The organism is Candidatus Purcelliella pentastirinorum (assembly GCF_028748785.1).
Classification (GTDB): domain Bacteria; phylum Pseudomonadota; class Gammaproteobacteria; order Enterobacterales; family Enterobacteriaceae; genus Purcelliella; species Purcelliella pentastirinorum_A.
Genome location: NZ_CP110496.1, coordinates 288,358 through 403,700, shown reverse-complemented (window position 1 = coordinate 403,700; position 115,343 = coordinate 288,358). Strand labels below are relative to the sequence as shown.

Sequence of the window (115,343 nt, the reverse complement as noted above, 5' to 3'; positions counted from 1 at the left end):
ATTGAATATATGTATAGTTCTTTAGAAAAATTAAGTAAAATTATTATGGAAGGTCAGCAGGGTGATGAGTTCGATGAAGCATTGTCTATATTGGCTGAATTAGAAGATATAGGATGGAAAGTTAGATTATGTTTGATGGATAGTCAACGTGCTATAAATTTTCTTGTTCGTAAAGCTAATTTGCAAATTAAACAAAGGGAACAATCTAGAGAAATATTAAGAGATATTGAATCTTTATTACCTCATAATGAATCATTATTTCAGAAAGTTAATTTTTTGATGCAAGTTGCTATAGGTTTTATTAGTATAGAGCAAAATAGGATTATTAAGATTTTTTCTGTAGTATCTGTTATTTTTTTACCACCTACTTTGGTGGCTTCTAGTTATGGCATGAATTTTATTTTTATGCCTGAACTTAGGTGGATTTTTGGTTATCCATTTGCTATAATTTTAATGATAGTTGCTGGTTTAGCCCCTTATTTTTATTTTAAACAAAAAAATTGGCTATAATTTTAAATTTTATTTAGCATATTTTAATTTTTTTATTTAATTTATGGCCCCTTAGCTCAGTGGTCAGAGCAAGCGACTCATAATCGTTTGGTCCCCCGTTCAAATCGGGGAGGGGCCAAAATTTATATATTCATTTTTTCTTTTTTGTTTTTTTATAATTTAAATTAACATTGTTATGTTTTATTATTTTACTTTTAAATATTATTTTGTAACATAACCAATTAGTTAAAAATAATGGTATTCCTATACAAGTTATTATAATTTCTTTTAATTGTAAATTATTTGAAGATATTGTTATATATGTTTGTCCTAAAGTTATTATAATACATAGTATAAAAGAAAAAATTATTTTTATTGGAAAATATTTATATTTGTATGATTGTTTATTTTTTTCATATTTTAATTTTTTATAATTTATTTTGAATCTATAATGAATAATTATTATTCCTAACCATGTAATGAAGCCAGTTATACTGGAAATTCTTATCAGTTCAATATAAAATTTTTTAATATTTATTTTATAGTATATTAAATAGCACCCTGATATTATTGTTGTCAAATATAATGCATATTTAGGTACTCCGTTTTTTGAAATGTTTGTAAATATTTTAGGAGCTTTACCATCTATTGCTAATGTATATAACATTCTACTTGATGCATATAACCCAGCGTTACTTGAAGATAAAATTGCAATTAATATAATAAAATTTATTATTGAAGCTGTATTTGTTAATTTTGAATTTTCAAAAATTAAAGTAAATGGATTAATTATTATATTTTCTATATTAGTTTTTTTTATTAAAAAAATTTTTTCATGATTTGTTATTATCATAATAGTGATTATTACTGATATGTATAATATTTGTATTATCCAAAATGTTTTATTTATTATTTTTTTGATATTTTTTTTAGGTTTTTTAATTTCTTTTACTGTTATTGCAATTAATTCTACACCTTGAAAAGAAAAACCTATAATTGTAGTAATTTTTATAAATGTATAGATATTATTTTTATAAAAATCATTTCTAATTGTTTCCCAGTTTATTAAAATTTCTTTTTTTTGTATAATATTCAGTATTGTTATACTTCCTATTATTAAAAATAAAAAAATGATTAGGATTTTAATTAATGATAACCAGTATTCTATTTCTCCAAAGTTTTTTATAGAAAGAAAATTAATTAAGAAAATAATAGTTAAAAATAATGTTCCCCAAATATAACTTGGTATTTTTGGATACCAATAACTCATTATTATTTGGGTGGATATTAAATTTATTGTTATGGTTAGAACCCAGTTATACCAATAGTTCCATCCTAATGAAAAACCAAAACCTTCTTCTACATATTTTGATCCATAATTTGCGAATGATTCAGATTTAGGTAGTAAAATTATTAATTCTCCGATAATGTTCATTAAGAAATAAACCATTACACTTATTAGTGTATATGAAATTATTGTTAATAGTATTCCATATTTTACAATGGCATTTCCTAATGATATAAATAAACCTGTTCCTATTGAACTTCCTATAGTTATCATTATTAAATGTTTTATTTTCATTCTTTTTTTGACTAGTATATTTTTTTATTTTATTATTTTATCTAATGTTATTAAATAAAATAATAAAATTATTATGAATGTAGAACATACTCTATTGATTATTAAACCTAATTCAGTTTTTAATAATATCATTGGTGAAATTTATAGTCGTTTTGAAAGATCTGGATTTAAAATAATTGCAACTAAAATGTTGTTTTTAAATAAATACCAAGCAAAATCTTTTTATATTATTCATAAAGATAAATGTTTCTTTAATGATTTAGTAGATTTTATGTCATCCGGTCCAATTGTTGTATCTGTTTTGGAATGTAAAGATGCAGTAAGACGTAACCGTGAACTTATTGGTCATACTGATCCATCTTTAGCTTTAGCTGGTACTATTAGATCTGATTATTCTGATAATTTGATTAAAAACGCTGTTCATGGTTCTGATTCAAATTATTCGGCATATCGTGAGATAAAGTTTTTTTTTAGTAAGAATGAAATTTTTTCTAGGTTTGTTAAATAATTTTATTATATTTTATAGGATTTAAATGTCTAAAAAAATAAATTTATTAAATTTAAATAGAGAGGGATTATGTAAATTATTTCTATCTATTGGAGAATATTCTTTTCGTTCTAATCAATTGATGTCATGGATTTATCAAAAGGATTGTTTAGATTTTAGAAAAATGACTAATTTCAGTTCTAATTTAATTAATAAATTAGAAAAGATATCTTGTATTATATTGCCTAAATTATTTAGAATTTTTCATTCTTGTGATGGTACTATTAAGATTTTAATTGAAGTTGGATATAATCAATATATAGAGACTGTATATATTCCATATAAAAATCGTACTACTTTATGTTTATCTTCTCAAATTGGTTGTATATTAGATTGTAAGTTTTGTTGTACAGGTAAACAACCGTTTGTCAGAAATCTTTTCGTATTTGAAATAATTGGTCAAATTTTATTGGTAAAAAAGATGATTAATCATTTGAAATTAAATAATAATAAATCAATCACTAATATTGTATTTATGGGTATGGGGGAACCCTTATTGAATTTTAAAAATTTGGTTGTTTCTATTAAAATTATTTTGGATAAATTTGGTTTGGGTTTGTCCAAACGTAAGGTTGTTATTTCAACATCTGGTATTATTCCTGCTATACATGAATTATTTAAAAATATTGATGTCGTATTGGCAATTTCATTGCATGCATCTAGTGATGTAGTTCGTGATAGTATAATGCCTATTAATAAAAGATATAAGATTAAAGATCTAATAAATACTGTTGCTAAATATATGGTTTATTCAAGAGCTAATTGTGGGGTTATTTCTATTGAATATATAATGATAGATGGTATTAACGATACTAAAATAGATGTTTTTAATTTGATTAATTTATTAAAAAATATTCCTAGTAAGATTAATTTAATTCCATTGAATAATTTTTCAGGTTTAAATTATAGTTGTAGTAATAATAAAAAAATTAAATATTTTTTTGATATTTTAACACAATATGGTTTTATTGTTACTATAAGAAAGAGTAGAGGTGCAGATATATATGCTTCATGTGGTCAATTATCTGGTGTTTTTTTTAAATAGTGTTTTTTGATAGGAGTAAATAAATTTTAAAATTATTTAATTTAATCATATTTTTTATTTTATATATTTATTTTACTTTTTATAAATTTTTAAAGATATATATTTTTTATATATTTGTTGATTTTTTATTTTGTAAAAAAAAAATTATTATATTTATTTAAATAATATATATTTATATAAAATTATTTTTTTTTAAGTATTAAGTTTATAATTTATGTCTATATATTTTATTTATAATTTAATTTTGATAAATTAAATTATTTATAGATTAGATATATAATATAATGTTTTTATTTGATATTTATATTTTATTAAAAATTAAAAATTTATTTAAATTTATATTAAAATATTGTTTTTTATTTTATGTGTATTATAATTATTAAATGTTTTTAAATAATAAAATATAATTTTAATTATTTTTTAATGATTAAATATTATCATATATTAATAGTTTTATTTTATTTTTTGATTAAGATTTATTACTTTATGTTTAATTTGATAATTAAAATATTATTTAAGATATTTTTAAATTAATTAATTATGTTTAGTTTAGATTGTTTTGCAAAGATAATTTTATAGTTAATATTAAATTTTGTTAAATCATTTTGATTAATACATATTTTATTGTATTTAAATAAATTAATTTGTTTTGATATATTATAGTTATACATATTTGAATTTTATGTTTAATGTTATTTTATTTTTAATTTTTTATGTATTATTTTATAAAATTGATTTTTATTTTAATAAAAAGATTAATGTTTTGTTTTAATTTATTAAATTATATTTTGTTTGAATAATACTATAATATCAAAGTTAAAATGATATTATTTATACTAAATGTTGAATTTGTTTTATTATTATTTATTAAGAGAATCTAATTTTGTCTAGAGGTATTCGATCAATTCGTGGAATGAATGATTATTTTTTTGTTGATACATTGTATCTACAAAAAATCGAATGTGTTTTAAAGGAAATATTATGTTTATATAATTTTAGTGAAATTAAATTACCCTTAATTGAATATTATGATTTATTTAAATGTGCTATTGGTTCTATTACAGATATTATAGAAAAAGAAATATATATATTTAGTGATCGTAGTAATAATAATATAGCATTACGTCCTGAAGGTACAGTAGGTTGTGTAAGAGCTATTATTGAAAATGGTTTATTTCATAGTTTACCCTGTCGTTTTTGGTATAGTGGTCCTATGTTCAGATATGAACGCCCTCAAAAGGGTCGTTATCGTCAGTTTTATCAATTTGGTATGGAAATAGTAGGTATTTCCGGTCCAGAAGCTGAAGTTGAATTGATTTTAATTTGTAATAGGTTATGGGAAAAATTAGGTATAAATGATAAATTATTTTTAGAAATCAATACTATTGGTTCTTTAATATCTAGAAAAATCTATTTTGATGTTTTAAAAAAATTTTTATTAAACAAAAAATCTTTTTTTGATAATATTTTATGGAAAAAAATTATTAGAAATCCTTTAATTTTGTTTGATAGTAAAGATCCAAGTATTTTTGAATTAATAAAAGATGCTCCAATTTTGAATGATTATATTGATGATGTTTCTATATTACATTTTAAAGAATTATGTTTAATACTAGATTCTTTTTGTATTAAATATACTATAAATCATAAATTAGTACGTGGGTTGGATTATTATAATAATACGGTTTTTGAATGGTTTACTAATGATTTAGGTGCGCAAAATACTGTTTGTGCTGGAGGTCGCTATGATAGTTTATTTAAAAAATTAAGTAAATATGATTTTCCTGGAATAGGATGTGCTATTGGTTTGGATCGTTTATTATTATTATTCAAAAGTATGGATATTATTTTTAATAAATTTGAATTTAAATTAATTCGTATAATTGGCGTAAATGATACTCGTGTATTTTGTATACATTTAGCGGAAAAATTACGTGATTTGTTTTTTAATTTAAAGTTGTCAATTAATATAAATAATAAAATAATAAAAATTAATAAATATTATACTCATGCTAAGAAAAATAATATTGATATTATTTTATTCATTGATAAAAATTATTTAGAAAAAAATACATTTTTTATGTATGATTTAAAGTTTAACATAAAGAAAATGTTATCGTGTGATGGTTTTATACAATATTTAAAAGATGTATTTAAATATTATCAATAAATAAAAAACAATTTAATTATGTTGTGTAAATATAAATGTTTAGTTTCATATCATTTTATAAAAAAATAAGTTTATATATTTTTATTTTTTTTATTTTTTTTTCTTCTATTTTATTTTTTTTTCATAAAAAAAATAAAATTATTATGTTAAATAAAAATTGTAATTATATATTTGATTATGTAAATAAAGATAATATAATCAATGTTTTTGATTATATAAGAAATAATCATAATATTTATGGTTTTATAAATATATTAAAATTATCTAAGTACTATGTTGATATTTATGAATTAAAAAATGCTGAATTTTGGTTAAAATATGGTATTAAATATATAAAAGATGATAATTTAAAAGCAATTTTTTCTATTAGATTAGTACGTATTTTATATCAAGAAAATAAATTTATTGAATCTTTATCTATTATTAAATGTTTTGTTAATATGGACAGTTGGAAATATGTTTTTTTAAATATTAAAGGCGATATATTATTAAGTATAGGAGATAGAAAAAATGCTAAAAAAATTTGGTTATATATTTTAAATAATGATAATAATATTTTTTTAAAATATTTAGTTAAATTAAAAATTAATAGTATTTATTGATGGGTTATTAGTATTTTATGAATTTTTTTCGTTTATATTTTTTAATATTGTTAATATTTTTTTTAGGTTGTACGGATAATAGTTATATTCGTTTTATTAATAAATCTTGTTTAAAAAAAACATGGCAAATTAATGTTGGTAAATATAGTAATGAATATTGTAATTATTCATTTTCTTTCAATAAAGATACTGTATTTATTTATGATTATTCTGGAATTATTAAAGCAATATCATTAAAGGATGGCAAACAAAAGTGGTTTTTAAATTTATTTGATAAGTATAAAAAGTTCAGAAATGACGGAATTTTTTTATTAGGAAATATTTGTTTAGATATAAAAAATATATATTTTGGGACTGAAAATGCTAAATTATATTCTATTAATTTTAGTAACGGAATTATTAATTGGTGTGTTGATGCTGCAGGAGAAATTTTATCTAAGCCATTTTTATTTGATGATTTGATTTTAGTACGTACTGTTAATGGAATATTACAAGCTTTTAGTAAATATAGTGGTGAAATTAAATGGAGTGTTTTTTTAGGATATTCAGATTTTGGTTTAAGAGGTGAATCAGAACTTGTAATGTTTAATAATTTAATTGTTATTGGTAGTGATGATGGTTTTATTAATGTAATTTCTCCTTATGATGGTAAATTAATATGGAAAAAATTTATTTCTTACCCGTATAAAGATGATTTTAGTGATTTTGTTGATGTAGATTATACACCTGTTATTTATCATGGTGTAATATATGCTATATCTTCTAATGGTTGTTTTATAGCTATTGATTTTATTTCTGGAGATATATTGTATAAGTATAATGATAAATTTATTAAAAATATTTTTATTTACAATAATTGTATTTATTTATTAGACAATATGAATTGTTTAATATCTTTAAATATAAACAGTTATTATATTAAAAGTAGACGAATATTGCCGTTTAAATATGAGTCAATTTCTCCTATTTTGTATAAAAATTATATTGTAATAGGTGATAATTTGGGTTATTTATATTTAATTGATATTAATAATTTTTCTGTTTGTTTAAGAAATAAAATTAGTAATTTTGGTTTAAATATTATTTTTTATAAGAATAACAAGTTATTCATTTTAGATAATAATGGTTATTTATTTTTTTATAGTTAATTAAAATAATGTATAATTAATATTTATGATTCCAATTATATCTTTAATAGGTAGAACTAATGTAGGTAAATCTACATTATTTAATATATTAACTGGTACTAAATCCGCTATAGTTAATAGTTTAGATAATTTTACTCGTGATTGTAAATATGGGTATATAAAGCGATTTGATAAAATTTTTATTATAGTAGACACCCCGGCCATTCGTTCTGTATTGGATAAAAATGATTATTGTATTTTGGAACAATCTATTTCAGCAATTAATAAATCTAATATTATTTTTTTTATTTTGAGCGCAATTGATGGAATTATGTTTGATGATTATTTTATATCAAATATACTAAGAACTAAAAATAAATTTGTTATATTGATAATTAATAAAGTAAATGATAATAATTCTACTTTTCAATTTTATTCTTTAGGGTTTAAAAATATTTATTTTATTAATTTTTTTAGTAAGAGTAATATTCTTTCTTTATTTTATAAAGAAATATATCCTTTTATATTTAATTATATTAGTAAGAGTTTTCATTCTGAAAAAAAAAAAATTGATAAATTAATTGTTGATTCAAATTATTCATTTTATTTAAATAAACCTTTAAATAAAATGCAAAATAATATTAAATTAGCTTGTATTGGTCAACCGAATGTAGGTAAATCTACATTAATTAATAATATTTTATGTGAGAAGAGACTGACAGTTAATAATTTGCCAGGAACAACACGTGATAGTATATATGTATATATAAAAAGGGGTTTATATAATTATGTTTTAATTGATACTGCTGGTTTAAAAAGAATAAAAATAGGTAGTAAATATAATAATTCAGATAAATATTCTATATGTCAATCTATTAAATCAATAGATTATGCTGATATTATATTATTAATCATAGATGTTAATTTGGGATTTTTAGATCAAGATTTGTACCTATTAAATTTAATTTTATCAAGGGGTAAATCTTTTATAATTATAGTTAATAAATGTGAAAATATTTCTTTATCATTGAAGAAAAGTATTAAATTGAAGATTTTAAATCGTATTAGTTTTATTAATAATTTTGAAATACATTTTATTTCAGCTTTATATGGTTATGGTATAAATAATATATTTAATTCTGCTGAATATATTTTTAGTTTATTTAAAAATAGATTTAGTTCCAAATATTTAACTGATGTTCTTTTAAAAGCTATTAATAGACATTGTTTACCTGTTATTAATGGTCGTAGTACAAAATTAAAATATGCTCATTTTGGAGGATATAGTCCTTTTATAATTATTATTCATGGAAAGAGAATTAAAAATTTGTCTCGTTCTTATAAGCGTTATTTAATAAATTATTTTAGTAGATCATTAAAGTTAGTTGGTATATCTCTTATTATTAAATTTAAAGATTCTAATAATCCATATATTAGTTAGTTTGTTTTAAAAAAGGTTAGAAAGATTTTTTCTAATATGTATAATGTATTAATTAGTTTTTTTTATTGAGGGTTATTATTATTAATGGTTAAAATTATTAATGAAGCTTTTACTTTTGATGATGTACTTATAGTACCTGCATTTTCTGAAATTTTACCGGTTGATGTAAATATTAGTACTAGATTAACTAATAATATAAATTTAAATATACCTATAACCTCCGCGGCAATGGATACTGTTACGGAATCAAGATTAGCTATTGCTTTAGCTAAAGAAGGAGGTATTGGGTTTATTCATAAAAATATGTCTATTAGAAATCAAATTAATGAGGTTAATAAGGTAAAGAGGTATGAAAGTGGTATTATAGTTGATCCCAAAGTTGTTTATCCAGATACTACTCTAAAAGAAATTAATAATTTAACTAGAATTAATGGTTTTGCAGGTTACCCGGTTGTTAGATACGGTACTAATGAATTGGTTGGTATTGTTACTGGTAGAGATGTAAGATTTATAAAAGATTCAAATAGTATTGTTTCTTCTTTTATGACTTCAAAAGATAATTTAATTACGATTAATAAATATGATACTCATAATACAGTTTTAAAGTTAATGCATAAATATCGCATAGAAAAAATATTAATAGTTGATAAAAATTTTTGTCTTACAGGTATGATAACTGTAAAAGATTTTATGAAATCTAAAAAGAAACCTTATTCTTGTAAAGATAATAAAGGAAGATTAAGAGTCGGTGCTGCAGTTGGTATAGACAAAGATAGTGATGAACGTGTTTACTCATTAGTTAAAGCTGGAATTGATGTTTTATTAATTGATTCTTCACATGCTCATTCTAAAAGAGTATTAGATTTTATTAGTAAAATTCGTCGTGAATATATTGATATAGATATTATTGCTGGTAATGTTGTAACTTCTGATGGAGCTTTATCTTTACTAAAATTAGGTGTTAATGCAATAAAGGTTGGTTTAGGCCCAGGATCTATTTGTACTACTCGTATAGTTACTGGTGTAGGTATACCACAGATTACTGCTATTTTAAATGTAGTTAAAGTACTTAAAGATGTAGATATACCATTAATTTCTGATGGAGGAATTCGTTTTTCGGGTGATATTGCTAAGGCTATTGTTGCTGGGGCATCTTGTGTGATGATTGGTTCTTTATTTGCAGGATCTGAAGAATCTCCAGGAGAAATAGAATTCTATGAAGGTAGAGCTTTTAAAGTATATCGTGGTATGGGTTCTCTTGGAGCAATGTCTAAGGGTTATTCTAATCGTTATTTTCAGAATTATAAATCTATTAGTAAATTAGTTCCTGAGGGTATAGAAGGAAGAGTAGCTTATAAAGGAACTTTAAAGGAAATTTTGTATCAGCAGATTGGAGGATTGAAATCATGTATGGGGTTGACAGGTTGTTCTAATATTTTTGAGTTACAATCTAAGGCTAAATTTGTTCGTATTACTAATGCTGGTATGACTGAAAGTCATGTTCATGGTGTTGATATTACTAAGGAATCTCCTAATTATCGTATAAATTATTAATTTTTTTATTTTATGTCAAAAGTTATAAATTATGTCTTATGAAAATATTTATAAAAATTATATAATGGTTATTGATTTTGGATCACAATATTCTCAATTAGTTGTTAGAAGAGTTAGAGAAATTGGTGTTTATTGTGAATTATTTTCTAATAAATATGCCAAAAAATTAATTGGTAGATTTAAACCATCTGGTATCATATTATCAGGTGGCCCTGATAGTGTAACTAGTTTTGATAGTGTTAAAGTTCCTGATTTTGTGTTTTCAATTAATGTTCCTATATTAGGGATTTGTTATGGTATGCAGGCAATTGTTGTACAATTAGGAGGAACTGTAAATAAATCTATTAGAAGAGAATTTGGTCGTACAAAATTAAAAATATTATCAAGGAGTAAGTTAATTAATGGTTTTAGTAATGATTCATTATTATATACTAATTTTAATTTAGTAAATGTTTGGATGAGTCATACTGATCAGGTATCTAGTATTCCTTATGGTTTTAAAAAAATAGCTAGTACAAAAAGTTGTCCATATGCTGTTATAGAGGATATTGATAGAAAAATTTATGGATTGCAATTTCATCCAGAGGTTACTCATACTATAAATGGTAAAATTATATTTAAAAATTTTGTTATTAATATTTGCAAATGTAAATTGTTATGGTCTCCTTTTAAAATTATTAATAAGATTGTATCCGATATTCGTTATACTGTTGGTAGTAATAAGGTCATTTTGGGTTTATCGGGAGGGATAGATTCTTTAGTTACAGCTATTTTATTACAGAGAGCATTGGGTAATAAGTTAATTTGTATATTTGTAGACTGTGGGGTATTGTGTATTAGAGATGTTTTTAGAATAATTACTAAATTAAAGGAAAAATATAAGTTAAATATAATAAAGATTAATGCAGAAAAAAAATTTTTTAGGCATTTATCAGGTGTAATAGATCCAGAATTAAAACGTAAAATTATAGGTCATGTTTTTGCTAAAATTTTTAATAATGAATTAAAAAAGGATAAAAATATAAAATGGTTAGCTCAGGGTACTATTTATTCAGATGTAATTGAATCAACCCCTATGCTTAATAATAATAATTATTTTATTAAATCTCATCATAATGTAGGTGGATTACCAAAAAATATGTTTTTTAATTTAATAGAACCGTTAAAATTATTTTTTAAGGACGAAGTACGTGAAATTGGTTTAAAACTTAAAATACCATATGATATGATTTATCGTCATCCTTTTCCAGGACCTGGTTTAGCTATTCGTATATTAGGAGAAGTAAAAAAATCTTATTGTTTGTTATTATCTCAGGCAAATGATATCTTCATTGAAGAATTGCATAGGCATGGTTTTTATAAAAAAGTTAGTCAAGCTTTTGTTGTATTTTTACCAATTCGTTCTGTAGGTGTAATGGGAGACAAACGTAAATATACATGGGTTGTTTCATTAAGAGCTGTTTTAACAAAAGATTTTATGACAGCTGAATATGTTAAATTACCATATTTTTTACTTGATTGTGTTTCTCATAGAATTATAAATGAGGTAGATGGAATATCTCGTGTTGTTTATGATATAACTAGTAAACCTCCTGCTACTATTGAATGGGAATAATATATTTATTTAGTCCATGCTCTAGAGTATGCTATTGCTTTTTTCCAATTTTTATACATATTTTTTCTTTTTTGTTCTTGCATTTTAGGATGAAATATATGTTCTATAATAACTTTAGATTTTAATTCTTCAAGATCATTCCAAAAACCCACAGCTAATCCTGCCAGCCAAGATGCACCAATGGATGTTACTTCAGTTGTTTTTAATCTTTCTACACAAGTTTCCAATATATCTGATTGAAATTGCATTAAAAAATTGTTATTTACTGCACCGCCATCTACACGTAAAGATTTTAGTTTTGTTTTTGCATCATTTTGCATTGCTACGAGCACATCACATGTTTGCCATGCTATTGATTCTAATGTTGCTCTGATTATGTGATTTGCATTTACCCCCCTTGTTAACCCAAATATTGCTCCTCTTGCATATGGGTCCCAGTATGGTGCTCCTAATCCAGTAAAAGCAGGAACTACGTATACTCCATTATTATCTTTTACTTTCATAGCAAAATATTCAGAATCAGATGAATCATGTATTAATTTTATTTCATCTCTTAACCATTGTATAGCAGCTCCTCCTATAAATACTGCTCCTTCTAATGCATAATTTACTTCCCCTCTAGGTCCACATGCAATAGTTGTTAATAAACCCTCATTTGATGTTACAGCTTCTTTTCCTGTATTCATTAACATAAAACATCCTGTTCCATATGTGTTTTTAGCCATTCCAGGATAAACACAAAGTTGTCCATATAGTGCCGCTTGTTGATCTCCAGCTATTCCTGCTATAGGTATTGAATTGTTATCACCATTTATATTTGTATATCCATATATTTCAGATGAAGATTTTAATTTTGGTAATATTTCTCTTGGTATACCTAAAATATCTAATATGTATTGATCCCATTCTAAAGTATGTATATTAAACATCATTGTACGTGATGCATTTGTATAGTCAGTTACGTGGATTTTACCATGTGTCATTTTCCAAATTAGCCATGAATCTACAGTGCCAAATAAAAGATCTCCATTTTTAGCTTTATTTTTTGCTTCTTTTACGTTATCCAAAATCCATTTTACTTTTGTAGCAGAAAAGTAAGGGTTTATTACTAAGCCATGTGTTTTTTGAATATATTTTTCTAATCCCTTTTCTTTTAGAATATTACAATAATTAGCTGTTCTTGGATCTTGCCATACAATTGCATTATATATAGGTTTACCGGTTTTTTTATCCCACATAATTGTGGTTTCTCTTTGATTACTTATACCTATAGCTGCTATTTCTTCTGGTTTTATATTGTTATGGTTAATAACTTCCATTAATGTGTTGTTTTGTGAATTCCATATATCCATAGGGTCATGTTCTACCCAGCCTGGTTTCGGGTATATTTGTTTTATTTCACGTTGAGAAACTGCAACAATATTAGCATTGTGATTGATAACTACTGATCTTGAACTAGTTGTCCCTTGATCTAATGCTATAATATATTTTTTATCTTTTTTCATTACAATTTATTCCTAGTAGGATAATTATTAGTTTTTTTATTTGTATAAAATTTTTTTATTTTTATTTATGTAAATGTGGTTTTATGTATTTTTTATAACTAAATACACCTATGTTTGCACCTAATAATGGTCCAAATATCGGTATTAAGAAATATGGTATTTTTCTTCCTCCTGTAAAAACAATATTACCCCATCCTATTAGCCATGTGAATAATTTTGGTGCAAAATCTCTTGCTGGATTAAGAGCAAAACTAGTTAGTGTACCCACTGAGCTTCCTATTACCCCTATTAATAGTCCAATAATTAATGGAGATAAATTTTCATTGTAATTATTGTCAGTTAATATCATTATTATAGTCATAAATATTGTAGTTATTATTGTTTCTATTACAAAGGCTTGATATATATTTATATATGAATTTGGATATGTGGAAAATATGCTTGCTAAATATATCCAATCCTTACTACCCTTTGCTAAGTGATGTTTAAGTTCGAAATCAATAAATAGATTATAGTATAAACAATAGATTAATGCAGTTGCAAAAAATGCTCCGCATATTTGAGATAATATATAAGGTATTACATCTCTTTTTTTAAAATATGAATGCATCCATAATGCCACAGTAACTGCAGGATTTAAATGAGATCCAGAAATAGTGTTACTTATATATATAGCCATTGTAACTCCCATTCCTGAAATTATGCTAATTTCCCATTGACCAAAATTTGCTCCAGTCAATTTTAATGCAGCACAAGATCCTGTAATAAAAAATATTATTAAGCCGGTTCCTAAAAATTCTGCTATACATCTTCCTTTTAAGTTGTAATCTATTTTTTTATTCATAAATATAATCCTTAAAAACATATCATAAATTATTGAAAAAATATTATTTATAGGTTATTTTTTTATGGGTATTTAAAACTTAGTATTATATTTCTTTATTTTTTTATATAAAATAGTTTATTTTAATTTTTTAAGTCAATTAAGATAAATATAAAATTTATATTTATATGTATTTAATTATTATTAAAGTATAAATCTACTTATATCTTCATTTAAAATCAACTTATCTAAATGTGAAGAAACATATTTAGCATTTATTATTATAGTTTCACCTTTATTATCGTTTGCGTTAAAAGAAATTTCTTCCATGAGTTTTTCTAATACAGTATGTAATCTACGTGCTCCGATATTTTCTGTTGATTCATTTACTTGCCATGCAGCTTCTGCAATTTTTTTAATACCATTTTTTGTGAATTTAACATTAACCTCTTCTGTTTTCATTAGTGCTATATATTGCATTGTAATAGATGCACTGGGTTCTGTTAAAATTCTTTGAAAGTCTTTTACTGTTAAAGCTTTTAATTCTACCCTTATAGGTAGTCTTCCCTGTAGTTCAGGAATTAGATCTGAAGGACTGACTGTTTGAAATGCTCCTGAAGTAATAAATAATATATGATCTGTTTTTATCATACCATGTTTAGTTGAAACTGTACATCCTTCTACTAATGGTAATAAATCCCTTTGTACTCCTTCTCTTGATACATCGGATGATGAATGTTCACTTCTTCTGCATATTTTATCTATTTCATCTATAAAAACAATGCCGTTTTGTTCTACAGAATCTACGGCTAATTTTTTTATTTCTTCAGGATTTATTAGTTTTGATGCTTCTTCTTCTATTAATAATTTCATTGCATCTTTAATTTTTAGTTTTCTTGTTTTTTTCTTTTGTCCACTAATATTTTGAAACATTGACTGTAATTGATTTGTCATTTCTTCCATTCCTGGAGGGGCCATTATTTCTATTCCCATTGTTGGTACTGTTAAATTTATTTCTATTTCTTTTTCATCTAACTTACCTTCTTTAAGTTTTTTATAATAATTTCTTCTTTCTTCCATATTTGATTTTTGTTTTATATTTTCTTGGTTCCAATTATTTTTATCTATTGGTGCTAGTACATCCAATATTCTATTTTCAGCAAATGTTTCTACTCTTGATTTATTTTTATCTATTGTTTGTATTCTTATCATTTTAGCTGCTGTATCTGTTAAATCTCTAATAATTGAATCAACCTCTTTACCTACATAACCAACTTCTGTGAATTTTGTTGCTTCTACTTTTATAAAGGGTGCATCTGCTAGTTTTGCTAATCTTCTTGCAATTTCAGTTTTTCCAACCCCTGTTGGACCTATCATTAATATATTTTTTGGTGTTACCTCTAGTCTAAGTTCTTCATTTAGTTGCATACGACGCCAACGATTACGTAGTGCTATTGCTACAGCTCTTTTCGCATTTTTTTGTCCTATTATAAATTGATCTAATTTATTAACTATTTTTTTTGGGGTCATTTTAGACATATAATGATCCTTTTTTGTTACTTAATTTTTATATTATAACATTTTAAAAGTAAATTTATTATTAGTATATATGCATATGTCTGCAGCTATGGATAAAGATTTTTCTACAATTTCATATGCTGTTAAAGAAGTATATTCCAATAGTACTTTTGCTGCAGCTTGTGCATATGGCCCGCCTGAACCTATTGTGATTAATTTATTTTTATTTTCTGGTTTAATTATATCACCGTGACCACTAACAATAAGTGAATTTTCTTTATCAGCTACAATTAATTGAGCATCTAATTTTCTTAATATTTTATCAGTTCTCCAATCTTTTGATAATTCTATTGCTGATTTTATTAATTTTCCCTGATATTTTTCTAATTTATGTTCGAATAATTCGAATAGTGTAAAGGCATCAGCTGTACTTCCAGCAAAACCCACTAAAATTTTATTATGATATATTGTTCTTACTTTGTTTACATTGTTTTTCATAATAATATTACCCGTAGTTGCTTGACCATCACCTCCAATTACTACTTGTCCCTGACGACTTACACTTACTATTGTTGTCAAAATGAAATCCTCGTTTTTTTTAATTTTAATGTTGATTTTATGGTCAAATATAAGATAGTTTTTTTTAAATTTCAAGCATTAATACTTAATAAGTTTGTTTTTATATAATAATATTAAATATTTTTCTTTTTTTTTATAATATTAATTTTTAATATTTATTCTATAATTTCATTATAGATTATATTTTTTTTATAAATTTTAATTTATTAATTTGCATAATTATTTTTTTTGTTTTAATAATAGTATATTAATTTTTTTTTATATTATAGAGTATAGGTTTATTTATGAATAAGAATATTCATCCTCCGTATAATAGTATACAAGCTACTTGTTCATGTGGTAATATTATTAATATAAAATCAACTATAAAAAAAGATATTTTTTTAGATGTTTGTTCTTCATGTCACCCTTTTTATACTGGACAACGTAAAATAATGGATACTAGAGGTAGAGTAGAAAAATTTAGTAAAAAGTTTAATAGAATTGGGTTTTAGTTTTTATTTTATTTATTTATGTCGATTATTTTTTTAATTAGATTTGTTTCTTTTAATAATTTTTTTTTTGTTAATGCATAATGTATTAATGTTAATGCATCTTTTGTGTATTTAGTATCAGGATAATTATAGATCATATGTTTTATTCTATTGATTACGATTGTCCATTTTTTTTTATTAAAATAAAATTTTGTAATTAATAGTTCATTTTTTGCTAATTGGTTTTTAATATAAATTAATCTTTTTTCTGAATCTTTTTTGTATATGCTATTTGGATATTTTTTTATAATATTTAAAAAGTTTTTTCTTGCAATTTTCATTAATGACATATCTTTTTCATTGATGTTTAATATAAAAGAATTATTAAATTTTTTATATGATATTTCCATATTTATTACCCCATTTATATAGATTAGATAATCTTTATTTTCATATTTTGGGTATAATTTCAAAAATTTTTTTATCATTGATTGTGCTTTTTTTAATTTTTTATTTTTATAATATGCATAAATTAAATTTATTTTAGTTTGTTCTGTATATATTTCTTTATAATATTCATGATCTAAATTTTTTAATTTATTTATAGCATTTTCATATTTTTTTTGTTTTAAGAGTTTTTGTGTTTTTATATATTCATTATAATAGTATATATCATTTTTTATTTCTTTTTTTTGTGTTATATGTGAATAGGCAATTGTTTTATTTTGTATTAGACTTATTAATAGTAAAAACATTATTTTTATATATTTTTTTTTCATTTTGAATTTTATTTTGAGTTTTTTTATGTTTTATATTAAGCTTAATGGAACAGTTTCAGAAAATCAATGTGGTAAAAGATTAGATTTAATTTTAGTTGATTTGTTTCCTAGTTATACACGTTCTTGTGTAAAGAAATGGATACTTAATAGGTGTGTTTTTGTTGATGATGTATTAATTAATCAACCTAAAATGATTATTAAAAAATGTGTAAAAATTTTAGTTAATTTTAAACATGCATCAAAAAGAATAGATTTACCTGAATATATTTTTTTAGATATTGTTTATGAAGATGATTTTATTATTGTTATAAATAAGCAATCTAATTTAATTGTTCATCCTAGTAATAATAGTAATGGTGGTACAATTTTAAATGGTTTATTGTATTATTTTCCAGATATTAATGTTGTTCCTCGTTGTGGTATAATTCACAGATTGGATAAAAATACAACAGGTTTAATGGTAGTGGCTAAAACATTGTATTCTTATTTAATGTTATCTAATGAATTGAAAAATCGTAAATTTATTAAAGAATATGAGGCTATTGTTTTTGGTAATTTGGTTAATGATGGAACAATTATTAGACCTATAAGACGTCATAAAATTAAAAGAGTTTGTATGATGGTTAGTGATGATGGTAAAGAAGCAATTACTCATTATAATATAATATCTAAATATATTTATTGTACCCATGTAAGAATTTTATTAGAAACTGGTCGTACTCATCAGATTCGTGTACATATGTCATATATTTCTCATCCATTGATAGGAGATACTTTATACGGAAAGAAAAAGTATTTATCTGGTAGAAAGCATATCATTATAAATAATGAACTACGTAGTTTTTCCAGACAAGCTTTGCATGCTACTAGGTTATTTTTTAAGCATCCTATTAGTAATATTTATATTAATTGTTTTTCTCCTTTGCCTTCTGATATGAATAGATTACTTTCCTTTTTATCTAATTATAAAATTATTAATGATTTTTAGTTTTTTTTGTTTTTTGTAAATAATTTTATATAATTGCTGTTTTTTCTTTATTTAAAGATTTTTTAAAATTTGAATTTAAATTTAAATGGTCTTGTATTAATTGTTCTGGTGTTAATGATAGCCATTGTTTTAAAGATATATCTGCATAATATGAACTTTTAAATATTTCTAAAAATTTTAATGTTTCATTACTTGTATTTTCTATATAATGTCCCATAGCAAATGGTACATATCCAACATCACCAGCTTGCATGTCAAATGTTCTAGCTGTATCAGAAGATGCAAAAACTCCCATTTTTGCTTTGCCTGTTATATAATATTGCCATTCATCATTATTTGGGTGCCAGTGTAATTCTCTTATTGCTCCTTTTTTTAATTCTACCAATGCAGCTGATATGTTTTTTGAAATTTTAAAATTAGATGTATCGGCTATTTTTATTTTTCCTTTTTTGAATTTTATTGCTTTTTTTGATGACATTTTGTAGCTAAATTTTTTTTTGGAAATATATTTTTTATTGATATTGTATTTAATTTTATTTTTTGTCCCTTGAAAAATATATTTTTCTTCTATTTTTGGCAAAATATTGAAATTTTCGCTGGGTATTTTGAAATTTTTAGATAATATATCTACTGGTGTGTGTTTAAACCAATCACTTAATAGAAATGTACTATCTTCATCGAAATTACCATTATCGAATGCTAGTATAAATTCACAACCATCTGGAATTAATCCCTGTATAGAATGAGGAATACCTGGTGGGAAATACCATAAATCACCTGTTTTTATATCATCCATAAAAAATTTTCCATTTGTATCCATTGCTGTTATTTGTGCATTTCCATATAACATATATGCCCATTCTGCTTCTTTATGCCAATGTAATTCTCTAATACCTCCTGCATTTAGGCGCATATTTACACCTGATATTGTTTTTGATACAGTTAGTTCTCTTTGTGTAATTTGTCTAGTCCATCCTCCACTTTCATTACGTATATGAGAATCGCTAAATGAAAATCTTAAATTTGGAAGAGTACCCTTATCTGTTAATGGTGGATTTATAATATCTGGGTTTTCTTTATCTTTTAATAAATTATGTGGTCCAGGATCACTTCCTCCTCTAGGTGTATTTAGATTAGATAGTAACGATTTAGCATTTATTTTATTTGTTACTGATATAGCTATGGCTCCGCTTGTAGCTAATTTCATAAAATTTCTTCTAGATATTAATTTCATAATTAATTTTATTTCCTTTGTTATTTAATTTTTAATGCTAAAATATTAATTAAATAGTAAGATTTAATTTTATATAATTAAATATTATTTTTTTTTTTAATATAATTATAAATTATATGTTTTTTTATTGATTTTGAGTTTGATTTAGTGAGATATTATGAATAATATACAATATATTTTAATTTTTGATTCTGGAGTTGGTGGTTTATATATTTATAAAAAAGTTAGTGAAAAATTACCTAATTATAATTATCTTTATTTTTTTGATAATGTTTTTTTTCCTTATAGCGAAAAATCAGAAGGGTTTATAGTTTTTAATACGTTAAGAATAATTAGATCTATTATGAAAAGTTATTTATTATCTTTAATTATTATAGCATGTAATACTGTTAGTACAATAATGTTATCATTATTACGTTTTTTAATAGATATTCCAATAGTTGGAGTTGTTCCTTCTGTTAAACTTGCTGTTTCACTTACTAGTAATGGTATAATAGGTTTAATTGCTACAAAAAATACTGTATCATGTTTATATATAAGAAAATTAGTCAAGAGATTTGCTAATCAATGTAAATTTTATTTATTAGGTTCTACTGAATTAGTACATATTGCTCAGAATAAAATGTATGGATTGGATATATCATTTGATAAAATTGTTTTTATTTTAAGATTTTTTACAGAAATGTTAAAATTACCTGATGTTATAGTATTAGGTTGTACTCATTATTCTTTTTTATTATCAGAATTTGGTGAAATATTTGGTTCTAAAATTAAATTGATAGATTCTAGTTTAGTTTTTGTGGATCATGTTTGTTCTATAATAAAAAATAATAGTTATTTTTGTTCATATTTATACCCGTTTAATAAAGTATTATGTTTAAAAATAGATAGTTCTTTATTAAATGTATTTACTTTATTAAAAAAATATGGGTTTCTAGAATTAGAACAATTGTATTTTTAAGATAAAGTTAAAAATTTTATAATTTTATTGACTTATTATTAAGTTAAAGTTATATTTTAACTTTCGTTTTTATTTATAGTTCTTTTAAAATTTTATTAATAATTGTGTGAGTATTTTTAAAAGCAAATTAAATGTTTAATATATATAATTTACTTTGAATTTTATTTAGGGTTAAAATTTAATTTTGTTTTTAGTCAGTACTAATTGAAGAGTTTGATCATAGCTCAGATTGAACGCTAGCGGCAAGCTTAACACATGCAAGTCGAGCGGCAACATAATTAAAGGAAACTTTAATTGATGGCGAGCGGCGGACGGGTGAGTAATATTTGGGGATCTACCTTAAGAAGGGGGATAACTATTGGAAACGATAGCTAATACCGCGTAATGTTTAACAACCAAAGTGGGGGATTTATATTAACATATAAACCTCATGTCTTTAGATGAACCCAAATGAGATTAGCTAGTAGGTAAGGTAATGGCTTACCTAGGCGACGATCTCTAGCTGGTCTGAGAGGATGTCCAGCCACACTGGAACTGAGAACGGTCCAGACTCTTACGGGAGGCAGCAGTGGGGAATATTGCACAATGGGCGAAAGCCTGATGCAGCTATGCCGCGTGTATGAAGAAGGCTTTTGGGTTGTAAAGTACTTTCAGTAGGGAAGAAGTCATATATACTAATAGTATTAATGATTGACGTTACTTACAGAAGAAGCACCGGCAAACTCCGTGCCAGCAGCCGCGGTAATACGGGGGGTGCTAGCGTTAATCGGAATTACTGGGCGTAAAGAGCACGTAGGTGGTTTATTAAGTCAGATGTGAAATCCCTAAGCTTAACTTAGGAAGTGCATTTGAAACTGATAATGCTAGAGTTTCAGAGAGGGAGGTAGAATTCCAAGTGTAGCGGTGAAATGCGTAGATATTTGGAGGAATACCAGTGGCGAAGGCGGCCTCCTGGTTGAAAACTGACACTGAGGTGCGAAAGCATGGGGAGCAAACAGGATTAGATACCCTGGTAGTCCATGCTGTAAACGATGTCGACTTAGAGGATGTAGTTTTTAGCTATGTTTTCTGTAGCAAACGCGTTAAGTTGACCGCCTGGGGACTACGGCCGCAAGGCTAAAACTCAAATGAATTGACGGGGGCCCGCACAAGCGGTGGAGCATGTGGTTTAATTCGATGCAACGCGAATAACCTTACCTGGTCTTGACATCCACAGAAGTTTTTAGAGATAGAAATGTGCCCTTGGGAACTGTGAGACAGGTGCTGCATGGCTGTCGTCAGCTCGTGTTGTGAAATGTTGGGTTAAGTCCCGCAACGAGCGTAACCCCTGTTCTCTGTTGCCAACAGTTTAGCTGGGAACTCAGAGAAGACTGCCGGTGAAAAACCGGAGGAAGGTGGGGATGACGTCAAGTCATCATGGCCCTTACGACCAGGGCTACACACGTGCTACAATGGCGTATACAAAGGGAAGCGAACTCGCGAGTGTAAGCAGAACCCATAAAGTGCGTCTCAGTTCGGACTAGAGTCTGCAACTCGACTCTATGAAGTCGGAATCGCTAGTAATCGTAGATCATCATGCTACGGTGAATACGTTCTCGGGCCTTGTACACACCGCCCGTCACACCATGGAAGTGCTCTGCAAAAGAAGTGAGTAGTTTAACTTATATCATATAAGAGGGCGCTTACCACTTTGTGGCTCATGACTGGGGTGAAGTCGTAACAAGGTAACCGTAGGGGAATCTGCGGTTGGATCACCTCCTTAAATATATTATATTTTATTACAATGTTTTTTTGTTTTTAATATACTTGCACAGTTTTTTTTAATTTGTTATTTTTATTAGTCCCTTTCGTCTAGAGGATTAGGACCTCGCTCTTTCACGGCGGTAACGGGGGTTCAAATCCCCCAGGGGACAAATAGTGTTCTTTTAAAATTTGATAATTCATTTATAAATTTGTTTTAAACATTTATGGGTTGCAAGGTTAAGTTAATTAAGCGTATACGGTGGATGCCTAGGCAATCAGAGGCGATGAAGGACGTGTTAATCTGCGATAAGCATCGGTGAGGTGATATGAACCGTTATAACCGGTGATTTCCGAATGGGGAAACCTGATATATGTAATTGTATATCACTTTAATGTAAATTATAAGTGTCAACTAAGAGAACTGAAACATCTAAGTATCTTAAGGAAAAGAAATCAATTGAGATTCCCTGAGTAGTGGCGAGCGAAAAGGGATTAGCTCTGAATTATAATTTAGTAGTATATATTAATAGAATAAATTGGAAAATTTAGCTATAAAGGGTGATAGCCCCGTATATGAAAATATTATTATTAAAGATTCTAAGAGTAGAACGAGACACGAGAAATCTTGTTTGAAGATAGGGGGACCATCCTCTAAGGCTAAATACTCCTGATTGACCGATAGTGAACTAGTACCGTGAGGGAAAGGTGAAAAGAACCCCGGTGAGGGGAGTGAAATAGAACCTGAAATCGTATACGTACAAGCAGTAGGAGCTTTGTATTTAAGAAGTGACTGCGTACCTTTTGTATAATGGGTCAGCGAGTTGTATTTTGTAGCAAGGTTAACAGTATATGGGAGCCGTAGGGAAACCGAGTCTTAATTGGGCGTTAAGTTTTAAAATACAGACCCGAAACCCGGTGATCTAGCTATGAGCAGGTTGAAGATTGGTTAATTCTAATTGGAGGACCGAACCGACTGATGTTGAAAAATCAGCGGATGACTTGTGGCTAGGGGTGAAAGGCCAATCAAACCGGGAGATAGCTGGTTCTCCTCGAAAGCTATTTAGGTAGCGCCTTATAAATTCATCTTTAGGGGTAGAGCACTGTTTCGGTCAGGGGATTTACCGATCTACTAACCCGTTGCAAACTTCGAATACTAAAGAATGTTATTATAGGAGACACACAGCGGGTGCTAAGATCCGTTGTGGAAAGGGAAACAGCCCAGATCGTCAGCTAAGGTCCTTAAGTTATAGTTGAGTGGAAAACGATGTAAGAAGTCTTAAACAACCAGGATGTTGGCTTAGAAGCAGCCATCATTTAAAGAAAGCGTAATAGCTCACTGGTCTAGTCATTTTGCGCGGAAGATTTAACGGGGCTAAATTATACACCGAAGCTGCGACAACAATATTTTTGTTTTATTGTTGGGTAGAGGAGCGTTCTGTAAGCTGATGAAGATATATTGAAAAATATGTTGGAGGTATCAGAAGTGCGAATGCTGACATGAGTAACGATAAAGCAGGTGTAAAACCTGCTCGCCGAAAAACTAAGGTTTCCTGTCCTACGTTAATCGTGGCAGGGTTAGTCGAAACCTAAGGCGAGGCCGAAAGGCGTAGTCGATGGACAACAGGTTAATATTCCTGTACTTGATTTTATTGATGATGGGGGGACGAAGAAGGTTATATCATCCAAATATTGGATTATTTGGTTTAAGCGTGTAGATGAAATTTATAGGAAAATCCGTAAATTTATAAACATTAAGGCGTTATGACGAAATTCGTTATTGAATTTAAGTGATAAATACCATGCTTCCTAGAAAAGCCTCTAATTTTTGTAGAAATAATATCAATTCGTACTACAAACCGACACAGGTAGTTAGGTAGAGAATACTAAGGCGCTTGAGAGAACCCAGGTGAAGGAACTAGGCAAAATAGTGCCGTAACTTTGGGAGAAGGCACGCTGATATTAGGTGAAAACATTTTACTTGTTTAGCTGAAATCAGTCGCAGAGAATAGCTGGCTGCAACTGTTTATTAAAAACATAGCACTGTGCGAACACGTAAGTGGAAGTATACGGTGTGACGCCTGCCCGGTGCCGGAAGGTTAATTGAAGGGGTTAAAGAGGAATCTTGAAGCTCTAGATTGAAGCCCCGGTAAACGGCGGCCGTAACTATAACGGTCCTAAGGTAGCGAAATTCCTTGTCGGGTAAGTTCCGACCTGCACGAATGGCGTAATGATGGCCAGACTGTCTCCACCTGGGACTCAGTGAAATTGAATTCGCTGTGAAGATGCAGCGTAACTACGGCAAGACGGAAAGACCCCGTGAACCTTTACTATAGCTTGACACTGGATTTGAAATATTAATGTGCAGGATAGGTGGGAGTTTATGAAGTATAGATGTAAGTTTATATGGAAACATCCTTGAGATACCACCCTTTAGTGGTTTAAATTCTAACCTAGTAGTATACAACTACAGGGACAGTGTCTGGTGGGTAGTTTGACTGGGGCGGTCTCCTCCTAAAGAGTAACGGAGGAGCACAAAGATCGGCTAATCACGGTCGGATATCGTGAGTTTAGTGTAAAGGCAAAAGCCGGTTTAACTGGGAGCGTGACGGCGCGACCAGATGCGAAAGCAGGTCTTAGTGATCCGGTGGTTCTGAATGGAAAGGCCATCGCTCAACGGATAAAAGGTACTCCGGGGATAACAGGCTAATACCGCCCAAGAGTTCATATCGACGGCGGTGTTTGGCACCTCGATGTCGGCTCATCACATCCTGGGGCTGAAGCAGGTCCCAAGGGTATGGCTGTTCGCCATTTAAAGTGGTACGCGAGCTGGGTTTAGAACGTCGTGAGACAGTTCGGTCCCTATCTGTCGTGGTCGATGGAAGATTGAGGAGATCTGCTTCTAGTACGAGAGGATCGAAGTGGACGCATCCCTGGTGTTCGGGTTGTTACGCCAGTAGCAATGCCCGGTAGCTATATGCGGAAAGGATAAGAGCTGAAAGCATCTAAGCACGAAACCTACTCCAAGATTAATCTTCCCAGAGATTAAATCTCCTAAAGGGATGTTGAAGATAACAACGTTGATAGGCTGAATGTGTAAGCATAGTAATATGTTTAGCTAATCAGTACTAATATCCCGTGAGTCTTAACCTTGCAACACCATAAATGTTTTTTATTTTTTAATATATTTTTATTTTTTATTTTATGATTTCTTTAAAAAATTTTCATACTTTTGGTATAGATTTATATTCTAAGGGTATTTTTTTCGCTAAAACTGTTGGTGTTATAAGCAAATATTGGCTTATTTGTCGTAAATTTAATATACCATTTATTTTATTAGGCTGTGGTAGTAATGTATTTTTTTTAAAAAATTATTTTGGATTAGTGATAGTAAATTTACTTAAGGGGATTTTAATTGAAGAAAAATTAAATGAATGGTTATTGCATGTAAAATCTGGTGAAATTTGGCATGATTTAGTTAAATACACTATGAGTATTGGTATTTTTGGATTAGAAAATTTGGCTTTTATTCCTGGTTCTGTAGGATCAGCTGCCGTTCAAAATATTGGTGCATATGGATTGGAATTTAAAGATATATGTGAATATGTAGAAATCACTGATTTAAATAATCTTAAAGTTTATAGGTTTAAAGTTAAAGATTGTTTATTTGGTTATCGTAGTAGTATTTTTATGTATGGTTTAAAAAAAAAATATATAGTAACTGGTGTTGGTATTAAGTTAAATAAAAAATGGTGTTCTATTACTAGTTATATTAATTTTAATATTAAGTCTTTTACTCCAATAAAAATATACAATATAATATATAATATACGTAAAAGTAAAATTCCAGATCCTAAATTAGTTGGTAATGTTGGTAGTTTTTTCAAGAATCCTATTATAGATTTAAAGTTATTTAAAAAAATATTATTTAAATATAAGAATGTACCTTATTATAAATTATTAGATGGAACTATAAAATTATCTGGTGGGTGGTTGATTGATCAATGTGGATTAAGAGGGTATTCTATAGGTGGAGCTTCTATTAATAAAAAACAATCATTGGTAATCTTGAATATTAATAATGCTACATCTTATGATATTATATGTTTAGCACGTAAGATTCGTATTGATGTAAGTAATAAATTCAATGTTTGCCTTATTCCAGAAGTAAGATTTATTGGTAAATATGGAGAAATTGATCCGTTGAGTGTTATTTAATGAATAGTTATATTATTTTATTCAAAATATTGAATATGTTAAATACATATAAATTTTGTTCTTTAAATATGTTTGTTAATTGTTTAGGGTTGAGTGATATTTTGGTTAAGAGATTAATTAAGAAGTTAAAGTGTATGGGAGTATATATATTAAAATTTAATGTTTTTGATACTGTTGTTTATTTTTCTTTAAATATTTTTGATTTTCTAGATAAAATTAAAATTTTAAATAAATTAAAATTTAATAATCGTATTTTTTTTATACCTATAGTTGATTCTACTAATAATTTTTTATTGAGGTGTATAAATAATTTAAAAATAGGTGATGTTTGTATTTCTGAACATCAAACAAATGGTAGAGGACGTTTTAATAAAATTTGGTTTTCTCCATTAATTGGTAATATATATTTTTCTATGTTTTGGAATATTTGTGATAGTTCAATATCTATTACTAGTTTAAGTGTAGTAGTAAGTAAAATGATTATAGATATTTTTTCTAAATTTGGTATTATGAATGTTACATTAAAATATCCTAATGATATTTATTTAAATAACAAAAAAATATCTGGTGTTTTAGTTGATGTTGTGTATAAATCTAATGGACATAGAAAAATAATCATTGGTATTGGAGTTAATTTGTCTCCAATTTATGGAGCTTTTTATAATTTTCATTATATAAATTTAAAAATATGTAAAACTTTTATTGATAGAAATTTATTAGTTTCTAGTTTAATTAATCATTTATTTATTGTTATGTATAAATCAAATTTTAATAAATTTTATAAATTGTTTAATTAATTTTTAGTTAATAATTTATATTATTTAATTTTTATATTTTGTATTTTATTTTATTTATTTTATGATTATATGTTTTATTTAATATTAGTGTTGCTCTTTCTTTAGTTGGTAAAATATTTTTTGTTAAATTTAATTTATTTATAGTATTCCATATCAAAGTCAATTGATTAAACAGTTCTTTTTTAGTTAAATTATTAAATTTTTTTAAAAAACATTCTTTGTATTGATTTCTATTTTTATACAAATTTAATAATCTATCTTTGTACCATTTTTTTAAAAATTTTTCTGGTGCATGCACATATATACTAAAATTAATCAAATCTGATAAAATTTTTTTTTGTTTATTTTTTTGTTGTTGATAAGATTTTATTTGTAAAATATTAAGTCCTTCTAATATTAGAATATCAGTTTTGTTAATTTTTATGTGTTTATTTTTGATGATATCGTAATTTAAATGTGAATATTTAGGTATTTTTATTTTTTCTTTTTTTAATTTTACTTTTTGTAAAAATTTCATTAAATTTTTAAAATTATATGATTCAGGAAAACCTTTTTTATGAGTTATTTTTTTTTTCTCGAGTTTTTTATTTGAATATAAGAAATTATCTGTACTTATATTGGTGATTTTTTTTTTCAAATATTTTTTTAGAAATATTTTTATTGTTTGTGCTAAAGTTGTTTTACCTGATGCTACACTACCAGTTATTCCTATTATGTAAGGTGTACTGTTTTTATTTTTTGTTATTTTTTTTATTTTTTTATTAATATTTAAATAATTGTTAAAATTTAATGTTAATAGTTTTAATATTAAAAAATAAGAATCAATATTATTATCTTCTATTTTTAATTTTTTATTTTGTATGATTTTTATCATTTTTTTATATTCTGTTCTATTTTCTTTATATTTTGATATTTTTTCCCATTCTTTTTTTTTAAAATTAAGGAACATAATTTTTTTTGTATTTTTTTTATTCATTTTTTTTTTTTTCATTATTTAAATTTATTATTAAATATATTTTACATATTAAAGTACTATTATTAAATAGTATATTTTTTATTTAATTTTATTATTTAAATTTTTCTTGCATAAAAAATATTATTTCGTACAATTATAACAAAATTAATTTTATTAATTGCCGGTTTAGCTCAGCAGGTAGAGCAACTGACTTGTAATCAGTAGGTCACCAGTTCGATTCCGGTAGCCGGCATTGATAAATATTAATATAATGGTGGGGTTCCCGAGTGGTTAAAGGGAGCAGACTGTAAATCTGCCGTCATTGACTTCGAAGGTTCGAATCCTTCCCCCACCAAATGTTGTATAAATATTTCTTATAGTGCGAGTATCGTATAACGGCTATTACCTTAGCCTTCCAAGCTAATGATACGGGTTCAATTCCCGTTACTCGCTTATTTTTTTATATATTTATTGTGATTGATACAATTTTATAATATTTTTTATTGTAATAATTATCAAGAATTTAAATATAATATTATTTATTTAATATTAATATAATTTTTGTGTTATTTTTAATTAGGAATATTTTATGAATGCTAAATTAGGAGTAAAAAAAAAAAAAAGAATATTAGAATATATTAGATGGTTTTCTATATTTGCATTAATTTTTTTATTAATTATAGATAATTATTTTTTTAATGTACATTTTTGGTATGTACATATTTTATTTTTATTATTTACAATTTTTATGTTAGGTTTATTATTTAGTTATACTGATAAAGGTAAAAGAGCTATTTCTTTTTTTTATGAATCTAAGTTAGAAATGTATAAAGTTGTTTGGCCTACATTAAAGAAGACTTTTTATACAACATTGATTGTTTTAGTAGTAACTTTATTGCTTTCGTTAATTTTATGGTGTTTGGATACTATTTTGATTTATTTTGTTTCTTTTTTTACTAAATTGAGATTTTAAAATGTCAGATAATTTTAAAAAAAGATGGTATGTTGTTCAGGTATATTCTGGGTTTGAACCTCGAGCTGTTGATGCTTTGAAGAAACATATAAAAATGCATAAAATGGAAAATTTATTTAGTAAAATTTTAGTTCCTACTGAAGAAGTTGTAGAAGTTAGAGGAGGATGTCGTCGAAAAAGTGAACGTAGATTTTTCCCGGGGTATATTTTGGTGAAAATGTTAATGACTAATAAAAGTTGGCATTTAGTTAAAGGAGTTCCTCGTATTATGGGATTTATAGGTGGTACTTCTGATTCTCCATCACCTATTAGTGACAAAGAGGTTATTATTATTTTTGACAAACTTAAACAAATAGGTGATAAACCTAGACCTAAAGTTTTATTTGAGATTGGTGAACTTGTTAGAATTAATGATGGTCCATTTATAGATTTTAATGGTATTGTAGAAAAAGTTGATTATGACAAAAGTCGTTTAACTGTATCAGTTTCTATTTTTGGCAGATCTACTCCTGTAGAATTAGATTTTAATAAAGTTGAGAAGGATAATTATAAATAATTTTTTAATTTTATATTTAAATTTGGAATTTATTATATGATAAAGAAGATTAAGATATTTGTTAAGTTACAAGTACCAGCTGGTAATGCCACTCCAGCTCCTCCTGTTGGTCCTTCTTTAGGACAACATGGTATTAATATAATGGAATTTTGTAATGATTTTAATAATAGAACTATAAATATTGAGAAGGGTATTCCTATACCTGTTATTATTACAATATATGTTGATCGAACTTTTACTTTTATAACAAAGAGTCCACCTGTATCTGTATTAATTAAAAAAGCTATTAATATTAAACTAGGTTCTAGTAATTGTAAAAATAATAAAGTTGGTAAAGTTACAATTAATCAATTAGAAGATATTGCTAATATTAAAAAATTAGATATGACAGGTTCAAATGTTAATAGATTAATTTCTTCCATTAAAGGTACTGCTATTTCTATGGGTGTAGATATAGAGGAATAAATAAATTTATGATAATTATTTCTAAGCGAAGAAAATATATGTTAAAAAACAATACTTTAAAATTTAAATTAAATAGTTTTGATAAAGCAATTATGTTTATTCAAAAGTATCAGAGTTTGAATTTTATTGAAAGTATAGATGTTTCTGTTAATTTAGGTATTAATATTAATAAATCTGATCAACATGTCAATGGTATGGTTGTTTTACCGTATGGTACAGGTAAAAATGTTAAAATTATTGTTTTTGCTAAAGATATTGATGATGTATTATTGAAAGAATCTGGTGCTGATATGGTTGGTATGGAAGATTTAGTATATAAAATTAAAAATGGTTTCAAAGATTTTAATTTAGTTATTGCTACTCCTGAGTCTATGTCCATGGTAAGTACATTAGGTGGTATTTTAGGGCCTAAAGGATTAATGCCTAATCCTAAGTTGGGTACTGTTACTAATGATATTGTTAAAGCTGTTAGAGATGCAAAATCAGGTCAGATACGTTTTTGTAATGATAAGAATGGTATTATTCATTCTATGATTGGCAAAGTTAATTTTGATGCATTTAAAATAAAGGAAAATTTAAAAATATTTTTACTTTCCTTAATAAAATTCAAACCTATTTCTTCTAGAGGGTTGTATATAAAAAAAGTTACTATTTCTAGTACAATGGGTTTGGGTTATCCAATTAAATATAATGATTTTTTATCTTAAAATAAAATTGTTATTTTATATTTGTTAAATAATAGTTAAAATAATTAATTTTATTATTGTAATTTTAGTTAAATAATAGTAAAATTATCTGTTGTTTTGTTATGTTAAAATATTATTGTTCATGTGGATATATTATGCGATTAAGTATTTGTGATAAAAAATCAATAATTTTGGAAATAAAAAAAATTATTGATTGTTCTTTATCTGTAGTAGTAGCAGATATATCTGGTATTAAGGTTAACGTCATGACTTATTGGCGTAGATTAGCTCGTGAAAATAATATTTATTTACGTGTTTTACGTAATAATTTACTATTTAGAATTGTACAAGGTACAAAATATGAATGTTTAAAAAAAAAATTTATTGGGCCTACTATTGTTGCTTTTTCCTTAAGATGTCCTTTAGATTCAATTAAGTTATTTAAGAAATTTTTAGATGAAGAAAAAAAATTAAAAATAAAATGTTTATTTTATGATGATAAATATTTGTCTTCAAAGGAAATTTATAATTTATCTAAATTTCCTTCATATGATGAAGCTGTTATGTTAATTTTAATTATTTTAAAGGAAGTTAGTATTATAAGTTTTATTAAAGTTTTATTAAATATTTGTTTTATTAAAAATAATAATGTAAATTGATTTTATTTTTTTAATTTAAAATATTAGTCTTTTATTTTAAGCTATTTTGATTTTTCTTAAAGTTTTATAAATTTTGGAATTTTAAATTATGTCTATTAATCAAGATCAAATTATTGATGCAGTATCTAAGATGTCTGTCATGGATGTTATGAAATTAGTTTCAGCTATGGAAAAAAAATTTGGTGTTTCTTCTTCTGTATCGGTTTCAAATAAAGATTCCCATTCAATTAAACAAGTTGAAGAAAAAACTGAATTTGATATTTATTTAAAAAATTTTGGTAGTAATAAAATTTCTGTGATAAAAGCTATTCGTAGTACCATAAGTCTAGGGTTAAAAGAAGCCAAGGATTTGGTGGAATCAGCTCCAGTACTTATCAAAGGATCTATTTCTAAAATTGAAGTAGATAAAATTAAAGATATATTAGAAAAGGCAGGTGCTCAAATAGAAATCAAATAAATTATTAATTTTTATTGATTATATTTTATTTTTAAATTTTTAATTTATAATGTAATATATGAAGATTTTTATGTTTAATTAGTTTATATTAGTTATTTTTTTATTGGTGATTACATGGTATATTCTTATACCGAAAAAAAAAGAATTCGTAAAAGTTTTAGTAAACGACCACAGGTTTTAAATATACCTAATTTACTTTCTATACAACTTGATTCTTTTAATAAATTTATTAAACAAGATTTAACAGGTAAATATGGTTTAGAATCTTCTTTTCGTTCTATTTTTCCTATAAAAAGTTATGATAATAATATTGAATTGCAATATGTAACTTATAGTTTAGGCGAACCAAGTTTTGATGTTCAAGAATGTAAAATTAGAGGAGTGACATATTCTTCCCCCTTACGTGTTAAATTGTGTTTATTTTTATATGGACTTGAAAATTCAAAAAAGATATTAAAAAGCGTCAAAGAACAAGAAGTGTATATGGGAGAAATACCATTAATGACATTTAATGGTACTTTTATAGTTAATGGTACTGAAAGAGTAGTTGTTTCTCAATTGCATCGTAGTCCTGGTGTATTTTTTGATAGTGATAAGGGTAAGACTCACTCTTCTGGTAAAGTTTTATATCATGCACGTATTATTCCGTATAGAGGATCTTGGTTGGATTTTGAGTTTGATCCAAAAGATAATTTATTTATGCGTATTGATCGTAGACGTAAGTTACCTGTTACCATTATTCTTAGAGCTATGGGTTATTCTGTAGAAGATATTTTAGGTATTTTTTTTGATAGTGTTGTATATAAGTTAAATAATAATGATACATTTAAAATGGAGTTAATTCCTTCTCGTTTGAGAGGTGAAATAGCTTGTTTTGATGTTATTGCTAATAATTATTTATATGTTGAAAAAGGTCGTAGAATATCTTCTAAACATATTGATAAATTGATAAGTGATGATATTAAATTTATTGATGTTCCTTTTGATTATTTGATAGGTAAAGTATTAATTAAAAATCATTATAGTTTCGTTACTGGTGAATTAATATTATCTGCTAATGATAAGTTAACATTAAACAATTTAAATAAATTAAAAGAATCTAATTGTTTTTCAATCCATACTATTTTTACTAATGATTTAGATCACGGTTCTTATATTTCTGAAACAATACGTATTGATCCTACTGTTGATAATTTAACTGCATTGTTAGAAATTTATAGAATGATGAGACCAGGAGAACCACCAACACGTGAAACAGCAGAAAATTTATTTGAAAATTTATTTTTTTCTGAAGAACGTTATGATCTTTCATCAGTTGGTAGAATGAAATTTAATCGTTCTTTAAGACGTGATGACGTAAATGGTGCTAGTGTTTTAGATAAAAATGATATTGTAGATGTAATTAAAAAATTAATTGCTATTAGGAATGGTAAAGGTGAAATTGATGATATAGATCATTTAGGTAATAGACGTGTTAGATCTGTAGGTGAAATGATAGAAAATCAATTTCGTATTGGTTTGGTTAGAGTTGAGAGGGCTGTTAGAGAGCGTATTTCAGCAAGTGAATCAAGCTCTTTTATGCCTCAAGATGTTGTTAATGCAAAACCAATATCTGCTTCTATAAAGGAATTTTTTTGTTCTAGTCAGTTATCACAATTTATGGATCAAAACAACCCCTTATCAGAAATTACTCATAAAAGACGTATTTCAGCATTAGGACCTGGTGGTTTGACTAGAGAACGAGCTGGTTTTGAAGTTCGTGATGTTCATCCTACACATTATGGTAGAGTTTGTCCTATAGAAACCCCTGAGGGGCCTAATATAGGATTAATTAACTCTTTATCGGTTTATGCAAGAACAAATGAATATGGTTTTTTAGAAACACCATATCGGTTAGTCAAGGAAGGTTTATTGACTGATGAGATTCATTATTTATCTGCAATTGAAGAGGGTATGTATATTATAGCTCAAGCTAGTATCAATTTTGATAATTTTGGAAAATTTTTGGATGATTTTATTATTTGTCGTCATAAGGGGGAAGCTAGTTTATTTCATATTAAAGAAGTTCATTATATGGATGTTTCTACGCAACAAATAGTTTCTGTGGGTGCTTCTCTTATTCCTTTTTTAGAACATGATGATGCTAATCGTGCATTAATGGGTGCCAATATGCAAAGACAAGCCATTCCCACCTTAATATCTGAAAAACCCTTAGTGGGTACAGGTATGGAACGTGTTGTTGCAGTTGATTCTGGTGTTACCATTATTGCTAAGAGAGGTGGTGTAGTTCAATATGTAGATGCGGATCGTATAGTTATTAAAGTAAATGAACAGGAAATTATTTCTGAAAATTATGGTATTGATATATATAATTTAATTAAATATGCTCGATCTAATCAAAATACATGTATTAATCAGAATCCATGTGTTTTTTTAGGAGATGTTATAAGTACAGGTGATGTTTTAGCTGATGGGTCAGCTACAGATTTAGGAGAGTTAGCTTTGGGTCAAAACATGAGAGTTGCGTTTATGCCATGGAACGGATATAATTTTGAAGATTCTATTTTAATATCTGAACGTGTAGCTCAAAAAGATAGATTTACTACTATTCATATACAAGAATTATCTTGTATATCTAGAGATACTAAATTAGGACAAGAGGAAGTTACATCTGATATTCCCAATGTTAGTGAATCTGCTTTATCTAAATTAGATGAATCTGGAATAGTTTATATTGGTGCTGAAGTTCAGGGTGGTGATATTTTAGTTGGTAAAGTTACACCTAAAGGTGAAACACAATTAACCCCAGAAGAAAAATTGTTAAGAGCAATTTTTGGTGAAAAAGCATCTGATGTTAAAGATTCATCGTTAAGAGTGCCTAATGGTGTATTTGGAACTGTAATTGGTGTTCAAATTTTTACTAGAGAGGGTGTTACTAAAGATAAAAGAGCACTAGAGATTGAAAATATGGAGTTGGATCAGGTTGAAAAAGATCTTAAATATGAGTTGAAAATTATTCAAGAAGATTTATTTATTCGAATGAAAAAGTTTTTATTATCTTTGTCTTTATTTAATGTTGATATTAATAAATTAAGTAGTAGTAAATTATTCGATATCAAATTAGATAGTGATAAAGATCAAATTATATTAGATGATTTTCATAAAAAATATAAAAAATTAAAAAATAATTTTATAAAAAAATTTAATGATAAGAAACGTAAAGTTGTACAAGGTGATGAATTACCTCCTGGAATACTAAAAATAGTTAAGATCTATTTAGCGATTAAACGTCATATTCAATTAGGAGATAAAATGGCTGGTCGTCATGGTAATAAGGGTGTAATTTCTAAAATTAATCCTGTTGAAGATATGCCTTATGATGAGAATGGGGTACCAGTTGACATAGTACTTAATCCATTGGGGGTTCCATCTCGTATGAATATTGGTCAAATTTTAGAAACACATTTGGGTATGGCTGCAAAAGGTATAGGTGAAAAGATTGATTTGATGTTAAAAGATTCTGTTAATATATTAAATATTCGTGAATTTATAAAGAAGATTTATTGTTTAGGTAATTTAAAATATCAACATTTTGATTTTGATAATTTTACTGAGAAAGAAATATTAGATTTAGCATTAAATTTGAAAGATGGTCTTCCTGTATCTAGTCCTGTTTTTGATGGTGCTAATGAAGAAGAAATTAAGAAAATGTTATCTTTAGGTGGTTTACCTTCTTCTGGGCAAATTGTTTTATTTGATGGGCGTACTGGTGAGAAATTTGAACAGCCAGTTACTGTAGGTTATATGTATATGATGAAACTTAATCATTTAGTTGATGACAAGGTTCATGCTCGTTCTACAGGTTCTTATAGTCTTGTTACTCAACAACCTTTAGGTGGTAAAGCTCAATTTGGAGGTCAAAGATTTGGTGAGATGGAGGTTTGGGCACTTGAGGCGTATGGTGCTGCTTATACTTTGCAAGAAATGTTAACTGTAAAATCTGATGATGTTATAGGTCGTACTAAAATGTATAAAAATATTGTTGATGGTAACCATCAAATGGAACCTGGTATTCCTGAATCTTTTAATGTTTTATTAAAGGAAATTCGTTCTTTAGGTATAAATATTGAATTAGAAGAAGAATAATTTTAATTGTATGTTATTTATATATAGAATGATTTGTTTATTTTTTTAAAAATTTTATCTTATATTTTAGGGTTTTTAGTGAAAAATTTAATTAATTTTTTTAAATCGCAAAGTAAAATAGAAGAATTTAATTCAATTAAGATATCATTAGCTTCTCCGGATATAATTCGTTCTTGGTCATATGGTGAAGTTAAAAAACCAGAAACTATAAATTATCGTACTTTTAAACCTGAAAGAGATGGTTTATTTTGTGCTAGAATTTTTGGTCCTATAAAAGATTATGAATGTTTGTGTGGAAAATATAAAAGGTTAAAACATCGTGGAGTAGTTTGTGAAAAATGCGGGGTTGAGGTTACTCAAAGCAAAGTACGTCGTGATCGTATGGGTCATATTGAATTAGCTGCTCCTATAGCTCATATTTGGTTCTTAAAATCTTTGCCTTCTCGTATCGGTTTATTATTAGATATGCCTTTAAAGGATATTGAACGTGTTTTATATTTTGAATCTTATGTTGTTGTTGAACCTGGTGAAACTTCTTTAAAAAGATATCAAATTTTATCTGAGGAACAATATTTAAATTATTTAGAAGAGTATGATGATAATTTTAATGCACAAATAGGAGCTGAAGCAATACAAAATTTATTAAAATTAATAGATATTAAGCAAGAATGTATTAATTTGCGTGCTATATTAGATGAAATTAGTTCTGATACTAAACGTAAAAAAATTACTAAACGTATTAAATTATTAGAATCATTTATATCATCTGGTAATAAACCTGAATGGATGATATTTACTGTACTTCCGATTTTACCACCCGATTTAAGACCTCTAGTACCATTGGATGGTGGTCGATTTGCTACATCTGATCTTAATGATTTATATAGAAGAGTTATTAATCGTAATAACAGATTAAAAAGACTTTTAGATTTATTTGCTCCTGATATTATTGTTCGTAATGAAAAACGTATGCTCCAAGAAGCGGTTGATGCTTTATTAGACAATGGTCGTAGAGGTAGAGCTATTACTGGTTCTAATAAGAGACCACTAAAATCTTTAGCTGATATGATAAAAGGTAAGCAGGGTAGATTTCGTCAAAATTTATTGGGAAAACGTGTTGATTATTCCGGTAGATCTGTTATAACTGTGGGTCCATATCTTCGTTTGAATCAATGTGGTTTGCCTAAAAAAATGGCATTAGAATTATTTAAGCCATTTATATATGGTAAATTAGAATTAAATGGATTTGCAACAACTATAAAATCTGCAAAAAAAATGGTTGAACGTGAAGAATCTGTAGTATGGGATATTTTGGATGAAGTAATAAAAGAACATCCTGTATTATTAAATCGTGCGCCAACTTTACATCGTTTAGGTATACAAGCATTTGAACCAATTTTAATTGAAGGAAAAGCAATTCAATTACATCCATTGGTTTGTGCTGCATACAATGCTGATTTTGATGGTGATCAAATGGCTGTACATGTTCCTTTGACCTTAGAAGCACAATTAGAAGCTAGAGCTTTAATGATGTCTACTAATAATATTTTATCTCCTGCTAATGGTGAACCTATAATTGTTCCATCTCAGGATGTTGTTTTAGGTTTATATTATATGACAAAAAGTAAAGTAAATGTTCGTGGTGAAGGTATGTATTTTAAAGATCCTAAAGAAGTTGAGCGTTTTTATTTTATGGGAATTATTGAATTACATGCCTTTATTAAAGTTCGTATTACTGAATATGAAAAAGATTCAAATGGTGTATGGATTGAAAAAAAAAAAATAGTAGATACGACAGTTGGTCGTGCCATTTTATGGATAATTGTACCTAAAGGTTTATCTTACTCTATAGTTAATCTTACTTTAGTCAAAAAATCTATATCTGAAATGTTGAATATTTGTTATAGAATATTAGGTTTAAAATATACTGTTATTTTTGCTGATCAAATTATGTATACTGGTTTTTCTTATGCTGCTAAATCTGGTGTATCCGTGGGTATCAATAATATTGTAATTCCTATTGAAAAAGCCGCCATTATTTCTAAAGCTGAGTTAGAAGTTGCAGAGATTCAGGAACAATTTCAATCAGGTTTAGTTACATCCAGTGAAAGATATAATAAAGTTATAGATATTTGGGTATCAGCTAATGAACGAGTTTCTCAAGCTATGATGAAAAATTTATCTGTTGAATTTATTTTAAATATTAATAATAAAAGGGTAAAGCAATCTTCTTTTAATAGTATATTTATGATGGCAGATTCTGGAGCTAGAGGTTCAACCGCTCAAATTAGACAATTGGCAGGTATGCGTGGTTTAATGGCTAAACCTGATGGATCTATTATAGAAACTCCTATTACAGCGAATTTTCGTGAAGGATTAAATGTATTACAATATTTTATATCTACACATGGGGCTAGAAAAGGACTTGCAGATACAGCCTTAAAGACAGCTAATTCTGGTTATTTAACTAGACGTTTAGTAGATGTAGCACAGGATTTAGTAGTTACTGAATTAGATTGTGGTACTCTTGATGGTATTTTTATGACTCCATTGATTGAAGGTGGTGATATTAAAGAATCTTTACGAGAAAGAGTTTTAGGTAGAGTTGTTGCTGAAGATTTATTGTATCATGATATGTCAAAGGTATTAGTTAAACGTAATATTTTGTTAGATGAGTATTGGTGTGACATTTTAGAAAATCATTCAATTGATGTCATAAAAGTACGTTCTGTTGTTTCATGTGAAACTAATTTTGGTGTTTGTTCTTATTGTTATGGTCGTGATTTAGCTAGAGGACATATTATTAATAAAGGAGAGGCAATTGGTGTTATTGCTGCTCAATCTATAGGTGAACCTGGAACTCAATTAACTATGCGTACTTTTCATATTGGTGGTGCTGCTTCAAGAGCGGCTTTATCTTCCAATATACAAGTCAAGAATAATGGTAAAATCAAATTAATTAATGCAAAAACAGTATTAAATTCTGATAATATGTTAGTTATTATTTCTAGAAATGTAGAATTAAAAATGATAGATAAATTTGGACGTATTAAGGAAAGTTATAAAGTCCCGTATGGTGCTGTCATAGTTAAAGGTGATGATGAATATGCAAATTCTGGTGAAATTATTGCTAATTGGGATCCACATACTATGCCTATTATATCTGAAATTAATGGTTATTTAAAGTTTATTGATATTATTGATGGTCAAACAATTACAAGGCAGGTTGATGAATTAACTGGATTATCTTCTGTTGTTATTATGGATTCTACTGAATGTATTTTAGGTGGTAAATATTTACGTCCTTCTTTAAAAATAGTTGATGATGTTGGTGGTGATATATTTATTTCAGGATTAGATACACCTGTTCAATATTTTTTACCTAATAGAGCTATTTTACAATTAAGTGATGGTGTTTATGTTCATGCTGGAGATATTTTAGCACGTGTACCTCAAGAATCTGGAGGTACTAAGGATATTACCGGTGGTTTACCTCGTGTTGCTGATTTATTTGAAGCTAGAAGGCCTAAAGAATCTGCTATTTTAGCTGAAGTTAGTGGTATTATATCTTTTGGTAAAGAAACTAAAGGTAAACGTAGATTATTAATTACTCCAAATAATAATGATGGTAAAATATATGAAGAAATGATTCCTAAATGGCGTCAATTAAATGTTTTAGAGGGTGAAAATGTTAATAAGGGAGATATTATTTCTGATGGTCCTGAGTCTTCTCAAGATATTTTAAGATTAAGAGGTGTTAATGCAGTTACAGATTATATAGTAAATGAGGTTCAAGATGTTTATCGTTTACAAGGAGTTAAAATAAACGATAAACATATAGAAATAATTGTTCGTCAGATGTTACGTAAAGCCACCATATTAGATCCAGGTGATTCAAAATTTTTGAGTGGTGAACAATTAGAATATTCACTTATTAAGATTGAAAATCTTAAATTAAAATTTAAGGGTAAAAAGCTCATAATTTTTATGAGAGATTTATTGGGTATTACTAAGGCTTCTTTATCAACTGAATCTTTTATTTCTGCAGCTTCTTTTCAAGAAACTACCAGAGTTTTAACAGAATCAGCAGTGGCTGGTAAACATGATAAATTGCGTGGATTAAAAGAGAATGTTATTGTGGGTCGTTTAATTCCAGCAGGTAGTGGTTATTCATATCATGTTGACCGTGTACGTAAGCGTGCTAAATTGCTTAAATATAATAATATACAACAAAATATAACTGTTGAAGAGGCATCAGCTAATTTAACAGAATTGTTGAATGCAGATATTTAATATTTAAAATATTTATTTTATAAATTATATTGTAATATGTTTTTTTAACTTGTATAATAAAATCAGATTATTCTTTATTATTTTTTTAAAATTTATCGATTTTTTATAAAAGTCATTTTTTTATAAAATTATTTAATTAAATTTATTTAAATAATTTTTATGAGAAGTGATTGTTTTATTATTTTAATTAATAATTTTATTATAAAATATTATATGTGTTAAGGATATTATATGAATAAAACTCAATTAATTGATGCAGTTGCAAATCAAACTAATTTATCTAAAATTCAAGTAAAATCAACATTGAATAGTGTATTAGAAACTATAACAAGTTCCTTACGAAAAGGAGATATAGTACAATTAGTTGGTTTTGGAACTTTTAAAGTAAATTATCGTTCTGCACGTCCAGGAAGAAATCCTCAAACTGGTGAGGAAATTTATATATCAGCTTCTAAAGTTCCGTCATTTGTATCAGGAAAAACCTTAAAAAATGCAATTAAATAATATTATATTTTAATATTAAATAATAATATTTATTAATTTTACATATATAATTTAATTATTATTTTTTTTGCGGTGAAGGAGGGATTCGAACCCTCGATACGCTATTTAACGTATTCATGCTTTCCAAGCATGTACTTTCAACCTCTCAGACACTTCACCGGGTATCTTTTCTTTTATATTTTATATTATTTAATTTATATATCAATTATAATATTATTTGGTTATTATATTTTATTTTTTTTAATGTTTTTTGTCATTTTATAAATATACTTAATAGGTGTTATTTTGAAAATTATAGATATAAAAATTATTGATAAAAGAATTGGTCATTTATTTCCATTACCTGAACATATTACTTTAGGGTCAGCTGGTTTGGATTTAAGAGCATGTGTTGTTAGTTCGATGAGATTATTTCCTGGTATGTCAAAGTTAATATCTGCTGGTCTTGCTATTCATATAAATGATTCTTCTATAGTTGGTTTAATTATGCCTAGATCAGGTTTAGGACATAAATATGGTATTATTTTGGGTAATTCTGTTGGTGTAATAGATTCTGATTATCAGGGTGAATTATTTATGTCTATATTAAATAGAAGTGAAAAAGAATTTGTTATTAATCCTGGTGATCGTGTAGCTCAAATTGTTTTTTTTTCTATTAATCAAGTTAAATTAAATTTGGTTCAATCATTTAATTCTGCAACTTCTAGAGGTGATGGTAACTTTGGTCATTCTGGTTTTTTTTAATATTTTATTTGATTTTAAAATTTTGTTTGTTTAGTCCATATTTTTTTTGATAAGAACAAATTTTATTTAATTCATTTTTCATTTGAGGTTTAGTTTTCAAATATTTTATTAAATTATTTAAAGTTATTATTTTATTTATTTTGCAAGAATATTGTTTTTCTATTTTTTGAACAGCGGACATGTTCTTACATTTATTTTCTTGACGATCAAAAAAAACAAATATTCCAGTTAATATAGTTTTGTATTGTGACAAAATATTTATTGATTCTTCTATTGCTGTACCAATAGTTATTACATCATCAATTATAATTACTTTTCCTTTTAATTTACATCCTATTAGTGTACCTTGTTCACCGTATTTTTTTATTTCTTTGCGATTAAAACAATATGGCTTATTTATATTATAATTTTTAGCTAATGCAATAGCTGTTGCTATTACAATTGGTATTCCTTTATATGCTGTTCCAAATAGTACATCGAAAGATACATTGGTTTTTTTTATTGCTTTTGCGTATAAATCACCTATGTGTATCAAATCGTTACCAGTATTTAATATACCTGAATTGAAAAAATAAGGACTTATTCTACCTGATTTTAATGTAAAATTTTTAAATTTAAATATTTTTTTTTTTATTAATAATTTAATTATTTTTTTTTTAGATGATTCTTTCATTTTATTTTTAATTTTTTATAATTATAGTTTAAATTATTTATTTAAGTTTATTAATTTTAATATATTTAATGTATATTATTATTTTAATAAATTATATTTATTAATATAATTATATCATCAAAAATTTTATTTTTTCTTATTATTTTTTTTAAAAAAGTATTAAATTCATGGGGTTATTATGTCTAGATTATGTTGTATTACTGGTAAAAAACCTGTTGTAGGTAATCATCGTTCTCATGCTATGAATGCAATTAAAAGACGATTTTATCCTAATCTTCATTTTTGTAAATTTTGGTCTGAAAATAAAAATTGTTTTATTAAATTACGTGTGTCAATCAGAGGTATGCGTATTATTAATAAATTAGGTATTGATTTAGCATTTACTAAATATAATATTCGTGATATAAAATATTAGTTTATATTTTGTTTAGGAATTTAGATGAGTGAGAAAATAAAACTTTTATCATCAGCTGGTACTGGTCATTATTATATTTCTACTAAAAGTAAGCGTATGAAATTAATTAAGTTAAAGTTAATGAAGTATGATCCAGTTATTCGTAAACATGTATTATATGTTGAAGATAAAATAAAATAATTTATTTATGTTTGATATTTTATTATGCCTGAATTGCCTGAAGTAGAGAATATTGTATCTTATATAAGAAATATTTTATTAAATAGAATAATTTTATATACTGTTATAAAAAATGATAATTTACGGTGGCGTGTACCATTTGAAATAAAACAATTATTTAATGTTCGAGTTTTTAATGTATATAGACGTGGAAAATATATAATACTAAAATTATATAGTGGTTATATTATTATTCATTTAGGGATGACTGGTTCATTTCGTTTATTATTTAATAAATCAAATTTTGGTAAACATGATTGTTTAGATTTAATTATTGATAGTGGGATAATTATTCGTTATTCTGATTGTAGAAAATTTGGATTTTGGTTATGGTTTAATAAAGAAGATAAAGATTTTTTTTTAAATAAATTAGGGCCTGAACCATTAAGTAAAAATTTTAATTGTAATTATTTATATAATTTAACTAGATTAAAAAAATTGTCTATTAAAAGTTTTTTAATGAATAGTAGATTTGTTGTTGGTATAGGTAATATATATGCTAATGAATCTTTATTTAAGTCTGGTATTATGCCTACTAGGTTATCTATGGATATAAATTTTGATGAGTGTGTAACTCTTGTTAATTCTATTAAAAAAATATTATTAATTGCTATTAAATATAATGGTACTACAATAAAGAATTTTAAACAAATAGATGGTAAACCAGGAGAATTTGCTAAGTATTTGAAAGTGTATGGTAGAAGAAATAAATTGTGTAAAAAATGTAATAATTTGTTGATTTATATTAGACAAAATCAGAGATCTAGTTTTTTTTGCAAATTTTGTCAAAATTAATTTTTTAATTTATTATTTAACTTATTTATAATATCTTTATATATTATTTTTGGTATAAAGTTTTTCATATCTCCTTTTAGTTTTATTATTTCTTTTATTAGTGAAGATGAGATATAATTAAATTTTTTTGATGACATTAAAAATATATTTTCTAATTTTGGTGATAGGTTTTTATTTATATATGCCATTTGTTGTTCTTTAATAAAATCATTTATATTTCGTAAACCTCTTATTAATATATTTGTTTTGTATTTTTTTACGCAATCTATAATTAAGTTATTGAATCCTATAATTTTTAGATTTTTTATTTTGTTTGTTGCTTTTTTTGTTAATTTAATTCGTTCTTGTAAATTAAATAGTGTATTTTTATTTTGATTTTTTGCTATAGCTATTATTATTTTATCAAATATTTTTATTGATCTTTTAATTATGTTTATATGTCCAAGTGTTATTGGGTCAAATGTTCCTGGGTATATTGCTTTTCTATATATTTTTTTCATATTGATTATTTAATTAATGTTCATTAAATTTGTTTTATTAACATTTTTGTTTATGTAAATTTAATTGTTAATAAATAATTTTATTTTATTTATAATTTAATTGAATATCTTTTAATTTTAAAGTTATTTATTTTTTATTTTTTTTATTTAAAATTAGATTTATTTTAAATAGATTATTATTTTTTTATATCTTATATTATATTTTTAATATAAATTATTTTATTTTAATTTTATGAAAGATTTTATTAATTTTATAAATCACCATTTTTTATTTGTATTAGTATGGTTATTGATTTTATTTTATATTTTAATAGTTTTTTTTATTAATTTATTTAATAAAATATCATTTGTAAATTGTAATAAAGTTGTATATTTATTAAATAAACATGATGCTGTAATTTTTGATGTTAGATCATTTGATGAATATGTATTAGAACATTTTCCTAAATCTATTTATATTGATATCAATGATTTAAATGATAATAATTTTAATATTTTAAGAAAACATCGATCTAAACCAATAATATTAGTCTGTAATACTGGTAGTTTATCTTTTAGTTTAGCTAAAAGGTTTAAGAAAAATGGGTTTTTAAATATTTATATACTTGATGGTGGTATATCAGCTTGGAAAAATGAAAATTTACCTTTAATAAATAAATAATTTTTTTGTGTTTTGTCTAATTATTTTTTTAGGTGTATAATATATGTTTTATGATCAGGTTGATATTTTGTGGAATACAATTAAAAAAGAAATTAAATTTCTTTGTAAAACTGAACCTATTTTGTTAGATTTTTATAATAAAAATTTACTAAAACGTAAAGATTTTGCTGATGCTTTAAACTATTTATTATCTAATAAATTTGCTGATTGTTTTATATCATTTTCTACTATTTATACTTTAATAAAGGAAATTTATATAGATAGTCCTTTTATTGTTGATTTTGCGTTATATGATATAAAGGCTATATATTATAAAGATCCTATAGTGGATAAGTATTCTACTCCGTTTTTATATTTTAAGGGTTATCATGCTTTACAGTCTTATCGTATAACTCATTGGTTATGGGATAAACACAGATATTCTTTAGCTTTATATTTGCAGAATAAAATTTCTTCTTTGTATGCTGTAGATATACATCCAGCCGCTTGTATTGGTTATGGTGTTATGTTTGATCATGCTACTGGTATAGTTGTTGGTGAAACTACTGTGATAGAAAATAATGTTTCTATTTTACAGTCTGTTACTTTGGGTGGTACTGGTAAGGATAATGTTGGTAATCGTCATCCCAAAGTACGTGAAGGTGTTTATATAGGGGCTGGTGCAAAAATATTAGGTAATATAGAAATAGGTAAAGAATCTAAAATTGGTGCTGGTTCTGTTGTTTTAAAATCTATACCTCCTAATTCTACAGCGGCTGGTGTACCTGCTAATATAGTTGGTAAATCTAATTTTTCTGATTAGATTTGAATAAATAATACTTTTAATAATTAATTTATTAATATGGTATATTTATATTATATTTATTAAATAATTTATTTTAGATAATATTTAGATTTTTTTCTTTTATTTAAATATTTTTGGTGGTTAAATATGACAGTAAAAATAGGTATTAATGGTTTTGGTAGGATTGGTCGTGTTGTTTTTAGAGAATCTCAGAAAAGATCAGATATTAAAGTTGTAGCTATTAATGATTTATTGAGTATTGAATATATGGTTTATTTATTAAAATATGATTCAACTCATGGTTATTTTCAAGGTAATATTACTTATGATAGTAATTTTATTAATGTGAATAATAATAAGGTATTTATTACCTCTGAAAGAGATCCTTGTAAGATAAATTGGAATATGTTTGATATTGATGTTGTTATTGAATCAACAGGTGTTTTTTTAAGTTATAAAGATGCTTATAAACATATTTTATCTGGTGCTAAAAAAGTGGTTATAACAGCCCCGGCTAAAGATAATATTCCAATGTTTGTTAGAGGTGTAAATTTTGATAAGTATTCAGGTCAAAATATAGTTTCTAATGCTTCGTGTACAACTAATTGTCTTGCTCCATTAGCTAAAGTTATTAATGATAATTTTACTATTATTGAGGGTTTGATGACAACTGTACATTCTGTGACTTCTACTCAAAAAACAGTTGATTCACCTTCTAACAGGGATTGGAGAGGTGGTAGAGGTGCATTACAAAATATTATTCCTTCATCCACTGGTGCAGCTATAGCTGTAGGTAAAGTAATTCCTGAATTATATGGTAAATTAACAGGTATGGCCTTTAGAGTTCCAACAGCTAATGTTTCAGTTGTTGATTTGACAGTTAGATTTAAAAAAGCTACTTCTTATCAAAATGTATGTGATGTTGTTAAAATAGCTTCAAATGGTTATTTGAAAGATATTATGGGTTATACTGAAGATGAAGTTGTTTCTACAGATTTTAATGGTAATATATTAACCTCTATATTTGATGTTAATGCTGGTATTTTTTTAAATAATAATTTTATGAAATTAATATCTTGGTATGATAATGAAATGGGTTATTCTAATAAAGTATTAGATTTAGCTGTTATGATTAATGAGTTTTGATTGTTTTTTTGTTTTTCTCCCCCGACTGGATTCGAACCAGTGACATACGGATTAACAGTCCGCCGTTCTACCAACTGAACTACAGGGGATAGTTTTATTTGCATGCGAATTATTTTATCACGATATTTTATATTATACGATTTTGTTAGTCAAATTGAATTTTTTTGATTTTTTTATTTTTTGTTTAGGATGAATATATATGAAAATGTTGAAAAATAAAAGAATTCTTATTTTTGGTATTTCAAGCAAATTATCTATAGCTTATGGTATTGCAAAAGCTATGCATTTTCATGGAGCAAAATTGGCTTTTACATATCAAAATGAAAGATTGAAAAATAGAGTTATAAAATGTGCTTCAGAGTTTAATTCAAATAAGGTTTTTTTTTGTGATGTTCAAGATGATTGTAGTTTAAATAAACTATTTGATGATTTATCTATTGTATGGGATAGATTTGATGGTTTTGTTCATTCTATAGCTTTTGCTCCTAGAGATCAATTATCTGGAGATTATCTTGATGTTATTAATCGTAGAGGATTTGAAGTATCTCACAATATTAGTTCTTTTAGTTTTGTTAATTTAGCTAAAATTTTTCGAGGTATTTTAAAAGAGGGTTCATCTTTATTAACTTTGACATATCTTGGTTCTCAATATGTAGTTCCTAATTATAATGTTATGGGTTTAGCAAAAGCCTCATTGGAGGCAAATGTAAAATATATGGCTTATTCTCTAGGTAAAAATAATATACGTGTTAATGCCATATCAGCTGGTCCTATTAGAACTTTGGCGTCATCTGCAATTACTGGTTTTAAAAAGATGCTTATTGTTTTCAAAAATTATAATTTTTTAAAGCGTTTAATTAGTATAGATGAAATTGGTAATGTTGCTGCTTTTTTGTGTTCTGATTTGTCTAGTGGTATTACTGGAGAAATTATTCATGTTGATGGAGGTTATAATGTTAATGGTATTGATTCAGATGTATTTATTTAAAATTAATTTTATATTTTGAAAATTATTATTTTCTTTTTTTAAATTTATTATATATATTTTTTTTTATTTTTATTTTTTATTGTATTTATTAATGTCTTTTATTTTTTATATAAAATATTAATTTTGATTTATTATATTTTTTATTTATTTTATCTTATTTTTTGTATAGTATTTTCATATATTGTTGAAAAAAGTATACCGATTTCAAATAATATATACATAGGTAATGCTAGTATAATTTGTGACAATATATCTGGTGGGGTTATTAACATACTTATAATAAACGTTATAATTAATATGTATGATCTATTATTTTTAAGAATATTTGTATTAATAACTTTTATTATACATAATAGTAAAATTAAAATGGGTATTTCAAATGATATTCCAAAAGTTATGAACAATTTCATTATAAAATCTAGATAATTGGATATATCCGCTGTTATTAAAATTTCATTTGGTACTGTTTTTGTTAAGAATAAAAATAAAATTGGCATTATTACATAATATGTGAAAACTATGCCTGAATAAAATAATACAAAACTAAAAAATATTAGTGGTTTTATTATTTTTTTTTCTTTTTTATATAATGCTGGTGCGATGAATTTCCATATTTGATATATATTAAAAGGCATGGTTATTAATATTGACATAATAAATGTTAATTTTATTGGTGTAAATAATGGTGATGCTATATTTATAGCTATCATTTTTGTTCCATATGGTAATAATTTGATTAGAGGAATAGCTATAATATGGTAAATGTAGTTTGAAAAATAGGATAATATTATAAATGTAGTAATTATTATTATTATACAATTAATTATTTTTCTTCTTAATTCTATTAAATGATTGATAATAGATAATTTAATTTTATTACTCATATTTTATTTTTTTTTTTTAAATTACGAGTTATAATTTTTAATATTTAATTGTTTTTATTAATTCTTTTTTAATATTTGATATTGTTACTTTTATTTTTTTAATAATTTTTTTTATTTGATTTATTAATTTTGGTAGTTTTGAAGGTTTTGTGCTTATTAATGTAATAATTAATATTAATAATATTTTATCAAAATTTAAATCTATCATTTTTACCTCATTTATTTATTTATTTTTTTTGTTTTTTTCATTATCATTCATTGCTTTTTTAAACCCCTTAATAGATTCCCCTAAATCTGCACCTAAATTACGTAATTTATTTGTACCAAATAATACTGTTACTATTATTGCAATAATAAGTAATTGACCTATGCTAATATTTCCCATGTTATTTTCCTTATTTTTTTATAATATTTTACATCTAAATAGATATTTTGTTATAATAACTTGATATTAAGTATTAGTATTTTGAATATTTTATTATATGATTTTGTTTATTATTTTATCTATATGTATTCTTCTTATTCTTCTTATTAATTTACAGATATTTTTAGGATATTCTGATATTGTTTTTAACTCTGAATAGTTTTTTATTATTTTTGTGTTGTTTATTATATTATTTAGTTCTAAATTAGTTTTTTTTTTTAATTTTTTTTTAGGATCATGAATTAGTAATGCATTTTCTAAATCTAGATTCCATGATCTGGGATTTAGATTATTTCCAGTTAGAAAAATCCATTTGTTATCTGACCAAATTCCTTTTACATGGTAGGAATTATTTTTATTTTTCCATATTCTTATAGTTAATAGTTTTTTATTTATATAATTTTGCATAAATTTTATAAAATTTCTTAAGTTAATTTCATATAAATATGGTAGTATTCCAATTATGTTAAATTTTTTATTTTTATTTATATAAAAATCATTTGCTTTTTTATCACTTACAATTATTTCTATTTTTGTATTTTTTTTTAGTAAATATTTTATTTTATATTTAATAAATATTGGTAGATTAAAATATGGTGTACATATTATTAATTTTTTTTTAGTTGATGATATTATGTTAATTATAGTTTGATTTACTGGGTTTTTTTTACCTATACCTACTATAGGAGCTATTGATAATTCGTTATTTTTTGCTTTGTTTTTATAAGAATAATTTATGTTTTTTATTTTTTTTTTTGTTTTGTTTTTTACTTTTTTGTTTATGCAATTTGTATTTTTTTTATTAATAAGATTTTTATTAATCCATGTATACATTATATTTGTTAAATATTTATTTTTTATAATTTGATATCTATCGTGTCTATATTTTTTTTTTTGTTGTAAATATAAGTTATTCATGTTAGCACCGCTGTAAATTAAATAATCATCTATTATAATTCCTTTTAGGTGTAAAACCCCCATTGTTTCTCTATTTGCTATTGGTATTCCATGTATAGGAATAAAGTGTTTATTTTTCTTTGCTATTTTTATATACCAATCCATATTTGTAATTTTTTTGTTTGATCCTATGAGATTACGTCTGGCTCTAAACCAATCAACTAAAATGTTTATTTTGATGTTGGGTTTCTTTTTTTTGATAGAATATAATTCTTTTAATATATTGTATCCACTTTCGTCATTTTCTAAATATAAGGTTACTATACATATTCTATCTTTTGCATTTTTTATTTTATTTATTAATGTTTTACGAAATTTTTTTGGTGATATTAAAAATTTTATGTCTTTCTTTGATAATGGTATTTTTGGAATAGATTTGAGATATTTTTTGTTTTTATATAATTTTTTTTTTTTTGACATATATTTTATTTTCTATTTTATTTATTATTTTTGTTTATTTTTTGTTTTTTAAATTTATTTTAAATATTTTCATTTTATTAATTAGTTTTCTGCAATTGCAACTGCACATGCATATTTTTTTTCGTCAGAAATAGTTAAATGAAATGTTTTTATTCCTATATTTTTAGTTATTTTTTTTATTTTTTTTGAGAGGAATATTTTAGGTTTACCTAAATTATTATTATAAATTTCTAATTGATTAAATGATAGCCCACATCTCATTCCTATACCAAATGATTTAACTATAGCTTCTTTTGCGGCAAATCTTTTTGCTAAAAAATGTATTGGTTTTTTGTTTTTTAAATATTGTTGAAATTCATTTTTATTTAATATTTTTATTGCTAAAGTATTTCCTGATTTTTTTACTATTTTTTTTATTCTTATTATTTCAACAATATCTATACCTATTCCTATAATTGTCATTTATTAGATTTTTATTTAATTAGTTTTTTTATTTTTTGTATTGCTTTTTTAAATCCTATAAACATTAATTTATTAATAATTGCATGTCCAATATTTAATTTTTTTATTTCTTTTATAGATGCTATTTTTTTTACATTATTATAATTTAATTCATGACCTGCATGTACTATTAATCCTTTATTAGTTGCATATTTTGCTGCATTTATTATATTTTGTAGTTTTTTTTTTTTTGTTATTTTGTTTTTTTCATCTGAATAAGAACCAGTGTTGATTTCTATTATTTTTGTATTTGCTATTATAGATGCATTTATTTGTTCAATATCGGGATCTATAAATAATGCTACTTTTATTTTATTTTTTTTAAGTTTTTTTATTATTTTAAATATTTTTTTTTCTTGTTTTTTTACATTTAAACTGTTTTCTGTAGTTAATTCTTCTCTTTTTTCTGGTACCAAATAACATGAGTATGGTTTTATTTTATATGCAATATTTATCATTTTTTTTTTTATTGAAATTTTCAGATTTATTTTACTTTTTGTATTATTTTCTAAAATTTTTAAATCTTTATCTTTGATATGTCTTTTATCTTTTCTTAAGTGGATAGTTATGTTGTTTGCACCATTTTTTTCAGCAATTAATGCTGCTTTTAATAAATTTGGATATTTTGTATTTCTTTTATTTCTTATTGTTGCGAAGTGATCTATATTTATTCCTAATTTTGTTTTTTTCATATTTTCTCTTATTTTTTTTTATAATTTTTTTTTTAAATGAATAAAATTTATTAGTTTAAATTTATTTTGTTTATTAGTTTATTTTTATTTTTCCATTTTTTTTTTACATTTATTATTAAATTTATAATTATTTTTTTGTTTAAAAAAATACTAATTTGTTTTTTTGCTTTTGTTTTTATTTTTTTTATTAAATTACCATTTTTACCTATTATTATTTTTTTTTGACTTTTTTTTTCTACCCATATTGAACATTCTATATAACAAATATTATTTTTTTGTATTATATGTTTTAATTCTACATTTATAGAATGTGGTAATTCTTTGTATACATTAAATATTATATTTTTACGGATGATTTCTGATATTAAAAAAGTTTTTGATTGATTTGTTATATATTTATATGGAAAAAAATGTTTTTTTTCAGGTAAATTATTACTAATAATTTTTTTTAATCTATTTATGTTTTCCCCGGTTTTTGCAGATATCGGTATTATATCTTGAAAATTAATATACTGATTAATTTTTTTTATATATGGTAGTAATTTTCTTTTGTTTTTTATTTCATCAATTTTATTTATTATTATTATTATAGGTTTTTTTATTTTTTTTATTTTATTTATAATAAAAAAATCATTTTTATCTAATTGTGTCTTATTAAGTAAAAAGATAATTATGTCAGTATTTTTTATTGCTTTAATGGAATTTTTATTCATTATTTTATCTATTATTTTTTTTTTTTTTGAATTTATACCAGGCGTATCAATAAAAATTTTTTGTTTGTTTTTTTTAGTTTTAACTCCTATCATAGTATTTCTAGTTGTATGTTTTTTATTTGATACTATTGAAATATTTTTTTTAACTAGTTTATTTAATAATGTTGATTTTCCTGTATTTGTTTTTCCAATAATTGTAAAATATCCACAGTATTTTTTTTTTATTTTCATAATATTTTTAATTTAATAAGTGCTTTTTTTGCAGCTTCTTGTTCTGCTTTTTTTTTACTTAATCCTATTCCAAAAATTAAATCAGTTTTATTGTTAATTTTACATTGTATTGTGAATTTTTGTTCGTGTGTTATTCCTTCTATTTTTATTAATGAATATGATGGTAGTGGTAAATTCATTTTTTGTAAATATTCTTGTAATCTTGTTTTTGGATCTTTAAATATTTTATTTGGATATATGTTTTGCAGTTTTTTTTTGTACCATTTTAGAATTATTTTTTCAATAGTTATTATATTACTATCTAAAAATATTCCTCCTATTAATGCTTCTATTGAATTTGCTAAAATGGATTTTTTTTTAAATCCTTTATTTTTTATTTCTCCCGGGCCTAAATTTAGATATTGACCTAATGTAAATTTTTTAGCTATGTTTGTTAATGCATTTCCGTTTACTAAATTTGATCTTATTCTACTCATATTACCTTCTCTAATTGTTGGAAAATTTTTGTATAGTATGCTGCTTATTACATAATTTAAAATTGCATCTCCTAAAAATTCCATTCTTTCATTGTGTTGTTTATTTGCACTTCTATGAGTTAATGTTTGTTTTAGTATTTTTTGGTTGTTAAAGGTATATCCTATTTTTTTTTGTAATGATGTTAGTGTAATATTATTCATGATTTTATAAATATTAATTATCTAATTTATTTATTTTATATAAAATATATTATATATTTGTTTTTTTTTACTATTCATTTTATTTAATTTTTCCAATTCTATTTAATCTAATTCCAGTAGGCCATTGACCATCTTCTTGTTTTAAGTTCATCCATATAAATTTTGCTTTACCTACGATATTGATTTTTGGAACAAACCCCCAAAATCTGCTATCGTAACTATTATCTCTATTATCTCCTAATACAAAATAATTATTTTTAGGTATTTTCCATGTTTTTATATATTTTTTTGATGGATACATTAATAATTTATTTATGTTTTTTGTATTGTTTATTAAAATACAATATTTTTTATTTTCGATTTTTTCTTCTATTAATATTCTATTATTTTCATTTTTTTTATTATTATAAGTTACTGATATATTTTTTTGTTTTTTATATATTTTGATTGTTTTTTTTAAATTATCATATGATATTATATCACCTGGTATTCCTATGATTCTTTTTATGTAATATAATTTTGTATTGTGAGGGTATTTGAATACTATAACATCTCCTCTTTTTGGATTTTTTATTTTTATTAGTGTTTTTTGTGTGATTGGATCTTTTAATCCGTAAGAAAATTTTTCTACTAAAATAAAATCTCTTACTATAAGATTAGGTAGCATTGATTTTGATGGTATTTGAAATGGTTCATAAATAAATGATCTTATTATAAATACAAATAATAGAGTGGGGAATATTGATGCAATATTTTTTATTAAGTATTCTTTTTTTGTAAGTTTTATTTTTTTTTTTTTTATTATGTTTTTTTTTTGTATATATGATATTAGTTTTAATTTTTCTGCAATCCATATTGTTGCAGTAAATATTGTAATTATTTCTAGTATTATGGAAAAATAATTATTCATAATTATTCCTAAATATATTGTTTTATTTATGATTGATATTTAAAATTGATAAAAATACGTCTTTGGGTATATTTATATTTCCTATTTGTTTCATTTTTTTTTTTCCTTTTTTTTGTTTTTTTAATAATTTTTTTTTTCTTGTTATATCTCCACCATAGCATTTTGCTATTACATTTTTACGTAATTGTTTTATTTTTTTGCTGATAATTATTTTTTTGTTGCATTGTGCTTGAATTATTATATCAAATTGTGTTCTTGAAATTAATGGTATTATTTTATCTATAATTTTTTTTGATATAATTTGTGCATTTGATCTATGTGTAATTGTTGATAATATATCTATATTAATTTTATTAATTAATATTTCTATATATACCATATTTGAATTTTTGAATTCTTTAAAAGAGTATTGTATAGAGGCATAACCATGTGATATGGATTTTATATTGTTATAGAAATCAAAAATTATTTCTATCATAGGTATTTCATATTTTAAAATTATATAATCATCGTTATGATAAGAGATGTTTGTTTGTATACCTCTTCTTTTATTACATAATTTTATTATTTTTCCTAAATATTTTTTATTTAGTAATATAATACATTCTGCAAATGGTTCTTGAAAATATTTTATATTTTTTATTGAATTGAATTTTTTAGGATTATTTAAATATATAATTTTATTACAAAATGTTTTTACTCTATATACAACTGAAGGCAAGGTATTTATAATATTTATATTGTATTCTCTTTTTATTCTTTCTTTGATTATTTCCATATGTAATAATCCTAAAAACCCGCATTTGAATCCAGCACCTAAAGTTGAAGAATTTTCAATTTCATATATTAATGCAGAATCATTTAATTTTAATTTTTTTAATGCTATTTCTAGGTTTTTATAATATTTTTGTTTAATAGGGAATATTTTGGCGTATACTTGTGGTTTTATTTTTTTAAAGTTTTTTAATTTTTTTTTCGCAGGGTTTATTGTTTTTGTTATTGTATCTCCAACGGGAACCGATTCAATATCTTTTGTACCACAAAAAATCCATCCTACTTCTCCACAATGAAGTTTTTTTTTTTCTATTTCTTTAGGATTAAATTTTATAATTTTATTTATTTTATATTTTTTTCTTGTACTCATTACTTGAATAATATCTTTTATTTTTAAGTTTCCATTTTTAATTTTTATTAATGATATTATTCCTTGATATTTGTCAAATTTCGAATCAATTACTAGTGCTTGTAATGGTTTGTTTTTATTTCCATTTGGTCTTGGTATTTCTTTAATTATTTCTTTAATTATTGGTTTTATTCCATATCCTATTTTTGCAGAGCAATAAAATATTTTTTTATTTTTTGTATGAAAGGTGTTTTTTATTTGTTCTGTTACTTTTTTTATATTTGCTGTTTTTAGATCTATTTTATTTATTACAATTATTATTTTTAATTTCATTTTAGTTGCTATTTGATAATTGGAAATTGTTTGTGCTTCTATTCCTTGAGATGCATCTATTAATAATATTGCTCCTTCACAAGCCGATATTGAACGTGATACTTCATATGAAAAGTCTACATGCCCTGGAGTGTCTATTAAATTTAATTTGTATTTGTTTTTATTTTTATCTGTATAGTTTAAATTTATACAGTTTGCTTTTATTGTAATTCCTCTTTCTTTTTCTAGTTCCATAGAGTGTAGTATTTTGTTTTTTATTAATATATTTTTGTTACAAATTTGAATCAATTTATTAGACAATGTTGATTTTCCGTGGTCAATATGTGCTATTATAGAAAAGTTTCTTATATATTTCATGATTTTGTATTTTATAGTTTTAATTATTATTTTTTATATTTTAAAATAGTTATTACATTTATTTACTATTAATTTTAAATAATTTTATATTTTGTTTATTTTCTTTTTTTTAAATTATGTAGTTAACACATTTTATGTAAAAATATTATTTTTTATATTTTAATAGTTTAATTAATTTTTTGTATTTTAGAATATTATAAATGTTTAATAAAATTAATATTTTATTATATTATATAAAATTTTGGGGAATAAGATGTATCTTAAAAAGATTGCAAAAGCAAAATTACCTACTAAATGGGGTGATTTTTTAATATTCGGTTTTGAAGAATTATTAACCAAGAATAATCATGTTGCTATTGTTCATGGCAAAATAGATTCTTATCATCCTATTCTTGTCAGAATTCATTCTGAATGTTTAACTGGTGATGCTTTATATAGTTTAAGATGCGATTGTGGTTTTCAATTAGAAGCTTCTTTAGCTATGATATCTAAAATTGGTAATGGAATTTTATTATATCATCGTCAGGAAGGTAGGAATATAGGTTTGTTAAATAAAATTAAGGCATATTTTTTACAGGATAAAGGTCATGATACAGTTGATGCTAATCGTATTTTAGGTTTTTCTGAAGATGAACGTGATTTTAAAATCTGTGTTGATATGTTAAATATTTTAGGTGTAAAAAAAATACGTTTGTTAACAAATAACCCTCATAAGGTTTTATTTTTATCACAAGCTGGTATTAATGTTGTTGAACGTATACCATTAGTTGTTGGCAGTAATCCTAAAAATTATGATTATTTATATACCAAATTTAATAAAATGGGTCATTTAATATAATATTTTTTTATTTTTAAATTAAAAATAGATATTTTTTATTTAATAGGTAATTTTATATTTTTAAACATTATTTCTATTTCTTTATTTGATTTTAAAGATATGGCGTTATCTATCATATCTCTAGTTAAATGTGGAGCAAAACGATAGATAAAATCATACATATACCCTCTTAAAAATGTACTACGTTTAAATCCTAATTTAGTTATTCCATGGGCAAACATGTTATTGCATTTAATGCATTTCAGATCAGAATCAGAAATTGGGTCGATTGCCATATTAGCTATAATACCAATTCCTAATCCAAGTCTTACATATGCTTTTATTATATCTGCATCTGTTGCAGTAAATACAATTTTTGGTTTTAATCCCGCTTTATTAAATGTTTTTTCTAATTCTGAACATGCGGAAAAACTAAAGGTATACGTTACTAACGGGTATTTTGCCAATTCATTTATTGTTATGTATTTTTGATTAGCTAATGGATGTTTAGGCATTACTATTATTACACGATTCCAATTATGGCATGGTAACATTATTAAATCATCATATAAATGTAATATTTCTGTTGCAATTGCAAAATCTGCATTTCCTCTTGATACAGCGTCGGATATTTGTTTTGGTGATCCTTGTTGCATATGTAATGATACTTTAGGATATTTTCTTATAAAACCCTTTATTATATCTGGTAATGCGTATCTAGCTTGAGTATGTGTTGTTGCAACAAATAATGATCCTCTATCTGGCCATGTATGTTCTTCAGCTATAGATTTAATGGATTCTACTTTAGATAAAATTTCTCTTGCAATATGAATTATTTTTTTCCCTGCAGATGTTATTTCTGTTAAATGTTTTCCACTTCGTATAAATATCTGTATACCCAATTCATCTTCTAACATTCTTACTTGTTTGCTTATTCCTGGTTGTGATGTGTACAGTCCTTCTGCAGTTGATGATACATTTAGATTATGGTTGACTACTTCTACAATATAACGTAATTGTTGTAATTTCATATATTTTATCCAAGTAAATATTTATTTTTACTTAATTTTAATATAAATTTAATTTTGTAAATTTATATATTTGATCCATTTTTATTAAGAATTGTTATTAATATAACATTTTATTATATATATTAATATTAGAATATTTTTAATTTTCTAATTTATTTTTGTTTTTTTGTAATATTAAATATATAATTTGTATTTTTATTTATAAAATATAATGAAAATTATTATTAATATTGATTTTTTATTTATTTAAATAAAAGTATTTTTTTTATATTAGATAATTAAAATATAATATTTTTATTTTAATTTATTTAATTTATTAAATTTTTTTAATTTTTTGTTAAAACAAATATTTTTTATGTGGTAATATATGGATTATATTTTTGATGTTAATTTATTAAAAAATCGTGTTATTTTAATAACTGGTGCTACTGGTGATATTGGCAAATGTGTTGCTATTACTTACGTTAAATGTGGGGCTAAAGTTATTTTATTAGGTCGTAATTTTTGTGAATTAAATAATTTAAAAAATCATATTAATTCTATAAGAAAATTTAGTGCTAATAGCTATGTTATTGATATGAATAAATTAACATATAATAGTGCTAAAAAATTTGTTAGTAAGATAAGGAATAAATATATTAAATTAAACGGAATTTTACATAATTCAGGAGACTTAGGTTTATTATTACCTATTAAGAAATATCCTGTTTTTTTGTGGAAACGTGTTATTAGAGTTAATTTAGATTCTGTTTTTATTTTAACAAAGTTATTGTTACCTTTATTATTGAGATCATCTTCTTCATCATTATTGTTTACAACTTCTAGTGTTGGTAGAATAGGTAGAGCTTACTGGGGTGCTTATTCTATTTCTAAATTTGCCATTGAAGGTATGATGCAAATTTTGTCATTGGAATATAAAGATACGTCTTTACGTGTAAATTGTGTTAATCCAGGACAAATTAGGACTAAAATGCGTGCTTTAGCATATCCAAACGAAGATGTTTCATTGTTAAATAATCCTATAGATTTAATGCCTATGTATTTATATTTAATGAGTAATGATAGTATTAAAAAAACAGGTTTTAGTTTTGATGTTTAATTTTGTTTATTATATATGTTACAATATAAGTCATTTACTTTAATTAAGTACTTGTATGTTTGTTTATATGGATGTTTTGTTTTTATATACCATAAAAATTTATTTGGTGATATTTTATTGATTATTTTCATAGATGTTTTTTGTTTATTTGAAAAAATTTTTAATAATATACTTATGCCACCTACATATGAAACTATTATAGCATATCTTAATATTTTTTTATTTTTAATTTTATTCAACATTTTATATTGTAATAAATATATATAATTTGCACCTATATCAATATTTGTTTTTGGGTCTTTTAGTTTGTTTTTAGAAGGTTGTCCTTCTATTTTTCTATTTCTATATACTTCTTTACCTGCCGTAGAAGGTTTAATTTGCATTAAACCTATTGCATTTGATTTACTTATAGCACAAGGGTTGCCATTAGATTCTATTTTAATTAAAGATATTATTAATTTTATGTCTATTTTATATTTTTTAGATGCTTCAAGTATTAATTTATTCCATTTTTCTATTGTTTTTAAATTTTTATAAGATATTTTATTATTTATTTGCTTATCATGATTTTGATTATGTATACAACTTATTATCATGAATATTATTGGTATTATTTTTTTTATTTTCATTTTATAAATAAAATTAATTTTTATATCTTTTTTGGTTATATTTTATTTTTTTCCTATGGTTTTTAATTTTTTTGATATATCTCTACGTTCTTTTGATAATTCTGCATTTTTTATTATATATTCATCAATTCTTTCTTCATAATCATTGTTCATTGTTTTTATTATTTTTTTTATTGTGTCTGTTGTTATATTCGGTTTTATATATTCATTTAAATTTTTTAATAATAATATTCTATTTTTATCGTCTTGTATTTTTTTTTCTATTTCTTTAATTTCTCTTTGCAATCTATTTTTTTTTCTAAATATTTTTACAAATTCTAATAAATTTTTAAATGTTTGTTTTGAATTTTCCATATTATCCTTATTATTTTTTTTATTAATATTTTATATATTAAATTATTTATTTTATAAAATAAATTTTATTTATTAATAGTATGTTCTTATAATTTTGATTATTTCAAATTTCATTAAAGAATTAATTTTATTTTTTTATTTTTTTATTTAATTTATTTTTTGTATATTTTATTAAATAGTTATTTTAATATATTTTTTTAAGTAAGTTTATAATTAAATTATTTTTAAATTTATCTATGATTTTATAATATTTATTAATATTATATGTTATATAAAAATATTATATGATTAATTTTAGTCAAATGTTAATTAAATATAATATATTTATTATTTAAATTATTGTTTTATATATATTTTATTATTTTTTTTAAAATATTGTAATTTAATATTGATATTAAATTTTTATTTAGTATTTTTTATTAATTTTGTTATTATTGATGGTATAATAAAATTTATTTGATAATTTTTTATCAATATTTATTATTGAATAATATATTTTGATTTATTTTTAATAATTAATATTTTTGTGTGCAATGTAACTTTGTTTTTAATATATTCAGGATGATATATGGTTAGTAGAGGTGTTAATAAAGTAATTTTAATTGGTAATTTAGGTCAAGATCCTGAAGTACGTTATATGCAAAATGGTAATGCTGTTACAAATATTACTTTAGCAACATCTGAAAGTTGGCGTGATAAACAAACCGGTGAAAATAAAGAAAGAACTGAATGGCATAGAGTCGTTTTATTTGGTAAAATAGCAGAAATTGCTAGTGAATATTTACGTAAAGGATCACAAGTTTATATTGAGGGTTTTTTGCAAAAAAGGAAATGGCAAGATAAGAATAATCAAGAGCATTATATTACAGAAATTATTGTTAATCTTAATGGTACTATGCAAATGTTAGGTAATAAAAAAAAATCTACAGTTACTTCTTTATTAAATGATAAGGATAATTTTGAACAAAAAAAAGTAAATGTTAGTGAAGATACAATTTTGGATGACGACATTCCTTTTTAATTGAATATATTTTATATATTATTATGAATTTACTTAAAGAAAGAGATCATCGTAAAATCAATAAATATCTTGATTTTTATCATGTTGAAGATATTTCTCCAGGTATTGTTTTTTGGCATAGTAATGGATGGATAGTATTTAAGGAATTAGAAAATTTAATACGTTTAAAATTAAAAGAATATAATTATCAAGAAGTAAAAACACCAATGATTTTAAGTAAAAAAATTTGGGATATGACTGGTCATTTGGATAATTTTAAAGAATTAATTTTTACTACACATTTTGAAAACACTGAATATTGTATAAAACCTATGAATTGTCCTTGTCATATTCAAATTTTTAAATGTGGAATTAAATCTTATCGTGATTTACCTGTAAGAATTTCTGAATTTGGTAGTTGTCATCGTAAAGAATTTTCAGGTTCTTTGTATGGTTTGATGCGATTAAGATGTTTTACTCAAGATGATGCTCATATATTTTGTAGTGTTGATCAAGTTCGTTTTGAAGTAAATAATTGTATTAAAATGATTTATGATATTTATAATATTTTTGGTTTTAAAAATATTTTAGTAAAACTATCTACTAGACCTGATAAAAGATTAGGGGAAGATAGTTTGTGGGATTTAGCTGAAAAAGATTTATTATCCGTATTAGAAAGTAATAATATAAATTTTAGTTATCAATATGGTGAGGGTGCATTTTATGGTCCTAAAATTGAATTTATTTTAAATGATTGTTTAAATCGTTCTTGGCAATGTGGTACGATTCAATTAGATTTTATATTATCAAATAAGTTAAATGTGTTTTATATTAATAAAGATAATGAGCGTACTTCCCCTGTTATCATACATAGAGCAGTACTTGGTTCTATAGAAAGATTTATAGGTATATTAATGGAAGAAACTTATGGTTATTTACCAACTTGGTTATCTCCAATTCAAGTTGTTGTATTATATATAACTGATAGTCAAAAATTTTATGCTACTAAAGTAAAAGATTTGTTAGAAATTGAAGGTATTCGTGTTAAATTGGATACTAGAAATGAAAAAGTTGGTTTTAAAATACGTGAATACATTTTGAAAAGAATTCCTTATTTGTTAATTTGTGGAGATAATGAAGTTAAAAATAATAGTGTATCTATACGTACTTGTTTAGGTAAAAAGATTAACAATATTTTTCTTTATGTATTTATTAATAGATTAAAGAAAGAAATTGATAATTATAGTATTAATAAAATGGAAAATTAAGACGTTATGATTTTAAAAAAAATGTATTCTATAATATCTAATAAAATAAATAGAGAAATTAATGTTGATACAGTTCGTTTAATAGGTATAAATGGTGAAAAAATAGGTATTGTTACTTTAAATGATGCTTTATTTATGGCAGAAAAAGCTGGTGTTGATCTGGTAGAGATTAATGCTAATACAAATCCTCATGTATGTCGTATTATAGATTATGGTAAATTAATTTATGAAAGAGGTAAATCAATAAAAAATAATAAAAGAAAACAAAAAATTGTACAAACAAAAGAGGTAAAATTTAGACCTGCAACAGATAAGGGTGATTATAATGTTAAATTACGTAATTTACTTCGTTTTCTATTAGACGGGTTTAGAGTTAAGGTTACTTTGCGTTTTAGAGGTAGAGAAATATCCCATCAACAATTAGGTGTGGATATGTTAAATCGTATTAAATTAGATTTGATGGATCATGCTAATGTTGAGTCTTTTCCTTCAAAAATAGAAGGTAGACAAATGATTATGTTATTAATTCCTAAAAAGAAGTGATAAGAAAATTATTATTTTTTTATTATAATATTGAGAGAAACTTATGTCTAAAATTAAAACAATACGATCTGTTTATAAGAGATTTAAGAAAAATTCTTCTGGCCTAGTAAAACATAAAAGATCTAATTTACGTCATTTATTATTAAAAAAAAATAGTAAACGTAAAAGACATTTAAGGCGTAAAGCTATTGTTTTAAGATGTGATTTAGTTCATATATTACCTTGTTTACCATATGTTTAATTTATTATTTTTTTTTTAAGGATTATATTATGGTTAGAATTAAAAGGGGTGTTGTGTCTCATGCACGTCATAAAAAAATTTTAAGTAGTGCTAAGGGCTATTATGGTTCTCGTTCTAGGGTATATAGAGTTGCTGTACAAGCTGTTATAAAAGCAGGACAGTATTCTTATCGTGATCGTAAACAACGTAAAAGACAATTTAGGCGTTTATGGATTGTTAGAATAAATGCTTTTGTTAGAAATTATGGAATAAATTATAGTAATTTTGTATGTCTTATGAAAAAAGCTTCTATTTCTTTAAATAGAAAAATATTAGCAGATATGGCTATTAATGATAGTAAAAGTTTTGTTCTTTTAATAAAGAAATTAATTTAATTTTTTTATGTTTTTTTAAAGTATACTATTAAAATTTTAAAAGTATAATCATGCTTAATTTATCAAAATTTTTGTTAACAGCTCGTAATGAAATAAATAGTATTAAAAATTATGTAGAATTAGATGATTTACGTGTTAAGTATTTAGGTAAAAATAGTTTTTTAAATTCTCAGTTTAAAGAAATGATTAAATTAGATAAGCAGGATAGAGTAAAATTAGGTTATATTTTAAATAGAGTAAAAAATAATTTATTGAAAATTATTAGTCGTCGTAAATATAAGTTGGATAATTTATTTTGTAAAAATAATTTATTTTTGAAAAAGAAAATTGATATATCTTTACCTGGAAGACAAATAAAAAATGGTTCTTTACATCCTGTAAATATACTTATTAATTTATCAAAAAATTTTTTTTCTTCTTTGGGTTTTTCTTTTGTTTTTGGTCCTGAAATTGAAGATTATTATCATAATTTTGATGCTTTAAATATACCCTATTGTCATCCTTCTAGGAGTAAAAAAGATACTTTTTGGTTTAATAATAAATATTTATTACGTACTCAAACTTCATCTGTACAAATAAGATTTATGAAAAAATCTTCTCCTCCAATTCGTTTTATTAGTTTTGGTCGTGTATATAGAAATGATTGTGATAGATTACATACACCTATGTTTCATCAAATTGAAGGTGTTATGGTTGATAAAAATATTAGTATTTCTAATTTAAAATGGATAATTAATAATTTTTTACATACTTTATTTGGCAATAAAAAATATTGTATTCGTTTTCGCCCTTCTTATTTTCCTTTTACAGAACCATCTGTTGAAGTAGATATTAAAATAAATAATGATAAATGGTTGGAAATATTAGGTTGTGGGATGATACATACTAATGTATTGAATAATGTTAATATAGATTCGGATATTTACTCTGGATTTGCTTTTGGTGTGGGTATAGAAAGATTAGCTATGTTGTATTACAATACTAAAGATTTACGTGTTTTTTTTGAAAACGATATAAGATTTTTAAAACAGTTTAAATAATTTAAGATTTATAGGTTTGATTAATGATATTTAGTGGAAATTGGTTAAATGAGTTTATTGATATATCTGAAGATAATAAATTATTACACAAACAATTTACTATGTTAGGTATTGAAGTAAATAGTATTACATCAATCTATTATATGTTTAGTAATATTATAGTTGGAGAAATTTTTCATATTTGTTGTTTGTCCAATAAAGATAGTTTATATCTTGTTAAAGTATTTGTAGGTAATGATATTTTTTTAAATATTATTAGTAAAAAATTTAGTTTTGTTATTGGAATGAAAGTTGCTATTGCTACAGTAAAATCAGTTTTACCTAACAGTTTATATATTAAAAAAAGAGTATTTAAAAATATTATTTCTGATGGTATTATGTGTTCATATCATATATTAGGTATTGAATATAATAATTTTAATATAGTTGTTTTACCAAATTATGTTGAGGCAGGCAAAGATATATTAAATTATTTTGATTTTAAAGATAAGATTATAGATATTTCTATAAATTATAATCGTTCTGATTGTCAAAGTATATTAGGTTTGGCTAGGGAATTATCTGTTTTGAGTTTTAGAAATATTAAAAAATTTGATATTTCTACTAAAATAAATATTAATAATAATGATCATTTACCTATTACTATTGAAGATAGTTTTTTATCTCCAATTTATTTAGGTAGAATAATAAAAGATATTAATATTAATAATATTATTCCTATATGGATGAGTGAAAGATTACGTCGTAGTAATATTGTTTTAGTCAATTCTATAGTGGATATTATTAATTATGTTTCTTTAGAATTTGGTTTATTTGTGAATGTGTTTGATTTAGATTTTATTGATGGGGGAATAAATATTAGATTAAATAAATTAGGTGAAAAAATAATTTTAATTAATAATTCTAATTTTATATTGAATGATACTAATATTTTAATAGTTGAAGATAATAATAAGATTATAGAAATTGCTGGTTTGACAAATAGTAAATATTGTGTTTTAGATAAAAAAACAAAGAATTTATTTTTAGAATGTGCTTTTTTTTCTTCTAATATTATTAATAATTTTATTATTAATCATAAAATTAAAACAAACTTTATTCGTTTTAATTCTAATAATACAGATTTTTCTTTTTATCTTAAAGTTATAGATAGAGTTACTTATTTTATTTTAAATATATGTGGTGGTCGAGCTGGATCTGTTATTGATGTTTCAAATTTAAAATTTTTACCTAAAAGACATTGTATAAAGTTAAGTTATAAAAAAATTAATTTATTTATAGGTCATAAAATAAATCATAGTTTTATAATAAAGACTTTAAAATTTATTGGTTGTACATTAGACATTAACGATATTATTTTAAATGTTTTTCCTCCATATTGGCGTTTAGATCTTTTAACTGAAGAGGATTTAATTGAAGAAATAATTCGTTTTTATGGTTATGATAAGATTCCTGATATTCCTATTGTAGGTAGTGATATACCATCAAAAGTATTTAGTTCTAATTTGTCTGTTGATCGTATTAAAACTCTTTTAGTTGATAAGGGGTATCATGAAGTAATAACTTATAGTTTTGTCGATAATAATTTACAAACTTTATTATATCCAAAGATTAATGGTTTATCAATTTTAAATCCATTCTCATTGGAAAAATCTGTGATGCGTTTATCTTTATTCGCTGGTTTATTAACTGTATTACAGCATAATATTAATCGTCAACAAAGTGATATTTCTATATTTGAGTTTGGTGTTTGTTTTTCACCTAAGTTAACAACTAATTCTATAGTTAAGGAAAGATTATTATTAAGTGGTTTGTTGAGTGGAACTAAGTATAATGAGTATTGGGATATGTTATCTGTAAGTGTTGATTTTTATGATTTAAAAGGTATAATCGAATCTATTTTAAGTTTATTTTATAATTTTAATTTAATTAATTTTAAAGCCCAGGAGTATTCTTTTTTACATCCCGGTCAAAGTGCATCTATTTATTGTAAAAATATATATATTGGTTGTATTGGAGTCATACATCCTTTAATTGCAAAATATTTAGTTTTTGATAAACCTGTTATTTTATTTGAGCTAATTTGGGATAAAATGTTACCCGCTTCTGCTTTTAATTTTAATGAAATATCTGTTTTTCCTGTTAATAGAAGAGATATTTCTTTATTAGTTGATGATAATATATATATAATGGATATTATAAATATTTGCAAAAAAGTTATTGGTGAATTGTTAGTAAATATATATTTATTTGATGTTTATTATGGAAATTCTATACCTAAAGGATATAAGAGTGTTAGTATTGCTATTTTTTTGCAAAGTTTTATTAAAACTTTAGAGGATTATGAGATATCTGAAATTATTAATAAATGTTTGTTTGATTTACAAAATATGTTTAACATTAAATTGAGATCTTGATTTTTATTTTTATTAAATTTTGTTGTTTTTTAATAAATTGTTTATTTGATTATTTTTAATTCTATTAAATAATTTTTTGGGGTTTTTAATTTTGTGGTTAAGTAGTGGTTTATTAATATTTTTAAATGTTAAATTTGTATTGAGAAGTTTTTCTATCTTATTTGATAATTTAGGTAATATTGGTTTTAATAATGTCATTAGTATTTTAAATAGATTTATTCCTGTTGTACATATTTCATGTACTTTATTTTTGTTTTTTGAGGTTTTTACTAATTTCCATGGTTTTTGTTGGTCTATGTAGTAATTAGCTTTTTTTGTGAGTTTCATTATTTTTTTTGTTATTTTTGAGAAATTACAATTATTAAAATATTTTAGAATATGTTTGGATTTTTTTACGAAAGTTGCATATAAATTATTATTATCTAGTGTTTTAGATAATTTATTATTATATAGTTTATGAATAAATTTTAGGTTTCTGTAGGCTAAATTTATTAATTTGTTAACAATATCATTATTTATTTTTTTTTTAAAATCTATTAAATTTAAATCAATATCTTCTAATTTATGTGATAATTTACTTGCAAGATAGTATCTTAGACTATCAGAATTAAAGTTTTTTAACCATGTTTTTGCTTTTATATGTGTTTTTTTTGATTTAGACATTTTTATTTTATTTATAGTTAAATGTCCATGTATAAATATTTTATTTGGTTTTCTTAATTTACATCCTTCTAGTATTGCTATCCAAAATAGACTGTGAAAATAAACGATATCTTTTCCTATGAAATGATATAGTTTTGTTTTTGTATTCTTGTTCCAGAATTCATTAAAATTTATATTTTTATTTTTTTTACATAGATTTTTGAATGTACTAATGTATCCAATTGTTGCATCTAACCATACATAAAAATATTTATTTGTTTTTGGTATTTTAAATCCAAAATAAGGTGCATCTCTTGAGATATTCCATTTTTTAAGTCCAATTTTGAACCATTCTAAAATTTTATTTGATACATTTTTGTTTAGTGTACCTGAAGTTATCCAATTTTTTAACATTTTTGAAAAAATCGGTAAATTAAAGAAATAATGTGTTGAATTTTTTAGTATTGGTATACTATTTGATATGGTTGATTTTGGATTTATTATTTCTTTGCATGAGTAAGTTGATCCACATATTTCACAATTGTCACTATATTGATTTTTTGTTTTGCATTTAGGGCAAGTACCTATTACAAATCTATCAGGTAAAAACATTTTTTCTTTTATATCAAAAAATTGTGAAGTCCTTTTTTTTTTAATATATTTTTTTTTTTTTAATATATTATATATTTTTTCTAATGTTTTTTTATTTTCTGAACTGTGTGTTGAATGATAATTATCATGGATTATATTAAAATTTTTAAAATCTGTTTTATGTTCTTTATGTATTTTTTTTATTAATGTTTCTGGTGGTAATTGTATGTTTTTAGCTTTTAGCATAATAGGTGTTCCATGAGCATCATCTGCACATATAAACCATACTTGATTATCTATCATTCTTTGATATCTTACCCATATATCAGCTTGTATGTGTTCTAATATGTGTCCTAAATGTAATGATCCATTTGCATAAGGTAAAGCACAAGTTACTATAATTTTTTTCATTATTGATATAATATAAATTTTTTTATTTAATTTATAATATTTGATTTTTAATGTTTTAATTGTTTTTATTATATTAATGTATTTATGTTAAAATTGAAATTAAATTATCAGATAATAGTTTTAGAATTAAATTTTATTTAATTAAAATTATAAAATAAAAATAGCATTTTGGAGATGATATGTTTGTTTTTTTTATACAAAATATTGTATATTTTGTTAAAAGGTTATTAAAATTTTTATCTTTTATTCGTATTTGTATTTTTAATTTTTTATTTATTTCTATTGTTTTATTAGTATTTATGTTTTTTTTCTATACTAATTTTTTAAATATGTCTAATACTGGTAAGTTTAAAGCGTTAAGAATAAATTTAGTTGGTAATTTAATTGACAAACCTATAAATAGTAATAAATTTAATAAATTTTTTCATATATTTTTGAAAAATAATGATGTTATTTTAAAAGAAAATTCTTTGTTTAATATTGTTAATAGTATTCGTTTAGCTAAAGTAGATTGTTCTATTAAGGGTATTGTTCTTGATTTAAAAGATTTTTTGGGTGCTGATTTATCTTCTTTACATTATTTAGGAAAAGTTTTAATGGAATTTAGATCATCAGGTAAATATATATATGCTTTAGGAGATAATTATACTCAAACACAATATTTTTTAGCTAGTTTTTCGAATAAAATATATTTATCTCCAGAAGGTATCGTGAATTTACATGGTTTTTCTAGTTATAATTTATATTATAAAGATTTTTTAAATAAATTAAAGATTAATACTCATGTTTTTCGTGCTGGTATTTATAAATCAGCAGTTGAACCATTTATGTATAATAATATGAGTATTTCTTCTAAGAAGATATATAATAATTTAATGAATAGTTTATGGAGAAATTATTTGTTAACTATATCTAGAAATAGGCATATTAATGTACATAAGGTATTTCCTAATATAAATGATATGTTATTTAAATTAAAAATAGTAAATGGTGATTATGCAAAATATGCTAAATATTTGGGATTAATAGATGTTATTAAATCTAGGACATTAGTTGAAAAATCTTTTGAAAAAATTTTTGGGATTAACAAAGAAACCAAAACTTATAATTTTATTGATATTTATGATTATTATCCTAAGACTAATAAGTCTAATATTTCTTATAATGTAGCTGTTATTATTATTAATGGAATAATTTCTGATGTTAAGTCCACCCTAGGTGTATCTAATTGTGATTTAATTATTAATCAAATACGTTATGCTAGATTAACAAATAGTATAAAAGCAATAATATTAAGAATTAATAGTCCTGGTGGTAGTGTTTCCGCTTCTGAGAAAATATATAATGAATTATTGACATTGAAGTCCACAGGAAAACCATTAATTATATCAATGGGAGGTATGGCTGCTTCTGGAGGGTATTGGATTACAACTACATCTAATTATATTATTGGTGATAAAAGTACTATTACTGGATCTATTGGTGTTTTTGGTGTTTTAAATACTTTAGATAGATCATTGCATTCTATTGGCATTAATAGTGATGGTGTTTCTACATCTGTATTGTCTGATGTTTCTATTTTTCGTTCTTTACCTGTTAAAGTAAAACAAATTATTCAGTTAAATATATTACATAAATACAATAATTTTATTAAATTGGTTGCATTATCTAGAAATAAAACTTTTTGTCAAATTAATAAAATTGCTAACGGGCGTATTTGGTTAGGTAAAGAAGCGAAGGTTAATGGACTGATTGATGAATTAGGAGATTTTGATAGTGCTGTAGATAAAGCTATAAAATTAGCACATTTAAAGTATGTAAATTTATATTGGTTTAATAATAGTGAAAATGTTTTGTCTTTTATTATTGAACATTTAAATGTTTTTGTTAATAATATTTTTACAAATAGAATAAATAATTCTTTTAGTGTTCAATTTCTTAGTAATTATATTAATAATATTTATTATTTTTTAGAAAAAAAGAATATTATTTATTCTTTTTGTTTTTTTAATGTATGTTTGATTTAATTTTAATTTTTTTTTATTATTAAATTAATATTTTATTAAATATAATTGTCATATATTTTAAATATGATTAATTAAGTTATTTTTGATAATAAAATATTAAAAATTTAATTATTTTATTTTTATGAGGTTTTAATGATAAATAAAATTGCTATATTAACTAGTGGTGGAGATTCTCCAGGAATGAATGCTGCAATAAGAAGTATCGTTTATGCAGCTTTTAAAGCTAAATGTGATATTTTTGGGGTTTATGATGGTTTCTTAGGTTTATATGAGAATCGTATGATTAATTTAAATTTAGATCATGTATCTGATATTATAAGTAAAGGTGGAACTATATTAGGTTCTACTAGATATTCTGGTTTTTTTAATAAAAGTATACGTGAAAAAGCTATAAATAATATGAAAGATGTTGGTATCAATGCTTTGATAGTTATAGGAGGAGATGGTTCTTATGCTGGAGCAATGAGTATATCTAAAATGGGTTTTCCTTGTGTATGTTTGCCAGGAACAATAGATAATGATGTTGCAGGTACTGATTATACTATAGGTTATTTTACGGCTTTAGAAACAATAGTTGAAGCTATAGATAAATTGCGAGATACTTCTATTTCTCATCAACGCATATTTATAGTAGAGGTTATGGGTCGTTATTGTGGTGATTTAACTTTAGCAGCTTCTGTAGCTGGAGGTTGTGAATTTGTTATTTTACCTGAAGTAGATTATTTTCCTGAAGAATTAGTTAATAGGATTAAATTAAGTATAATCAATGGTAGAAAACATGCTATTGTTTTAATAACGGAACATGTTTGTAATATTAATAAATTAGCTGTATTTCTTGGTAATGAAATTAAATGTGAGACTAGAACTACTGTTTTAGGACATATTCAACGTGGTGGTAGTCCTGTTGCTTATGATCGTATTTTAGCTTCTCGTATGGGAGTTTATTCTATTGGATTATTATTGAATGGGCATAGTGGTAAATGTATTGCAATAAAGAATGATGAAATAATACATTATGATATTATTGATACTATAAAGAATATGAAACGTGTTATTAAAACTGATTTATTAGAAATAGTTAAAAATATTTATTAATTATTTTTTTTTATTTGTAAATTATTTATTTATAATTGTGTAATTCATTCATAGCTATTATTATATTTTTTTTTATTAATATTTTTATAGATTTTATTGCTTTTTTTATTGCATTGTTTATTAGTTTTTTTTCTTTTTTTTCAGGTTTGTTTAATACAAATTTATTTATATCATTATTTTTTCCTGGATGTCCTATTCCTATTCTTAATCTATAAAATTTATTATATTTTATTGTTTGTGCTATATGTTTTATTCCGTTATGTCCACAATAATTTATACCTTTTTTAAATTTAGCTATTCCCGGGGTTAAATCTAATTCATCATGTACAATTATTATATTTTTTTTTTTAATTTTATAATATTTTATAAATGGTAATACTGAATTTCCACTTAAATTTATATAAGTATTTGGAATTAATAAATATGTATTTTTTTTATTTATTTTTATTTTACTTATTTTACCTAAAAACATTTTTTTTATTTTAAATTTCTTTTTATATGTTTTAGCTAATTTTTTAACAAAACATGATCCAATATTATGTCTTGTATTTTTATATTTCAAATTATTATTATTTAATCCTACGATAAGTTTCATATATATGATTTATTAAGTTTTATTTAATTTATTTTATTAAAAAATTTTTTTATTTTTTAATATTCAAACATAGCTGATATAGATTCATTATTATTTATTCTTCTTATAGCTTCTGCAAGCATTCCTGATAAAGTTAATGTTCGTATTTTTGATATTTTTTTGATATTTTTATTTAATGGTATAGTATCGCATACTATTATTTCATCTATAGATGAATTTATAATATTTTTTTTTGCATTTCCAGAAAAAATAGGGTGTGTTGCATATGCATATACGTGTTTTGCACCTCTTTTTTTTAATGCATTAGCAGCTTTGCATAATGTACTTCCTGTATCTATCATATCATCTATTAGTATGCAATTTCGTTTGTTTACATCACCTATAACATTCATAACTTGTGATATATTTTTTGATTTTGGTCTTCTTTTATCAATTATTGCCATGTTTGTTTCGTTGAGTAATTTAGCAATTGCTCTAGCACGCATAACTCCACCTATATCTGGTGATACTACTATTGGATTTTCTAAATTTATTTGTAATATATCTTCTATTAAAATAGGACTACCGAATACATTATCTACTGGAATATCAAAAAATCCCTGAATTTGTTCTGCATGTAGATCTACTGTTAATACTCTGTCTACACCGACTATTGATAGAAAATCTGCTACAACTTTTGCTGTTATCGGAACTCTGGCAGATCTAACTCTTCTATCTTGTCTAGCATATCCAAAATATGGTATAACTGCTGTTATTCTTCCTGCAGATGCTCTTCTTAAAGCATCTACAATTACAACTAATTCCATTATATTATCATTGGTAGGAGCACAAGTTGATTGTATAATAAATATATCATCTCCTCTTACATTTTCATTTATTTGTACACTTATTTCTCCATCACTAAAACGACTTACTATTGCGTTTCCTAAAGTTGTATTTAGTCTTTTAGCTATTAGTTGGGCTAATTTAGGTATAGCATTTCCTGAAAATAGTTTCATATTAGGCACAAATAAATCACCTCATATTTTTTTTATTATTGTTATTTTTTTATTTATTTTATTAATTTTATAATTTTTTTTTGTTGATTATATCATGTAAAAATATGTAATTAATAATTTATTGATAAATTTATTTATGAAATATTTAATTTATTTTTTTTTAATATTTTTAATATATGTATAAAATGATTATGGATAAATTTTTTATTTGAGTTAAAAAAACAAATAAATTAATTTTTTAGTTTTATTTGTTTTAATTTTTATTTGATAGTTATATATTTTAATATATAATTTTAATTTAAAATTATTATTTATTATTTTTTAAATTTAAATATAAAATTTATTCATGAAAAATTCTATTATTTCTAAACTAATTGTTATAAAACATCGTTATAAAGAAATTGAAAATGATTTAAATAAAATTAAAATAATAAATAATAAGAATATATATAAAAAATTGTCTAAGGAATATTATAAATTAGGTGAAATAGTAAATTATTTTTTAATTTGGGAAAAGATACAAAAAGATATAAAAGTTATTAAATCATTTTTAAGTGATGATGAAATGTTTGATTTAGCTAAAGAAGAACTTAAAAAAAATTATTCTTATATTAAAATTATTGAAAATAAAATTAAATTATTACTTATTCCCAATTGTCGAGAAGATATATTTAATTGTTTTATTGAAATTAGAGCAGCTACTGGTGGAAATGAAGCGGCTATTTTTGCAAAAGAATTGTTTAAAATGTATTATAAATATGTTGAATTATATAATTGGAATATTAAATTTATTAGTATCTGTAATTCTGATTTAAATGGTTATAAAGAGATAATTTTTAAGGTTATTGGTAAAGGTGCTTATGGTAGATTGAAATTTGAATCTGGAGGACATAGAGTTCAAAGAGTTCCAGCAACTGAATCTCAAGGTAGGATACATACTTCAACTTGTACTGTAGCAGTAATGCCAGAGTCTTCTAATAATGAAATTTTAAAGATTAATTCTAATGATATTAAAGTAGATAGTTATCGGTCTTCTGGTGCTGGAGGACAACATGTGAATACAACAGATTCAGCTGTTAGAGTTACACATTTACCTACTGGTATTACCGTAGAATGTCAAGATGAACGTTCTCAACATAAAAATAAAGCTAAGGCATTATCTGTTTTGTATGCTAGAATTAATGCAATTAAAATTGCTAAATTACGTGCTAATAGAGATGCTACAAGACGTTCTTTATTAGGTACTGGAGATAGATCTGATAGAAATAGAACTTATAATTTTCATCATGGTAGAGTTACTGATCATCGTATTAATTTAACTTTGTATCAATTAAATGAAATTATGTCTGGTAAATTAGATTTGTTGATTGAACCTATATTGCTTAAATATAATTCTGATAAATTTGTTGATTGAATATTATTGATGAAAATTAGTTCATGGTTATCCAGTGTAATACCATTAATATCATATTATAATCCTAAATTTTATGCGGAGATATTTCTTATTTATGTGACTGGTAGATCCAAAAAATGGTTGTTATTGCATGATGATTATTTGTTAAATTCATATCAAATTAAAAGTTTGAAAAAATGTATTGATAGGTTATGTATAGGTGAACCTGTTTGTTATATTGTTAAAGAATGTGAATTTTGGTCTTTATCTTTAATGTTAAATAATTATGTATTTATACCTCGTCCTGAAACTGAAATTTTAGTTGAAAAATTATTAAATATGTTACCAATTAATTATAATGGTAAAATATTAGAGTTAGGTACTGGTTCTGGTGCTATAAGTTTGGCTATAGCTAAAGAAAGACCTTCTAGTAATATTATAGCAATAGATAGTTCTATTAATTCAATTAGATTAGCTAAATATAATTCAATGTTATTAAAGTTAAATAACATTTCTTTTTTTTTAAGTGATTGGTATTTTATATTTGATTCAATTAAATTTGAATATATTATAAGTAATCCTCCTTATTTATCAATTAATGACATTGATTGTAATAATAGTTTGAAGTTTGAACCATATAATGCTTTGTTTTCTAAACATGATGGTATATATGATATAGAATTTATAATTAATAATTCTAGCAAATATTTATATAATAATGGTTGGTTGTTATTAGAACATGGTTATAATCAAAAAAAAATTGTACAAGATATTTTTTATGAAAATAATTTTATAAATATTTTTACTTTTAAAGATTATCATGGTCATGATCGTGTTACTTTAGGTATGAAATATTGATATTTTAAAATTTTTAGTAATTATAAAAAAAAAATTAATTTTATTAATTTATTTAGTTTTTTTAATATTAATTTTTATAATTTATGAAATTCATTTCATTAATTTAAATGCTTTATGTAAATTAATTATTTTTTGTTATAAATATTTTTATTTTATTTGGTTTGTATATACTATAAATATAGTTTTTTATTGTTATAAACAGTATCAGTTAATAAATATTATATTTTAATAAAAATTATTATTTTATAACTATAAATAAAAGAAATAAATTAATTTTTATTTTATTTGTTTTAAAGTATTTTTTATTTTTTTAAAGTATTTTCTTGTATTTGCTATTTTTATTTATAATTGTTATTTTATATAATAGCATTATGGGAGTTGATATATGAAATTTGCGTTTGATTTTGATTTTTCTAAAATATCAATTTGTGAAGCTGTAATAAAAATTTTATGTGTTATTCGTACAGATTGTTTTATTAATGATACTTTTGATAAGTTGAATATTTTAGAAAGTGAAGCTAATATTTATTTTAGTAATTATATTGTAAATAATGAATATGATAAATTAAAAATTTTACTTAAATTATTTTATAAAAAATGGAATTTTCGAAGTGCTGATGGTATATATATACTTTCAGAGGTTTTATTAATAGATAAGGTAATTTTTTCTCGCAAAGGAACAGCTATTTCTTTAGGAATTTTATTATTGCATATCGCGCAGAAATTTTCTATATCATTGAATCCTGTAATTTTTCCCACTCAATTAATTTTAAGATTTGATTTTTCTGATGGGAAAATATTATATATAAATCCTTTTAATGGAGATATTTTGAGTAGACATGTTTTAGAATTATGGTTAAAGGGTAATGTTAGTTTTTTTGCTACTTTACATGATAATTATTTGTCTAAAGCTGATTCTTTTAATGTAATACGAAAAATTTTTAATATTTTAAAAGGAGCGTTAATGGAAGAAAAGAAAATGGAAGAAGCATTAAATATTAGTAATTTATTATTAAAATTAAGCCCAGAAGATCCTTATGAAATAAGGGATAGGGGGTTAATTTATGCTCATTTAGATTGTGGAAATGCAGCATTAAATGATTTGATATATTTTGTAGAACACTGTCCAGAAGATCCTATTAGTGAAATAATTAAAATTCAAATTCATTCTATAGAAAGAAAACATGTTATTTTTCATTAGTTTCATATTATTTTTTAATAAAATAGATTTATATAGGTTTCTTTATTTGAAAATTAATATATAATTTTAATTATGTTTTAATAATTTATTTATTTTTTATTAATTTTATTATAGATTTTTATAACACTGTTATATATTTATTTTTAAAAAGTGTATATTTAGTATAAATAAATTATTAAAATTTTTAATTTGAATTTTATATTTTAATTGTCTAAAAAACTTCTTAATATTTCAGATCTACTTGGATGTCTTAGTTTTCTTAATGCTTTGGCTTCTATTTGACGTATTCTTTCTCTCGTTACATCAAATTGTTTACCTACTTCTTCTAGTGTGTGATCTGTACTCATATCAATTCCAAATCTCATTCTTAATACTTTAGCTTCTCTTTCTGTTAATCCTGAAAGAACGTTGTTTGTTGCAGTTTTTAAGCTTTCTGATGTTGCAGATTCTAATGGTAGTTTAATTGTTTGATCTTCTATAAAATCTCCTAAATGTGAATCTTCATCATCTCCTAATGGAGTTTCCATAGATATAGGTTCTTTTGCTATTTTTAATATTTTTCTGATTTTATCTTCTGGTATCATCATTTTTTCTGATAGTTCTTCTGGTGTGGGTTCTCTACCTATTTCTTGTAATATTATTCTTGATATTCTATTTAATTTATTGATAGTTTCAATCATATGTACTGGTATTCTAATGGTTCTTGCTTGGTCGGCTATAGATCTAGTTATTGCTTGTCTTATCCACCATGTTGCATAAGTAGAAAATTTATATCCTCTACGGTATTCAAATTTATCTACTGCTTTCATTAATCCTATATTACCTTCTTGTATAAGATCTAAAAATTGTAATCCTCTATTTGTATATTTTTTAGCAATGGAAATTACTAATCTTAAATTAGCTTCTATCATTTCTTTTTTTGCTTTTTTTGCTTTGTTTTCTCCTATCAATATTCTTTTATTTATATTTTTAATTTGTTTAATAGTTAAACCGTTTTTTTGTTCAATTTTTAACAATTTTATTTTTATTAAATCTATATCTTTTTTGATATTTTGCAAATTTATTTTTATTTGTTCATTTTTTAGTATTTTTTGATCTAAGAATGTATTATATGATTTATTGTTATCAAATAATTTAATGAAATTGTTTTTTGATATGTTGTATTTTTCTATACATAATTTCATAATTATTTTTTCTTGTTTTTTAATTTTATTTATTGTTTTTTTTGTATTATATATTAAATAATCAAATTGTTTTGTTACTAATTTGAATTTTTTGAATATATTTGACAAATTTTTAATTTGTTTTATTGAATCTTGGTGTTTTCTTCCTTTTTTATTTATTATTTTTTTTGTTATTTTATATTGTTCATATAGTTCTTGAAATTTTTTATTTGCAATCATTGGATTAATTATGTTTTCTTCGTCATTGTTGTTATTTTCATTAAAATTTTTATTTGATTTAATTATTATTTCTTTATCAAAATTATTTGTTATTAAAGTTTTTTTTTCGTCTATAAAACCTATTATTAGTTCAGATAATTTTATTTCACCATTTTTAACTTTTTTGTATTGTGTTAATAAATATTTTATTGTTTCTGGAAATTCTGCTATTGAAATTTGTATTTGATTTATACCTTCTTCTATACGTTTTGCTATATCTATTTCTCCTTCTCTAGTCAAAAGTGAAACCGTCCCCATTTCCCTCATATACATTCTGACAGGATCATTTGTTCTTCCTAGTTCTGATTCTACATTGGATAATACTTTGTTTGTTACTGTAATAACATCTGTGTCGTTGTTATTCTCATTTAGTATTAAATCGTTTGTATTTGGTGTTTCTTCTAAAATTTGAATACCCATATCATTAATTATTTGCATAATATCAGTAATTTGTTCTGTAGTAATAAATTCATCTGTAAGATAATCGTTTACTTCAGAGTAAGTTAAATATCCTTGTTCTTTTCCTTTAGTAACAAGTAATTTTATTTGTAATTGATTATGTTTTATCATATATAATCCGTGTTTTTATTTTAGTTTTTAATATATTATACCGTTGATTATATATTTTATTTATTTAATTTTGTTTTATTATTTATTTTTGCTAAAGTTTTATTTATATTCCATAAAGTGATTTTATTTTTTTTATTTAATCCATCAGTTTTTGCTTTTTTTAATAATGTATTTTGTTGTTTTTGCAATGTAAATTTATAAATTTTCTTTAACCCGTCATCTAAAAAAAGTTGTTGATCTTTTTTTTTTATCATATGATTCCATGTTGAAAGATGATTTATTATTTTATAATATTTATTTCCTCTATACAATTCCAATAGTTGACCTGTATTGATTGTTTTATTTTTTTTACAATATTTTATTAAGTGTATAAATATTTTAATTCCTGGTATTTTTAGTTTTTTTATTTCTTTATTATTTAATTTATTATTTATTAAATTTATTAATTTTGGATTTTGTATTAATAGTGCAATCAATATTTTTATAATATTGTATCTTGTTTTTATTGGTATATCGAATGAATTTAATTTTATTTTTCTGGGGTATAAAATATTAATTTGTTTTTCTAGTTTTGGGTCGTATATTATCCCTTGAATTTTGTTTAATTTTTGTTTTAATAATGTTTTTGTTATTTTACCTGGTATTTTTTTTATGAGTGGTAAAGCTATTACATTTAATTTTACTATTTCATTATAATATTTTTTTTTAATTTTTTTTAATAATTTTTTGAATAAAAATTCTGATAAGGGAATAGAATTTTTGATTATTTTTTTAAATTTTATTACGCCTATTTTACGTATTAAAGAATCTGGATCTTCTCCTTTAGGTAAAATAATAAAACTTATTTGTTTTGTATCTTCTATATACGGCAATGTTAATTTTAGTGTATTCCATGTAGCTTTTTTACCCGCTTCATCTCCATCATAACAGCAAATAATATTATCTGTTATTCTAAACAATGTTTCTATTTGTTCTTTTGATATATGTATTCCTAAAGAAGCTACAGTAAAATTAATCTTATATTTTGTTAATGTAATTACATCTGTATATCCTTCTACTATAATTACTTTTTTAAGTTTTTTATTTTTTTTTTGTATTTCATATAATCCATATAATTGTTTTTTTTTATGGAATATTTTGGTTTCTGGAGAATTTATATATTTTGGTATTTCATTATTTAATGATCTACCTCCAAATCCTACAATATTACCTGTTTTATTTTTTATTGGAAACATTATACGATTTCTAAAGTGGTTATAATATTGTTTTTTTTTGTTTATTATCATCATTCCAGATTCTATGAGTAATTTTTTTTTTTCTTTATTGTAGTTAAAAAAATGTATTAAATCTTTTGATTCTGATGTTGATAAACCTACATTGAATTTTTTAATTATGTTATTATTTAAATCTTTTTCTTTTAAAAATTTTTTCACTAATTCATTTTTTGTATTTTGTAAATTTTTTTGATAGAATATATTTATCGTTTTTAATATTTCATATATTTTTTTTCTTTTTATTATTTTTTTTTGTAAATTGTTATTAAATTTTTTATATGGTATTTTTATATTGCATATAGAAGATAATTCTTCTATACTTTCTATAAAATTTAAGTTATCATGATTCATTAAAAAATCTATAGCATTTCCATGTATACCACACCCAAAACAGTAAAAAAATTGTTTTTCTTTGTTTATTATTAAAGAAGGATAATTTTCTTTGTGAAATGGGCATAATGAGGAATAATTTTTCCCTTTTTGATGAACACCAATTTTATCATTAATTAGTTCAACTATATCTATTTGAAATAATAATTCAGTAATAAATTCTTTTGATATAATTTTATTCATGTTTATTAATTACCAATATAATTATTACATTATTGTTTTAATGAATATAATCTTAATTAAATTGTTTTTTTTAATAAAGTCTGATTCTTTTTGAATTTTCTCTAATTAGTTTTTTCATTGATCTTTTAATTGCCGATGCTTTTGCTCTTTTTCTTTCTGTAGTTGGTTTTTCATAAAATTCACGTTTTCGCATTTCTGCTAGTATTCCAGCCTTTTCACATGAACGTTTAAATCTTCTTAACGCTATATCGAATGGTTCATTTTCACGAATTTTTATTACAGGCATTTTTTTATTTACCTCTTATTTAAAATATATTATATATTTATAGATAATTTCTGTTTATAATAATATACTTTGGTATGAAATATATTTCAAATATTTGTTTTAATTTTATTTTAAAATTTATATTTTATTAATTTTATGTTTATTTTAGGTATTGAAACATCATGTGATGAGACAGCTGTTGCTGTTTATGATAGTAATATAGGTTTGGTATTTGATAAAATTTATAGTCAGATATCATTGCATAGTAAATATGGTGGTGTAGTACCAGAATTAGCTTCTAGAGATCATTTAAGGAAAATAATATCTCTTATTAAAATTTCTTTGTTAGAATATAAGCTATATCTTTCTGATATTGATGTAATAGCTTATACAGCAGGGCCTGGTTTGATTGGTTCTTTATTAGTAGGTGCTACAATTGCTTGTACTTTAGGTTTTGCATTAGATTTACCTGTTATTCCTGTCAATCATTTGGAAGCTCATATACATACACCTATGATGGAAGGTATTATTACTGATTATCCTTTTATTTCTTTAATAGTATCTGGTGGTCATACTCAGTTAATTTATGTTAATAATTTTAGAGATTATAAAATATTAGGTCAATCTGTTGATGATGCTGCTGGAGAAGCTTTTGATAAGGTTGCAAAGTTATTAGGTTTACAATATCCAGGTGGTAAATTATTATCTGATATTGCCAGATATGGTAAACTTAATAAATTTATTTTTCCTAGACCTATGTTAAATAAAGATAATTTAAATTTTAGTTTTTCTGGAATGAAAACTTTTGCTTTAAATATATTGAAGAGTAACAATTATAATACTGAGTTATATGCAGATATAGCTAGAGCTTTTGAAGATGCTATGATTGATGTATTAGTTAATAAATGTATTGGTGCTATTAAGAAAACAGGTTTAAAACGTGTTGTTTTAGTTGGCGGTGTTAGTGCAAATGATATTTTACGTAATAAATTATCCAATTCACTTAAATCGTATAATGGTAAAGCGTTTTATTCAAGTAAAAAATTTTGTACAGATAATGCTGCAATGATTGCTTATACTGGTATGATGTATTTTTTTAATAAAAATATTAATAATAATAAATTAAATATTAAGGTATATTCACGATGGTCATTAGTATAGTGATCAATTATTAAATTTAAATATGCATTTGATATTTTAAATATTATATTGTTTAAAATATTTTTATAATTTTATTTATTTTTAATTTTTATTTGTAAATTATATAGATAAAAGTTAATTTTTATATAATTAATATTAATTTTAAGTATAAATATTTGATTTACTTAAGTATTTGTTTTTAATTTTATTAAATATATTTATTTTAGGGACGTAGTTCAATTGGTAGAGCACTGGTCTCCAAAACCAGTAGTTAAGGGTTCGAATCCCTTCGTCCCTGATCATGATTTAAATATTTTAGTTTATTTTTTTATTTTTTTTTGTTATTATTTTATATTCAGAGTATAGTTAAACATTGTTTAATTTTATTTTATATATTAAATATATTTTTATATATTTCAGATATTATATTCTTATTTATTGTATATAATATTTTTTATATGAATTTTTATTTATTAGTTTGGAGGTTTATTAATGATTTATAATAAGATTATTAAATTGACTGATAACAATTTTAATGATTATATTATTAGTTGTTTGAATTTTATTTTAGTAGATTTTTGGGCTGAATGGTGTTCTCCATGTAAGGCTTTTTCGTTGGTATTAGATAAAATTGTTGACGAATATATAAATTTGGTTATAGCTAAAATAAATGTAGATGATAATTCGCTTGTTGTTAAAAAATATAAGATAAAAAGTATACCAACATCTTTATTATTTAAAAATGGATGTGTTGTAGCAGAAAAAATAGGTTCTTTTTCTCTGCAAGAAATGAAAATATTTTTAGATAAATATTTACTTTAATATTTTGGTTTATTAAAGTAGATAGTATAATTATTTATTTTGTATTATTTTTTTGAGATTTATGTTTGTTTTTTATTTAAATATGTATTATAAGTACAAATTTTATATTTAAAATTTAAAATATAGTTTTTAATATTTTTCTTCATTTAAAATATATTTAAAATATTTCTGAATAAGAGTGTTTTGTTATATTAAATATTATAGATCTGCACATTGTAGTTATTTATAACTTTCTGATTTAATAAGAATTTTTTATTATGAATCTTACCGAATTAAAAAATACTCCTGTATCAGAATTAATTGTAGTTGGTAACAATATAGGATTGGAAAATTTGCCACATATGCGCAAGCAGGATATTATTTTCACAATACTCAGACAACATTCTAAGTCTGGTGAAGATATATTTGGAGATGGTGTATTAGAAATTTTACAAGATGGTTTTGGGTTTTTACGTTCATCTGATAGTTCTTATTTAGCAGGACCTGATGATATATATGTGTCTCCTAGTCAAATACGTCGTTTTAATCTTAGAACTGGAGATAGTATTTTTGGTAAAATACGTCCTCCAAAAGATGGTGAAAGATATTTTGCTTTATTAAAAGTAAATAAAGTTAATTATAATAAACCTGAAAATGCGCGTAGTAAAATTTTATTTGAAAATTTAACGCCTATACATGCTAATTTTAGATTATATATGGAGAGAGGTAATGGTTCAACTGAGGATTTGACAGCACGTGTTTTAGATTTGGTATCACCTATAGGTTTAGGGCAGAGAGGATTAATTGTAGCCCCTCCTAAAGCCGGTAAAACTATGCTTTTACAAAATATAGCTCAAAATATTACATATAATTATTCTAATTATGTATTGATAGTTTTATTAATCGATGAACGTCCAGAAGAAGTTACTGAAATGCAACGTTTAGTTAATGGTGAAGTAGTTGCATCCACTTTTGATGAACCTGCATCTCGACATGTTCATGTTTCTGAAATGATTTTAGAAAAAGCAAAACGTTTAGTTGAACATAAAAAAGATGTAATCATTTTATTAGATTCTATTACTAGGTTGGCCAGAGCTTATAATACAGTTGCTCCTTTATCAGGCAAAGTACTTACTGGTGGTGTTGATGCTAATGCTTTACATAGACCCAAACGTTTTTTTGGTGCTGCTAGAAATATGGAGGAAGGTGGAAGTTTGACAATTATTGCTACTGCATTGATTGATACTGGATCTAAAATGGACGAAGTTATTTACGAAGAATTTAAGGGTACAGGAAATATGGAGTTGCATTTATCACGTAAAATCGCTGAAAAACGTGTTTTTCCAGCTATTGATTATAATCGTTCTGGTACACGTAAAGAAGAATTATTAGTTTCTTCTGATGAATTACAGAAAATGTGGATTTTGCGTAAAATAGTACATCCTATGAATGAAATTGATGCAATGGAATTTTTGATTAATAAATTAGCTATGACTAAAACTAATGATGAGTTTTTTGATATGATGAGAAGATCATAGATTATGATTTTTTTATTTTGATAAAAATCTTATTTTTTATAAATATTTTTTATATTTTAAATATGTTATATTTTTAAAAAAAAATAAAGTTTATTTTTTTATTTAATTTATAATGATTGTATTATCTATAGGGCTTATATATGATTTTGTTAAATATTCCACCTATATTTGGAACTGAAATTAAATATGTCAATTCTGCTATACTTGATATTAAATTTAATAATAATAATAAGTTTATACAATTATGTGAAAATTGGTTTGAAAGTAAGTTTAATTTTAAAAAAGTGTTTTTAACTACTTCATGTACTTCTTCTTTAGAGATGGCAGCTTTGTTAATTAATGTCCAATCTGGAGATGAAATTATAATGTCTAGTTATACATTTGTTTCCACGGCTAATGCATTTGTATTGAGAGGGGCTGTAATAGTATTTGTTGATATTCGACCAGATACTTTAAATATTAATGAAAATCTTATTGAACAAGCTATTACCAAAAAAACTAAAGCAATAGTTGCTGTTCATTATGCTGGAGTTAGTTGTGATATGGATTTAATTATGTCTGTGGCTATAAAGTATAATTTATATGTTATAGAAGATGCTGCACAAGGAATGATGTCTAAATATAAAAATGTATATTTAGGTGGTATAGGTCATATTGGTTGTTTTAGTTTTCATAAAACTAAAAATTACACTTCTGGTGGTGAAGGTGGAGCTATAGTAATTAATGATGATTTATTAATAAAAAGATCTTATATTATATATGAAGAAGGTACTAATCGTTCAATTGTTAATTCAAATCAGATAAATAATTATATGTGGTATGGGGTTGGATCACATTATTTTATGTCAAATTTACAAGCTGCATATTTATGGGCTCAATTAAAGGCATCAAAATATATTTATAATTATCGTATGAATTTATGGAATAATTATTTTAGTGAATTATTTTATCTAAGTGAAAATAAAAAATTAGAATTACCTAATATTCCAAAATATTGCAAACATAATGCACATATTTTTTATTTAAAAATGAAAAATAGAAATAAATGTTATTCTTTAGTGAATTGGTTAATGAAATATAAAATTATTGTTTCTTTTCATTATGTTCCTTTACATACATCTCCAGTCGCTAAAAGATTTAGTCGTTTTGTAAATAGTGATGTTTATACTACAGTTGAAAGTGAAAGATTAATACGTATTCCAATATATTATAATTTAACTATTGATGATCAAAATATTATAATTAAATATTTAAAAAAATTTTTTATTAAATAATTATTAATTAAAGATTGTTATTTTAAATAATTTCATTTGCGATCTTAGCTTAATTTGGTAAAAATTGTCTTTAGAAATAGAAGGTTAAGGTTTAATTATTGTTGAGTTTTTTGATTAAATATTATTTTTTAAAAGTAATAATAATTATTGGTGACTATAGCTCAAATGGTAGAGTACTGGATTGTGGATCCGGTGGTTATGGGTTCGATCCCCATTAGTCACCCAAATATTTTTTAACTAAAATGGTTAAATATTGTAGTAGTATTAGTTTTAATAATTAATTTTTTATTTTTTAGGTATGGTTTTTAAAATTATTTTTTTATTTTTTTTTATTTTGTATTATTATTTAATGTTTTAATAAGTATAAATTTATTTTGGTTTTTTTATGTTTGAACAATGTTTTATTTATAATATACAAAATATTTTAGTTTTTTTTATTGCATTAATATTTGTATTGTTTTATGAAATTATTAATAGTTTTCATGATACGGCTAATTCTGTTGTTAAATTAATTTATACTAAAACTATGAAGGTTAAATCTTCTATAATTTTATCTAGTATATTTAATTTTTTTGGTGTTTTATTGGGTTGTTAAACAGTTGTTTATTCTGTAATTCATTTATTTCCAATAAATTTATTAATAGATATTATTTCTATAAATAGTTTGAGAGTAGTTTTTTTTTTTATTATCTTCAATTATATTGGATCTTATTACTTGGTATTTTGGTTTTTCTTTGTCTAGCTCATATGTTTTAATTGGATTTATTATTGGTATTAATTTGATATATTGTTTTATTAATAACATTTCAATTTTTAATATATTGCATACTAATGATATTATTAATATTTTATTATTTTTATTTTTTTCTCCTATTATTGGTTTATTTTTATCAGGTATTATCAATATATTATTGCGTAAATTTTTAAGTAATAATTAAAGATATTTATGTATACATATGACTACTCTTGATTATTATAAAAAATTTGGTATAGAAAAACCACCTTTTTGGATTAGATTATTTATCATTTTTTTTTCTATAAGTGTTAGTTATGATCATGGATCTAATGGTGGACAAAAAGATATAGGTTTAATTATGTTAATATTAATTTGTATAATGCCAGGTTGTTTTGTTTTAAATTTTAATTTTTCTTGTTGTAAAATAGTGTATACAAAGAATGCTGTAAATAATTTTAAAAGTTTTTATGAAAAATAATAATAAACAAAATTAAGAATTATTCATTTATCTAATCTTTACACTATTGATGTTAATAATGTTTTTTTATTAAAAGAAAATTTTCATGATAACTTAAATATTTCTAATGTTATTAGTTTTATTCAATTATTATTATTTAATATATTAGATTATAAGAGTTTAAGTGTTGTTCAATTAATTAATTTAAGATTTTTGTTGATACATGTATCTGATTATATTAATCAAATATTGAATTATTCAGATACAAGTTATACTGATAAACAATTGTTAAATATTATTAATAATAATATTTTATATATTATTGAATATGCTCCTATTTGGATTTTTTTTTTGTTGCCATTGCACTTTATTTTAGTACTATATTGGGATGGAAAAGAATAACATTAACTATTGGAAAAAAAATAGGTCGTAAAAATATTACTTATTCTTAAAGTATATCTTTTCAAATTACATCTTTTTTTGTTATTGTTATTTACAGTTATACAGGAATACCCAGTATCTACAATACATATCATTTCTTCTTCTATAGTGAGTTTTATGTTATTTGATAAAGTTAGTTTATAATTGTGGTATTGTAAAGAATATTTTTTTAATTTGTATATTAACTTTGCCTACATCAATTTTATTTTCTATTTATTTTTTTAAAATATAAATATATATTTATTTGATATTTTTATTATATTTAATGTTTGCATGATTTGTTAAATTTGACATGATATATTCTATTTCCATTTGTTTATTATATTCTTTAAAATCATTTATTTTTATATTTCTTATGTCTATATTGTCATAGTATACTTTTATTAACTTTATTAGTAGTAAAATATTTTTATTATTTTTACATTTACTTAAATAATATATTGGTTTATTGTTTATAGGTGTTTGTAAATTGAATATTATTTTATTTATATTTTTATCATTTTTTTTTGATAATGTTAATATTTTTTTTTTATTAAATTTTATTTTTAATTTATTTAAGTTTATGTATATGCCTTTATTTAGTTTATTAATTGTTTGTAATATTTGTTTTTTTATTTCAATTTTGTTTTTATATTTATAATTTTTTAAATTTATTTTTGCTATTTGTACAATACGTTTTTGATTTAGTAAATTTGTTAATATTTTTATTTCTTTATTTAAGATAAAATTTGAATTTTTTATATTTTCTATTATTTCTTTTATTAATATTTTATCTTTTAATATTTTTATGTATTGATTTACTGTTAAATTTATTTTTTTTAAAATTATTAAGTATTTATTATTATTAAATAAACCATTTATTTTGAATGATTCATCATTCAAAATAAAATTTTTTATTTTGTCATCTGTTATTTTAAAATTTAATTTTTTTGTATATTGTTTTAATAATATTTCATTGATAAATTGTTCTATTATATTTGTTTGTATTTTATTTATGAAATTTTTATCTTTTTTTAATTTTAAAAATTTATTACCATATATTATTTTTTGTTGATTAATTTCATATTTATATTTATTTATAAGTTTTATGAAAGTTACTTTTTCCTTATTTATTTTTATTATATAATCATTATTAATTTTAATAATATGATTGCTAATACTAGTAAATATTATTGATGTAATTATAATAAGTAAGATTACTTTTAGTATTATTTTTCCATGTTTTTTTTTAAATTTTTTTATCATTTTGTTTAGTTTTTTTTAATTAATTAGAAGTATTATTTTATGATTATGTTTATATTTTATTTTCTAATGCTAGATCTAATACTTCTTCTATATTTTTTACTGCATGGATTTTTAGTGCTGAAGTGATATTTTTAGGTATTTCTTCTAAATCACGTTTGTTTTCATAAGGTATTATTACTATTTTTACTCCTCCTCTGTGTGCTGCTAATAATTTTTCTTTTAATCCTCCGATTGATAATACTAATCCGTGTAATGTTATTTCTCCTGTCATTGCTATATTAGGACGTATTGCTTTTTTTGTTAAACAAGATATTAATGCTGTGCTCATAGCTATTCCAGCACTTGGTCCATCCTTAGGTATTGCTCCTTCTGGTACATGTACATGTATATCACAATTTTCGTAAAAGTTTTTATTAATATAAAATTTATCTGTTCTAGCTCTAACTACAGTCATTGCTGTTTGAATGGATTCTTGCATTACGTCACCTAATGAACCTGTATAGGTTAGTTTTCCTTTACCAGGCACACATTCAGTTTCAATAGTTAATAGTTCACCTCCTACTTCTGTCCATGCTAATCCTGTCACTCTGCCTATTTTATTAATTTTATCAATTTTATTTGAATAAAATTTTTGTATACCTAAGTATTTTTTTAAATTTTTATTATTGATTTTTATTTTTTTAATTGATTTATTCATAAATAAAGTTTTTACTGTTTTTCTACAGATTTTAGATAGTTCTTTTTCTAAATTTCTTACTCCAGCTTCACGTGTATAATGTCTTATAATATTTATTATTGTTTTTTCATTTAGATATAATTCATCATTTTTTAATGCATTTCTTTCGATTTGTTTTGGTAATAGATATTTTTTTACAATATTTAATTTTTCATCTTCAGTGTAACCTGATAGTTTAATTATTTCCATTCTATCAATTAGTGGTGCTGGTATATTCATTGAATTAGAAGTTGCTATGAACATTACATCAGAAAAATCATAATCAACTTCTAAATAGTGATCGTTAAATGTTGTATTTTGTTCTGGATCTAATACTTCCAATAATGCTGATGCAGGATCACCTCTTATATCTGAAGAAATTTTATCTATTTCATCAAGTAAAAATAATGGATTTTTTACTCCAATTTTAGTCATTTTTTGTATTAATTTACCTGGCATGGATCCTATATATGTACGTCTATGTCCTCTTATTTCTGCTTCATCTCTCATCCCTCCTAGAGACATTCTTAAATATTTTCTTCCTGTTGCCCTAGCTATTGATTCACCTAATGATGTTTTTCCAACCCCTGGTGGTCCAACTAGACATAGAATAGGACCCTTTATTTTTTTTGTTCTAGCTTGTACAGCTAAATATTCAATTATTCTTTCTTTTACATTTTCTAAACCAAAGTGATCCATGTCTAACATATGTTTTGCTTTTTTCAAATCTTTTTTTATTTTTGATCTTGTATGCCAGGGTACTTGTATCATCCAGTCTATATATCCTCTTACCACTGTTGCTTCTGCTGACATAGGTGACATCATTTTTAATTTTTTTAATTCTGATTGGGTTTTTTTTTGTATTTCTTTGGGCATTTTTGCTGAATTTATTTTTTTTCTTAAATTTTTATATTCATCATTTATATTTTCTATATCACCTAATTCTTTTTGTATTGCTTTTATTTGTTCATTTAAATAGTATTCTCTTTGACTTTTTTCCATTTGTTTTTTAACTCTATTTCTTATTCTTTTTTCTACTTGTAAAAGATCTATTTCTGATTCCATTATGGTCATAAGATGTTCTAATCTTTTACTTATATCAAATGTTTCTAAGATTGTTTGTTTATCTTTTATTTTCATTGACATATGAGCAGCTATGGTATCAGCTAGTTTCGCTGCATCTTCTATTTTATTAATTGTTGATAATACTTCAGTTGGTATTTTTTTATTTAATTTGATGTAATATTCAAATTGATTTATTGTTGTTCTAATTAATATTTCTTGTTCACGTTTTTTTATTATAGGTGATTGTATATAATTTATGTATGCTAGAAAATGATTTTCGTTTTCAATAAAATTATTTATTTTTGCTCTTTGTAATCCTTCTATTAATACTTTTACTGTACCATCAGGTAATTTTAACATTTGTAAAATTTTTGATATTGTTCCTATAGAAAATAGGTTTTTTATTTTAGGTTTTTCTATAGATGCTTCTTTTTGTGCAACTAATATTATTTTTTTATCTGTTTGCATCGCTGTTTCTAAACAGTTAATTGATTTTTTTCTACCCACAAATAATGGAATAACCATATGAGGGTAAACTACTACATCACGTAACGGTAAAGCAGGAATTTTAATATTTTCAGAATGCTCGATATTCATAGAGCTCTCTCTTTAATTTAATTTTAGGTAGGAAATGGAAACTGTATAAATAATACTAGTAATAAATATATATTTCAAGCTTTAAGCATATTGTAATATAGAGGTTTATTTATGATAATTAGTACCTATTATATTAGAATTTTTTTATTTTATTAAATAAAACACATTTTTTTATTTATGGTATTTTAATTTTTATATATTATAATTGGTTTAGATTTTTTATCAACTGTTGAACTATTAATTATGATTTTTTTTATTCCTTTTATTGATGGAATATTATACATACTATCTAATAATATATCTTCCATAATTGATCTTAGTCCTCTTGCTCCTGTTCCTTTTAATAAGGCTTTTTTTGCTATTTTATTTAATGCTTTTTTATGAAATTCTAGAGTTATTCCTTCCATACTAAATAATTCTATGTATTGTTTTGTTAATGAATTTTTTGGTATATTTAATATTTTTATTAAAGCTTTTTTATTTAGTTGTTTTAATGTTGTTATTATTGTTAGTCTACCAATAAATTCAGGTATGATACCGTACTTTATTAAATCTTCTGGTTCTACTTTATTTATTATGTTTTTTGTTTGATCTTTTTTATTTTTTTTTCTTCTATTAAATCCTATTAAATTTTTTTTTTCAATTCTATTTAAAATAATTTTTTCTAATCCATTAAATACTCCTCCGCAAATGAATAAAATTTTTGAAGTATCTATTTGTAAAAACTCTTGTTGTGGATGTTTTCTTCCTCCATATGGAGGTATTGATGCTATTGTACCTTCAATTAATTTTAACAATGCTTGTTGTACACCTTCTCCAGATACATCTCTTGTTATTGAAGGATTATCTGTTTTTTTTGATATTTTATCTATTTCATCTATATAAATTATTCCATTTTGTGCTTTTTTTATATTGTAATTACATTTTTGTAATAATTTTTGTATTATATTTTCTACATCTTCTCCAACGTAACCCGCTTCTGTTAATGTTGTTGCATCTGCTATACTAAATGGTACATTTAACATTTGTGCTAATGTTTCTGCTAATAAGGTTTTTCCACTTCCTGTTGGGCCAATTAATAAAATGTTACTTTTACCAAATTTAGAATTATTGTATTTGAATTTTTTATAATGATTATATACTGCTACAGCTAAAATTTTTTTAGTTTTATCTTGATCAATAACATATTCATCTAATTGTTTTTTTATATTTTTTGGTGTTGGTATATTTTTATATTTTTTGATTATTTCTTTTGATTCATTTTCGATAATATTATTACATATTTTTATACATTCATTGCAAATATGTGCTGATGATCCAGCTATTAGTTTTTGTACTTCATTTTGATTTTTTTTACAGAAAGAACAAAATAATAATTTATTTAAGGTATTATTATTTTCTGTCATTTTTTTTGTCCTAATTTTGTAAGTTTTAATATTTTCATTACAATAATTTTGATTATCTATAAATATTTTATTAATTAATCATTTGTTTTTATTAAAATTTTATCAATAATACCATAATTTATTGCTTCTTTAGTAGTAAAAAAATAATCTCTTTCTGTATCATTTTTTATTTTTTCTATTGTTTTTCCTGTATTTTTAGCTAATATTTTATTTATTTTATTTTTTATTTTTACTATATTTCTAGTATGTATTTCTATATCAGTTACTTGTCCTTTATACGAGCTTAATGGTTGATGTATCATTATTGTAGAATTAGGCAAGGAAAATCTTTTATTTTTTTTACCTGATGATAATAAAAATGCTCCCATAGAACATGCTTGTCCTATACATATTGTATTTATATCTGGTTTAATAAAATTTATTGTATCATATATTGATAATCCTGATGTTATATTACCTCCAGGCGAATTAATATATAAGTATATATCTTTTTTTGGATTTTCGGCTTCTAAAAATAACATTTGTGCAATAGTTAGATTTGATAATTCGTCATTTATTATACCATTTATAAATATTATTCTTTCTTTTAATAAACGGGAATATATGTCATAAAATCTTTCTCTGTTATTACAATTTTCTATTACCATTGGAACAATAGTATTGTTAATTTTGTTATTTTTAATTTCCATTTTTATTTTTTATTGATTATTAAATTTTTAACTATTTTATTTTTTATTTAAGTTAATTTTTATTTATTGCCATATTATCATAAAATGTTTTTTTTTTCCTTTTTTTATAATTGTATATTGATTAAATAATTTTTCTGATTCGTTTATTTTATGTTCTGTGTTTTTTTGTTTTTTATTATTTATCATTATTGCATTAGATATTATTATTTTTCTTGCTTGTGTTTTTGATTTGCTTAATTTTGTTTTAATTAAAATTTTTGTTAAATTTATATTTTCGTTATTTTTAATTTTTATATATGGTATACCACCTTTTTTTAATTCTTTAAGGTCTTTTTCTGTTATATTTTTTATTTTTTTATGAAATAATATTTTTGTTATATTTTCAGCTGTTTTTGTATTTTGTTTTCCATGAATCATTGTGGTTATTTTTTTTGCTAAAATTAATTGTCCCATATTTTTTTTTTCATTTTTATTTTTTTTTTTTATTAATAATTTTATTTTTGATATTTTCATAAATGTAAATATTTTTAAAAGATTATATATTTCTTTATCATTTATGTTCATCCAAAATTGATAGAATTTGTAAGGACTAGTTTTTTTTTCATCTAACCAAATATTTTGTTTTTTACTTTTTCCAAATTTTTCTCCATTAGATTTGGTTAGTAATGGTACTGTTAATGCAAATGTTTTTTTTTTGTTTATTTTTTTTATTAATTCTATACCTGAAATCATATTTCCCCATTGATCCGCGCCTCCTATTTGTAATATTACATTGTGTTTTTTATTTAGTTTATAAAAGTCATAACTTTGTAATAAATTATATGAAAATTCAGTAAAAGATATTCCATGTTTTATGTTTTTTATTCTTTTTTTAATGAAATCTTTATTTATCATATTATTTATAGAAAAATGTTTTCCTACTTTAATAAGAAAATTTATTATTTTTTTATTTTTAAACCAAGTGTAATTATTAATTATATTGAGATTTTTATTATTTATTTCATTTTTTAAAATTTTATTTATTTGTATTTTTAGTTTTTTTGTATATTGATTTGTTTGTTTTTTAGATATTTTTTTTCTTTCTTTTTTTTTTAATGTAGGGTCTCCAATTAGACTTGTTGCTCCTCCAATGATAATTATTGGTGTATGTCCGTATTTTTGAAAATGTTTCAAGCAAATTATAGGTATTAGATGACCTAAGTGCAAACTTTCTGCTGTAGGATCAAAACCACAGTATAATTTAATATTTTTATTTTTTATTTTTTTTATTAATTGTTTTTCATTAGTTATATTTTTTATTAATCCTCTTTTTTTTAGTTTTTTAATGAGATTTATATTTTTCATATGTTAAATTTATTTTATTTTTTAATTTTATTTTGAAAATATATTTTTTGAATTATATTTTTAATATTTAATATATTTATTGATTTTTTTAATATCAGTAATCATTATTTTATTTTTTATATTTATCTGTTATTAAAAAATATAGAATAATTTTAATTAATTAAAATTATTATTTTTAATTATATGTTTTTTATTTAAAGTTTTTTTATTTGTACAAGTATCTATTATTACATTAATTTATTATAAATAAGTTTATCATATGTATCATTTTTTTTCTAAAAAATGATAAGATAATTTATCTTAATTATTATATACTTTATATAGATTATTATTATGTTTAAATCTTTTATTTTTGTTAGTTTTATTACATGTTTATCTCGTTTTTTGGGATTTGTACGTGATGCTGTGGTTGCATATGTTTTTGGTGTTAGTATTGAAACGGATGCTTTTTATATTGCATTTAAACTACCAAATTTATTAAGAAAAATATTTGCTGATGGTAGTGTTTCTCAAGTTCTTGTTCCTATATTATATAAATATAAATCTAATAAAAATAAAAAAGAAATAAAAATTTTTCTTTCATCTATTTTGGGTTTATTTTTTTTTATTTTATTATTTATAGTATTTTTAGGTATTATTAATTCTTCTGTAATAATATTATTTTTTTTACCTGGTTATTCTTGTGATGTACATAAATTATATTTAGCTAAAATTTTATTTAGTATTATGTTTCCTTATATAATTTTTATTTCAATTTCATCTTTATATGGATTAGTATTGAATACTTGGAATAAATATACAATTTCGTCTTTTATACCTATTTTACTTAACATGAGTATGATTTTTTTTTCTTTATTTATAATTAAATATTTTGATCATCCTATTGTAGGTTTGGCATGGTCTGTTTTATTTGGTGGATGCTTGCAATTCTTATATCCACTTCCTTTTTTAAAAAAATTAGGTCTTTTGGTATTTCCATATTTTAATTTTCGTAATATTAAAATATATCATATTTTTTATAAAATAATTCCTATGATGATAGTAACTTTTATAAGTCAAATATCTGTATTTATAAATACTATTTTATCTTCTTATTTTACAACTGGTTCTGTTTCATGGATATATTATGCTGAAAGGTTGGTGGAGTTTCCTAGTGGTGTTTTAGGAGTGTCTATAAGTTCTATTTTATTACCGTCTTTATCTAGAAGTTTTTTTATCAAAGATTATAAAAGATGTTCTTCTTTAATTGATTGGGGATTGCGTCTTTGTTTTTTATTAGCTTTGCCTGCTACTGTTGCATTGATTATATTATCTGGTCCTATTATTTTAATTTTGTTTCAATATGGTAAATTTACAGCATTTGATTCATTAATGACTCAACATATTTTACTTGCTTATTCATTGGGTTTATTGGGATTTATTACAGTTAAAATTTTATCTACTAGTTTTTATTCTTTTCAAGATATTGTTACTCCTATAAAGATTTCTCTTATAATTTTAGTATTTTCTCAAATTATGAATTTTTTATTTGTTTATTTTTTTGAATATATAGGTATTGCTTTGTCAACTAGTTTGTCTGGGTTAATAAATGCTTTTTTATTGTATTATGAATTACGTAAAAGAAATGTTTTTATACCTAATTCTGGTTGGTTAATTTTTTTGTTTCGTATTTTTTTTTCGGTCATTGTTATGTCTGGTGTTTTATTTATTTGCATGTATTTTATGCCGTCTTGGGAAATTGGTAATTTTTTTTATAAAATATTTCGTTTATTTTTATTATGTTTTATTGGTTTAATTACATATTTATTAATGCTTTTTTTATTAAAATTGCGCATATCAGATTTTACTCGCTATTAATTTTTTTATTTTATTTTTTTTTATTTTTTTATCTTTTTTATTTTGTTTGTTTTTTTTTATATTTTTTTATTTTTGTTATAGGAGCACTTACATGTTTATATCCAAAAATTTTTGACGGTTTTTTTGTTTTTTTTATTAAATTTTTATAGTTGTTTTTTGGATTAATATTTTTTTGTTTTTTATTTTTTTTTATTTTTTTATCTTTTTTATTTTGTTTGTTTGTTTTATTATTTTTTTTATCTTTATATTTTTTATTTTTTAGTATATGTTTTTGTATAATATCTTTTGATGTACATATTTTACACATTGTCCATTCTAGTGTGTACATTGCGTGATCTATTTGTTTTAATGATTTTTTATTATTTATTTTTATATTTTTAATTTTTTGTTTTTTTATTTTTAATTTTTTATTTTTTTTATTTGGAAAATTTTCTATTTTTTTATTTTTGTTTTCTAGTTTTAGTAGACTAGTTATTTTATTATTTTTTAATTTTAAATTTTTGTTTTTTTTATTGATTTTTATTTTATTATTTTTTATTTTTTTGTTTTTAAAATAAATACATTGTATTTTATTTTTTTTATCTTTTTTTTTATTTATTTTATTTAAAAAATTTGTGTTTATTATATTTTTTATTTTTTTAATTAAATCTTTTAAAGATAAAAATTTTTTAATTATTATAATAATTTTTTTGTAATATGAGTCTTTTGTTAAATAATTATTTATATATTCCTTTTGATTGTTATATTTATTTTTTTTTTGTTTTGTATTGGAGTATTTTTTTTTTTTATATTTTTCTATTTCATATATACATTTTATTTCAGATTTATATTTTTTATATAATTCATAGCTTAGTATATTGTTTTCTTTTTTTTTACATATTCTAGATATAAAATAATTTGGTGTTTCAATTTTTTTATTTGGTACTATAATTATTTTTACTCCTTTTTGTCTTTGTTCTATTTTGTTCAATGCATCACGTTTTTCATTAAGAAGATATGAGGCAACTTTTATGGGAACAAATACATGTACTTTGTATGTATTTTCTTTTATTGATTTTTCTTCTATTAATCTTAAAATCGATAATGCTAATGATTCATTATCTCTAATATTACCTGTTCCATTACATCTAGGACATACATAATGACTTGATTCTCTCAGAGATGTGCTTAATCTTTGTCTTGACATTTCTAATAATCCAAATTTAGAGATATGGTTTATTTGAATTCTTGCTCTATCTTCTTTTATTATTTCTTTTAAATTATTTTCTATTATTCTTTGATTTTTTACTGATGCCATATCTATAAAATCTATAACTATTAATCCTCCTAGATCTCTTAATCTTAATTGTCTTGATATTTCATTTATTGCTTCGTGATTTGTATGAAATGCAGTTTCTTCTATATCTATACCCTTTTTGGATTGAGCTGAATTTATATCTATAGTTGTTAGTGCTTCTGTTGTGTCTATTATTATATCTCCACCAGATGGTAATTTTACTTTTCTTTGAAATGCAGTTTCAATTTGTGATTCAATTTGATAATAATTAAAGAGCGGTATTTCACCTTTATATAATTTTATTTTATTATTAAAATCAGGTCTTCCTAATTCAGTTATATGTTTATGTGCTAATGTTAATATATTAGGATTATCAATTAATATTTCTCCTATATCTGGTTTTAAATAATCTCTAAATGCTCTAACTATTACATTGCTTTCTTGATATATTAAAAATGGTGAAGATTCTTTTTTAGCTAATTTTTTTATAGATTCCCAATGTTTTAATCTAAAATTTAAATCCCATTGTAAGGAATTTATAGTTTTTCCTAATCCTGCTGTTCTTATTATTATTCCCATACCATTGGGTATTTTTAATAATGAGGTTAATTCTTTTATTTCTATCCTTTCTTCACCTTCTATTTTACGTGATATACCTCCTGCTTTAGGATTATTAGGCATTAATACCAAGTAACTTCCTGCCAGGCTAATAAATGTAGTAAGAGCAGCTCCTTTATTTCTTCTTTCTTCTTTATTAACTTGTATTATTATATCTTGCCCTTCTGATAATATTTCTTTTATATTAAGTTTATCTATTTTATTATAACCTTTAGGATAATATTCATTTGATATTTCTTTTAAGGGTAGAAATCCATGTTTTTCTGTTCCATAATTTACAAATGCCGCTTCTAAACTTGGTTCGATTCTCGTTATCTTACCTTTGTATATATTGGATTTTTTTTGTTCATATCTTGGACTTTCTATATCTAAATCATATAAATTTTGTCCGTCAACTAAAGCAACTCTTAATTCTTCTTTTTGAGTTGCATTTATTAACATTCTTTTCATGATAATTATACTCATTTTATATAATTAATTAAATTACATATTATTAAATAATAACTTATATAGATAGATTAATTATTTTAATAATATTATTTATTTTATTGAAGTTTATATTTTATTAAATTTTATTTAATGAATATTATTTAAAGTTTATTTTTTAATTTTATTATTTTATATATTTTTATAACTTATAAAAATATATACGTATATATTCATAATATAAGAATTGGTGAAATTATTCAATTTATTACTAATGGATTTGTATTTATTGAATTGGTAATTTATATTATTATAAATAATGAGTAATTTTTTTAGTTAAATAATGTTATCATTTTATTATATTTTTCTTAATAAAATTTTATTTATTATATGTCAGGTTATAGAAATAGTGCGCAAATTTTTACTATAGGACTCAATGAGTTGGGTCAACGTGTTGATAATTATTTATTTAAATCTTTGAAATGTATACCTAAGAGTAAAATATATAGTTTATTAAGAAAAGGTGGAATACGTGTTAATGGTAAACATGTTGAACACATTTATAGATTAAAAATCAATGATATAATAGAAGTTTCTTCTTTGTGGTATTCTAATAAAAATAGTAATTTTGTCAAACATTTTAATAATACATTTATTATACTATTACAACAATCAATCTTGTATGAAGATAAAGATTTATTAATTATTAACAAACCCTCTGGTATTGCTGTACATGGTGGTACAAAAATATTTAATAATGTGTTAGATGGTTTACGTTTTTTATATTCTTATGATGTATTTCTTGAATTAGTCCATAGAATTGATCGTGATACTTCAGGTTTATTATTACTTGCTAAAAATCGTTATTCTTTATGTTGTTTACATAAACAATTTCGTAATTATCAAATTAAAAAAAAGTATTTAGCTTTGGTATATGGTATATGGCCTATGGATCTTAAAATAGTTAATATTCCTGTTATTTGTAAAAAAATATATAAAAATAGTATCAAAAATAAACCTTTATTTATTAATATTAAATGTTCTGAAACTCATTTTAGTGTAAAGAGATATTTTAAATTTTCTACTTTAATTAAAGCTGAATTGATTACTGGTAAAACTCATCAGATTAGATTACATACTAGTTATTTAGGTCATTATATTGCTTTTGATAAACGATATGGTAAATTTGAATTTGATAATCGATTATCTCATACAGGATTGAAAAGATTATTTTTACATGCTTATGAATTAAATTTTATCCATCCTAGAACTAATAAAACAATATTGATTCGTTCACCCTTGGATAAAGATTTAAAAACCTGTTTGGATAATCTTTAGTTAAAAAATAAGTGTTTTTTATTTTAAAAATATTATTTTTTTTTTAGATTAATTTCATTATTATTTTCATTTTTGAATATTTCTTTAATTTTATGGTATTAAATTATGAATGATAATTTATTAATTAATAAATCAATTAAAAATAAAAAATCTCTAATTTCAAAATTCAGAGCTCCACCCTATTCTTTAGAAGCTGAACAATCAATTTTGGGAGGCTTAATGTTAGATAATGATAAATGGGATATTGTTTCTGAGTTATTGGTTGTTGATGATTTTTTTAGTAGTGCACATCGTGTAATATTTACTACTATGCAGTATTTATTTGATAATGGTAATCCTATAGATTTGATAACTCTTTCAGAATCTTTAGAACAGAATGGTAACATAGATAATGTTGGTGGATTCGCTTATTTAGCTGAATTATCTAAAAATGTTCCAAGTAGCGCTAATATTTCAACTTATGCATCTATTGTTCGTGAAAGATCTATTGTTAGAAATATTATTTCAGTTGCAAATAAAATTGTTGATGCTGGTTATTTTTTAAATGGAAAGAAGAGTGAAGATTTAATAGATTTTGCAGAATCTAGTATAATGAATATTTCTAGAGAAAGACTTAATAAGTCGTTTGGTCCAAAGCGTATAGAACATATACTTGATATAACTATATCAAATATAGAAAGATTATTTAAGACCCCTAATGGAGATATTACTGGTATAAATACTGGTTATATAGATATTAATAAAAAAACCGCTGGTTTACAACCTTCAGATTTAATTATTGTCGCTGCTAGACCATCAATGGGAAAAACAACTTTAGCAATGAATATATGTGAAAATGTTTCTATGATTTATGATAAACCTATTTTAATATTTAGTTTAGAAATGTCTTCTGAACAGATTATGATTCGTATGTTATCTTCATTATCTAGAGTAGATCAATCTAAAATACGTGCTGGTAAATTAAGTGATGAGGATTGGTTAAGGATCTCTAGTACTGTAAAAGTTTTATTAGATCGCAAAAATATATATATTGATGATTCTTCCAGTTTAACTCCTATCGAAATGAGTTCAAGAGCTAGACGTGTATATCGTGAAAATAATGGTTTGAGTTTAATTATGATAGATTATTTACAATTAATGCGTGTTCCTTATATTTCAGATAATAGAAATGTTGAGATAGGTGAAATATCTAGGTCATTAAAATCGTTAGCAAAGGAGTTGAAGGTACCAATTATGGCGCTTTCACAATTAAATCGTTCTTTAGAGCAAAGAGTAGATAAAAGACCTGTTAATTCTGATTTACGTGAATCTGGTTCTATTGAGCAAGATGCAGATTTGATAATGTTTATTTATAGAGATGAATTATATAATGAGCATAGTGATTTAAAGGGTGTTGCAGAAATTATTATAGGAAAACAAAGAAATGGTCCTATTGGAACTGTTCGTTTGATTTTTAATGGTAATTGGTCTAGGTTTGATAATTATACTAGTTTTAATTATGAAAATAATTAATTATTTTCATAATTATTTTTTTTTAAATTTTAAATTATTTCTGTTAAATTATAAATTATTTCCATATAAGCTTTAATTGTTTTTATTATATCTTTTTTTAATACTTTTTCTTTGGGTGAATGACTAATTCCTTTTATACATTTAATAAATATCATTCCTATAGGCCATTTTTTTGCCATAGAAATAGCATCATGTCCAGCACCACTTGTTAGTGATGGACAATTTCCTTGTATGTTGGTAATTATTTTTTTTATTATATTTTTGATTTTTTTATCACATTGAATAGGTTTTGTAGAATAATATTTTTTTGAATTAAATATTATGCTTCTTTTTTTAGAAATTTCTTGTGCTTTTTTTAATATGGTTGATATCGTTTTATTTAGTTCATTATTTTTTGGTCCTCTTATATCCAGTGTTAGTTTTATTTTTTTCGGTATTACATTTGTTGCTCCTGGGTAACAATTTATTTTACCAATAGTTGCTACTATTTTTGTTTTGGATTTTAATAATTGATTCTCTATAAATAATATCCATTCTGATGTAGCTATGAGTGGATCTTTTCTCATACATATTGGGACAGTACCAGCATGGCCTGATTCACCGGTAAATGTGCAATTAATTCTTTTTGCTCCATTTATTGCACTTACTACACCCATACTTGAATTATTTTTATATAGATATGGTCCTTGTTCTATATGTAATTCAATATATGCTTTTATATCTTTGATTTTTCTTTTTGCTAAATATATTTTATTTGTATTTAATCCTATATTTTCCATTGCATATGCAATTGTAATTTTATTTTTATCTTTATAGTTTAACCATTTTTTTTTCCATTTATTTGTTAATGCTTTACTTCCTAATAATGTTATACCAAAACGTGTTCCTTCTTCATCTGCAAATCCGACAATTTCTATTGCTTTTTTTAGGTGTATTTTTTTTTTATTTAAATGATTTATAATTTCTATTGAAGTTAATACACCTAAAATCCCATCATATTTACCTGCATTAGGTACTGTGTCTAAATGTGAACCTAATAGAATTGCTGGTTGTTTTTTTGTAGATGCTTCATATCTGCCGTATATATTGCCTACTTGATCTTGCCATGTTTTCATTCCAGCCGATTTCATCCATTTTTCTACAATTTTATTTGTTTTTACATGTTCTATTGATAAATAAAGGCGTGTTATATCATTTTTATTTTCACTTATTTTTGATAATTTTTCTATTCTATTTAATATACGTGTAGCATATTTCTTTGATTCATTATTTTTTATTTTAGGATAGTACATATTAACAATATCTCTAATTTATTATTATACGTTTATGTTATAAAAATCCCATGTTGCTTGTAATGCTTTGCCCTGAATGGTTTTAAATCCTAGTTTATTAAGTATTGATTCTAATGCCGATAATGTTCTTAATACACAATCTTTACGAGAATTATATCCCATAGTACCAATTCTCCAAATTTTTCCTTTTAAGGGTCCAAAGGATGTTCCTATTTCTATACCAAAATCTTCTAACATAAGTTTTCTTACTTGTTCTCCATTTATTTTTTTTGGTATTATTATTCCTAATATATTATTCATTTTATATTTTATATTACCGAAAATTTTCAATCCCATATTTTTTATTCCATATAATAGTGCATCTCCGTGTAGTTTATGACGTAATATTCTATTATGTATCCCTTCTTTAATGATTAATCTTGCACATTCGTGTGCTGCATATAATGCTGTTGTTGCTTCTGTATGATGATTCAGACGTTTTTCACTCCAATAATCTATTATCATATTTATATCGAAATAATTTGAAAAAATAATTTTTTTATCGTCTATATTCTTTCCAAATTCTACACGTTGTCTTTGTTGCATGATTTCTATTGTTTTATCATTAATTGTTATAGGAGATGTTCCTGATGGTCCACCTAAACATTTTTGCATACCTGCTGATACTGCATCTATTTTCCAATCATCTGTGTTTAAATAATTTCCTCCGCATGAAGCTGTAGCATCTGTATAAAATATTACTTTGTATTTTTGACAGATTAATCCTATTTCTTCTAATGGTTGTAACATTGTAGTTGAAGTATCTCCATGTACTGTAAGTAAAAATTTAGGTTTTATTTTTTTAATTGAATATTCTATTTGATCTGGTTTGAATATTTCACCCCATGGTACTTCTATTGTATGGACATTGGCTTTACATCTTTTTGATATTTCATATAATAATTGTCCGAATCTACCGAATATTGGTATTAATACTTTATCTCCGGGTTTAATCATAGATATAAATATTGCTTCTATTCCTGCTCTTGATGTTCCATCTATTAATAGAGTATTTAAGTTTTTTGTATTAAAAATTATACGATATAATTGCATGACTTCATTCATATAATTAGTCATCATTGGATCATATTGTCCAATTAATTTATTTGACATAGTGTGTAATATTCTTGGGTCTATATTTATAGGCCCAGGACCCATTAGTAGCCTTTCAGGCGGAGTTATTTGTTCAAATTTATTCATTTATTATTTCCTTATAATATATTTTTTATTTTTATTTTAATTTTATTCTTTATTTTCTTATTTTTATTTATTTTTTATTAAATAAATTATTATATATAATTATATTTTTTTATATATGATTTTTTGTTTTTGATATATGTATTTTTATCGTAAAATTATTATTTTACAATTATTTATTTCATATAATAAAATAATTTTATTAATTTTTTTATTTTTGATATGTATAATATAATTTATTGGTTTTAATCTTGTTTTTTTTAAAATTATTATTTTTATATTTAGAGGTTTACAAATGAAAAAAAATAATTGTGAAGATTATGTTAAAAATTTTATTAAAATTTTTAACATATCCTTAGATGAAAAAAGATATGAAGATTTATTATTAAATTTTGTTTATATATTTGATATAACACAACCATTAATTTTATATTCTTTATCTAGTGATATTGGAATATCAGGAGTATATAATGCATGATTGAAGATATTCGTTTTTTAACAATTTCAGAAATAAATAAACGGTTAATTAGAGGTGATTTAAGTGCTATGGAAATAGCTGAGTTTACTTTGAGTGCTATAGATAAATATAATCCTGTTATTAATGCTTGGACCGAAATTACTTCTAATCGTATGCTTAAAGAAGCTAATATAATTGATAAATATTTGATATCTAAAAAAAAAATATCAAAACTAGCTGGTATTCCTTATGCTGTAAAAAATTTATTTGATGTTTGTGGTTATGTTACTTTAGTGGGATCTACTTTATTTGCAAATGACCCAGTAGCTGAATGTGATGCATATTTAATTAACAAATTGAATAATAATGGAGCATTGTTAAGTGGTATGCTAAATATGGATGCATATGCTTATGGTTTTACTACAGAAAATAGTTATTATGGTCCTACTAGAAATCCCTGCGATTTAAATCGTATTGCTGGTGGTTCATCAGGTGGATCTGCAGCTGCTGTAGCATCTGGTTTGGTACATTTTGCTTTAGGATCAGATACTAATGGATCTATACGTGTTCCATCTTCGCTTTGTGGTGTTTTAGGTTTAAAACCAACTTTTGGTAGATTATCTCGTGCTGGTATGTATCCTTTTTCTTATAGTTTAGATCATGCTGGGCATTTTGCTAGAAATGTTGGTGATTTAGTTGATGTATATAATGTTTTGCAAGGTCTTGATAAGAATGATTTATCTCAATCTATTAAATCAAAAAACAAAGTATTTTTAGATTATAATGGTTATGATAATAATATACGTTTTTGTTTATTATCTGGTTATTTTTACACTTGGTGTAATAACGAAGTACGTAATATAATAGATGTTGTTTCTAAAGCTCTAGGTGTTAAATATGATATAGATTTATCTGATGTGGAATTAGCTAGATCTTCTGCTTTTATTATTACAGCTGCTGAAGGTGGTAATTTATATTGGTCTAAATTATTAGATAATCCAGAATTATTTGAACCTTTTTCTAGAGAAAGATTATTGGCTGGATCTATTATCCCTGCTAATTGGTATATTAAAGCTCAACGTTTTAGAACATATTTCAGACATAAAGTTAATGATATTTTTAACGATTTTGATGTTTTAATAGCCCCAGCCACTCCTTGTTCCGCTACTACAATTGGTCAAAAGTTTATTCGTATTAATAATACTGATTTATTGATTAGGGCTAATATGGGTATATTGACTCAACCTATATCTTTTATTGGATTACCTGTTATAACTGTACCAATTAAGATAGGTGATAATTTGCCTATTGGTATTCAATTGATTGCAGCTCCTTTTAGAGAGGATTTATGTTTTAAAGCCGCTTTATTATTAGAAAAAAATGGTTTTATTATGAAATATGATAATTTGATTAATTAAATTTAACTTTATGATATTTGATCCAATGATTAGCAATTTCTTGTCTTGTACATATCCATATATCTTTATATTTATTTATATAATCTAAAAAATTTGTTAACGCTTTAAATCTTCCAGGTTTTCCTATTATTCTACAATGCATTCCTATTGACATCATTTTAGGTTTTATTTTTCCTTCTTTGTATAATATATCAAAAGTATCTTTTAAATATTGGTAAAATTGTTTAGATGTATTAAATCCTGGTTGTGCTATAAATTTCATATCATTTGTTTCTAATGAATATGGTATAATTAAATGTTTCTTTTTTTTACCATTTTTTAGGTAAATATTCATCCAAAAAGGCAAATCATCTCCATAATAATCGCTATCATAAATTATATTACTATGTTTTATTATTATTTTTCTAGTATTTGGACTGTCTCTACCAGAGTACCAACCCTGAGGGCTTTGACCAAAAATTTTTTTAAATATTTTAATAGATTTAATAATATCTTCTTTTTCTTTTTTATAATTTATATTTTGATATTTAATCCATTTTAGACCGTGACATACTACATCATATTTTTCTTTTATTATTGTTTTTGTTATTTCTTGATTTCTAATAAAAGCCATTGCCACTCCAAATATAGTTAATGGTATTTTTCTGTTTTTAAATTCATTATGAATTCTCCAAAAACCTACTCTAGATCCATATTCATATAAAGATTCTATTGACATATGGCGATTTTTATAGCTTTTACAATTGCTTATATCGGAAAGAAATGTTTCAGATGAATTATCGCCATGTAATATATTTTTTTCTGCTCCTTCTTCATAGTTTAATACAAATTGTATTGCTATTTTTGCATCATTTGGCCATGATACTGTTGGAGGATTGTCTCCGTAACCTAATAAATCTCTAGGATATTTTTTTTTTTTAATTTTCATTTATTTTTTTATTTTAGAAATATTTTAATTATTAAATTAATTTATAAATAGTTTTAATGATATTAATGTTTCTATTAATTTTACAGCCGAACTAATGCCTTCTATTATTGGTATATTTAATTTTTTTGTTAAATAGTTAGACAATGGTGACATTGCACTACATCCTAATATTATAGAATTACAGTTATCATTTTTTATTATTATTTGACATTTTTTTTCTATTTTTTTTATTAATTCTTTTGTGTGTTTTTTTATTTTATTTACTGATAGGTTTATTGAATGTATATTACAACAAATATTTTTAAATCCATATGTATTTATTAATTTTTGTATCATTGGAATACAATAAGGTAATGTTGTTAAAATTGAAAATTTTGTAGATATTAAAGATGTTATGTGCATTGCAGCTTCTGCAATTCCTATTACAGGATATTTAGTTAATTCACGGGCTGCTAATAGTCCTGGATCTCCAAAACATGCTATAATGTAGCCTTTTATTTCTTTGTTTTTACTTTCTTTTTTTATTTCTTTTAATATATTTGGGATACATATAGCTTCATCATAGTAGTTTTCTATTGAAGAAATACCATTTACGTATCTTGTTGTAATTATTTTCGTGTTAAAATTTGCTGTATTTTTTGCTATAGTATCTATTTCTTTTGTTATTTTTTTGCTTGAATTTGGATTAATTATTTTTATTATTTTTTTATTCATAAGAATGAATTTTTTTAATTTATTACTATATTACTTGTAAGTAATATAGTATATATTACTTGTTTTTAATAGAATAAAATATTTTAAGTTATATTTTTTATTTTATTTGCGGTGCGGACGGGACTTGAACCCGTGACCCCCGGCGTGACAGGCCGATGTTCTGACCAACTGAACTACCGCACCGATTAATATTATTATCTTAATTATTTTACAATTAAATCATTTTATTAACAAATTTTTATTTAATATATTTTTATATTTTTTATTTAATTCTAATTCTTTTTTACTTGCAAATATTATTTTTAATTTTTTTTTTTTATTTTTAGTATTTTTATTAAAAATTATTTTTTTTTTTGTTTTTTCATTTTTAAATAGTTTTTTTTGATTACTTGTTAAATACAAATATACATTTGCTAGTATTTTAGCGTCTTTTAAAGCTCCGTGTTTTTTTCTTTTTTTTATATTTATCCCGTAATAATTACATAGTGAATTTAAACTATTATTTTTTCCCGGAAATATTTTTCTTGCTATTATCAAACTATCTACTATTTTACAATAATCTGAAATTTTATCTTTTCTTTTTAATAAAAATAATTCATAATTTATAAATTCTATATCAAATTTAGCATTATGTATTATTATTTTAGATCCGTATATATATTTAATAAATTTATCTAATATTTCTTTAAAAGTTGGTTTATATTTTAAAAATTCATTTGATATTCCATGTATATTAAATGATTCTTCGCTTATAGATCGATTGGGGTTTAAATAAACATGAAAGTTATTATTAGTTAGTGTTCTGTTTATCATTTCAACTGCACCTATTTCTATGATTTTATGTCCACTGTAATGTTTACCAATTTGATTTATTCCTGTTGTTTCAGTATCAAGTATAATTTTTCTCATATTATTTTCTCAATTTTGTTTTTTTTTATTTTATCAAAAATTAAAGGATTTATTAATATGTTAAAGAAAAATATAGTATTTATTGATGGATCTTGTATAGGAAATCCTGGTCCTGGTGGTTATGGAGTGTTTATAAGAAATGGTTTAAAAAAAATTTATTTTAGCGCTGGATTTTTCCTTACGACAAACAATCGTATGGAAATTATGGCGGCAATTGTTGCACTTGAATATTTTACTATTAAATCAAATATTATTATTTACACTGATAGTACATATTTACGTAGTGGTATTACTGAATGGATTCTAAATTGGAAAAAACGGAATTGGAGAACTTATAATAATAGTGTTGTTAAAAATGTAGATTTATGGATTAGGTTAGAAAAAGCAATTAATTGTCATATTATTCATTGGGAATGGGTAAAGGGTCATACTGGTGATATGGGAAATGAATTATGTGATAGATTGGCTCGTAGAGCTGCTAAAAATCCATTTTTAAATGACATTTTTTGTTAATTAATTGTTTTTTTATTTTTATTTTTTATTTTGTTTTTTATTTATTGGAGCTAGGCGGTTTCGAACCCCCGACCTTCTGCTTGCAAAGCAGATGCTCTACCAACTGAGCTATAGCCCCTTTGTATTAGGCTTGAGTGGATTTGAACCACTTACCTCACCCTTATCAGGGGTGTGCTCTAACCTATTGAGCTACAAGCCTAATAGATTATTTAGTATATTTATCAATATTTTTATATATAGCTAAATTTTTTTATGTATTATTAAAATATTTATTTTATTTTTATTAATTATTTTGTAGTGTTTTTTTAAAGTAAAAATTATATATTTTTATATATAGAATATTTTGGTTTTTAAAATTAATATTTATTTAATTTTGTAAAATATATAAAGTTTAATTTATATATAAATATGGACAATTTTTTTCTTAATATTAATTTTATATTTTGTTAAATATAACTTTTTTAAGTTTAAAGATTATTAATATAGTTAATATATATTTTATTAAATATAAAACTTTATTATTTAATTTTGTTATTTTAACAATTTTAACGATAAAATCAAGATATTATGTTATTGATTTCATATAATTTTTATTAATTGAATAAGATTATTAATTTAATATTTAATATTTTTTTATTTTTTATTTTTTTAAATAATTTATTAGTATTAGTAGATTATTTTATTTTTTTATTTATTTAAATATATCAATATTTTTTATTATTTATGGATTAGTTTTACTTTTAAGGTATGTTAAATATTGTTTTATTCTTCTATATCTGTTAATAACGCTTCCATTAAATCTAAATCATGAGATAATTTTAACATAATTTCGTTACTTATTTTTTTAGTTGCTCTCATATGGTATAATTCAGTTCTTTCAGCTCTTAAAGCTACAAGTCTTAATCTTTTTTCTAAATTTTCTTTAAATTGAGCTTGTTTTAAATCATTATGAATATTTATTTTATTTCTTATATTACCAATTATTTTAGTGTTAACTTCTTTTAGTAATTCTGTATCTATATTTTCTGTATTCTCTTTAATTAGGTTTTCTTCTATTTTATATAAACTCTCTATTGCTAAATCCGCCATTGTTGCTTTAGCTAATTGTAATTCTTTATAATAATTAATTTTATTAATACCATTAATCCCTCTAAGCATTATTGGTAAAAATATAACCCCTATTATTAATGAAAATAGAATTACACCGGTTGCAATAAATATAAGTTCGTATCTTGCAGGAAAAACTGATCCATTATTAAGATATAATGGTATTGATAATACTCCCGCTAAAGTTATAGCACCGCAAACACCAGCAAAAGATGTAATTAATAATTCACGATTACTATAATTGGTAAAAGCTAATGGATGTTTTTTTAGTAAAAATATACTTACATGTTTCATTATCCATAACCATATAAATCTTACTATTATTAATGATATATATATAATAATTATGTCACATAGTAAAATCCATAATTGTACATTAGGATCTTTTTTTGCTTCTATTATTGATATTTGTATAATATCTGGTAATTGCAGACCTAACATAAGAAATACTATTCCATTAAATACAAATTCTAACATTTGCCATACACCCTTAGCTCTTAATCTCATTGTTAATGGTGCTTGACGTAAAATATTAAATTTATTTATTGTCATACCTGATGCTACAGATGCTAAAATACCTGATACTCCTAAATGTTCTGCTATTAAATATGAAGTAAATGGTAATAAAAGTAATAAAATTGTTTGTGTTGCTGTATCAGCACCACTCCATTTTCTAAATAATTTCAACAGTTTACCATAAGTTTTACATACTATTATCCCAGATAATAGCCCTCCTATAGCTATTTTTAGAAATTCTAATATTGCTTCTGGTATTGTAAAAACCATTGATCCCGTTGCTACTGCAACTGAAAATTTTAATGATACTAATCCAGATGCATCATTCATAAGCGCTTCGCCATTTAATATAGTCATTATTTTTTTAGGTATTTTTTTTTTACCTAGTATTCCGGATAACGCTATTGCATCTGTGGGTGAAAGTACCGCTGCTAATGCAAATGCAGGTGTTAATGCTATTCCTGGGGTTATCCAAGAGATTAAATATCCTATACCTATAACTGTTATTATCACTAATATTAGTGCCAATGCTATTATTTCTCTTCCATTATTTAAAAATTCGTTAATTGGTGTTTTTAGTCCATCTACAAATAATAATGGTGGGATAAATAAAACCAAAAATAGTTCCGGGTCAAAATCTACATGTAGTCCAAATTTAGGCCATGCTAATAATGCTCCTGCTGTTATTTGCATTAATGGTAAAGGTATTGTAAATGGAATAATTTTAGAAACAATACCTGAAAGTGATACTACTAATGTCATTATCAATATTGTAAAAAAAATTTCCATATTTTTTCCTATTTATAAAATATTTACTTAATCATAGTTGTATGATAGTTTATTTTAGAATTGCTCAATTAGATAATTGATTATATTTTATTTTTTATATTTTTTATAAATATTTTAAAAATTTGAGTTTGTATATTTTAAAATAATTTTTATGTTGCCCGGATAGCTCAGTTGGTAGAGCAGGGGATTGAAAATCCCCGTGTCGGTGGTTCGATTCCACCTTCGGGCATATTTATTAATAAATAATATATAAATATTATATTTTTTAGTATATTAATTATATTAAATATCATTTAATTTTAAAATTTTTTTTGTTATTAAAGTGTATTTTATTTTAAGTTAATGAAATTTTATTTTTATTTTTTTAGATTTTATATCTTACGGAGGAAGAGAGATTCGAACTCTCGGACGATTTTAATCGTCTGCGGTTTTCAAGACCGCTGCCATAAACCACTCGACCATTCCTCCATTTATTTTTTTAAAAATTATATTTATATAATATAGAATTATTAATTTATTGTTTTTTATGAAAAACAATGTATTTTATTTTATACTTTTATTATTTTAAATAAAATATTTTTTTGTTATAATGTTTGTGTACTTTAATTTATAATGCTTCATTTAAAACATGAATAAAATTATTTTTGATACAGATATTGGAGTTGATGATGCTTTTGCTTTGTTATTGGCTTATAGAACTCAAAATATATTAGGTATTACTACAGTATTTGGTAACACTAACATAAATCAAGTTACTAATAATGCAGTTTTATTTTCTAAAAAATTTGATATAGATGTACCTATTTATAAAGGTTGTTCAAATTCACTTGTATATAATAATTCATTTGATGATTCTATTAATATTCATGGTAATAATGGTTTAGGTGATATATTTGATGATTATGTTAATTATGTTGCTTATGATGCTTTAGAATTTATTATTGATAGTATAAATAATAATCCTTATGAAATAATTTTAGTTGCTTTAGGTCCTTTAACTAATATTGCTACAGTTATTAAAAAATGTCCTGAATTGGTACCTAAGATTAAGTTTTTGATTATAATGGGTGGAGCATTTGGTACTAATGGTTGTTTTGGAAATATAACATGTAATAGTGAATTCAATGTATGGTCTGACCCGCATGCGGCTCAATTAGTTTTTTTATCAAAATTACCTATTGTGGTTGTACCCTTAGATGTTACACATAAAATTGTTATAACAGAAGATGATTTATTTTCTTTAAATAATAATTTTTTAATTGATTTATCTCGTTGTTATATGTCGTTTTATAAGAATAAAAAATTTTTTGATGGAATGGTATTGCATGATCCTATAGTAATATCTTATTTAATTGAAGATAAATGGTTTGATGTTAAGGATGTATATGTAGAAGTTTTGACTGATACTCTATATAGAGGTAGTACTCTTATGTTTGATAAGAAATATGATTATCATAATATATTACATAATAATGATAATTTATTAAGAAAAGTTTGTTTAAATTTAGATGTTGTAAATGTTAAATCTAATTTATTAAATATATTGAAAATATAATTAATATAAATATTCATTTTTTTACTTTTCAATTTATATGTTAATTTTTATTATATTAATTATTAATTGAGGATATATTCCTATGAATATTATACAAATTGTAGATAGATATATTAATATATTTTGTAGTCTTTCATTTTTATTTATTTTTATTGCGTTTTTATTGTTTTCTTTTTTGCAAAATATTATTTTTATAATATTTAAGTAGTAACATATTCCAATAATATTGCTAAATATTATTAAAATTGTTAACCACCATAAATTAGAGGTAATAGTTAACATAATTATATAAAATTTACTTATAAATCCGATTGTTGTTGGTAACCCAGCGAACGATAATATTATTATAGTTAGCATTATTGCATGTATTTTATTTTTCCAAAATATTCCTTTTATGTAATTTATAGGATAATTTTCTTTTTTATCTTTAATTTTATTATATAATAAATTTATTATACCTAATATTCCAGTGGAATTTAATAAATAGTTTATTATATATATAATTGATGTTTCAAAGGATAAAATGTTTTTTGAATTTATTATTACTAATAATAAATTACCGACATGAGTTATAGATGTATATGCTAATAATTTTTTTATGTTTTTTTGTGATAATGCCATTAAATTACCTAAAATTATTGATAAATATGTCATTATTTCCAATATTATTTTTATTGAATGAATATTTATAATAAATGTGTTTAAAATTAAATTATAAGTCGCATAAAAATAAGCTATTTTATTTGTTGTGTTTAGAAAATTTATTGTTGGAATAGATGATCCTTTATATACATCTGATATCCATAAATGAAATGGAATAATTGATAATTTAAACCCTAAACCAATTATAATCATAGCGAAACCAATGATTGCTAATGGTTTATTTATTACTAATTGCATTATTATATTATACGTAATATTTCCTGTTGTTATATAAATTAATGATATTCCAAAAATTATAAATGATAATGATATGCTAGCTAATATTTTATATTTTATTGTAGCTTTTAGAGAAGATTTTTTTTTTAATGAATATCCTATTAATCCTGTAGTAGGTATTGATATCAGCTCAATTCCAACTAAAAGAGATAATAAATTATTTGCATTTATTATTAATATATTTCCTAATGATGAAATTAGTATAAATATATAAAATTCATTTTTATTTTCATTATTTTCATTTATCCATTGTCGTGCATATATACATGTTGATAAACTTCCTATTAATGTTGTTAATGTATATATTATGGTATGTTTATTTATATGTAGTAATGTCGTTAACTGATTTATTTTATTATTTATATTAAATATTAAAAATAATATTATTATTAATATTGATATTATAGTTAAAAAATAACTTTTTTGTTTTTTTATTCCTATTATTGTTAATATCATAATAATAATTAATGTAATAATTATTATTAATATTGGTAATATTATATTTAGTGATTCAAAAATGTATTTCATATAAAGTTTATTTATTTTCAACGTAATAGTGAATATTATTTGTTTTTTGTTTTATTTCTTTTAAAATAATTTCAGGGTAAAGACCTATTAATAATGTAGTTGCAATTAAAATAATGTTTACACTTAATATTTTAAAATTAGTTTTTTGAATTTTTATTATTTTTTTTTGTTTTCCGTAAAATATTTTTTGTAAAATTATTAATGAGTATATAGAGGAAAATAATAAATTTAATGACATTAATATTGATATTATTAATGATTTTTTTAAAATACCTAATAAAATTATTATTTCTCCTATAAAGTTACCAGTTCCTGGTAATCCTATATTCGCTAATATAAAAAATAGTGTTATTACAGGAAATATTTTTTTTTCTTTCCATAATCCACCCATTTTTTCTATGTTGAAAGTATTTAAATGTTTATAGATTTGTTTGCATAATATAAATAGTGCTAATGTTGATATTATATTAGATATAATATATATTATTATTCCTGGATATATGAATTTATTAATATTACATATAGCTATTAATGCAAAGTTTGTATGCATTATCAAATTATATGTAATAAGTTTTTTAAGATTTTTTTGTG

Annotated in this window: 99 protein-coding genes, 14 tRNA genes, 2 rRNA genes and 3 pseudogenes (2 of these 118 only partly in view); 69 read left to right on the top strand and 49 right to left on the bottom strand. The window is 23.3% G+C overall.

The genetic code is table 11. From position 1 onward, the window contains the following. Window positions 1–510, top strand: partial view of a magnesium/cobalt transporter CorA gene (gene corA, locus ONB71_RS02030; protein WP_274360486.1) — the 3' portion only. It extends 450 nt beyond the left edge of the window; 510 of the gene's 960 nt are visible here — the last part of the coding sequence; the start codon falls outside the window, past its left edge; its stop codon occupies window positions 508–510. 45 nt (window positions 511–555) lie between these two features. Further along, window positions 556–628 (top strand) — tRNA-Ile (locus tag ONB71_RS02025). A gap of 12 nt (window positions 629–640) precedes the next feature. On the opposite strand, the gene ONB71_RS02020 is transcribed toward ONB71_RS02025, so the two are convergent. Further along, on the bottom strand, window positions 641–2,071 hold the full coding sequence (locus ONB71_RS02020; RefSeq protein WP_274360485.1) for an amino acid permease: 1,431 nt from the start codon (window positions 2,069–2,071) through the stop codon (window positions 641–643). A 73-nt stretch (window positions 2,072–2,144) separates the two neighbouring features. On the opposite strand from ONB71_RS02020, the gene ndk reads away from it, so the two are divergent. From ndk to guaA, 8 genes are all read left to right on the top strand, one after another. Further along, the gene (gene ndk / locus ONB71_RS02015; protein WP_274360484.1) at window positions 2,145–2,579 is read left to right on the top strand and encodes a nucleoside-diphosphate kinase; all 435 of its coding nucleotides are present in this window, start codon (window positions 2,145–2,147) and stop codon (window positions 2,577–2,579) included. Between the two features lie 25 nt (window positions 2,580–2,604). Further along, entirely contained in the window at window positions 2,605–3,663 is a 1,059-nt protein-coding gene (gene rlmN / locus ONB71_RS02010; RefSeq protein WP_274360483.1) for a dual-specificity RNA methyltransferase RlmN, read from the top strand. A gap of 883 nt (window positions 3,664–4,546) precedes the next feature. After that, complete coding sequence (gene hisS / locus ONB71_RS02005; RefSeq protein WP_274360482.1) at window positions 4,547–5,833, top strand: histidine--tRNA ligase; 1,287 nt, start codon at window positions 4,547–4,549, stop codon at window positions 5,831–5,833. A gap of 143 nt (window positions 5,834–5,976) precedes the next feature. Further along, window positions 5,977–6,435 (top strand): YfgM family protein, encoded by a 459-nt coding sequence (locus ONB71_RS02000; RefSeq protein WP_274360481.1) that lies wholly within the window; start codon window positions 5,977–5,979, stop codon window positions 6,433–6,435. Between the two features lie 17 nt (window positions 6,436–6,452). Next, on the top strand, window positions 6,453–7,583 hold the full coding sequence (locus ONB71_RS01995; protein WP_274360480.1) for an outer membrane protein assembly factor BamB family protein: 1,131 nt from the start codon (window positions 6,453–6,455) through the stop codon (window positions 7,581–7,583). A gap of 25 nt (window positions 7,584–7,608) precedes the next feature. After that, on the top strand, window positions 7,609–9,003 hold the full coding sequence (gene der, locus ONB71_RS01990) for a ribosome biogenesis GTPase Der (protein ID WP_274360479.1): 1,395 nt from the start codon (window positions 7,609–7,611) through the stop codon (window positions 9,001–9,003). A gap of 84 nt (window positions 9,004–9,087) precedes the next feature. After that, on the top strand, window positions 9,088–10,557 hold the full coding sequence (guaB, locus tag ONB71_RS01985) for an IMP dehydrogenase (RefSeq protein WP_274360478.1): 1,470 nt from the start codon (window positions 9,088–9,090) through the stop codon (window positions 10,555–10,557). Window positions 10,558–10,588: 31 nt separating this feature from the next. Next, a complete protein-coding gene (gene guaA / locus ONB71_RS01980) occupies window positions 10,589–12,172 on the top strand; it encodes a glutamine-hydrolyzing GMP synthase (RefSeq protein ID WP_274360477.1) in 1,584 nt (527 codons plus the stop codon). Window positions 12,173–12,177: 5 nt separating this feature from the next. Here the strand turns inward: guaA and glpK are convergent, their stop codons facing one another. The 4 genes from glpK to hslV form a co-directional block, all read right to left on the bottom strand. Next, on the bottom strand, window positions 12,178–13,677 hold the full coding sequence (gene glpK / locus ONB71_RS01975) for a glycerol kinase GlpK (protein WP_274360476.1): 1,500 nt from the start codon (window positions 13,675–13,677) through the stop codon (window positions 12,178–12,180). A gap of 61 nt (window positions 13,678–13,738) precedes the next feature. Further along, window positions 13,739–14,521 (bottom strand): MIP/aquaporin family protein, encoded by a 783-nt coding sequence (locus tag ONB71_RS01970; RefSeq protein WP_274360475.1) that lies wholly within the window; start codon window positions 14,519–14,521, stop codon window positions 13,739–13,741. Window positions 14,522–14,704: 183 nt separating this feature from the next. Further along, window positions 14,705–16,039 (bottom strand): HslU--HslV peptidase ATPase subunit, encoded by a 1,335-nt coding sequence (gene hslU / locus ONB71_RS01965; RefSeq protein ID WP_274360474.1) that lies wholly within the window; start codon window positions 16,037–16,039, stop codon window positions 14,705–14,707. Window positions 16,040–16,072: 33 nt separating this feature from the next. After that, entirely contained in the window at window positions 16,073–16,597 is a 525-nt protein-coding gene (hslV, locus tag ONB71_RS01960) for an ATP-dependent protease subunit HslV (RefSeq protein ID WP_274360473.1), read from the bottom strand. A 284-nt stretch (window positions 16,598–16,881) separates the two neighbouring features. On the opposite strand from hslV, the gene rpmE reads away from it, so the two are divergent. Then, complete coding sequence (gene rpmE / locus ONB71_RS01955) at window positions 16,882–17,091, top strand: 50S ribosomal protein L31 (RefSeq protein WP_274360472.1); 210 nt, start codon at window positions 16,882–16,884, stop codon at window positions 17,089–17,091. 8 nt (window positions 17,092–17,099) lie between these two features. On the opposite strand, the gene bamD is transcribed toward rpmE, so the two are convergent. After that, complete coding sequence (bamD, locus tag ONB71_RS01950; RefSeq protein ID WP_274360471.1) at window positions 17,100–17,849, bottom strand: outer membrane protein assembly factor BamD; 750 nt, start codon at window positions 17,847–17,849, stop codon at window positions 17,100–17,102. Between the two features lie 25 nt (window positions 17,850–17,874). Here bamD and rluD point away from each other — a divergent pair, with 25 nt between their 5' ends. Then, window positions 17,875–18,837 (top strand): 23S rRNA pseudouridine(1911/1915/1917) synthase RluD, encoded by a 963-nt coding sequence (gene rluD / locus ONB71_RS01945; protein ID WP_274360470.1) that lies wholly within the window; start codon window positions 17,875–17,877, stop codon window positions 18,835–18,837. Window positions 18,838–18,862: 25 nt separating this feature from the next. Here the strand turns inward: rluD and ONB71_RS01940 are convergent, their stop codons facing one another. Further along, window positions 18,863–20,071 (bottom strand): cupin domain-containing protein, encoded by a 1,209-nt coding sequence (locus ONB71_RS01940; protein ID WP_274360469.1) that lies wholly within the window; start codon window positions 20,069–20,071, stop codon window positions 18,863–18,865. Window positions 20,072–20,228: 157 nt separating this feature from the next. On the opposite strand from ONB71_RS01940, the gene murI reads away from it, so the two are divergent. The 6 genes from murI (at window position 20,229) to ONB71_RS01910 (ending at window position 27,787) form a co-directional block, all read left to right on the top strand. After that, a complete protein-coding gene (gene murI, locus ONB71_RS01935; RefSeq protein ID WP_274360468.1) occupies window positions 20,229–21,032 on the top strand; it encodes a glutamate racemase in 804 nt (267 codons plus the stop codon). Window positions 21,033–21,233: 201 nt separating this feature from the next. Next, window positions 21,234–22,794: ribosomal RNA gene (locus ONB71_RS01930) — 16S ribosomal RNA — on the top strand. 78 nt (window positions 22,795–22,872) lie between these two features. Beyond that, window positions 22,873–22,945 (top strand) — tRNA-Glu (locus tag ONB71_RS01925). Between the two features lie 65 nt (window positions 22,946–23,010). Further along, a 23S ribosomal RNA gene (locus ONB71_RS01920) occupies window positions 23,011–25,925 on the top strand. The 16S and 23S rRNA genes sit together here with 1 tRNA gene alongside, the layout of an rRNA operon. Window positions 25,926–25,976: 51 nt before the next feature. Then, the gene (gene murB / locus ONB71_RS01915) at window positions 25,977–26,990 is read left to right on the top strand and encodes a UDP-N-acetylmuramate dehydrogenase (RefSeq protein ID WP_274360467.1); all 1,014 of its coding nucleotides are present in this window, start codon (window positions 25,977–25,979) and stop codon (window positions 26,988–26,990) included. Window positions 26,991–27,025: 35 nt separating this feature from the next. Next, window positions 27,026–27,787, top strand: a complete 762-nt coding sequence (locus ONB71_RS01910) for a biotin--[acetyl-CoA-carboxylase] ligase (RefSeq protein WP_274360466.1) — start codon at window positions 27,026–27,028, stop codon at window positions 27,785–27,787. Window positions 27,788–27,818: 31 nt separating this feature from the next. Here ONB71_RS01910 and coaA read toward each other — a convergent pair whose 3' ends face one another. After that, on the bottom strand, window positions 27,819–28,763 hold the full coding sequence (coaA, locus tag ONB71_RS01905) for a type I pantothenate kinase (RefSeq protein WP_274360465.1): 945 nt from the start codon (window positions 28,761–28,763) through the stop codon (window positions 27,819–27,821). Between the two features lie 159 nt (window positions 28,764–28,922). On the opposite strand from coaA, the gene ONB71_RS01900 reads away from it, so the two are divergent. The 12 genes from ONB71_RS01900 (at window position 28,923) to ONB71_RS01845 (ending at window position 41,481) form a co-directional block, all read left to right on the top strand. After that, window positions 28,923–28,995, top strand: a tRNA-Thr gene (locus ONB71_RS01900). Window positions 28,996–29,015: 20 nt separating this feature from the next. Next, a tRNA-Tyr gene (locus tag ONB71_RS01895) sits at window positions 29,016–29,097 on the top strand. A 26-nt stretch (window positions 29,098–29,123) separates the two neighbouring features. Next, window positions 29,124–29,195 (top strand) — tRNA-Gly (locus tag ONB71_RS01890). Between the two features lie 136 nt (window positions 29,196–29,331). Beyond that, complete coding sequence (gene secE, locus ONB71_RS01885; RefSeq protein ID WP_274360464.1) at window positions 29,332–29,715, top strand: preprotein translocase subunit SecE; 384 nt, start codon at window positions 29,332–29,334, stop codon at window positions 29,713–29,715. Between the two features lies 1 nt (window position 29,716). Next, complete coding sequence (gene nusG, locus ONB71_RS01880; protein ID WP_274360463.1) at window positions 29,717–30,271, top strand: transcription termination/antitermination protein NusG; 555 nt, start codon at window positions 29,717–29,719, stop codon at window positions 30,269–30,271. Window positions 30,272–30,307: 36 nt separating this feature from the next. Beyond that, window positions 30,308–30,736: a 50S ribosomal protein L11 gene (rplK, locus tag ONB71_RS01875; protein ID WP_274360462.1), complete on the top strand. Its 429-nt coding sequence runs from the start codon at window positions 30,308–30,310 to the stop codon at window positions 30,734–30,736. An 8-nt stretch (window positions 30,737–30,744) separates the two neighbouring features. After that, entirely contained in the window at window positions 30,745–31,443 is a 699-nt protein-coding gene (gene rplA, locus ONB71_RS01870; protein ID WP_274360461.1) for a 50S ribosomal protein L1, read from the top strand. A 134-nt stretch (window positions 31,444–31,577) separates the two neighbouring features. After that, on the top strand, window positions 31,578–32,081 hold the full coding sequence (gene rplJ, locus ONB71_RS01865) for a 50S ribosomal protein L10 (protein ID WP_274360460.1): 504 nt from the start codon (window positions 31,578–31,580) through the stop codon (window positions 32,079–32,081). Between the two features lie 88 nt (window positions 32,082–32,169). Next, complete coding sequence (rplL, locus tag ONB71_RS01860) at window positions 32,170–32,538, top strand: 50S ribosomal protein L7/L12 (protein ID WP_274360459.1); 369 nt, start codon at window positions 32,170–32,172, stop codon at window positions 32,536–32,538. Between the two features lie 114 nt (window positions 32,539–32,652). Continuing rightward, window positions 32,653–36,684 carry a DNA-directed RNA polymerase subunit beta gene (gene rpoB, locus ONB71_RS01855; protein ID WP_274360458.1) on the top strand — a complete coding sequence of 1,344 codons (4,032 nt, stop codon included), beginning with the start codon at window positions 32,653–32,655 and terminating at the stop codon, window positions 36,682–36,684. A gap of 78 nt (window positions 36,685–36,762) precedes the next feature. Next, window positions 36,763–40,977, top strand: a complete 4,215-nt coding sequence (rpoC, locus tag ONB71_RS01850) for a DNA-directed RNA polymerase subunit beta' (protein WP_274360457.1) — start codon at window positions 36,763–36,765, stop codon at window positions 40,975–40,977. A gap of 231 nt (window positions 40,978–41,208) precedes the next feature. Continuing rightward, the gene (locus ONB71_RS01845; RefSeq protein ID WP_274360456.1) at window positions 41,209–41,481 is read left to right on the top strand and encodes an HU family DNA-binding protein; all 273 of its coding nucleotides are present in this window, start codon (window positions 41,209–41,211) and stop codon (window positions 41,479–41,481) included. Between the two features lie 70 nt (window positions 41,482–41,551). On the opposite strand, the gene ONB71_RS01840 is transcribed toward ONB71_RS01845, so the two are convergent. Further along, window positions 41,552–41,640: transfer RNA gene (locus ONB71_RS01840), tRNA-Ser, on the bottom strand. 123 nt (window positions 41,641–41,763) lie between these two features. Between ONB71_RS01840 and dut the strand changes: the two genes are divergently transcribed. Then, window positions 41,764–42,225 (top strand): dUTP diphosphatase, encoded by a 462-nt coding sequence (dut, locus tag ONB71_RS01835; protein ID WP_274360777.1) that lies wholly within the window; start codon window positions 41,764–41,766, stop codon window positions 42,223–42,225. A gap of 4 nt (window positions 42,226–42,229) precedes the next feature. Here the strand turns inward: dut and pyrE are convergent, their stop codons facing one another. Then, window positions 42,230–42,898: an orotate phosphoribosyltransferase gene (gene pyrE / locus ONB71_RS01830; RefSeq protein WP_274360455.1), complete on the bottom strand. Its 669-nt coding sequence runs from the start codon at window positions 42,896–42,898 to the stop codon at window positions 42,230–42,232. 178 nt (window positions 42,899–43,076) lie between these two features. Between pyrE and rpmB the strand changes: the two genes are divergently transcribed. The 3 genes from rpmB to mutM are packed head-to-tail and all read left to right on the top strand — an operon-like array spanning window position 43,077 to window position 44,327. Further along, window positions 43,077–43,313, top strand: a complete 237-nt coding sequence (gene rpmB / locus ONB71_RS01825) for a 50S ribosomal protein L28 (protein WP_274360454.1) — start codon at window positions 43,077–43,079, stop codon at window positions 43,311–43,313. A 24-nt stretch (window positions 43,314–43,337) separates the two neighbouring features. Next, entirely contained in the window at window positions 43,338–43,493 is a 156-nt protein-coding gene (gene rpmG, locus ONB71_RS01820) for a 50S ribosomal protein L33 (protein WP_274360453.1), read from the top strand. Window positions 43,494–43,517: 24 nt separating this feature from the next. Continuing rightward, on the top strand, window positions 43,518–44,327 hold the full coding sequence (mutM, locus tag ONB71_RS01815; protein ID WP_274360452.1) for a bifunctional DNA-formamidopyrimidine glycosylase/DNA-(apurinic or apyrimidinic site) lyase: 810 nt from the start codon (window positions 43,518–43,520) through the stop codon (window positions 44,325–44,327). Here the strand turns inward: mutM and coaD are convergent. Continuing rightward, window positions 44,324–44,818: a pantetheine-phosphate adenylyltransferase gene (gene coaD / locus ONB71_RS01810; RefSeq protein ID WP_274360776.1), complete on the bottom strand. Its 495-nt coding sequence runs from the start codon at window positions 44,816–44,818 to the stop codon at window positions 44,324–44,326. The two genes, mutM and coaD, sit on opposite strands and share 4 nt — an antisense overlap. A 241-nt stretch (window positions 44,819–45,059) precedes the next feature. Here coaD and ONB71_RS01805 point away from each other — a divergent pair, with 241 nt between their 5' ends. From ONB71_RS01805 to gap, 3 genes and pseudogenes are all read left to right on the top strand, one after another. Further along, a complete protein-coding gene (locus ONB71_RS01805; RefSeq protein WP_274360451.1) occupies window positions 45,060–45,488 on the top strand; it encodes a rhodanese-like domain-containing protein in 429 nt (142 codons plus the stop codon). A 43-nt stretch (window positions 45,489–45,531) separates the two neighbouring features. Further along, window positions 45,532–46,272: pseudogene (cysE, locus tag ONB71_RS01800) on the top strand (serine O-acetyltransferase); the annotation flags it as partial. A 147-nt stretch (window positions 46,273–46,419) separates the two neighbouring features. After that, complete coding sequence (gene gap, locus ONB71_RS01795) at window positions 46,420–47,418, top strand: type I glyceraldehyde-3-phosphate dehydrogenase (protein ID WP_274360449.1); 999 nt, start codon at window positions 46,420–46,422, stop codon at window positions 47,416–47,418. A 16-nt stretch (window positions 47,419–47,434) separates the two neighbouring features. Here the strand turns inward: gap and ONB71_RS01790 are convergent. Then, window positions 47,435–47,507 (bottom strand) — tRNA-Asn (locus tag ONB71_RS01790). 110 nt (window positions 47,508–47,617) lie between these two features. Between ONB71_RS01790 and ONB71_RS01785 the strand changes: the two genes are divergently transcribed. Further along, complete coding sequence (locus ONB71_RS01785) at window positions 47,618–48,406, top strand: enoyl-ACP reductase FabI (protein ID WP_274360448.1); 789 nt, start codon at window positions 47,618–47,620, stop codon at window positions 48,404–48,406. Between the two features lie 149 nt (window positions 48,407–48,555). Here ONB71_RS01785 and tatC read toward each other — a convergent pair whose 3' ends face one another. The 10 genes and pseudogenes from tatC to lepA form a co-directional block, all read right to left on the bottom strand. After that, complete coding sequence (gene tatC, locus ONB71_RS01780; protein WP_274360447.1) at window positions 48,556–49,290, bottom strand: twin-arginine translocase subunit TatC; 735 nt, start codon at window positions 49,288–49,290, stop codon at window positions 48,556–48,558. A gap of 37 nt (window positions 49,291–49,327) precedes the next feature. After that, on the bottom strand, window positions 49,328–49,498 hold the full coding sequence (locus tag ONB71_RS01775) for a hypothetical protein (RefSeq protein WP_274360446.1): 171 nt from the start codon (window positions 49,496–49,498) through the stop codon (window positions 49,328–49,330). Window positions 49,499–49,519: 21 nt separating this feature from the next. Beyond that, window positions 49,520–49,675, bottom strand: a pseudogene (gene tatA / locus ONB71_RS01770) (twin-arginine translocase TatA/TatE family subunit); the annotation flags it as partial. A 93-nt stretch (window positions 49,676–49,768) separates the two neighbouring features. After that, window positions 49,769–51,091: a CDP-diacylglycerol--serine O-phosphatidyltransferase gene (gene pssA, locus ONB71_RS01765; protein ID WP_274360445.1), complete on the bottom strand. Its 1,323-nt coding sequence runs from the start codon at window positions 51,089–51,091 to the stop codon at window positions 49,769–49,771. A gap of 81 nt (window positions 51,092–51,172) precedes the next feature. Continuing rightward, window positions 51,173–51,553, bottom strand: a complete 381-nt coding sequence (gene acpS, locus ONB71_RS01760) for a holo-ACP synthase (protein ID WP_274360444.1) — start codon at window positions 51,551–51,553, stop codon at window positions 51,173–51,175. Between the two features lie 11 nt (window positions 51,554–51,564). Further along, the gene (locus ONB71_RS01755; RefSeq protein WP_274360443.1) at window positions 51,565–52,284 is read right to left on the bottom strand and encodes a pyridoxine 5'-phosphate synthase; all 720 of its coding nucleotides are present in this window, start codon (window positions 52,282–52,284) and stop codon (window positions 51,565–51,567) included. Between the two features lie 50 nt (window positions 52,285–52,334). After that, a complete protein-coding gene (gene era, locus ONB71_RS01750) occupies window positions 52,335–53,228 on the bottom strand; it encodes a GTPase Era (RefSeq protein ID WP_274360442.1) in 894 nt (297 codons plus the stop codon). Further along, on the bottom strand, window positions 53,225–53,905 hold the full coding sequence (gene rnc / locus ONB71_RS01745; protein WP_274360441.1) for a ribonuclease III: 681 nt from the start codon (window positions 53,903–53,905) through the stop codon (window positions 53,225–53,227). Before rnc ends, era begins: the two co-directional genes overlap by 4 nt. A gap of 79 nt (window positions 53,906–53,984) precedes the next feature. Beyond that, window positions 53,985–54,815: a signal peptidase I gene (gene lepB, locus ONB71_RS01740; protein WP_274360440.1), complete on the bottom strand. Its 831-nt coding sequence runs from the start codon at window positions 54,813–54,815 to the stop codon at window positions 53,985–53,987. Window positions 54,816–54,837: 22 nt separating this feature from the next. Next, window positions 54,838–56,628 carry a translation elongation factor 4 gene (gene lepA, locus ONB71_RS01735; protein WP_274360439.1) on the bottom strand — a complete coding sequence of 597 codons (1,791 nt, stop codon included), beginning with the start codon at window positions 56,626–56,628 and terminating at the stop codon, window positions 54,838–54,840. A gap of 253 nt (window positions 56,629–56,881) precedes the next feature. Between lepA and ribA the strand changes: the two genes are divergently transcribed. Beyond that, window positions 56,882–57,466: a GTP cyclohydrolase II gene (gene ribA, locus ONB71_RS01730; RefSeq protein WP_274360438.1), complete on the top strand. Its 585-nt coding sequence runs from the start codon at window positions 56,882–56,884 to the stop codon at window positions 57,464–57,466. A 35-nt stretch (window positions 57,467–57,501) separates the two neighbouring features. Here ribA and cysB read toward each other — a convergent pair whose 3' ends face one another. Then, window positions 57,502–58,476 carry an HTH-type transcriptional regulator CysB gene (gene cysB / locus ONB71_RS01725; RefSeq protein WP_274360437.1) on the bottom strand — a complete coding sequence of 325 codons (975 nt, stop codon included), beginning with the start codon at window positions 58,474–58,476 and terminating at the stop codon, window positions 57,502–57,504. A 367-nt stretch (window positions 58,477–58,843) separates the two neighbouring features. On the opposite strand from cysB, the gene ONB71_RS01720 reads away from it, so the two are divergent. Continuing rightward, window positions 58,844–59,575 carry a YciK family oxidoreductase gene (locus tag ONB71_RS01720; RefSeq protein ID WP_274360436.1) on the top strand — a complete coding sequence of 244 codons (732 nt, stop codon included), beginning with the start codon at window positions 58,844–58,846 and terminating at the stop codon, window positions 59,573–59,575. Here the strand turns inward: ONB71_RS01720 and ONB71_RS01715 are convergent. Together ONB71_RS01715 and ONB71_RS01710 are read right to left on the bottom strand one after the other, a co-directional pair. After that, window positions 59,572–60,204, bottom strand: a complete 633-nt coding sequence (locus tag ONB71_RS01715) for a transglycosylase SLT domain-containing protein (RefSeq protein WP_274360435.1) — start codon at window positions 60,202–60,204, stop codon at window positions 59,572–59,574. The two genes, ONB71_RS01720 and ONB71_RS01715, sit on opposite strands and share 4 nt — an antisense overlap. Before the next feature lie 42 nt (window positions 60,205–60,246). Further along, on the bottom strand, window positions 60,247–60,558 hold the full coding sequence (locus ONB71_RS01710; protein ID WP_274360434.1) for a DUF496 family protein: 312 nt from the start codon (window positions 60,556–60,558) through the stop codon (window positions 60,247–60,249). 568 nt (window positions 60,559–61,126) lie between these two features. Here ONB71_RS01710 and ssb point away from each other — a divergent pair. The 7 genes and pseudogenes from ssb to pheT all read left to right on the top strand — a co-directional run bounded on the left by ssb (window position 61,127) and on the right by pheT (window position 67,441). Next, entirely contained in the window at window positions 61,127–61,579 is a 453-nt protein-coding gene (ssb, locus tag ONB71_RS01705) for a single-stranded DNA-binding protein (RefSeq protein ID WP_274360433.1), read from the top strand. A 38-nt stretch (window positions 61,580–61,617) separates the two neighbouring features. Then, a pseudogene (gene thrS / locus ONB71_RS01700) lies at window positions 61,618–62,826 on the top strand (threonine--tRNA ligase); the annotation flags it as partial. A gap of 6 nt (window positions 62,827–62,832) precedes the next feature. After that, complete coding sequence (gene infC / locus ONB71_RS01695) at window positions 62,833–63,369, top strand: translation initiation factor IF-3 (protein ID WP_274360432.1); 537 nt, start codon at window positions 62,833–62,835, stop codon at window positions 63,367–63,369. A 43-nt stretch (window positions 63,370–63,412) separates the two neighbouring features. Then, entirely contained in the window at window positions 63,413–63,610 is a 198-nt protein-coding gene (gene rpmI / locus ONB71_RS01690; protein ID WP_274360431.1) for a 50S ribosomal protein L35, read from the top strand. A gap of 29 nt (window positions 63,611–63,639) precedes the next feature. Next, window positions 63,640–63,984, top strand: coding sequence for a 50S ribosomal protein L20 (gene rplT, locus ONB71_RS01685; RefSeq protein ID WP_274360430.1), 345 nt, complete (start codon window positions 63,640–63,642; stop codon window positions 63,982–63,984). A gap of 50 nt (window positions 63,985–64,034) precedes the next feature. Then, on the top strand, window positions 64,035–65,024 hold the full coding sequence (pheS, locus tag ONB71_RS01680; RefSeq protein WP_274360429.1) for a phenylalanine--tRNA ligase subunit alpha: 990 nt from the start codon (window positions 64,035–64,037) through the stop codon (window positions 65,022–65,024). A gap of 23 nt (window positions 65,025–65,047) precedes the next feature. Next, a complete protein-coding gene (gene pheT / locus ONB71_RS01675) occupies window positions 65,048–67,441 on the top strand; it encodes a phenylalanine--tRNA ligase subunit beta (protein ID WP_274360428.1) in 2,394 nt (797 codons plus the stop codon). 12 nt (window positions 67,442–67,453) lie between these two features. Here pheT and metG read toward each other — a convergent pair whose 3' ends face one another. Then, entirely contained in the window at window positions 67,454–69,085 is a 1,632-nt protein-coding gene (metG, locus tag ONB71_RS01670) for a methionine--tRNA ligase (RefSeq protein WP_274360427.1), read from the bottom strand. Window positions 69,086–69,264: 179 nt separating this feature from the next. Between metG and sppA the strand changes: the two genes are divergently transcribed. After that, on the top strand, window positions 69,265–71,112 hold the full coding sequence (gene sppA / locus ONB71_RS01665) for a signal peptide peptidase SppA (RefSeq protein ID WP_274360426.1): 1,848 nt from the start codon (window positions 69,265–69,267) through the stop codon (window positions 71,110–71,112). Between the two features lie 132 nt (window positions 71,113–71,244). Then, a complete protein-coding gene (gene pfkA, locus ONB71_RS01660) occupies window positions 71,245–72,207 on the top strand; it encodes a 6-phosphofructokinase (RefSeq protein ID WP_274360425.1) in 963 nt (320 codons plus the stop codon). 25 nt (window positions 72,208–72,232) lie between these two features. Here pfkA and pth read toward each other — a convergent pair whose 3' ends face one another. Next, window positions 72,233–72,802, bottom strand: a complete 570-nt coding sequence (pth, locus tag ONB71_RS01655; RefSeq protein ID WP_274360424.1) for an aminoacyl-tRNA hydrolase — start codon at window positions 72,800–72,802, stop codon at window positions 72,233–72,235. Window positions 72,803–72,858: 56 nt separating this feature from the next. Then, a complete protein-coding gene (locus ONB71_RS01650; RefSeq protein WP_274360423.1) occupies window positions 72,859–73,809 on the bottom strand; it encodes a ribose-phosphate pyrophosphokinase in 951 nt (316 codons plus the stop codon). Window positions 73,810–74,146: 337 nt separating this feature from the next. Here ONB71_RS01650 and prfA point away from each other — a divergent pair, with 337 nt between their 5' ends. From prfA to ONB71_RS01635, 3 genes are all read left to right on the top strand, one after another. After that, entirely contained in the window at window positions 74,147–75,214 is a 1,068-nt protein-coding gene (gene prfA / locus ONB71_RS01645) for a peptide chain release factor 1 (RefSeq protein WP_274360422.1), read from the top strand. 9 nt (window positions 75,215–75,223) lie between these two features. Beyond that, window positions 75,224–76,051: a peptide chain release factor N(5)-glutamine methyltransferase gene (gene prmC, locus ONB71_RS01640; RefSeq protein WP_274360421.1), complete on the top strand. Its 828-nt coding sequence runs from the start codon at window positions 75,224–75,226 to the stop codon at window positions 76,049–76,051. A 385-nt stretch (window positions 76,052–76,436) separates the two neighbouring features. Continuing rightward, entirely contained in the window at window positions 76,437–77,252 is an 816-nt protein-coding gene (locus ONB71_RS01635; protein ID WP_274360420.1) for a transglutaminase family protein, read from the top strand. Between the two features lie 203 nt (window positions 77,253–77,455). Here the strand turns inward: ONB71_RS01635 and rpoD are convergent, their stop codons facing one another. From rpoD to rpsU, 3 genes are all read right to left on the bottom strand, one after another. Continuing rightward, window positions 77,456–79,264 carry an RNA polymerase sigma factor RpoD gene (gene rpoD / locus ONB71_RS01630; protein WP_274360419.1) on the bottom strand — a complete coding sequence of 603 codons (1,809 nt, stop codon included), beginning with the start codon at window positions 79,262–79,264 and terminating at the stop codon, window positions 77,456–77,458. Window positions 79,265–79,320: 56 nt separating this feature from the next. Next, window positions 79,321–81,111 carry a DNA primase gene (gene dnaG / locus ONB71_RS01625; protein WP_274360418.1) on the bottom strand — a complete coding sequence of 597 codons (1,791 nt, stop codon included), beginning with the start codon at window positions 81,109–81,111 and terminating at the stop codon, window positions 79,321–79,323. 70 nt (window positions 81,112–81,181) lie between these two features. Next, window positions 81,182–81,397, bottom strand: a complete 216-nt coding sequence (gene rpsU / locus ONB71_RS01620) for a 30S ribosomal protein S21 (protein WP_274360417.1) — start codon at window positions 81,395–81,397, stop codon at window positions 81,182–81,184. Between the two features lie 135 nt (window positions 81,398–81,532). On the opposite strand from rpsU, the gene tsaD reads away from it, so the two are divergent. From tsaD to ONB71_RS01575, 9 genes are all read left to right on the top strand, one after another. Then, entirely contained in the window at window positions 81,533–82,537 is a 1,005-nt protein-coding gene (gene tsaD, locus ONB71_RS01615) for a tRNA (adenosine(37)-N6)-threonylcarbamoyltransferase complex transferase subunit TsaD (protein ID WP_274360416.1), read from the top strand. 204 nt (window positions 82,538–82,741) lie between these two features. Continuing rightward, window positions 82,742–82,814 (top strand) — tRNA-Trp (locus ONB71_RS01610). Window positions 82,815–83,008: 194 nt separating this feature from the next. Next, complete coding sequence (locus tag ONB71_RS01605) at window positions 83,009–83,338, top strand: thioredoxin family protein (RefSeq protein WP_416053574.1); 330 nt, start codon at window positions 83,009–83,011, stop codon at window positions 83,336–83,338. 257 nt (window positions 83,339–83,595) lie between these two features. Next, entirely contained in the window at window positions 83,596–84,855 is a 1,260-nt protein-coding gene (gene rho / locus ONB71_RS01600; RefSeq protein ID WP_274360415.1) for a transcription termination factor Rho, read from the top strand. 140 nt (window positions 84,856–84,995) lie between these two features. Beyond that, the gene (gene rffA, locus ONB71_RS01595; RefSeq protein ID WP_274360414.1) at window positions 84,996–86,129 is read left to right on the top strand and encodes a dTDP-4-amino-4,6-dideoxygalactose transaminase; all 1,134 of its coding nucleotides are present in this window, start codon (window positions 84,996–84,998) and stop codon (window positions 86,127–86,129) included. A gap of 150 nt (window positions 86,130–86,279) precedes the next feature. Continuing rightward, window positions 86,280–86,352: transfer RNA gene (locus ONB71_RS01590), tRNA-His, on the top strand. Between the two features lie 162 nt (window positions 86,353–86,514). Then, on the top strand, window positions 86,515–86,724 hold the full coding sequence (locus ONB71_RS01585; protein ID WP_274360413.1) for a hypothetical protein: 210 nt from the start codon (window positions 86,515–86,517) through the stop codon (window positions 86,722–86,724). Between the two features lie 106 nt (window positions 86,725–86,830). Further along, entirely contained in the window at window positions 86,831–87,067 is a 237-nt protein-coding gene (locus ONB71_RS02445; RefSeq protein WP_416053573.1) for an inorganic phosphate transporter, read from the top strand. Between the two features lie 18 nt (window positions 87,068–87,085). Continuing rightward, window positions 87,086–87,343 carry a hypothetical protein gene (locus tag ONB71_RS01575; RefSeq protein ID WP_274360411.1) on the top strand — a complete coding sequence of 86 codons (258 nt, stop codon included), beginning with the start codon at window positions 87,086–87,088 and terminating at the stop codon, window positions 87,341–87,343. Window positions 87,344–88,003: 660 nt separating this feature from the next. Here the strand turns inward: ONB71_RS01575 and ONB71_RS01570 are convergent. The 5 genes from ONB71_RS01570 to tyrS all read right to left on the bottom strand — a co-directional run bounded on the left by ONB71_RS01570 (window position 88,004) and on the right by tyrS (window position 94,824). Continuing rightward, window positions 88,004–89,008 carry a SurA N-terminal domain-containing protein gene (locus ONB71_RS01570; RefSeq protein WP_274360410.1) on the bottom strand — a complete coding sequence of 335 codons (1,005 nt, stop codon included), beginning with the start codon at window positions 89,006–89,008 and terminating at the stop codon, window positions 88,004–88,006. A gap of 49 nt (window positions 89,009–89,057) precedes the next feature. Beyond that, a complete protein-coding gene (lon, locus tag ONB71_RS01565) occupies window positions 89,058–91,385 on the bottom strand; it encodes an endopeptidase La (RefSeq protein WP_274360409.1) in 2,328 nt (775 codons plus the stop codon). Between the two features lie 185 nt (window positions 91,386–91,570). Next, the gene (clpX, locus tag ONB71_RS01560; protein ID WP_274360408.1) at window positions 91,571–92,791 is read right to left on the bottom strand and encodes an ATP-dependent Clp protease ATP-binding subunit ClpX; all 1,221 of its coding nucleotides are present in this window, start codon (window positions 92,789–92,791) and stop codon (window positions 91,571–91,573) included. A gap of 74 nt (window positions 92,792–92,865) precedes the next feature. After that, window positions 92,866–93,480: an ATP-dependent Clp endopeptidase proteolytic subunit ClpP gene (gene clpP / locus ONB71_RS01555; protein WP_274360407.1), complete on the bottom strand. Its 615-nt coding sequence runs from the start codon at window positions 93,478–93,480 to the stop codon at window positions 92,866–92,868. Window positions 93,481–93,543: 63 nt separating this feature from the next. Continuing rightward, complete coding sequence (gene tyrS, locus ONB71_RS01550) at window positions 93,544–94,824, bottom strand: tyrosine--tRNA ligase (protein WP_274360406.1); 1,281 nt, start codon at window positions 94,822–94,824, stop codon at window positions 93,544–93,546. 333 nt (window positions 94,825–95,157) lie between these two features. On the opposite strand from tyrS, the gene murJ reads away from it, so the two are divergent. After that, window positions 95,158–96,681 (top strand): murein biosynthesis integral membrane protein MurJ, encoded by a 1,524-nt coding sequence (murJ, locus tag ONB71_RS01545; RefSeq protein WP_274360405.1) that lies wholly within the window; start codon window positions 95,158–95,160, stop codon window positions 96,679–96,681. Window positions 96,682–96,718: 37 nt separating this feature from the next. On the opposite strand, the gene rne is transcribed toward murJ, so the two are convergent. Continuing rightward, on the bottom strand, window positions 96,719–99,025 hold the full coding sequence (gene rne / locus ONB71_RS01540) for a ribonuclease E (protein ID WP_274360404.1): 2,307 nt from the start codon (window positions 99,023–99,025) through the stop codon (window positions 96,719–96,721). A 366-nt stretch (window positions 99,026–99,391) separates the two neighbouring features. Between rne and ONB71_RS01535 the strand changes: the two genes are divergently transcribed. Both ONB71_RS01535 and dnaB read left to right on the top strand, forming a co-directional pair. Continuing rightward, entirely contained in the window at window positions 99,392–100,339 is a 948-nt protein-coding gene (locus ONB71_RS01535; RefSeq protein WP_274360403.1) for an RluA family pseudouridine synthase, read from the top strand. Between the two features lie 105 nt (window positions 100,340–100,444). Beyond that, window positions 100,445–101,851 (top strand): replicative DNA helicase, encoded by a 1,407-nt coding sequence (gene dnaB, locus ONB71_RS01530; protein WP_274360402.1) that lies wholly within the window; start codon window positions 100,445–100,447, stop codon window positions 101,849–101,851. Window positions 101,852–101,880: 29 nt separating this feature from the next. Here the strand turns inward: dnaB and ONB71_RS01525 are convergent, their stop codons facing one another. Together ONB71_RS01525 and ONB71_RS01520 are read right to left on the bottom strand one after the other, a co-directional pair. Next, the gene (locus ONB71_RS01525) at window positions 101,881–103,143 is read right to left on the bottom strand and encodes an allantoate amidohydrolase (protein ID WP_274360401.1); all 1,263 of its coding nucleotides are present in this window, start codon (window positions 103,141–103,143) and stop codon (window positions 101,881–101,883) included. A 24-nt stretch (window positions 103,144–103,167) separates the two neighbouring features. Beyond that, on the bottom strand, window positions 103,168–104,382 hold the full coding sequence (locus tag ONB71_RS01520) for a pyridoxal-phosphate-dependent aminotransferase family protein (protein WP_274360400.1): 1,215 nt from the start codon (window positions 104,380–104,382) through the stop codon (window positions 103,168–103,170). Between the two features lie 292 nt (window positions 104,383–104,674). Between ONB71_RS01520 and ONB71_RS01515 the strand changes: the two genes are divergently transcribed. Next, window positions 104,675–104,857 (top strand): hypothetical protein, encoded by a 183-nt coding sequence (locus tag ONB71_RS01515; protein ID WP_274360399.1) that lies wholly within the window; start codon window positions 104,675–104,677, stop codon window positions 104,855–104,857. Continuing rightward, window positions 104,854–106,254 (top strand): AtzE family amidohydrolase, encoded by a 1,401-nt coding sequence (locus ONB71_RS01510; protein WP_274360398.1) that lies wholly within the window; start codon window positions 104,854–104,856, stop codon window positions 106,252–106,254. The genes ONB71_RS01515 and ONB71_RS01510 overlap by 4 nt, the downstream gene beginning before the upstream one ends. On the opposite strand, the gene puuE is transcribed toward ONB71_RS01510, so the two are convergent. The 4 genes from puuE to dnaQ all read right to left on the bottom strand — a co-directional run bounded on the left by puuE (window position 106,247) and on the right by dnaQ (window position 108,805). After that, window positions 106,247–107,182, bottom strand: a complete 936-nt coding sequence (puuE, locus tag ONB71_RS01505; protein ID WP_274360397.1) for an allantoinase PuuE — start codon at window positions 107,180–107,182, stop codon at window positions 106,247–106,249. The genes ONB71_RS01510 and puuE overlap by 8 nt on opposite strands. Window positions 107,183–107,218: 36 nt before the next feature. Beyond that, window positions 107,219–107,896, bottom strand: a complete 678-nt coding sequence (locus ONB71_RS01500; RefSeq protein ID WP_274360396.1) for an aspartate/glutamate racemase family protein — start codon at window positions 107,894–107,896, stop codon at window positions 107,219–107,221. 109 nt (window positions 107,897–108,005) lie between these two features. Next, a tRNA-Asp gene (locus ONB71_RS01495) sits at window positions 108,006–108,079 on the bottom strand. Window positions 108,080–108,115: 36 nt separating this feature from the next. Then, complete coding sequence (gene dnaQ, locus ONB71_RS01490; protein ID WP_274360395.1) at window positions 108,116–108,805, bottom strand: DNA polymerase III subunit epsilon; 690 nt, start codon at window positions 108,803–108,805, stop codon at window positions 108,116–108,118. A gap of 57 nt (window positions 108,806–108,862) precedes the next feature. Between dnaQ and rnhA the strand changes: the two genes are divergently transcribed. Beyond that, window positions 108,863–109,318, top strand: a complete 456-nt coding sequence (gene rnhA, locus ONB71_RS01485; RefSeq protein ID WP_274360394.1) for a ribonuclease HI — start codon at window positions 108,863–108,865, stop codon at window positions 109,316–109,318. Between the two features lie 45 nt (window positions 109,319–109,363). Here the strand turns inward: rnhA and ONB71_RS01480 are convergent. The 3 genes from ONB71_RS01480 to ONB71_RS01470 form a co-directional block, all read right to left on the bottom strand. Next, window positions 109,364–109,436: transfer RNA gene (locus tag ONB71_RS01480), tRNA-Ala, on the bottom strand. A gap of 7 nt (window positions 109,437–109,443) precedes the next feature. Continuing rightward, window positions 109,444–109,517 (bottom strand) — tRNA-Ile (locus ONB71_RS01475). Between the two features lie 563 nt (window positions 109,518–110,080). Continuing rightward, entirely contained in the window at window positions 110,081–111,730 is a 1,650-nt protein-coding gene (locus tag ONB71_RS01470; RefSeq protein ID WP_274360393.1) for a Na+/H+ antiporter, read from the bottom strand. 156 nt (window positions 111,731–111,886) lie between these two features. Between ONB71_RS01470 and ONB71_RS01465 the strand changes: the two genes are divergently transcribed. Then, window positions 111,887–111,959 (top strand) — tRNA-Phe (locus tag ONB71_RS01465). Window positions 111,960–112,111: 152 nt separating this feature from the next. On the opposite strand, the gene ONB71_RS01460 is transcribed toward ONB71_RS01465, so the two are convergent. Then, a tRNA-Ser gene (locus ONB71_RS01460) sits at window positions 112,112–112,198 on the bottom strand. A 160-nt stretch (window positions 112,199–112,358) separates the two neighbouring features. Here ONB71_RS01460 and ONB71_RS01455 point away from each other — a divergent pair. Further along, the gene (locus ONB71_RS01455) at window positions 112,359–113,285 is read left to right on the top strand and encodes a nucleoside hydrolase (RefSeq protein ID WP_274360392.1); all 927 of its coding nucleotides are present in this window, start codon (window positions 112,359–112,361) and stop codon (window positions 113,283–113,285) included. Window positions 113,286–113,318: 33 nt separating this feature from the next. Here the strand turns inward: ONB71_RS01455 and ONB71_RS01450 are convergent, their stop codons facing one another. Together ONB71_RS01450 and ONB71_RS01445 are read right to left on the bottom strand one after the other, a co-directional pair. Then, a complete protein-coding gene (locus ONB71_RS01450) occupies window positions 113,319–114,752 on the bottom strand; it encodes an NADH-quinone oxidoreductase subunit N (protein WP_274360391.1) in 1,434 nt (477 codons plus the stop codon). Window positions 114,753–114,759: 7 nt separating this feature from the next. Then, a protein-coding gene (locus ONB71_RS01445) for a complex I subunit 4 family protein (protein WP_274360390.1) crosses the window boundary here: on the bottom strand, window positions 114,760–115,343 show its final stretch. Its footprint extends 919 nt past the window's final position; 584 of the gene's 1,503 nt are visible here — the last part of the coding sequence; the start codon falls outside the window, past its right edge; it ends in the stop codon at window positions 114,760–114,762.

Excerpts from the sequence above, each read along its gene's own strand:
- rnhA (WP_274360394.1), top strand. The coding sequence starts at position 108,863 with ATGTTAAAGAAAAATATAGTATTTATTGATGGATCTTGTATAGGAAAT.
- ONB71_RS01775 (WP_274360446.1), bottom strand. The coding sequence starts at position 49,498 with ATGATAGATTTAAATTTTGATAAAATATTATTAATATTAATTATTACA.
- ONB71_RS01910 (WP_274360466.1), top strand. The coding sequence starts at position 27,026 with ATGTTAAATACATATAAATTTTGTTCTTTAAATATGTTTGTTAATTGT.
- ONB71_RS01520 (WP_274360400.1), bottom strand. The coding sequence starts at position 104,382 with ATGAATAAATTTGAACAAATAACTCCGCCTGAAAGGCTACTAATGGGT.
- ONB71_RS01455 (WP_274360392.1), top strand. The coding sequence starts at position 112,359 with ATGAATAAAATTATTTTTGATACAGATATTGGAGTTGATGATGCTTTT.
- ONB71_RS01575 (WP_274360411.1), top strand. The coding sequence starts at position 87,086 with ATGACTACTCTTGATTATTATAAAAAATTTGGTATAGAAAAACCACCT.
- bamD (WP_274360471.1), bottom strand. The coding sequence starts at position 17,849 with ATGAAAAAAAAATATATAAAAATAATGTTTTTACTATTAATAAGTCTA.
- rplT (WP_274360430.1), top strand. The coding sequence starts at position 63,640 with ATGGTTAGAATTAAAAGGGGTGTTGTGTCTCATGCACGTCATAAAAAA.
- ONB71_RS01535 (WP_274360403.1), top strand. The coding sequence starts at position 99,392 with ATGTCAGGTTATAGAAATAGTGCGCAAATTTTTACTATAGGACTCAAT.
- hslU (WP_274360474.1), bottom strand. The coding sequence starts at position 16,039 with ATGTCTAAAATGACCCCAAAAAAAATAGTTAATAAATTAGATCAATTT.
- prfA (WP_274360422.1), top strand. The coding sequence starts at position 74,147 with ATGAAAAATTCTATTATTTCTAAACTAATTGTTATAAAACATCGTTAT.
- prmC (WP_274360421.1), top strand. The coding sequence starts at position 75,224 with ATGAAAATTAGTTCATGGTTATCCAGTGTAATACCATTAATATCATAT.
- murJ (WP_274360405.1), top strand. The coding sequence starts at position 95,158 with ATGTTTAAATCTTTTATTTTTGTTAGTTTTATTACATGTTTATCTCGT.
- ribA (WP_274360438.1), top strand. The coding sequence starts at position 56,882 with ATGTATCTTAAAAAGATTGCAAAAGCAAAATTACCTACTAAATGGGGT.
- rpmG (WP_274360453.1), top strand. The coding sequence starts at position 43,338 with ATGAGTGAGAAAATAAAACTTTTATCATCAGCTGGTACTGGTCATTAT.
- dnaQ (WP_274360395.1), bottom strand. The coding sequence starts at position 108,805 with ATGAGAAAAATTATACTTGATACTGAAACAACAGGAATAAATCAAATT.
- ONB71_RS01845 (WP_274360456.1), top strand. The coding sequence starts at position 41,209 with ATGAATAAAACTCAATTAATTGATGCAGTTGCAAATCAAACTAATTTA.
- rpmI (WP_274360431.1), top strand. The coding sequence starts at position 63,413 with ATGTCTAAAATTAAAACAATACGATCTGTTTATAAGAGATTTAAGAAA.
- ONB71_RS01710 (WP_274360434.1), bottom strand. The coding sequence starts at position 60,558 with ATGGAAAATTCAAAACAAACATTTAAAAATTTATTAGAATTTGTAAAA.
- rlmN (WP_274360483.1), top strand. The coding sequence starts at position 2,605 with ATGTCTAAAAAAATAAATTTATTAAATTTAAATAGAGAGGGATTATGT.
- metG (WP_274360427.1), bottom strand. The coding sequence starts at position 69,085 with ATGAAAAAAATTATAGTAACTTGTGCTTTACCTTATGCAAATGGATCA.
- dnaB (WP_274360402.1), top strand. The coding sequence starts at position 100,445 with ATGAATGATAATTTATTAATTAATAAATCAATTAAAAATAAAAAATCT.
- tsaD (WP_274360416.1), top strand. The coding sequence starts at position 81,533 with ATGTTTATTTTAGGTATTGAAACATCATGTGATGAGACAGCTGTTGCT.
- rnc (WP_274360441.1), bottom strand. The coding sequence starts at position 53,905 with ATGAATAATATTACACTAACATCATTACAAAAAAAAATAGGATATACC.
- cysB (WP_274360437.1), bottom strand. The coding sequence starts at position 58,476 with ATGAAATTACAACAATTACGTTATATTGTAGAAGTAGTCAACCATAAT.
- era (WP_274360442.1), bottom strand. The coding sequence starts at position 53,228 with ATGAAAATAAAAAAAAAATACTGTGGATATTTTACAATTATTGGAAAA.
- rplJ (WP_274360460.1), top strand. The coding sequence starts at position 31,578 with ATGCGATTAAGTATTTGTGATAAAAAATCAATAATTTTGGAAATAAAA.
- rplL (WP_274360459.1), top strand. The coding sequence starts at position 32,170 with ATGTCTATTAATCAAGATCAAATTATTGATGCAGTATCTAAGATGTCT.
- acpS (WP_274360444.1), bottom strand. The coding sequence starts at position 51,553 with ATGACAATTATAGGAATAGGTATAGATATTGTTGAAATAATAAGAATA.
- rffA (WP_274360414.1), top strand. The coding sequence starts at position 84,996 with ATGATTTTGTTAAATATTCCACCTATATTTGGAACTGAAATTAAATAT.
- ONB71_RS02020 (WP_274360485.1), bottom strand. The coding sequence starts at position 2,071 with ATGAAAATAAAACATTTAATAATGATAACTATAGGAAGTTCAATAGGA.
- ONB71_RS01940 (WP_274360469.1), bottom strand. The coding sequence starts at position 20,071 with ATGAAATTAATATCTAGAAGAAATTTTATGAAATTAGCTACAAGCGGA.
- ONB71_RS01525 (WP_274360401.1), bottom strand. The coding sequence starts at position 103,143 with ATGTACTATCCTAAAATAAAAAATAATGAATCAAAGAAATATGCTACA.
- murI (WP_274360468.1), top strand. The coding sequence starts at position 20,229 with ATGAATAATATACAATATATTTTAATTTTTGATTCTGGAGTTGGTGGT.
- ONB71_RS01785 (WP_274360448.1), top strand. The coding sequence starts at position 47,618 with ATGAAAATGTTGAAAAATAAAAGAATTCTTATTTTTGGTATTTCAAGC.
- ONB71_RS01970 (WP_274360475.1), bottom strand. The coding sequence starts at position 14,521 with ATGAATAAAAAAATAGATTACAACTTAAAAGGAAGATGTATAGCAGAA.
- clpX (WP_274360408.1), bottom strand. The coding sequence starts at position 92,791 with ATGACAGAAAATAATAATACCTTAAATAAATTATTATTTTGTTCTTTC.
- ONB71_RS01450 (WP_274360391.1), bottom strand. The coding sequence starts at position 114,752 with ATGAAATACATTTTTGAATCACTAAATATAATATTACCAATATTAATA.
- lepB (WP_274360440.1), bottom strand. The coding sequence starts at position 54,815 with ATGAATAATTATTTTTCCATAATACTAGAAATAATTACAATATTTACT.
- rho (WP_274360415.1), top strand. The coding sequence starts at position 83,596 with ATGAATCTTACCGAATTAAAAAATACTCCTGTATCAGAATTAATTGTA.
- ONB71_RS01605 (WP_416053574.1), top strand. The coding sequence starts at position 83,009 with ATGATTTATAATAAGATTATTAAATTGACTGATAACAATTTTAATGAT.
- rluD (WP_274360470.1), top strand. The coding sequence starts at position 17,875 with ATGTTTTATATTAAGCTTAATGGAACAGTTTCAGAAAATCAATGTGGT.
- ONB71_RS01585 (WP_274360413.1), top strand. The coding sequence starts at position 86,515 with ATGTTTGAACAATGTTTTATTTATAATATACAAAATATTTTAGTTTTT.
- ndk (WP_274360484.1), top strand. The coding sequence starts at position 2,145 with ATGAATGTAGAACATACTCTATTGATTATTAAACCTAATTCAGTTTTT.
- pheS (WP_274360429.1), top strand. The coding sequence starts at position 64,035 with ATGCTTAATTTATCAAAATTTTTGTTAACAGCTCGTAATGAAATAAAT.
- rpmB (WP_274360454.1), top strand. The coding sequence starts at position 43,077 with ATGTCTAGATTATGTTGTATTACTGGTAAAAAACCTGTTGTAGGTAAT.
- tatC (WP_274360447.1), bottom strand. The coding sequence starts at position 49,290 with ATGAGTAATAAAATTAAATTATCTATTATCAATCATTTAATAGAATTA.
- ONB71_RS01995 (WP_274360480.1), top strand. The coding sequence starts at position 6,453 with ATGAATTTTTTTCGTTTATATTTTTTAATATTGTTAATATTTTTTTTA.
- puuE (WP_274360397.1), bottom strand. The coding sequence starts at position 107,182 with ATGAAAATTAAAAAAAAAAAATATCCTAGAGATTTATTAGGTTACGGA.
- pheT (WP_274360428.1), top strand. The coding sequence starts at position 65,048 with ATGATATTTAGTGGAAATTGGTTAAATGAGTTTATTGATATATCTGAA.
- rplK (WP_274360462.1), top strand. The coding sequence starts at position 30,308 with ATGATAAAGAAGATTAAGATATTTGTTAAGTTACAAGTACCAGCTGGT.
- ONB71_RS01510 (WP_274360398.1), top strand. The coding sequence starts at position 104,854 with ATGATTGAAGATATTCGTTTTTTAACAATTTCAGAAATAAATAAACGG.
- pssA (WP_274360445.1), bottom strand. The coding sequence starts at position 51,091 with ATGTCAAAAAAAAAAAAATTATATAAAAACAAAAAATATCTCAAATCT.
- ONB71_RS01470 (WP_274360393.1), bottom strand. The coding sequence starts at position 111,730 with ATGGAAATTTTTTTTACAATATTGATAATGACATTAGTAGTATCACTT.
- secE (WP_274360464.1), top strand. The coding sequence starts at position 29,332 with ATGAATGCTAAATTAGGAGTAAAAAAAAAAAAAAGAATATTAGAATAT.
- der (WP_274360479.1), top strand. The coding sequence starts at position 7,609 with ATGATTCCAATTATATCTTTAATAGGTAGAACTAATGTAGGTAAATCT.
- dnaG (WP_274360418.1), bottom strand. The coding sequence starts at position 81,111 with ATGAATAAAATTATATCAAAAGAATTTATTACTGAATTATTATTTCAA.
- ONB71_RS01755 (WP_274360443.1), bottom strand. The coding sequence starts at position 52,284 with ATGAAAAAAACAAAATTAGGAATAAATATAGATCACTTCGCAACAATA.
- ONB71_RS02000 (WP_274360481.1), top strand. The coding sequence starts at position 5,977 with ATGTTAAATAAAAATTGTAATTATATATTTGATTATGTAAATAAAGAT.
- ONB71_RS01570 (WP_274360410.1), bottom strand. The coding sequence starts at position 89,008 with ATGATAAAAAAATTTAAAAAAAAACATGGAAAAATAATACTAAAAGTA.
- sppA (WP_274360426.1), top strand. The coding sequence starts at position 69,265 with ATGTTTGTTTTTTTTATACAAAATATTGTATATTTTGTTAAAAGGTTA.
- rpoD (WP_274360419.1), bottom strand. The coding sequence starts at position 79,264 with ATGATAAAACATAATCAATTACAAATAAAATTACTTGTTACTAAAGGA.
- pfkA (WP_274360425.1), top strand. The coding sequence starts at position 71,245 with ATGATAAATAAAATTGCTATATTAACTAGTGGTGGAGATTCTCCAGGA.
- pth (WP_274360424.1), bottom strand. The coding sequence starts at position 72,802 with ATGAAACTTATCGTAGGATTAAATAATAATAATTTGAAATATAAAAAT.
- clpP (WP_274360407.1), bottom strand. The coding sequence starts at position 93,480 with ATGGAAATTAAAAATAACAAAATTAACAATACTATTGTTCCAATGGTA.
- lon (WP_274360409.1), bottom strand. The coding sequence starts at position 91,385 with ATGAATATCGAGCATTCTGAAAATATTAAAATTCCTGCTTTACCGTTA.
- ONB71_RS01805 (WP_274360451.1), top strand. The coding sequence starts at position 45,060 with ATGAAAGATTTTATTAATTTTATAAATCACCATTTTTTATTTGTATTA.
- pyrE (WP_274360455.1), bottom strand. The coding sequence starts at position 42,898 with ATGAAAGAATCATCTAAAAAAAAAATAATTAAATTATTAATAAAAAAA.
- nusG (WP_274360463.1), top strand. The coding sequence starts at position 29,717 with ATGTCAGATAATTTTAAAAAAAGATGGTATGTTGTTCAGGTATATTCT.
- ONB71_RS01635 (WP_274360420.1), top strand. The coding sequence starts at position 76,437 with ATGAAATTTGCGTTTGATTTTGATTTTTCTAAAATATCAATTTGTGAA.
- coaA (WP_274360465.1), bottom strand. The coding sequence starts at position 28,763 with ATGAATAAAAAAAATACAAAAAAAATTATGTTCCTTAATTTTAAAAAA.
- murB (WP_274360467.1), top strand. The coding sequence starts at position 25,977 with ATGATTTCTTTAAAAAATTTTCATACTTTTGGTATAGATTTATATTCT.
- rpsU (WP_274360417.1), bottom strand. The coding sequence starts at position 81,397 with ATGCCTGTAATAAAAATTCGTGAAAATGAACCATTCGATATAGCGTTA.
- guaA (WP_274360477.1), top strand. The coding sequence starts at position 10,589 with ATGTCTTATGAAAATATTTATAAAAATTATATAATGGTTATTGATTTT.
- rplA (WP_274360461.1), top strand. The coding sequence starts at position 30,745 with ATGATAATTATTTCTAAGCGAAGAAAATATATGTTAAAAAACAATACT.
- ONB71_RS01720 (WP_274360436.1), top strand. The coding sequence starts at position 58,844 with ATGGATTATATTTTTGATGTTAATTTATTAAAAAATCGTGTTATTTTA.
- mutM (WP_274360452.1), top strand. The coding sequence starts at position 43,518 with ATGCCTGAATTGCCTGAAGTAGAGAATATTGTATCTTATATAAGAAAT.
- ONB71_RS01715 (WP_274360435.1), bottom strand. The coding sequence starts at position 60,204 with ATGAAAATAAAAAAAATAATACCAATAATATTCATGATAATAAGTTGT.
- guaB (WP_274360478.1), top strand. The coding sequence starts at position 9,088 with ATGGTTAAAATTATTAATGAAGCTTTTACTTTTGATGATGTACTTATA.
- infC (WP_274360432.1), top strand. The coding sequence starts at position 62,833 with ATGATTTTAAAAAAAATGTATTCTATAATATCTAATAAAATAAATAGA.
- tyrS (WP_274360406.1), bottom strand. The coding sequence starts at position 94,824 with ATGAAAAATATAAATCTCATTAAAAAACTAAAAAAAAGAGGATTAATA.
- rpmE (WP_274360472.1), top strand. The coding sequence starts at position 16,882 with ATGAATAAGAATATTCATCCTCCGTATAATAGTATACAAGCTACTTGT.
- ONB71_RS01500 (WP_274360396.1), bottom strand. The coding sequence starts at position 107,896 with ATGAATAAAAAAATAATAAAAATAATTAATCCAAATTCAAGCAAAAAA.
- ONB71_RS01515 (WP_274360399.1), top strand. The coding sequence starts at position 104,675 with ATGAAAAAAAATAATTGTGAAGATTATGTTAAAAATTTTATTAAAATT.
- rne (WP_274360404.1), bottom strand. The coding sequence starts at position 99,025 with ATGAAAAGAATGTTAATAAATGCAACTCAAAAAGAAGAATTAAGAGTT.
- ssb (WP_274360433.1), top strand. The coding sequence starts at position 61,127 with ATGGTTAGTAGAGGTGTTAATAAAGTAATTTTAATTGGTAATTTAGGT.
- glpK (WP_274360476.1), bottom strand. The coding sequence starts at position 13,677 with ATGAAAAAAGATAAAAAATATATTATAGCATTAGATCAAGGGACAACT.
- rpoB (WP_274360458.1), top strand. The coding sequence starts at position 32,653 with ATGGTATATTCTTATACCGAAAAAAAAAGAATTCGTAAAAGTTTTAGT.
- gap (WP_274360449.1), top strand. The coding sequence starts at position 46,420 with ATGACAGTAAAAATAGGTATTAATGGTTTTGGTAGGATTGGTCGTGTT.
- lepA (WP_274360439.1), bottom strand. The coding sequence starts at position 56,628 with ATGAAATATATAAGAAACTTTTCTATAATAGCACATATTGACCACGGA.